The organism is Ancylobacter radicis (genome assembly GCF_018449475.1).
In the GTDB taxonomy this organism is placed as follows: Bacteria; Pseudomonadota; Alphaproteobacteria; order Rhizobiales; family Xanthobacteraceae; genus Ancylobacter; species Ancylobacter radicis.
The window spans coordinates 1-114181 of sequence record NZ_JAHCQH010000020.1 but is presented as its reverse complement, the minus strand read 5'-3'; the positions used below and the strand labels follow the sequence as shown (position 1 = coordinate 114181).

The window sequence follows — 114181 nt, the reverse complement described above, 5'->3', positions numbered from 1 at the left end:
CGATCTGCCACGCAGCCGTTGGCGAGATCACTTTCGAATTCTCGTCCTTTGCCATCGACGGCAGACCGGACCTCAGGCTGATGGCCTATGTGCCGGCCAATAACGCTGACCTGGAAAAGATGCACCGGCTGTGCAGCCGCGCAGAGCGGTGATGGATGTCGGCGCCGGGTCTTCGAGCCGCGCCGACACATACGGGGCCAATATCGGTCAGCCGGCCAGCGCCGCCTTTACCCTTTCCGGCAGGAACGGGTAGTGCCGCAGCCGCACGCCACCGGTGAGGCGGGCGACGGCGTTGGCGATGGCCGGACCGACCGGAGGCAAGCCGATCTCGCCGATGCCGGCCGGCTTGTTCTCCGGGGTCGGCGTCACCTGAACATGAATGCGGGGCATCTCCGACATGCGCAGGATGCGGTAGGTGTCGAAATTGGTTTCCTGCACCTCTCCCGCCACGATGTTGATCTGCTCATAGAGCGCGTGACTGGCGCCAAAGAGGATCGCGCCGACGATCTGGGCCTCGATGTTGCGCGGCTGCACCGCGATGCCCGGATCGACCACGCACCACACGTCATGCACGCGGATTTCCCCGCTCTCGCGATCCAGCGACACCTCGACGACCTGCGCGCAATGCGCCTCGAAGGCATCGGTATAGGCCAGCCCAAGGGCCCGCCCCTCGCGAGGGCGCTCCCATTCGGCCATGCGCGCGACGGCCTCGATCACCTTCTGCGCGCGGGGCTGCCCGCTCAGCAGTTCGAGCCGGAGCGAGACCGGATCGACACCCCGTGCCGCCGCCACTTCGTCGAGGGTGCACTCGACGCCGAAATTATTCTGGCCATAGCCGACGGCCCGCCAGAATCCGATATCGCGCGCATTGTCCTGCCGGATGTACTCCACCAGATGAGCGGGAACGCGATAGTTGAAGAGGGTCCCGTCGGTGACGACGGTGTCGAGGCCCCCATCACTCTTGAACATCTCGGGCAAGGTCCGGGCGAAGATCGAGTCGGCCACTACGCGGTGACGCCAGCCGACAATATTGCCCGCCTCGTCCAGCCCCACCTCCACATGCTGGGCGGCGAGCGGCCGGTACTTGCCGTGCCGCACATCATCCTCGCGGCTCCAGGTCACCTTGACGGGACGGCCTTCGACCTCCCGAGCGAGCAACACCGCATCGGTGATGAAATCGTCCTCGGCCCGGCGGCCGAAGCCGCCGCCGATGAGGGTGGTGTGGACCTTGACCTTGTCCGGGCTGGTCCCCGCGGCGGCGGCGGCGAAGCCCTGCGTCGCCGTGGGGCCCTGCGTTGGCGCCCAGATCTCGACCAGATCGCCCGAGACGAGCGCGGTGGCGTTCATCGGCTCCATGGTGGCGTGGTGGACATGGTCGGTCACATAATCGGCGACGATCACCCGTGCCGCACCGGCGATGGAGCCGGGCGCATCGCCGACGGCGCGCGCCGGTACGCCGGGCTGGGCGAGATCGCGTCCGACATCCCGGTACGTTTCCGCCAGTATGGCGCTGTCATAGCGGCGCACCCGCGACGTGGTGCTCCAGGTCACCACCAGTGCCTCCTTGGCACGCCGCGCCGCATCCGTGCTCTCGCCAATGACACCGACGCCATAAGGCAGTGGAACGATCCGGGTGATGCCGGTCACCGTCCTGGCTGCGGCATCGTCGATGTGCGCGGGCCGCTCGCCGGGCACCGGCGCGCGCAGGACCGCTCCATAAAGCATGCCCGGCAGGTCAACATCGATGCCGAATTGTGCCGTGCCATTGACCTTGGAGGGCACGTCAATGCGATCGACATCGCGGCGGCCAATATAGCGCCATTGGTCGGCCGGCTTAAGGTCCGCCTCCGTCGCCTGCGGCAGCGGATCGGGCAGCATCCCCGTCGCCGCGATCTCGCCATAGCCGAGCGAGCGCCCGCTGCGGGCGTGCACGACCCGGCCCGGCTCGGTCGCGAGTTCGCGGACCGGCACCTCCAGCCGCGTGGCGGCGGCGGCCAGAAGAACCTTGCGTGTCTGCGCGCCGGCCAGGCGTAACAACTGGTAATAGCCGCGCGTGCTCTCGCTGCCGCCCGTCAGCTGGATACCGTAGAAGCCGGGATTACCGTATTTTCCCGCATCGGAGGGCGCCTGCACGACCCGCACCTTCTCCCAGTCGGCGTCCATGTCCTCGGCGATGAGCAGCGGCAGCGCGGTCTGCACGCCCTGTCCCATCTCGACGGCCGGACATATGAGGCTGACGGTCCCGTCGGCGGCGATGGTCACCCACGCATTGGGCGCGAAGTCGCCGACCGCCGCCCCTGTGATATCGGAGGCGTGCGCGGGAGGGAGCAGATCGCCGAAGGCCACGGCGATGCCGGTTGCGCCAAGCGTGACGAGGAAGCTGCGCCGCGAGAGGGGCGTCGCGCGAGGCTGGACATGTACCGGCATGGTTCAGTTCTCCTGCGCGGCGCGTTCGATGGCGCGGATGATCCGGTCATAGGTTCCGCAGCGGCACAGATTGCCGTCCATGTGTTCGACGATCTGCTCGCGGCTGGGGTGCGGGTTGCTCGCCAGCAGCGCGGCCGCCTGCATGATCTGGCCGGACTGGCAGTAGCCGCATTGCGGCGCCTGTTCGCCGATCCAGGCCTTCTGAAGGGGGTGACTGGAATCCGGGGAAAGGCCCTCGATCGTCGTCACCTGCCGCCCGGTCACGTCCTGTAGCTGCGTCTGGCAGGAGCGCACGGGCTCGCCATCGAGATGGACTGTGCAGGCGCCGCACAACGCGATGCCGCAACCAAACTTCGTGCCGGTGAGCTTGAGCTGGTCTCTGATGACCCACAAAAGAGGCGTGTCGGGTTCGGCGGCAACCTTGACGGCCCGCCCGTTGATCGTGAACGCGGTCATGGTCCTTCCCTCTCCGGGCTAAAGGCATTCCAGATCGGTGTGATGGCTGCTGGCCGGGCCGGTGTTCATTCGAAGGAACCGGTTGGCTGCGTGTTCCCTCGCACGATCAGCGTGTGAGGCGCCGACGTGGCGCAGGCCGGCGGCGGTACGCTCCAGGCACCGGCCGTCCCCGACGGCATTGCTTCGTCAAACTCCTCCAGGATGAAGGAAGGCGTGCACACACGATGCGTCGCGACGACGGTGGACGGCGTGGCCGACGACGGGTCGGAGGCCATGGCCGGCACCAGCACGAGCAGGCCGATGGCCACCGCACAGAGCACGCCTTCCACGAGCAGGGTCTTGCTGAGACTGCTTCTTCCGTCGAGCCGTCGCAGCACGTAGTCGGGATGCTGGTCTTGGATATTCCTGTTCATGACGTTCCTTCCGACAGGCACCGCGAGGATGCGGCGCGCATTTGGAGGCGTGGCGGATGTGGAACCGCACCTCCTCGTCTGGTCTGGGGGAACGTTAGCGGGCGTTTGTCGCTCAGTTTGCGCAGCGAAAGGGCGACTTTGTCGTGACCTGTCGCGAAGAGGCCGGCGCGTACGAACTGTTACACTCTTCCGTGTGGCACCCGAACCCGGCCGCGCGGCAGAACCGCCAAGGAGGAGTTGGAGCACAAGGGGACTTATGGAGCACAAGGAGACTTGCAGAGGCGGGAGCGAGCGTGCGGCGGCACATGGTGCTTCGCCTCGCCGATCCTTGTCCGGCGCGATGGCGCGCCTACAGGCTGGGGTCACGTTCCCCACCGCTCCGGCGGAGCCGGTAGACTGCCGCAGGAGGAAAATTGGCCAGCGCCCAGCCGATGCGTTCGGCCTCGAGGCCGAGATGGTCGAGCACGCGCGGTGAAACCGGGCAGCGTGGGCCGTAGGTGAACTGGTAGAAGGCGCCGTCCGGCCGCATCTTGCCGAACGCACCTATCAGGATCGCCATCACCTTGCGCGGTGGGATGGTCAGGAGGGGAAGCCCGCTGACCACGGCGCCGGCGGGCTGGCCGTCGAACAGCTCGACGGTTCTGAGCCGGGCGGCATCCATCCAGAGGGTCCGCGCCGTGGGATAGCGGGCCTGGAGCGCAACGGCGAACTCCGATCCGAATTCGATCAGGGCGAGGTCCTTCGGCCGGACGCCACGCGCAATCAGGGCGCGGGTGAACGCGCCGGTACCCGGCCCCAGTTCGATCACCGGCCCGGTGTCGCGCGAAATCTCGCGGGTGATGAGGCGGGCCAGTGCTCGTCCCGACGGGGCCACGGCGGCCACGCGTAACGGAGCTTTCAGCCATGCCTGGAAGAAGCCGAAGGTCTCGGCCATATGCTGCGTGTTCATGGGAAAGGTTCTCGGAGAGGGAGGGGAAGCCGCGCGGGGCACGGCACGTCTGGGGGCGGCCACCGAAGGCACGCGTTGCGGCGCGGGTTGCCTTCGATGGCCGCGGAGTCACCAGCGCCTCAGGCGTTTGGCGACCCATCGGATCAGCGGAAACAGGGGCGGTGTTTCCTGATCCGATCTGCGTCCGGCGCGGGACGTGAGTCGAGGGAACTCATGTCCAGCCCCGACATTCACGGCCAGAGGGGATCGGAGGGGTCGTTCAGCGGCGCGCGAACGAGGCCGCTATGCGTTGATTGGCGATCAACATGGCAATGGCGGTCAGGACACTCGCGACCGGAACCGTCAGCAAGCCAAGCGCAAGGCCGTTGGGGATCTGTGCGCCGGTCGCCGCATCGCTGATCATGCCGACCATGAGAGGCCCCAGAGCGGGACCCAGGAGGCCGGAGCCCACCATCATGAGGCTGGTGGCCTGCGCCTCATTGCCCCGGCCCGCCACGAGATGTCCGGCTCCGAAGGCCCAGGGCAGCATGAAGGCGAAGGACAGCATGCCTGGCACCAGGAGGGCAACGGACACCCAGCCGGCCGGCGCGAACAGTGCGGCGGTGGTCGTCACGCTGGCGATGAGGAACAGGATGGCGGGCGGACCCAGCACCCGGCCGGTGCCGGACTGGACCGCGCGGTCGAACATGCGCCCGCCGATCAGGGTGCCGAAAATGCCCATCAGCCCTTGCAGCAGCCCGAAGGCCAATCCAGCCTCGCTGGCGGTAAACCCGTGAACTCGGATAAGGAACGGCCCGGCGAAGGCATAGAACGGTGCCGAGGCGAAGCCGACCGCGATCGCGCCGACGAACAGCCAGCGAAAGGCCGGCGCCGCCAGCAGCCGCGCGCTTGAGCGCAGAAAGGATTCGCCGGAGGCGGCCTGTCGGAGCGGCGCCATCGGGCCGATGACCACCAGCGCGAACAGGGCGATAAGCCCGCCAATGGCCCCCGCACCGATCAGCGCGACCCGCCAGCCCAGCGTGTCGGCGACCGCGCCGCCGGCCGCGAAGCCCATCATGGCGCCCATCGGCATGCCCATGGCGAAGAGGCCGATCGCCATGCCGCGGCGCTCCGGCCGGATCTTGCGGGCGATGATTGCATGACCGGCGGGGAACGCACCCGCCTCGCCGGCGGCGACACCGAACCGGGTAAAGGCCAGCATCAGGAAACTCGCGGCCATGCCGCCAAACGCCGTCATCGCGCTCCACGCCAGGATACAGGCGACAAGGACAAAACGCGGCGAGCCCCGATCCGCGGCGCGTGCCAGCGGCAGTGACAGCAGCGTGTAGCAGACCGCGAACGGCACGCCGGTCAGCAAGCCGACCTCGGTATCACTCAGAGAGAGGTCGAGTTTAATCGCCTCAGCCATAATGAAGGGCAGAATGCGATCGACCTGCGAGATCGAACTCACGAGAAAAAGCGTCAGAAGTGTAACGCTTACCCGCCATCCGCTCACGTATTCGCTACCGGATGTGGCGGATGGATAAGGGATATCCTTCAGCCCATCTATTGATCTCGCGGCCGTTTCCGTCATCCTAGGCAGGCTCCTCAGCTTTGGGTCGCACCAATAGGCTAGAAGGAGTGTCCAATGATCAGAATGCCCGAAACGTCAATAAATCTGCCTATTCCTGCAAGCGCCCATATCCCTCCCGCCGAGCGAGGCAGGGTGCGCAGGACACGCAACGAACCGGAGGCGTCTGTGCCGTCATCGCTTTTTGAGGCCGTCACTGCGTATATCGAGAGCAAGGGCGGCGGGCAGGGCCTGTTCCAGACCCCGATGGCCGGGGTCAACATCATCCGCTCCTTTCAGGAAGTGATGCCCCACCGCAAGATCTATCAGCCCTCGCTCTGCGTGGTGCTGCAGGGCGCCAAGCAAATTCTCTTCGGCAGCGACACGCTCAATTACGGCCCTATGGAATGTCTGGTGGTGAGCATCGAGATGCCGGGCTCCGGCCGGATCATCGAGGCCAGTGCCGACGAGCCTTTTGTCGGCCTCACGATCGACCTGGATGTCGCGGTCATTCGTGACATGGTCGAGCATCTGGACGAACCGCCGACGGCGCCGGCCAGTGGCGGCCCCTGCATCTTCGTGGCCCAGATCGACGAGCCTCTCGCCGAGTGCATCCACCGCCTCGTGAGACTGTCCGACAGCCCGAAGGCGATCCCCATCCTTTATCCCTCCGTCATGCGCGATATCTGCTACTGGCTGCTGAGCGGGCCGCACGGCGCCGAGATCTGCAAGCTGTCCCTGCCCGCATCGGCGACCGAGCGCGTGGCCAAGGCGATTCATCTCCTGCGCGACAACATCGCCCAGCCCATGCGCGTGGAGCAGCTCGCGGAGGCCGCACGCATGAGCCCGTCCTCCTTCCACCAGCATTTCAAGGCGCTGACCTCGATGACGCCGCTGCAATACCAGAAGCAGCTGCGCCTGCTGGAGGCGCGGCGCCTGATGGTGGCGAACGCCGCCAGCGTGGCGGACGCCTCCTACAAGGTCGGCTATGAGAGCGCGTCCCAGTTCAGCCGCGAATATTCCCGCATGTTCGGCGTCGCCCCCAAGCGGGACGTCATGAACCAGCATCGCCTTTACCGGTCGCTGACGGGGCGCGATCTGCCCACCGCCCAGAGCGCCTGAGGCGCACCCGACGCCGCCCTTCGCGAGTCGCCGCAACGCCCGCGCCCCGTCGTCAGCCGTGACCGGCCTGACGGCGGGGCGTTTTCGTTCGGGGCCGCGCGCGGCTTCCGCAGAGCGGCGCGACGGCTCCGCCGACCTCCCTGCCTCCCCCGAGGATTGGAGGATCAGGCAAATTCTTTGCGCGTTTCGGCATTCGCCTTCGCCCCGTCGGCGCGTAACGTCCACCCTCGATGACCGACCTGCCGCGGGCCAGCCTCTCACCGAGGAGAGACGCCCCGGACCGGGTCCGTGGCCACGCTTCCGGCGGCCGGGACACGGAAGCAGCGGCCATCACCAGGCTGAGGCGACACGGCGCCGAGCGTCGGTCGCCCGCATCTCCTCATTCGATAGGAACCGACAATGCGCAACTCCGTCATGGGCTCCCTGCTGGCCGCCAGCCTCGCGGCCGCGATAACCGCGCTCCCTTCCAGCCAGGCGCTTGCCCAGGCTTCCTCGCCGGACCAGATCGTCGGCGTCTGGGAAGCCGAGAACGGCAACATCAAGCTGGAAATGTTCGATGCCGGCGGAAGCTATGCCGCCCGGATGATCTACGGAAAGCTTGTGGTCGAAGCCGACGGCAAGACCTTCAAGAAGGATACCCTCAATCCGGATCCGGCGCTGCGCGGCCGTTCGCTGGAAGGCATCGTCTTCGTCACCGATCTCACATGGGACGAGCGGGATCGCCGCTGGGAAGGCGGGAACTTCTACAGCGGCGCCACCGGCCGCACCATGTCGGCCCAGGCTGAACTGGTGGGCGAGAAGATGGAAGTCCGCGCCTATATGGGCACCCCCCTGCTCGGCCAGAGCATCGTCTTTCGCCGCGTGCCGTGAGGCTGTGCCCAGCAGCGCCAACACGACGTCGCGCGCAGCGGGATGCACCTCCATGACGAGCGCATCATGCTTCCGGGAAGCCATAGCCGGGGAAGCAACGCCTGGCAGTCGCCACGCGCCCCCTCCAAACCATTTGGAGGAATAGGCATGTTTTCTGCGCGTTCCGGCATGGCGGTTTCCCGCGCCGCAGGCACCCTAGCGGGATGCGCCGGGCCGAGGCGAACAAATCCATCGCCGGCCCTTCCGAACAGCAAGGAACGACAATGACTCGATGGACCACCGCCAATATTCCCTCGCAACATGGCCGCTCCGCCGTCGTCACCGGCACAGGGGGGCTGGGCTATGAGGACGCGCTGGCTTTGGCCCGCGCCGGAGCCAGCGTGGTCATCGCCGGGCGCAATCCGAAGAAGGGGGCCGCCGCCGTGGCCGCGATCCGGCACGCCATTCCCGGCGCGCAGGTGCGGTTCGGTGAGGTTGACCTTGCCAGCCTCGCCTCGGTCGCCGCCTTCGCCGCGCGGCTGGCGGGAGAACAGGACAGCCTCGATCTGCTGATCAACAATGCCGGTGTGATGACCCCGCCGCAGCGCCGCCTGACCCAGGACGGTTTCGAGCTTCAGTTCGGCACCAACTATCTCAGTCATTTCGCCCTCACCGGGCAGTTATTGCCGCTGCTGAAGAACGGACAGGCGCCGCGCGTTGTGACCGTGGGCAGCATCGCCGCGCGCGGAGGCGCGATCCATTTCGACGATCTACAGTCAGAGCGCCGCTACACGCCGTTTCCCGCCTATGCCCAGTCCAAGCTGGCCTGCATCATGTTCGCGTTCGAGTTGAGCCGGCGCAGCACGGCCGCGGGATGGGGCGTGCAGAGTCTGGCGGCGCATCCCGGCCTCTCGCGCACGGATCTCCTGTACAACACCCCCGGCGGGCCTACCCGCACGATCTACTTCCTGCGCCGCGTGTTTCGGTTACTTTTCCAGCCCGCGGCACAGGGCGCGCTGCCCACGCTGTTCGCCGCCACGGCCCCTGCGGCGCGGGACGGCGCCCATTATGGTCCCGACCGGCTGCGGGGAACGCGCGGCCACCCCACCGAGGAGCCACCCCCGAAGCAGGCGCTGGATGGCGCGGTGGCGGCCCGGCTCTGGGAGACGTCCGAGGAATTGACCCGGCTGCGGTTCGGGTAGCTCCGCATCGAGGCATGGCCGAGGGGGGCTCCCGCGCGGCACCGGCGGACGACATCTGTAGCCATTCGGCGGCTGGCGCAATGATGCGGTAGCGCACGTCCCGGCAATTGGGAGCCTCGATCCATGAGGAAATCCCATGACCCACGCCAAGACTCCGGCCCTGACTCACGCGATGAGCGGCTCTGTTGAGAGCGCGCATGACGACGTCTCAAAACTCCCCCTTGAGCGCATCGATGTGGCCCAGCCGGGTCTCTTTCAGGCCGGAGTCGTCGGCCGCTATTTCGAGCGGCTTCGCCGCGAGGCGCCGGTTCACTACTGCGCTGACGGGCTGTTCGGTTCCTACTGGTCGGTTACGCGGCATGGCGACATCGAGGCGATCGAGCTTGATCCGCAGACCTTCTCCTCCGACCATTTCAATGGCGGCATCACCATCACCTCGCATCCCGACGAGCCGCAGTTCCGGCCCTCCTTCATCGCCATGGACCCGCCGCGCCACACCGAGCAGCGCAAGGCCGTCGCGCCCGCCTTCTCGCCCGAACGCGTGGCGCAGATGAGCGGGCAGCTGCGGCAATGGACCGTGGAGGTGCTGGACGCCCTGCCGATCGGCGAAGACTTCAACTGGGTCGATCGCGTCTCCGTCGAGCTGACGGCGCGCACGCTCGCCTTGCTGCTGGGCTTTCCCCAACCGAGATCGCGGGATCTCATCCGCTGGTCCGAGGCGGCGGTCGCCCTGCCCGGCTCCCCCGCCTTCCCGACCATGGCGGACAAGCTGCGCGTGATGCAGGAGTGTTTCGCCACCTTCGACATGATCTGGCACGAGCGCCTGAGCGCGCCCGCCGGGCAGGATCTCATCTACATGCTGGCGTCCAACCCGGAGACGCGCGGCATGTCTCCCGCGGAACTTCAGGGCAACATCGTGCTGCTGATCGTCGGCGGCAATGACACGACGCGCAACAGCATCAGCGGCAGCGTGCTGGCGTTCGACCAGTTTCCGCAGGAGCGCCGGAAGCTCGACGCCAACCCCGCTTTGCTGGTGAACCTCACCCCGGAAGTCCTGCGCTGGCAGACCCCGATCGCCCATATGCGCCGAACGGCGATGCGCAATGTCTCGCTCGGCGGCGCCGACATCGCCAAGGGAGACAAGGTCGTCCTCTGGTATCTGTCCGGGAACCGCGACGAAGAGGTCTTCGAGCAAAGCGAGCGGTTCGTTCTGGACCGGCCAAATGCACGGCGTCATCTCGCCTTTGGCGCCGGCATCCATCGCTGCATCGGCGCCCGCCTCGCCGATCTGCAACTGCGGATCCTCTGGGAAGAGATAATGAAGCGGTTCCCGCGCATCGAGGTGGTGCAGCCCCCCGCGCGGAGCTTCTCGACCTTCATTCACGGCTACACCGAGCTGATGGTGCGGATTCCCGAGCGGTCCGCCCGCTGAATCGCAGCCTTTCCGTCACCGCATCCACACCGCCATCTCACTGGGTGAGATGGCGTCGCTCACCACTGGAAACCAGCATGAACACCGCGATGACAACGATCCTGCGCCGGCCCGCGGCAACAGTGCTGGCACGGATCGCATTGACCTTCCCGTTCTGGGCGAGCGGCCTGTCAAAGCTCATCGACTTCACCGGCGGCGTCGCGGAGATGGCCCATTTCGGGCTGGAGCCGGCCGTCGCGTTCAACATTGCCACGGTGGCGGTGCAACTCGGCGGCTCGCTGCTCGTCATCACCGGCCGCCACGTGTGGCTCGGCGCGGGCGCGCTTGGCATGTTCACCGCGCTGACGATCCCGCTGGTCCATCATTTCTGGACCATGAGCGAGGAGCCGTTTCGTACCATCGCCTTTCATACGGCAACCGAGCATGTCGGTCTCATCGGCGGCCTGCTCGGCATTGCGGTCCTGTCGGCGCATAAGCCCCGCGCGTAGCCGCGACCGAGGCGCTGAGCCAATTCAGAACAACGGCTCGACATCGGCGTCGAAGACATAGCCGACCCCTCGCTCGGTCCTGATCAGTTGCGGTGCCGCCGGCAATGGCTGGAGCTTTCGGCGCAATCTGAGCACCTGGACATCGATGCTGCGATCGAAAATGTCCTCGTGCTGGCGCGTGGCGCGCATGAGGTGAACGCGGGAGAGCGGCCGGCGCGGCGCGTCCAGAAAGGCGGTCAGCAGCGCATACTCACTCTTGCTGAGTTTGACGAGCCGCCCCATGGGGTTCTTCAGGGTCCGGGTGCGGCGGAGCAGTTCCCATCCCATGAAGCGATAGCCGCCGCGCTTGAGTTGGGCCGCGGCGCCATGGGGCCGGCCCTGCCGACGCATAATGGCGCGCGCCCGCGCCAGTAGCTCCCGGGGATTGAGCGGCGCAAAGAGCACATCGTCGGCGCCGAGCTCCAGCCCGATGACGCTGTCATAGGGGTCGCGCGGCTTGTGCGCCATCAGGATCACCGGAATGTCCGACACGGCGCGCAGCCGGCGGAGTTCGTCAAAGCCTCCCAGGGGCTCAAGCTGCATGTCCAGCACGATGAGGTTGAGCTGGTCCGTCTGAAGACGGGCGACGGCCGGCATCCGGCTGGTGCCGACGGCATGGCAAAGGTTCTCGCCGAAGTGATCGGCGATACGCCCGCGTAGATCGCGATCATCGGTCACGATCAACGCCCGTATCGGGATGGCCGGCCCGGCAGGCGGCATGATGGTCGTCGTCGTTTCAGCAGCTCTCGAAGGATGCACGGGAGGTTTCCACGGCTTGACGATGGGGCTTGGCACCGGAGCTGGCGGCAGGACCGTCATGGGAACGGACAGCCCTGCCGCGACGGCTCAGATGCGATGCGCGCGCCGGATGATCCGCGCCGCCTGCTCGCCGATCACGGCACAGGGGGCCTGCGTGTTGCCGGTTGCCACCCGCGGCATGATGGAGGCATCGGCGATCCGAAGCCCCTCGACGCCATAGACCTTGAGCGAGGCATCGACGACCGACCGCTCGTCGCGCCCCATCTTGGCGGTGCAGCTCTGATGCCAGTAGGTCACCGCCGATTCGCGCACGAACTGCTTCATGGCGTCGCCGGCCAGCGGGCCCGGCAGCGACTCGCGGGCAACGAGAGGCGCAAAGGCCCTGGCATTGCCGAGTTCGCGGCACAGCTCGATGCAGGCCAGCGCCGACTCCATATCCGCCGGAGCCGACATCATGTTGGCGTCGACCACCATCTCCGAGGCAGGGTCCGCGCCGGTCAGGCGCAGTTGGCCGCGACTGGCCGGTCGCGCGAGGCCCGCGAACATTGTCCAGCCATGAGAGGGAGCGCCCCGCGCGGCGGTTCTTTCGCTCGGCACCGGGAATTCCACCTGGCAGAACAGCAGATCGGGCGCCTCAAGCTCCGGTCGCGATTTCCAGTAGAGCGTCGCCTCATTACCGGTGTTGCGGGGCGCGACAGGCTCGCGATATTCCCAGATGCAGCAGAACGCCACGTGATCCTGAAGATTGCCGCCGACACCCGGCAGATGCTGGAGGACGGGGATTCCGACGCGCCCCAGTTCCTCGCGGTCGCCGATGCCCGAATGCATCAGCAACTTCGGCGTGTGGATCGCACCGAGCGACAGAACCACTTCGAGGGTGGCGCGGACCGTGGAGATGCGCCCCTCATGGACGATCTCGACGCCCACCGCACGCCGGCCTTCGAAGATCACCCGCCGAACCGTCGTCCCCGTGAGAACGGTGAGGTTCGGCCGGTCCATCCAGGGATGGACATAGGCGCGGAACAGCGACTGGCGCCGTCCGTCGCGCACCAGCGTGTCGGTGAGGGCCGCGCCGCCCGGCCCTTCCATCATCGCGCCATTGGGATGATCGAAGGTCGGGATGCCGATCTCCTCGGCCGCATCCAGCATGGCCAGCGCGATGGGGCTGGGATCGCGCGACGGCTGAACCCAGACAGGGCCGGAACGGCCCCGGTAGGCCGGGTCCGGTGAGCCCTGCCAGTTTTCGATGCTGCGGTAGATGTCCAGCACGGAGTCATAGCCCCAGGCGGGATCGCCGCTCTCCGACGCATAGAAGTCCCAGTCACTGCGGTGACCGCGCGCCCACACCATCACATTGATGCTGGAGCCGCCGCCAAGGCCCTTTCCCATCGACATCGGCAGGGCCCTGCCGTCGAGATGAGGATTGGGGGTGGCCATGAAGCCCCAATCGCGCTCGCTGCCGAGATTGAGCGGCCACTGCGCCGGGTCGAGGACCGTTTCCGCCTCATCGCTTCCGCCCGCCTCGACAAGGAGAACCTGCACGTCCGGGTTCTCCGCCAGCCGACGGGCGACGACCGAGCCCGAGGCGCCGGCGCCACACACGATGACATCGTAATGCCCCCGCAAACCCGCCTTCAGTCGCGCCTGGTTCGCTGCCGCGCGGATGGCGAACTCCAGTTCCTCGCCGTTCTCGATGCTGCTCATGCTGCTGCCTCCATTAAGGGAAGGCGCTGAATATCAAATCTATCAAATTTATCAAATACGCTTTTTCGTGATTTTGGTGTGTTTTTGCGCTAGGCAGCAATTCGGGCGTGCGAACGGAAAGGATGCGAGCATGATCAACGCCGAGAAGGACATCCTCACCACTGCCGACACCGCCAAGCTCCTCGGCGTCTCCGTCCGCACCGCGCAGTTGCTCATCGAAGGCGGGACGATCCCGTCCTGGAAGACGCCCGGCGGCCATCGGCGCGTTTATCGGGCGGATGTGATGGCGCTGATCGAGAGCGGGGGCCGAAGCGCACCCGCCCCGACATCGTCCACCGTCGTCATCATCGCCGCGGCCGTGCGGCTGGCGCAGTATCGCGAGCTTGCCGGGCAGATGCCGGAATGCACGGCGGAGATGTTCGACGACATTCTGGCGGCGCTCGTGTCGATCGGAGCGATGAAGCCGCACGCCATCATCGTGGACCTTGAAGACGCGGTCGCGGAGCTGAAGCCGCTGATCGAGAGTCTGGCGGAGAACCCCGCATTGGCGCAAAGCCGCCTTCTGGCGGTGGGACGCCCGTCCGCCCTTTCATGGGAACTGCCCGCGCGCGTCATGCGGGTCGCCAGTCCGGGCGAAGCCATGGCGGCCCTGCGCAAATGGATCGGGGGCGATGAGGAACCCATTCTCGAACAGGACGGGCTGCCCTACCCGATCGCCCTGAATGAGCGGCAGCGGCTGGTCGCGCTCGAACGCACCGGCCTGCTGGACTCCCCGCCCGAAGAGGCTTTCGACCGGCTGACCTGGCTGGCCGCGCAGAGCCTTGATACGCCGATCGCCCTGATGACCCTGCTGACCCCGACGCGGCAGTGGTTCAAGTCGCGGATCGGACTCGACCTGCCCGAGACCCCCCGAAGCTGGGCGTTCTGCAATCACACCATCCTGCAACGGCAGGTCTTCTCCGTCCCGGACCTCTCCCGGGATTCGCGTTTCGCCGACAATCCCGCCGTGCGCGGCGAACCGGGGTTCCGCTTCTATGCCGGCGCCCCGGTACACGACGATGAGGGCTTTGTGGTCGGCTCGCTCTGCGTCATCGACCAGAAGCCCCGCACGCTCGACGAGCGCGAGGCGCGCACCATCGAGGCGCTGGCCGCCCTGGCTTCCGACGAGGTGCGGCTGCGCAAGATGGACCGCAAACTGCGCGAGATGCAGCGCGCCAAGGATCGCGCCCGACCCTGAGCGCGGAGGGCGCGCCGCCCTCCGCCAGCGACATCTCCGATCTCCGGCGCGGGATGGGGCCGGGGATGAGCCACCCACCCCTCGCCGCGCGAAAAATGATATCGCGATAAATAATGATTGACAGCCAGGCATTCGACGGCCTATCCATCACATATCGCGATAACAGTTATCGCCATTAGATGGAGAGAGCCGATGAACACGAAGACGACGAACCTCCTCGCCACCGTGGTTGCCGCGGCCAGCCTGTCCTCCGCCGCCCTCGCCCAGCCGGCCGGCCCGATCCCGGCTGCCCAGTCCGTCCGCAATGTCGTGCTGGTGCACGGCGCCTTTGCCGATGGCTCGGGCTGGCGCGGCGTTTACGAGAACCTGACGCAGCGCGGCTATACCGTCACCATCGTGCAGAACCCCCTCACCTCCCTCGCCGATGACGTCGCCGCCACCAAGCGCGCCCTCGCCCGACAGAATGGGCCGGCAATCCTCGTCGGCCATAGCTGGGGCGGCACCGTCATCACCGAAGCGGGCGTCGACCCCAAGGTGGCCGGCCTCGTCTATGTCTCCGCCCTCTCGCCCGATGCCGGTGAGAACACCGCCCAGCAATATGAAGGCTTCGTCACGCCGCCGGAATTCGTTCTCGACATCGGTCAGGACGGCTTCGGCTATGTGAAGCCGGAGAACTTCAAGGCCGGCTTTGCCGCCGATGCGAGCGGCGCCGACGCCGCCTTCATGCGCGACTCGCAGGTGCCGATCGCCATGTCGTCCTTCGGTACCAAGCTGACCCAGGCGGCCTGGCGCAGCAAGCCGAGCTGGGCGGTGATCGCCACCGACGACAAGGCCTTCGATCAGAAGATGCTCCAGCACATGGCCAAGCGCATCGGCGCGAAGGTCACCGACGTGCCCGCCAGCCACGCCGTCTTCATGACCCAGCCCAAGGTCGTCGCCGACGTGATCGACGAGGCCGCGAAGAGTGCCAGCGCCGCCGTGCAGTAACCCCGAGGCCCGCTTCCACCCGCGAGCACAGCAGCGCCGGCGCGACCTTTCGGTTCCGCCGGCGCTCCGTATTGAGAAACCTCGTGCCGATCCGGCGTGAGCGCCGGCCACGTGGCCCAGCCGCTTTACAGCGTCGGGACGGTGCCGCCATCGATGGTCAGCTCGGAACCATGGATCGCCGACGCGCGGTCCGAGGCGACGAAGGCGATCAGTTCCGCGACCTCGTCCGGCCGGGCCGGTCGGCCGATCGGGATTCCGCCAAGCGCGTCAAGGATGCTCTGGCGGGCGGCCTCTTCGCTGCCGCCCGATCCGGCGGCGATCCGCTTCACCAGCGCCTCGGCCGCCTCGGTATAGATCCAGCCGGGCGACACCACATTGACGCGCACGCCCTTGGGACCAACTTCCTTCGACAGCGACTTGCTGTAGGCGACGAGCGCCGCCTTGGCCGCCGCATAGGCCGTGGTGGATTCCGGCAGCGGCAGCTTGCGCTGGATGGAGGCCGTATGGACGATGGATCCTCTCCCGCGGGCCAGCATGTGGGGCAGCAGGAGGCGGTCGAGGCGCACCGCGCTCATCAGGTTGAGATTGAGCTCCGCGCTCCAGTGCTCCTCTTCCAGCGCGGCAAAGCCACCCGAGGGCGATGCCGAACCGCCGAGCACATGGGCGATGATGTCGACCGTGCCCAGCCGCGCGGTAATCTCCCCGGCGAAGGCGCGCACACCCTCGACCGAGCTGAGGTCCGCCTGGACGAAAGACGCTGGTGGCACGAAGTCGGGCCGCGCCGAGCGGGCGGCGGTCATGACCCTCGCCCCACCCGCCAGGAAACGCTGGAAGGCCGCCGCCCCCGCGCCTTTCGTCCCACCCGTCACCACGACATTGCTGCCGGCGAATTCCTCGGGATCGAGCCGCGCCATCAGCCGATCTCCAGTTCGACGATCTTGTCGTCGGCAAGCCGGAAATGGAAGGAGAGACGGACCGGACTGCCGGCAAAGGCACCCGAGACGGTCGCCTCCACCACATACCGTCCCTCCTCCATGCGGAAGGCGAAGGGCACGGCAATCGCCTGATTGGCGAGTGTCGCCTCCGCGATCCAGTCGCGAATGGCCGCACTGCCGCGATGGCTGCGCCGCTCATCATGCACGACGGCGTCGCCGGAAAAGCTCGCCAACATGCGCTCCTGATCGAAGGATGCGTTGGCCTCGAAATAGTCGCGCAGAGGCACGGGAAGCAGAACCATAAGCCCTTCTCCATGGATGTGGCGTGGGTGGCTTGACCGCGCAGTAGCTGGAGCCAAAATAACGAAAGGACAAGAACCTACGAAAAAGTAAGGTACCCACCCATGAGTAAGCGCCCTGCCTATACGCCGGCCCTGGCGGCCGAAGGCGTGCAGGATATTCTGCGTGTGCTGGAGGGCCGCTGGAAGCTGGCCATCCTTTTCCAGCTGTTCGGCGGCAAGGTGCGACGCTTCTCCGAACTTGAACGTTCGATTGACGGGATTTCGCAGAAGATGCTGATCCAGCAATTGCGGCAGCTGGAGAAGGATGGCGTGGTCGCCCGCATCGTCCACCACGAGGTTCCCCCACGGGTGGAATATCACCTCACGCAATGGGGCCAGGCTTTGTGCCCCGCGCTCGACGCCCTGCTGCTCTGGGCGGAGGCCGCTCCCGCCCCCTTCGCGCCGCGCGAGGCCGGGTGATGAGTCAGTCGCAACGGGTCGGGGCTTCCCGCGAAATGGGAGGCGGCCCCGATGCAATGGCAGCAACGGACCGGCGACCCGTCATGGCAGATAGGCCTCGGCGCCGATGGCGATGATGTCGTCTTCGCTGAGGGTGCGGTTCCAATGGGAGTAGAGCGTCTGGCGCTCCGCCGGGAGTCCGACCTCATGGCGCAGATGGCGGTGGATCTGCCGGAATGCCTTGTGCTCGCACCCTCCCCAGAAGAAGGCACGGGAGAGGTCCTCCGGCCAGCTCACGGAGCGGATCGCGTCGGGCAGCAGAGAGGTCGTCCCGGCCGGCGCGCCGCCCCGGTGCAACCAGCGCAGGTCAACGCTGGCGGGACGCATCAGGGGCACTTCGTCGGCGGGAGTGTCCACCTCGATGAAGGCGACGCCACACGCGGTCGGCTCCATCTGTTCGAGCAGCCGCGCAATGGCGGGCAGGCCGGTTTCGTCGCCGGCGAGAACATAGAACCGCGCCGGCTTCGCGCCATTGGCCGCCGGCCCGAGAATGCCGACAATGTCGCCCGGCTCGGCCGCCATCGCCCAGCGCGTGGCCGGTCCCGGTCGTTCATGCAGGGCGAAATCGACGGTGAGCTCGCCGGCGGCGGCGTCGATGTGGCGGATGGTATAGACCCGCGTCGGTAGTTTCTGCCCGTCGGGCCAGACGACATGGCCGCGATCATCCAGCACCGGCCATTGCAGCGCTTTTGCCGGCTTCGGCTGGAAGATGAGGCGGCAATGAAGCTGGTCCGGGCGGTCATAGCGCGCGAGATCCTCGCCATGGAAGACCACGCGCTTCATGCGCGGCGTCAGGGGCTGAACGCGCGCGACGCGCAGAACCCGCAGATCGGCCGGCAGCGCAGGCCCCACCTCGTCACCGGTCCAGACAATGTCGAGCCGCTCACTCGCGGCAATGAAGCTGATGGCCCCGACCAGTGCATGCTTGATGCGGTTGAGAGCGTGATCTTCCACCGTCTCGACGCTTAGCCGAAGCTGCCCGGGGCGTATCTCCAGCCGCGCGCGCCCGAACGGGCTCGCCACCTCGTAAGCCTCGCCTGAAGCCGCGTCCTGTGCCGGACTGACCGTCATGTCATGGGTGGCGATCGAGGTCAGGATCGGGTCGAGAAACCGATCAAGCCGCGGAAAGCTCACATGGGTCGTCGCACGGTAGGGGCGCGGCTGCGGGGGCCTCTCCATGCGTTAGTCTCCTTCCCTCAAAGAGACCCAGAGCGGACCATCGATCGGCACTGCCATGAAGCGGTTGATCTCGGTCAGCGTCCGCGCCGGATCAAGGCCGGCGCACCGCTCCGGGTGAAGCCATGTGGCGACCAGCTCGATGAACAGGATGTTGAGCGGCGCCGCCGCGATCAGGCCGGTCCAGATGGCATGGACGCGGTCCTCCCGCACGCTGGCCATCTGGTCGAAGCCGGTACGCCGGGTAAGCGCCGCCAGCGCCGTGCGTGCGGCCACCGGATCGAGGCCGGGGCCGATGGGCGGGCGACCGCCCGCCGCCCAGCCGCCGCCCGAGGCGATGTACACCTCATGCGGCGTGGCGATGAGATATTCCAGCGGCAGCTTCTGGAACCAGGGCGCGGTGACCGCCGGCAGGGGCCGGCCGCCGGCCATGGCGAGCAGGTCGCCCCAGATGCGGCGTCCCGCCGCCCAGCAGCAATCATCACCGGTCGACTGGATCTCAAGATAGGTGGTCACCGGCGCGGCACCGTCGAGGCGCTCCCGCAGATCGCGCAGATGCGCGTCCATGAAGGCGATATAGGCCTCGGCCTGCGCGCCCGCGCCAAGGAGCTGCCCCCAAAGGCGCAGCTGGCTTTTGGGCAGGGCCAGCGGGTCCTGCGGTGCCGGCGGATCGTCGGCATTGCTGGACGCGTCGCTGAAGACGACGGGAATGCGGTTGCTCTCCAGCCACTCGACCAACGGGTCGGCGGGCCCCTCGGGCGTCATGACATAGTTCGTCACCACGAGGTCCGGCGATAGGCTGGCGATCTGCTCGCGCGAGATGGTATCCGCCGTGAGGCGGCCGACCGGCGCGATGGCGTGACGTCCCTGCAGCCGCTGCTGAAGCTGCGGGCTGTCGATGCGCTCGGCTGCGGCCCATCCCACCACGAGCCCGGCGGGATCGGGGTGAAGCGCCGCCATGGTTAGAATATCCCGCGCTTCCAGCAGGATGATCCGCGTCGGCGGCGCGCTCAGGCGGACCGGGCGGCCGGCCATATCCGTGAGCATGATGGGGGCGTCGCCGGCCGCGCGCGTGGGCCCCGGAAGGGCGCCGAGCCAGCCGCCAATCACGAGCGCGCCGCAGAAGCCGCGCCGGTCGAGCGCGCCGGGCGCTACCATGTGTAGCGCAGGCCCGCCAGCACCAGCCGGCCATTGCCGAACTGGCAGTAATAGGAGGAACTGCAGCTCGAATAATACTCGGTGTCCATGAGATTGGTCACGTTCAGCGTCGCCTTAAGCCCCTTCAGGCTCTTATTGAGCATGCTGAGGTCATAGCTCAGCGCCGCGTCGACCAGCGTGTAGCCGTCGAACTCCAGCGTGTTGGCGCTGTCGGCATAGCTCGGGCCGACGATACGCACGCCGCCGGCCACCATGAGGCCGTTGAGCGCCCCCGTGTCGAAGGTGTAGCTCGCCCAGAAGGAGCTGAAATAGTCCGGCACCGCCTGGGGACGCTTGCCGACATCGGCGGCGACGGTCGACTCGGTGATTTCCGTGTCAAGGAAGGTCACGGCGGCGATCAGTTCGAGGTTGCGGGTGACATTGCCCCGCGCCTCGAATTCGAGACCGCGCGAGCGGACCTCGCCCTGCTGGACGTTGAACCCCGTCAGCACATCCTGCGTCAGCACATTCTGCTGGCGGATATCGAAGGCGGCGACGGTGAAAAGGGCATCCACGCCCTCGGGCTGGTACTTGAGGCCGATCTCATATTGCTCGGCGGTGGAGGGCACAAAGGGTGTGCCGGTAATGTCGACCCCGGTCACCGGCTCGAAGGAGGTGGCGTAGCTGACATAGGGCGCGAGGCCATTGTCGAAGAGGTAGAGCAGGCCGGCACGGTAGCTCGTGGCCTCGCTGTCCTGCTCGGAGCTCGTATTGGCGAGCAGATTGTCCGAATCCTCATGCATCCAGTCGTGCCGGATGCCGAGCAGCGCCCGGAACTGGCCGAAGCTGATCTGGTCCTGCGCGTAGATGCCGGTCTGCCAGAGCGATTGGTCGCTATTGATGACCGTGCTCAGCGCCCCGACCGGCTGGCCATATTGCGGGTTCACCACATTGAGCGGCGTGGCCGCACCCATCAGGTACTGCCAGCTGCTCGACGTGTTCTCATAGTCGACGCCGAGCAGTGCCGTGTGCTGGACGGCGCCGGTCGCGAAATCGAACTGCAAATGGTTGTCGGAGGCAATGCCGCCGACCGCTTCGATCGACTGCACCGCGATGCGGGGAATGAGACCATCGGCGCTGATCGGGCCGAACATCTGCAGCGACTGGAAATCGACGTCGACATGCGAGTAACGCAGGCTCGACTTGAAGCTCACCATGTCATCGAAGCGGTGCTCGAAGGCGTAGCCGATGCCATATTGCTCGCGTGAGAACGAGTCGAAGTCCGGATCGCCGACATTGAGGTCACGGTCGAGATAGGATTTGTAGGCGGCCGGGGCGAGTTCGCTCGGGTAGAGCGAGTTGAAATAGCCGCCGTCCGGGTCCTTCTGATAATAGCTGCGCAGCGTCAGCGAGGTGTCGGCGGTGGGCTGCCACTTCACGATCGGCGCGATGGCGAAACGCTGCTCGTCGACGCCCTCATATTGGGTGCCGGAATCCCGGCCGACCAGACTGAAGCTGTATTGCCAGGTACCGTCCTTGGTGATCGCGCCGCTGGAGGCGAGGCCGGCCTGGATGCGGTCATAGGTGCCGCCCTGCACGAAGGCCTCGCCATGCGGCTCGATCGTGGGCGAGCGGCTGATCTGGTTGACGATGCCGCCGGGGCTGACCGCGCCATAAAGCAGCGCGGCCGGACCCTTCAGCACATCGACCCGCTCCAGCAGGAACGGATCGATCGAGGTCTGGGCGAAAGCCTGACCGCGCGGCAGCTGCAGCCCGTCGAGGAAGCTCACATAGTTGGTGGCCGTTCCGAACGAGCCAAAGCCGCGGATGAAGATGGAGTCGTAGCGCGCATTGGTGTCACGATCCGACAGCACGCCGGCCGTGTAGCGCAGGGCCTCGCTTACCGTCTGCGGGTTCTGCTCATCCATCTGGCGGCGGGTCACGCTGGTCACGGACAGAGGCGTCTCAAGCACCGGCGTGTTGGTCCCGGTCGCGGTCGCGTTGCGCGTCTGCAGCAGCGTGTCGCCATCCCCGCTCGCCGCTTCCTCCACGGTGACGGTATCAAGCGCGACGGGCGCCTGCTGGGCCGCGGCGGCGTTCATGACGGCGTTCATGGCGGCGAGCAGCGCGCCGATGGAAACGGCATGCCGGAACAAGTTGCGCTGGACCATCGTGCCCTCGTGGGAAAGACCGGGCCCGGCGCGGCGAGCGGCGCCACCGGGTGTTCGATCTGTCGGTTGTCGATGAGGCGCAGATATATAAACGGGACGGTTCCGTCCAGTTTATTTCGACTTATAATCAACAGATTAGAATTGGACGCAAGTGCATTTGCGGCTATGGACGCGGGACAGGCGTGACAAGCGGGGCCGGGATGGCCATGTGCGGCTGGGATGGCGGATACGGGCAGAGGTGAGCATGATCGAGACGGTGGCGCGGCGAACCCTTCGTGGCGGGCGACCCTCGCGCGGCAAGGCCCAGGAGCCGGTGGAGCGCATCCTGGAGACCGCGACGCGCCTGTTCGCCTCGCGGGGCTTTGCCGGCACGTCGATCGATCAGGTCGCCACGCTCTGCGGCGCGGGCAAGGATACGATCTACCGGCGCTTTCCCTCCAAGGTGGCGCTGTTCGAAGCGGTGGTCGAGCATGCGAGGGCGCGCGCCCTCGCCCAGGTGCCGGACCTGACGGCGATTGACGGGGAGCCGCTGGAGCGGCTCGAACGGTTGCTGCGGATGTTCCTTGCCATCAACATGGAACCCGACCTGGTTTCTCTGAAGCGCATCACCTTCAGCGAGGCGGTGGTGTTCGAACGCTCGAATCCGGTTCTCGCGCAGCCGGACCCGCTCATGGCGCGGCTGGTCGAGGCCGTCGCCGCCGCGCAGGCGTCCGGCGCGCTGTCCCCCGGGGGGACCGACGCCCTCGCCGCCCATCTCATCCATGCGCTGGTGTCGATCCCGACCACGGACGCCATGCTCGGCGGCGCGGCCTATGCCACCCCGGATGCGCTGGAGGCGCATTTCACGACGACGTGGGAATGGCTGCTGCGCGGCGTGAGCGCGCGAGGGAACGGCTGAACACGCGCGCCATGGCCGCGAGGGCCCGCCGCGGCTGACGGCCTCACAGCGCCAGCGCGATTACCATCATGGACAGCACCGCCACCATCACCCCGTCCGCCGCGCGGTAAAGTTCCAGCGCCCGGCGGATGTCGGCGGCGGTGCAGTCGCGCCGCCCGCCCTCGCCCATCACCCCATCGGTGGAGAGAACCCCGCCATAATAGCGCGGCCCGGCAATGGCGATGCCGAGCGCGCCGGCGAGCGCCGCCTCCGGCCAGCCGGCATTGGGCGAGCGGTGCTTTTTCGCGTCCCGCCGCATGGCCCGCCAGCCTGCGCGCGGCGAGGCGCCCGGCACGAACACGGCGCCGGCGATCAGCAGCAGCCCGGCGAGGCGCGAGGCCGGCAGGTTGACCAGATCGTCGAACCGCGCCGCCGCCCAGCCGAAATACAGGTGCCGCGCATCCTTGTGCCCGATCATGCTGTCGGCGGTGTTCACCGCCTTGTAGGCGCAGGCCCCGGCGAGCCCGCCGACCGCCATCCAGAAGGTTGGGGCGACGATGCCGTCGGAGAAATTCTCCGCCAGACTCTCGATCGCGGCGCGCGCCACGCCCGCCTCGTCCAGCTTCTCGGGGTCGCGCCCGACGATCATCGACACCGCCTGCCGCCCCTCGGGCAGGCTGCGCTCCAGCCCCTCGGCGACGGCAGCCACATGCTCGTGCAGGCTGCGCTGGGCGAGCAAGGAGGAGCCGGCGAAGGCCGCATAGAAGAAGCCCATGGGCAGCAGCAGCAACAGTTTCTGCACCGCCGCCCCGGCGGTCAGCCCCACCGCGAGCAGCACCAGCAACGTCGCCACGCCGGCGAATTTGCGCTCCAGCGGGCTGTCCGTGTCGCGGTTCACATGGGTGTCGAGCAGGCTGATCAGCCGCCCCACCCACATCACCGGATGGCCGATCCGCTCCAGCAAAATCCGCGGATAGCCCAATGCGGCCTCGAACAGCAGCGCAACGAGGGTTAAACCGAGGGTGAGTTCGAGGGCCATCGGGAGTGATTCTCTGGTCGGCCCGCGAATCCGTCCCGCGCGCGGCCCCACCATTTCCGCCCGCGCGGACGCTATCAAGGGCCGAAGGGCGAAACGGAGCACGGTAAGCGCGCGATGAACATTCCCGTCCACCCCGGAATCGGCCTGCTGCCGCCCGCGATCGAAGCGGGCAAATGGCAGAGGCTCGCCGAGGTGTTCGGGTTTGACCGCTTCCGTCCCGGCCAGCAGGATGTTGTGGATGCCGTGCTGGCGGGCGTGCCGACGCTCGCGGTGATGCCGACCGGCGCCGGCAAGTCGCTGTGCTACCAGCTCCCCGCGCTGGTCTTCGGCGGGCTCTCCCTCGTCGTCTCGCCGCTGATCGCGCTGATGGACGACCAGGTGAACGCGCTCAAGCTTCAGGGCGTCGCCGCCGAGGCGATCCATTCCGGCAAGTCGCGCGAGGACAATGTCGCGATCTGGCGGCGGGTGGCGGCGGGCGAGATCAACCTGCTCTATCTCGCCCCCGAGCGGCTGCTCACCGAGCGGATGCTGGCCGCCCTCTCCCGCCTGCCGCTCGGCCTCATCGCCATCGACGAGGCGCATTGCATCTCGCAATGGGGCCATTCCTTCCGCGCCGAATATCTGGCGCTGGGCAAGCTGCGCGAGATGTTCCCGAGGATCCCGCTGGTCGCGCTCACCGCCACCGCCGACAAGGCGACCCGCGACGACATCGTCGAGCGGCTGTTCGGCGGGCAGGCCCGCGTCTTCGTCTCCGGCTTCGACCGGCCGAACATCTTCATCGGCGTCGAGGACAAGAAGGACCCGGCCCGGCAGATCGAGAGCTTCGTGCGGGCGCGCGAGGGCGTGGCCGGCATTGTCTACCGCATCTCCCGCAAGAAGGTGGACGAGACCGCCGAACGGCTTCAGGCGGTCGGCATCCGCGCGCTGCCCTATCACGCCGGCATGAGCCCGGAGGCGCGGGCCGCCAATCAGGAAGTGTTCCTGGCCGAGGACGGGGTGGTGATGGTCGCCACCGTCGCCTTCGGCATGGGCATCGACAAGTCGGATGTGCGCTATGTGCTGCACGCGGATTCGCCGGGCACGCTGGAGGCCTATTATCAGGAGATCGGCCGCGCCGGGCGCGACGGCCAGCCCTCCGAGGCGCTGCTGCTCTATTCCGCCGGCGACATCGCCACCCGCCGCCGCTTCCTCGACGAGGAGCCCTCACCGCCCGAGCGCAAGATGGTGGAAGCCCGCCGGCTCGACGCCATGGTTGGCTTCTGCGAGGCGGTGACCTGCCGGCGCGCCGTGCTGCTCGGCTATTTCGGCGAGCGCGCCAAGGCCTGCGGGTCGTGCGATGTGTGCCGCGATCCGCCCAAGGTGGTGGATGCGAGCCGCGAGGCGCAGCTGGTGCTGCGGCTGGTGCGGGCCAGCGGCGAACGCTATGGCGCGGCCTATATTGCCAGCCTCGTCACCGGCCAGCGCAACGACCAGATCTGCGGGCGCGGCCATGACCGGCTGGCCGATTTCGGAACCGGCGCCGACAAGCCGGCCACCGAATGGCGGGCGCTGCTGCGCCAGCTGGTGGCGACCGGCGCGCTGCATGCCGATCCCGCCCGCTTCGGTGCGCTGGTGCTCACCGAGACGGGCCTCGCCGTGCTCGGCGGCACCCGCGCCTTCACCCTGCGCGCGCCCGCCAAGCGCCGGCGCGAGAAGCCCGGCCGCGGCGAGAGCGGCACCGAGCTCGCCCCGGCCGAGAGCGCCCTGCTCGGCAAGCTCAAGGCGCTGCGCCGCGAACTGGCGGCCGAGCGCGGCGTGCCGGCCTATGTGGTGTTCGCCGACAAGACGCTGGAAGAGATGGCGGTGGAGCATCCGCGCAGCCGCACCGAACTGGCCTCCGTGCGCGGCGTCGGCGCCGCCAAGCTGGAAGCCTTCGGCACGGCGTTTCTTAAGATCCTCAAAGAATTCTCTTAAGATTTTCATAGAAATCGCGTCGGGAAGTTTTCCACGCGCAAAAGAGTTCACGAACGCCGAATCCGCCCCTAGACTGATCAGCAACGGGCGCCAAAAGCTCGGAATGCACCCAGCTCCGGGATGGAAACGATGGAATTTAAACTGCTTACGGCCGCTGTGGCCGCCGCTACCCTTGCTGTCACGGTCGTTGGCGCGCAGGCGCACGGCCCGACCCGCCAGAAAGTCTCCGAGAAGATCGAGATCAACGCCCCGCCGGAGAAGGTCTGGGCGGTGGTCTCCAATTTCCAGGATGGCGGCTGGATTCCCGTGGTCGCCAAGACCGAGGGCACGGGCGGCAACGCGGCGGGCGCCAAGCGCACGCTCACCCTCAAGAACGGCGCGACCGTCGAGGAGGAAGTGGCGAAGCTCGAGCCGGAAAAGATGACCCTCATGTACCGCATCGACAAGGTCGATGTCGCGGTGCTGCCGGTCACCAATTATTCCTCCTGGCTGGTCGTCACCCCCACTGAGGGCGGTGCCAAGTCGCAGGTCGAATGGCGCGGCGCCTTCTATCGCGGCTACCCCAATAACGACCCGCCGCCGGAGCTGGACGACCAGGCCGCCATCAACGCCGTCACCGGGCTCTACAAGGCCGGGCTGGACGGGCTGAAGAAGAAGATCGAAGGCGGCAGCTGAGGCGGTGGCCACACCGATCCTTGCTCCCTCTCCCCGGCGGGGAGAGGGCTGGGGTGAGGGGGAAGACGGCAGGAATTTTGCCCCCATGGCTCGCCCCGCCACCCCTCCTTCGAGGCCGGCCTTTGGCCGGCACCTCAGGATGACGTCGTCATGAAAAGCACCGTCATCCTGAGGTGCGAGCGCAGCGAGCCTCGAAGGATGCAGGGTTGGAGCGGCTTACGCACCCAACGCGCCGCCGCCAAGGCCGGCTATCCCCTCACCCACCCCTCTCCCTCAGGGAGAGGGCTTCTCGTCCTGCTGTTGGCCAGCGCCGCCCTCCTCCTCATCACCCCCGCCCGCGCGGATGAGGCCTTCATCACCTCGCAGCCGGCGGAAATGCTCTCCATCGTCGATCTGCCGACCGGCAAGGTGGTCGCCAGCCTGCCCATTCCCGGCAAGCCGGCGGGCATCGCGGTCGACCCGGCGGGCCGGCGCGCCTTCGTCACCTCGCCGGACGGCAAGGCGCTGACCATCATCGACGCGGCCACCCGCACGGTGGAACGGCGCGTGGATGTCGGCGGCGGGCCGCTCGGCGTCGCCGTGCATCCCTCCGGCAGCCCGGCCTATGTCGCGGACTGGTACCGGCACAAGATCGTCGCGGTCGATGCGGCGAGCGGCACCATCACCGGCGAGGTCGCGGTGGGCGATTCCCCCTCCGGCCTCGCGGTAACGCCCGATGGCGCGCTGCTTCTGTCGGCCGACCGTGATTCCGATCAGGTCAGCCTCATCGACACGGCCAGCCTCGCCCGCGTGGCGACGGTGAAGGTCGGTGCCCGCCCCTTCGGCGTCACCATCGACGCGGAGGGCACGCGCGCCTACACCGCCAATGTCGCCTCGGACGATGTCAGCATCATCGACATTCCCGCCCGCACGGTCGTCGGCACGGTGAAGGTCGGCCAGCGGCCCTATGCGGTGGCGCTGGCGCAAGGCCGCGCTTTCGTCACCGACCAATACGCCTCGACCGTCACCGTGTTCGACACCGCAACGCTCGCCCGTCTCGCCGCCATCCCGGTCGGCGACTACCCGGAGGGCATCGCCGCCAGCCGCGACGGCACGCGCGTCTATGTGGCGAACTGGGAAAGCAACACGCTGAGCGTCATCGACAGCGCGAGCCTCAAGGTGATCGCCGACATCGAGGTGGCGGACGGCCCGCGCGCCTTCGGCGCCTTCATCCGGCGCACCGATCCCTGACGGCCACGCGCGAATGATGCGCGGGTCATCCGCATGTCACACGGAACACGGACTCACGGTTTCGGGCGCCGCACCCCATAGTCATGGAACGAAGTGGGCGACCCAAGAACGAAGCGGGCGACGCACGCGCAGGAGGCCGACATGGACGAGGAATTCTGGCACGGCAAGTGGCAGGGCAACCAGATCGCCTTCCACGAATCCGAGCCCAACGCGCTGCTGCGGAAACATTTCGCCGCGCTGGACGTGGCGCCGGGCGGGCGGGTCTTCGTGCCGCTCTGCGGCAAGTCGCATGATGTCGGCTGGCTGCTGGCGCAGGGCCATCCGGTGGTCGGCGCCGAGCTAAGCCGCCTCGCCATCGAGCAGCTCTTTGCCGGGCTCGGCCTCACCCCGACCATCACCACGCTCGGCACGCTGGAGCGGTTCGAGGCGGAGAAGCTGATCGTCTATGTCGGCAACATCTTCGATCTCGACGCCGCCACGCTCGGCCCGGTCGCGGCGGTCTATGACCGCGCGGCGCTGGTCGCCCTGCCAGCGGCGATGCGGGACCGCTACGCCGCCCATCTCATCCACCTCACCCATGCCGCGCCGCAGATACTGATCACCTTCGAGTATGATCCGTCGCTGGCCATCGGCCCGCCCTTCAGCGTCGATGCGCATGAGGTGCGCCGCCATTACGGCACCGCCTACCGCCTCGCGGAAGCCGCCCGCGAGGAGACGAAGGGCGGCGTCAAGGGCCATCCCTCCCATGATTGCGTCTGGCTGATGCACCGCCGCTGAGCGCGCCCCCCCGCGCGTCAGATCGCGTAGTCGCCGGGCTGCATGGGCGGCGGCGGGCGGCAATCCACCCCGGTGGAGCCGGCGAACAGCCGGGCGCGGTCAAGCCGCACCGCCACCTTCTCGCCGATCGGCACGCGCACGGTCGGGGCGATATCGGCCTCGAACAGCGCCCCGCCGACCGACACCTCGACCCGGCGGATGGCGCCGTGGCGGCGGAAACCGCGCACCTCGCCCTCCAGCCCCGGCGTGCCGGGCAGGCCGAGCGAGACGTCATGCGGGCGGACATAGAGCAGGCCCGGCCCATCCGGCACGGCCTGCGTCGCCGCCGCGATCGCCGTGGCGCCGGCCAGCGCCAGCCCGCCCTTCACCTCGACCTCGATGCGGCTCGATTCGCCCATGAAGCCGAACACGGCGGCGGTGGCCGGCTTGTCATAGACATCGTCCGGCGTGCCGACCTGCTCGATCCGGCCCTTGCCCATCACCACCACCCGGTCGGCGAGTTCGAGCGCCTCCTCCTGGTCGTGGGTGACGAACAGCGTGGTGTGGCCGGTGCGGTCATGCAGCTCGCGCAGCCATTTGCGCAGTTCCTTGCGCACCAGCGCGTCGAGCGCGCCGAACGGCTCGTCGAGCAGCAGCACCTTGGGCTCGATGGCGAGCGCACGGGCAAGTGCCACGCGCTGGCGCTGGCCGCCGGAGAGCTGCGCCGGGAAGCGCCCGCCGAAACTGCCGAGCTGGACGAGGTCCAGAAGGTCCGCCACCCGCGTACGGATCTCCGCCTCGGAGGGCCGCTCGGCACGCGGGCGGGAGCGCAGGCCGAAGGCGACGTTCTCTGCCACCGTCATATGGCGGAACAGCGCGTAATTCTGGAACACGAAGCCGATGCCGCGCCGGCGCACCGGCACGGAGAGCGCGTCATGCCCGTCGAACAGCACGCGGCCATGGCTCGGCTCCTCCAGCCCGGCGACGATGCGCAGCAGCGTGGTCTTGCCCGAGCCGGAAGGGCCGAGCAGCGCCACCAGCTCGCTCGGCTTGACGTCGAGCGACACGTCGGCCAGCGCCGGCGCCCCCTTGCCGAACGTCTTGCCCACCTGGTCGATGGTCACCGCGACGGTCATAAAACGCTCACTTCATGTAATTAAAACAATTCACCGGAAGATAGCTGAAAATTCGGGCCTGTGAAGCCGCAATCGGGCGCGCCGGCCCGCCGGGGACCGCCACGCTCACGCAAATTGCGCGGGGCCGGATTCCACCGCCCGGCAAATCCGTGTAGCTGATGGCGCATGGAACCGACCACATATCCCACACTGAATCTCGACGGCTACACGCCGCTGCCGCCCGGCAAGCTCGCAGCGGTCGTCACCTTTCTGGAGATGACCGAGCCGCCGGCGCTGCTGCCGGAGCCGCCGGGCCATGACTTCACCTTCGCCCCTGTCACCGATCCGCAGCCGGACTGGTACCGGGACCTGTTCCGCCGCATTGGCGAGGAATGGCTCTGGTACTCCCGCCTGCGCATGGATGAGGCGGCGCTGCGGGCGACGCTGGCGGACCCCGGCGTGTGCGTGCATGTGCTGCGGCGGGCGGGGGAGACCGAGGATCTCGGCCTGATCGAGCTGGATTTCCGCACGCCGGGCGAGGTCGAACTCAGCTATGTCGGCCTGGTGCCGGGGCTGGTCGGCGGCGGGGCCGGCCGTTTCATGATGAACCGGGCGCTGACGCTGGCCTTCGCCACGGCGCCGCGCCGGGTGCATGTCCACACCTGCACGCTGGACCATCAGGGCGCGGTCGGCTTCTACATGCGCGCCGGTTTCCGGCCCTATGCGCGGGCCATCGAAGTGGTGGATGACCCGCGTCTCGACGGCGTTCTCAGCCGCAGCGCCGGGCGGCACGCCCCGCTCATCGAAAGCGATTGATCGTGACAGCCGGTTGAGCGTCGCGGCCGGCGTGGGAAAACCGCGCCGGCTCAGGCGGTGAGCGCCGCCCGGCCACGGCCGGCGCGCACGGGCATGTCGACCGGGACCTCGACGCCCCGTTCACGCTCTCCGAGCGCCTCGACCTTCTTCACATCCTCCAGCGCGGCGTCGAGCTGGAGCTTGGCCTCGTCGAGCTGCTGCTTCAGCTCGTCGGCCGAGAGGCGCAGATTGTCGCGGCGCGTGGCGGCGGCGCGGGCATAGGTGGAATAGGCGAAGTGCTGCGTATCGGTGATACCGCTGCGCTGTTCCTCAGCCTCGATCTCCCGGTCGAGGTCGCGCGCCATGCGGTCGAAATCGCTGATCATCGACTGGATCTGTGCGAAATGGCGGCGCTTTTCCTCCGCCTGGAACCGCTTGAGGCGGATGAGTGTATCAAGCGACTTCATGGCCGGCTTTTACTCCGCTCTGTCGCCGGTGCGTGTCCCTGTCGCCCTCATCGGGCATCCCCCGCACGCGCCGGTTCGAGCCGCCTTTACGCGGCGGCAGAGCCATCTTCGCCGGGAGATGTTGCCGCTTCCTTACTCCTGTGGAGCCAAACGGTAGCGCGAGGAGGAATCTGCGACTCTTCAAGGCGATGGAAACGATTTGTTTACCGGCCTCGTTAATGATCGCGGCATCGTCCGGTGCGGACAGGTGATGCTGCGAAAGCAGAGTCGCCTGACTCACTTACCAGCGCTTCTTAAGATTCGACTCTAGCGGTCGGGTTAAAAAATTCTGGTTCCTTGCCAGCCCTTTGCGGGAAGACTCGAAGAAAATTTCGAGTTCCCGCTTGTGCGCGAGAATCAGTTTTTGTTACCCCTAATGCACGAGTGAACGAATCGGGTGTGCCGGGCCGGGCGCGGGAGGGGTGGCGCACGGACCAGAGTTGTCCGACGTGCTGAACCCCCCGAGGCCATGGCGAGGGAAGGGGATTGGCATGCGCGTCTTGCTCATCGAGGACGACCGCGCGACCGCGCAGAGCATCGAACTGATGCTCAAGTCCGAGAGCTTCAACGTCTACACGACGGATCTCGGCGAAGAGGGTGTCGATCTCGGCAAGCTCTACGATTACGACATCATTCTGCTCGATCTGAACCTGCCGGACATGTCGGGTTACGACGTGCTGAAGGGTCTGCGGGTCGCCAAGGTGAAGACGCCCATCCTCATCCTCTCCGGCCTTGCCGGCATCGAGGACAAGGTGAAGGGCCTCGGCTTCGGCGCCGACGACTATCTCACCAAGCCGTTCCACAAGGACGAGCTGGTCGCGCGCATCCACGCCATCGTGCGCCGCTCCAAGGGTCACGCCCAGTCGGTCATCACCACGGGCGACCTGGTGGTCAATCTGGACACCAAGACGGTCGAGGTCGCGGGCAACCGCGTGCATCTCACCGGCAAGGAATACCAGATGCTGGAGCTGCTCTCGCTGCGCAAGGGCACCACGCTGACCAAGGAGATGTTCCTCAACCATCTCTATGGCGGCATGGACGAGCCGGAGCTGAAGATCATCGACGTGTTCATCTGCAAGCTGCGCAAGAAGCTCGCCAACGCCTCCGAGGGCCACAATTTCATCGAGACGGTCTGGGGCCGCGGCTATGTGCTGCGCGAGATGAACGACCAGGACCAGCGCATCCCGGCCTGACAGGCGCGCGAGGCCCCTCGCCTCCCGCAGCAGGCCGCGCCTACCACCACACTGCCGACCAGAAACCCCGCTCCGAGCGGGGTTTTTCGTTTTGGGCGCCGACCCCGCCCCACACCGTCATCCCCCACAGCGCACCGTCATCCCCGGGCTTGACCCGGGGATCCACGACTTCGGCCGGGCGCGGGGTCGGGAAGGCGTGGATGGCCGGATCAAGTCCGGCCATGACGAGGGTGGAGGAGCGCCCAGCGGCGCGCCCGGCTCCCTCTCCCCGCCGGGGAGAGGGTTGGGGTGAGGGGCCGCCCGACCGGCGGGGTTTTTCGTTTTGGCGCCTACCAGCCCCACACCCCCGTCATCCCCCACAGCGCACCATCATCCCCGGGCTTGACCCGGGGATCCACGTCTTGGGCCGGGCGCAGCGGGAGCAAGTCGTGGATGGCCGGATCAAGTCCGGCCATGACGAGGGTGGAGGATTCCGCCGAGCGCCCGCCCCTACTTCGCGTTCTTCGCCAGCCAGGCCTTGAGGAAGGCGATCTCGCCCTCCTGGGCCTTGATGATCTCCTCGGCCAGCGCCCGCAATTCCGGGTCCTTGCCGTATTGCAGCTCGATGCGCGCCATGTCGATCGCGCCCTGATGGTGCGGGATCATGCCGCGCGCGAAATCGACATCGGTATCGCCGGTGAAGGCGATGCCCATGTCCTGATGCATCCGCGCATTGGCCGCTTCGAACGCCTGGGTGGAGGGCGCGGCCGTGCCGCCGGCAGGGGCGGCGTTCATCGTGCCGTGATTCATGGTGCCGTGATCCATCGTGCCCATGGGCTGGGTCTGGGCGAGGACAGGAACGGCGGCGAGCGACAGACCGGCGAGCAGCGCGGCCGTGGAAAGCGTCTTCATGAGATATCTCCGAATGATCGAAAGCGAACCCGGCCGGGGCCGGGCGGCGGTGCGCGATCAGGCGAAGCGGGGCGGCGGCACCGGAATGGCCGGCACATGGCCGATCGGCGCGGCGCCGGCGGGCAGCGCGAGCCGGGACGCCTGCGGATAAGGCGGCTCCAGCGGGGGCATGGCAAGCAGCGGCAGCACCATTTGCCCGAGCACGCAGCACAGATGCCGCGCCGCGCCATCCGCCGGCCGGGGACGCTGGCTGGCGGCAAGATGGGTAGTGGCGACGGATGAGGCGACTGGCACGCCCGCGCTCTCATGGCAGGGCATCGGTGCGGCGCGCAGCGGGGTTCCGGCCAGCGCCGCCCCCGGTCCCGCCAGGCAGACCGCGAGCGCCAGCAGCGCCACGAGAAACCGGATCAGCCGCATGGGCCATCGCCGCGCGAAGTCGTCATGAGGAAGAGATTAGCAGGCCGCGCGGCCGGCGTTGAGCGCGAACTCACCCTCATGCCGCGCCCGTGATCGGCCGGGGCAGCCCGTCAGGCCGTGGCCGCGTCCGGCAGCATCGCGGCGATCAGCGCCACCACGTCGCCAGTCGCCACCACCGCGTGGAACCCGTCCGGCCGGCCGGCCTCGACCCGCGCGGACAGCCCGATCCGGCGCGCCGAGCCGGTGATGCCGGCCGCCGTGCCATAGGCGTCGAGGTCGAACAGGATGATGTCGAAGCGCCCGCCGGCCAGTTCCGCCGCGCGCGGATCATCCGCCAGCGAGACGTCATGGCCCATGGCCCGCACGAGGTCGCGCAGGCCCGCCCGCGCCTCGCCCTCGGGCGCGGCGACCAGCACCCGGCAGGTCCGCGCCGGCGCCGGCACGGTCTCGCCCGGCTCCAGCAGCCGGTAGCGCCCGCCGGCCGTGGCGAGGTAGCGCGCCCCGTCGACCCGCTCGACGCGCCCCTGCGGGGCAAGGCCGAGAACTTCGTCGACCGCGAGGGCATCGCCCTCCCCGCCGATCAGCAGCAGCATCCGCCGGCCCGGCTTCAGGCTGACAATGCCGGCGCCGCGGTGAATATCGTCGATCGGGCTCATGCCGCGCAGCGCGGCGACCCGCACCGCCTCCGGCTCGGTCCGCCCGGCCCGCACCAGAAGATGGGCGCTGTCGCGCCGCGGCTCGGCCACGGGCGGGCGCGGCTGCACCACGCCGATCGGCAGTTCGACCAGCGCCGCCTGCCCGCCATCGGGCAGCCGGGCGACGCCGCCGACGAGATCCTCGCAGGGCCAGAAATCCTGCCGCCACGCTGCCGGCATCAATTCAAGATTGGCCATCATGCGGCGCGGCATGTCGTCGATCAGCACGGTGGCGCGCACCTTGCCGGCCGTGCCGAACAGCACCAGCGCGCCGCGCGCCGGCCGTTCCGGGGCAAAGCCGAGCCGCACCGCGAGGCGGATCAGCGGCAGCCCGCTCACCCCCAGCGTGCCGGCGGCGGCCATGCGGGCCATCTTGTCCCAGCGTGCGCCTTCCAGCGGCACCACCTCGACGACGCTGGCCGAAGGCAGCGCGAAACGCATGTCGCGAAAGGCGAACACCAGCACTTCCGCGCGGCCGGGCTCGGCCAGCGGCACAGGCGCGGCCGCGACCGGCGCCCCGCTCAGGGGAGCGGCGGCAGGCCACGCGCGAACCGCCTGAGGCACGACATGGGGCCCGGCGGAGGTGAGTTCAGGAGGCGACATCGGCGACCACGCGTACAGAACCAACACACACGCCCACAGGGCGCGCAGATGGAGTGTCCACGGTTCACGTTAATGTCGTCTGAAGGTGCCGTAACGACAGCCCGGCGCGGCGCAAGCCGGTGGGGCAGATCGGGTGGGGCATATCCGTGGAGACAGCGGACGCCCGCGCGCCCGCTTGGCTGCCCGCTCGCCCTCAGGCCCGCTCGGCGGCGATCACCACCGTGTCGCCGTCCAGGGCGAGGCTGATGCCATAGCCGGTGGCCCGCGCCAGCAGCCCGGTATAATGCGGCTGCACCGCATGGGCGTCGAGCGCGCCGCCCTCCGGCGCGTGGCCGGCCAGAAGATCGACAATATGGGCGGGAATGCGCGAATGGCTGCCCTGGGTGCGCAGGCGGAAGCCGCCCTCCTCGCCCTCGCCCGTGGCCTCGACGCTGATGCGCCCGCCGCGCGGAATGGTGGAGGAGGCGACCATCACGAGGTTCAGCAGCAGCTTCACCTTGTTCTTGGGCGAGAGCGTGCGCGGCACGGTCCAGTCCAGCGTGGTGCGGTCGTCCTGAATGAAGCCGCGCGCCACATTCTCCGCGTCGCCGGTGTCGATCTGCGCGCCCGCCGAGCCGGCGGCGCCGAAGGCGAGCCGGGCGAATTGCAGCCGGGCCGAAGCCTGGCGCGCGCTCTTGCCGATCAGGTCGAGCGCGAAGGCCTTCATGGAGGGGTCGTCCTCGTCCTCCAGAACCTCCAGCCCGTTGACGATGGCACCGACCGGGCTGATCACATCGTGACAGACGCGCGAGCAGAGCAGAGCGGCGAGGTCGAGCTTGTCGAGGTTGACGGCGGTGGTCATCGCGTCCCCATGGTCATCGCGTTCCTTGGTCATGGCGTCGCTCCGGTGTTGGCGTCGCCTCGATCTGGGCATCACCCTGCGGAAATCGGCGGATCCGTACGGCGAATCGCGCGCAAATCACCCCCGCGCGCCGTGCGCTGTGATACACCGCGCCCCCGAACACGCCAACCATCCCACCGTCCAAGCCTCTCCGGTTGCCCGCATGACCGACCAGAACCTCGCTGCCGCCTCGCCCCTGCCGCTGGGCGATCCCGCCCTGCTCGCGGCCCTCGCCGATGCCGCGCTGAAGGCCGGCGCGGTCATCCTGCGGATCCGCAAGGAGGGCATCGGCACCCGCTACAAGGCCGATGAAAGCCCCGTCACCGCCGCCGATCTTGCCGCCGAGGAAATTTTGCGCGCCGAACTCGCCCGCATCCTGCCGGGCGTGCCGGTGATCGCGGAGGAGGCGGTGTCGCAGGGCCGGGGCGAGACGCCCGCCGAGACCTTCCTGCTGGTCGACCCGCTGGACGGCACGCGCGAATTCGTCGGCGCCAGCGGCGAATTCACCGTCAACATCGCGCTCGTCACCGCAGGCACGCCCAGCCTCGGGGTGATCTATGCCCCGGCGGTCGGCAAGCTCTATGCGGGCGGCAGCTTCGCCTCGGGCGAAGCGCGCGCCTTCCGCGCCGCCCGCGCCGCTGGCGTGCCCTCGGCGCCCGAGAGCTGGGAGCCGATCCGCTGCCGGCCGATCCCCGACCACGGCCTCGTCGCGGTGGCGAGCCGCTCCCATCTCGACCCGGACACGCAGGAATTGCTCGCCTCGCTCGACATCGCCGAGCGCATCAGCTGCGGTTCGGCGCTGAAATTCGGGCTGGTGGCGGAAGGGCGGGCGGATATCTATCCGCGCCTGTCCACCGTCTGCGAATGGGATGTCGGCGCCGGCCATGCGCTGGTGCGGGCCGCCGGCGGCAGCGTGCGCCGGCCGGACGGCAATCCCCTGCCCTATGGCCGCACCGAGGCGGAATACCGCGTGCCCGCCTTCATCGCCTATGGCGCGCAGGGCTGATCCGCCCCTCGGACCCATCCCGCAGGGGAAGGCGTCATGTCCGCGACACGCAGGTAAGACCATCGGCCTTCCTATGGTCGCACTCCGTGGTATTGATATGAACCGGGGCCGCTCGGTTCAGCGGCCCTGCGGCCGCTCGCGCGGCCCCGGCGTTCCTGCCGCCGTCCCCTTGTTGAGACAAAACGCGAGACCGACGATGCCGACCTTGCGCGCCCTGCTTGCCTGCCTGGCCCTCCTCGCCTCCCTGCCCTTCCTGGCCGCACCCGCCGCGGCCCAGTACAAACAGCCCGGCCCCTCGAACAGCACCTATTCGAGCGACGAACTGGTCCAGCAGGGGCACGGCTTCTTCGGCGAGGTCTCGCGCGGGCTCGCGCTGTCCATCGAGAAGGCGGTCTCCCAATGGGGCCAGCCCAATGGCTATATTCTCGGGCAGGAAGGCTCCGGCGCCTTTGTCGGCGGCCTGCGCTATGGCGAGGGCACGCTCTACACCCGTAATGCCGGCGACGTGAAAGTATTCTGGCAGGGCCCCTCGCTCGGCTGGGACTTCGGCGGCGACGGCGCCCGCACCATGATCCTCGTCTACAATCTGAACTCGATCAACGACATCTACCGGCGCTTCGGCGGCATTTCCGGCTCGGCCTATTTCGTCGCCGGCTTCGGCATGACGGCGCTGGGAGCGGACAATATGGTGGTGGTGCCGATCCGTTCGGGCGTCGGTGTGCGCCTCGGCGCCAATATCGGCTATCTGAAGTTCACGCCCACGGCGACCTGGAACCCCTTCTGACACAGACGGGCCATTTCGACAGGCGGCCGGGGACAGCCCGGCCGTTCTGGTGTCTGCTGGGTCCCGCCCCGACGGTCCGGTCAGGCCATTCGGTCCCGCCCGGCAAACATGGTAACGATCTTTCGTAACGCCTGACCAACACCTCTCGGCTAAGAGAGGAACGCTGGCCGGTGCGGCAGCGTAGAAGAGTGAGACCCGCATGATCGAAGCGATCATGTATAGCGCCATCGGCTTTCTCACGGCGACGCTGCTGGCGCTGCTGACCTTGCCGGCTGTCTGGCGCCGCGCCGTGCGTCTGACGCGCCGCCGCATCGAGAACGCCCTGCCCGTCTCCATGGCCGAGATCCAGGCCGACAAGGACGAGGCGCGCGCCGCCTTCGCCCTCGCCGTGCGCCAGGCCGAGATGGAGACGCAGCGCCTGCGCGATGAGGCCGCCACGCACTGGACCCGGATCAGCGATCAGGCCGAGGAACTGGTGAAGCGCCAGGCCCGGCTGGACGAGCTGACCGCCTCCCTCGCCGATCTCGACGCCCGCCACACCGCGCTCACCGCGCTGGAGCGGCAGGTCAGCGAGGACCTCGCCATCCGCACCCGCGATCTCGACGAGACCCGCGCGGCACTGGTGCAGACCCGCAGCGAGCTGGCGACCAGCAGCCGCCATCTGGCCGAGACCTCGGCCCGCGAGGAGGAGCTGAAGATCGAGCATGTCGCGCTGACCACGCTGCGCGACACGCTGAAGGACCGCATCACCGATCTCGACCGCCATCTCGGCGCCGCCAATACCCATTTGTCCAATGAGCGCGAGCGGCTGCGACTGACCGCCGACAAGCTCTCCATCGAGGTCGCCCGCACCCGCGATCTCACCGAGCGCCTCGCCGCCACCGAGAACGAGCTGGGCACGGTGAGCACGGAGGCCGCCGCCTTGCGCGCCGAAGTGTCCGCCCTGTCGCTGAAGGCCGAGTCGCTGGCGCGCCGCACCGACGCCGCCGAGAGCCGCCGCGCCACCGTCGAGGCCGAGTCCGCCCGCACCGTCGCCGCCGCCACCGCCGCCCGCGACCTTGCGCAGGCCGAGGCCCGCCACGCGCAGGACATGGCGCAGATGCTGCGAGCCGAGAAGGCGATGCTGGAAGGCGCGCTGGCCAAGGCCCGCGAGGACCGCGCCGAGCTTCAGGCCCGGCTGGAGAGCCGCCCGCCGGTTGCTGCCGCGCCCGGCGCCGGCGATGGCGCGCTGCGCGAGCGCATCAGCGAGATCGCCGCCGAGGTCGCCCATCTCACCGCCGCGCTGGAAGGGCCGGGCTCGCCGGTCGATGCGCTGCTGGCCGGCGCCCCGCCCTCGCGCAAGGGCGCGCCGCCCTCACTCGCCGACCGCATCCGCGCCTTGCAGGATAAGGCCCGCCGCCGCTCGCCCTCCCCGGCCACCGAGGCGATCGCGGTTGATGCCACCGCGATGGAGGCGGCGCGGGCCCGCGACACGCAGCCCGCCTCCGCCGCCGAATGATGTCCCTCACCCACTGAACGGCACCGCAGCGGCCGCGCCAACGGCCCTGCCTTGCCATCGCGCTGATCCTTCAAGGGTGCGCAAACAGCACCCGTCATCCGCCCAGGGAGACTCCGCCCATGAATCTCGCCCGCCTGCTCAAGGCCCGCGCCACCGCCGGCCGCCCGGTCCGGGTCGGGCTCATCGGCGCCGGCAAGTTCGGCTCGATGTTCCTGTCGCAGCTGCGCGCGACGCCCGGCCTGCATCTGCTGGGGATCGCCGATCTCTCCGTGCCGCGCGCCCGCGCCGCGCTGGAGCGCACCGGCTGGGATGTCGAGGCGGCGCTGGCTCCCTCCTTCTCCGAGGCGCTGGCGAGCGGACGCACCATGCTCACCGAGGATGCGAACGCGCTGATCGCCGCCGACGGGCTCGACGTGGTGGTCGAAGCCACCGGCAGCCCCGCCGCCGGCGCCGCCCATGCGCTGGCCGCCATCGAACAGGGCCGCCATGTGGTGATGGTCACGGTCGAAGCCGATGTGCTGGTCGGGCCCCTGCTGGCCGCCCGCGCCCGCGATGCCGGGGTGGTCTATTCCATGGGCTATGGCGACCAGCCGGCGCTGGTCTGCGAGATGGTCGACTGGGCGCGCACCTGCGGTTTCAACGTGGTTTGCGCCGGCAAGGGCACGAAGTACCTGCCGAGCTACCACGCCTCGACGCCCGACACGATCTGGAGCCTCTACGGCCTCACGCCCGAACAGGCGGCGGCGGGCGGCATGAACGCGCAGATGTTCAACTCCTTCGCCGACGGCACCAAATCGTCGATCGAAATGGCCGCCATCGCCAATGCGGCGGACCTCAAGGCGCCCTCGGACGGCCTGCTGTTCCCGCCCTGCGGCGTCGACGACCTCGCCCATATACTGCGCCCGCACGAGGCCGGCGGCATCCTTGAGCACAGCGGCACGGTGGAGACCGTCTCCAGCCTCGAGCGCGACGGGCGCCCGGTGTTCCGCGATCTGCGCTGGGGCGTCTATGTCGTGTTCGAGGCCGAGCGCGGCGCGTCCGGCGATTATGCCCGGCGCTGCTTCAAGGAATATGGCGTCGTCACCGATCCGTCCGGCCGCTACACCGCGCTCTACCGTCCCTATCATTTGATCGGGCTGGAGTTGGGCATCAGCGTCGCCTCCGCCGCCCTGCGCGGCGAGCCGACCGGCGTCACCGAGCATTTCAACGCCGATGTGGTGGCGGTCGCCAAGCGCGCGCTGAAAGCCGGCGAGACGCTCGATGGCGAGGGCGGCTTCACCGTGTGGGGCAAGCTGCTGCCGGCCGCGAGTTCGCTGGCGCGTGGCGCCCTGCCGATCGGCCTCGCCCATCATGTCACGCTCAACCGCGACGTTGTGGAGGGCGAGGTGATCGGCTGGGCCGATGTCGCCATCGCCGACAGCCCGATTGTTCGCCTGCGCCGGCAGATGGAGAAGGCCTTCGCCGCCCCCTTCAGCCCGATCGCCGAATAGCCGGCCCGGTCGCGGCGCGGCGGTGAACCCGCCGCCCCCGCGCGCCGTAGGAAGGGCATGAGCGCGCCCCCCTTCCCTCCCCCGACATCCCCCGCCCCGCCCGGCGGCACGCTGCGCCTCGTGCTGGGCGACCAGCTCAGCCATTCCCTGAGCGCGCTCGACGGGCTCGATCCACTCCGTGACACCGTGCTGATGATGGAGGTGCGGGACGAGGCGACCCATGTGCGCCACCACGCGCAGAAGATCGCGCTGTTCTTCTCGGCGATGCGCCATTTCGCGGCGGAGCTGGCGGCGCAGGGCATCCGCGTCGATTATGTCCGCCTCGACGATCCCGCCAACAGCCACAGCTTCACTGGCGAGATCGCCCGCGCCGTGGTCCGCCATGCCCCGGCCCGCATCCTCGCCACCGAGCCGGGCGAATGGCGGGTGGAGGACGCGCTGCTCGCTTTGCGCGAGGAACTGTCGATCCCGCTGGAGATCGCACCGGACACCCGCTTCTTCGCCACGCGCGGCGATTTCGAGCGGTGGGCGGAAGGCCGCCGCGGCCTGCGCATGGAGTTCTTCTACCGGCAGATGCGGCGCGACCACGCCCTGCTGATGGAGGGCGAGGAACCGGTCGGCGGGCGCTGGAATTTCGACGCCGAGAACCGCGAGGCGCTCCCCGCGACGGTGCAGCCCCCCGCCCCGCCGCGCTTTGCCCCGGACGCGATCACGGCCGAGGTGCTCGCCCTGACCGCCCGCGAATTTCCCAGCCATTTCGGCACGCTGGACGGTTTCGGCTGGGCGGTGACGCGGGAGGACGCCCTCACCGCGCTCGATCATTTCATCGCCCATGCCCTGCCGCGCTTCGGCGACTATCAGGACGCGATGCGCGCGGGCGACCCGTTCCTGTTCCACGCCATCCTCTCGCCCTACCTCAATATCGGCCTGCTTGAGCCGCGCGAGGTCTGCGCGGCGGCGGAACGCGCCTTTCATGAGGGCGCGGCCCCGCTCAACGCGGTGGAGGGCTTCATCCGGCAGATTCTCGGCTGGCGGGAATATGTGCGCGGCATCTACTGGCTGAAAATGCCGGACTATGCCCGCTCCAACCATTTCAACGCGACGCGCCCGCTGCCCCGCTTCTTCTGGCATGGGCAGACCGACCTTGCCTGCCTCGCCCATGTGGTGGCGGAGACGCGCGATCACGCCTATGCCCACCACATCCAGCGGCTGATGGTGATCGGCAATTTCGCCCTGCTCGCCGGGCTCGATCCGGCGGCGGTGGAGGAATGGTTCCTCGTCGTCTATGCCGACGCGGTGGAGTGGGTGGAACTGCCCAATGTCCACGGTATGGCGCTGTTTGCCGATGGCGGGGTGCTCGGCTCCAAGCCCTATGCGGCCTCGGGCGCCTATATCGACCGCATGTCGGATTATTGCGCCGGCTGCCGCTACAGCCCGAAGGAAAAGAGCGGCCCCAAGGCCTGCCCCTTCAACTATCTCTACTGGGATTTTCTCGACCGCAACCGGGAGACGCTGGCGCGCAATCCGCGCCTCGCCATGCCCTATCGCAACCTCGCCCGCTTCGACGAGGCCCGCCGGCACACAATCCGCGCCGACGCCGCGCGTTTCCTTGACGCGCTGGAGCCGGCGCAGGCGGGGCGGGACTGGTAGCGCGCGCCGCGCCGGCCCCTCAGGCCGCGACCTCGCGGGTGGCATGGACCCATTCGCGGGCGCGGGCTTCCGGTTCGGCGTTCAGCAGCACGTCGGTCACCACCGCCACGCTGTCCGCCCCGGCGCGCAGCACGCCCGGCGCGCGCTCGATGGTGAGCCCGCCAATGCCGACCAGCGGCAGGTCGCCGATGCGCTTCTTCCAGGCGGTGACGCGCTCCAGCCCCTGCGGGGCCCATTTCATCTTCTTCAGGATGGTCGGGTAGACCGGGCCGAGCGCGACATAGGCCGGGTTCGCCCGCAGCGCGATCTCCAGCTCGTCCTCGTCATGGGTGCTGATGCCCAGCTTCACGCCGGCTTTGGCGATGGCGGCAAGATCCGCCTCGGCAAGGTCCTCCTGGCCGAGATGGATGAAGTCGCAGCCAAGCTCCAGCGCCAGCCGCCAGTAATCATTGACGACGAGCTGCGCCCCGTAGCGGGCGCAGACCTCGCGCGCCAGCGCGATCTCGCCGCGCAGCTGCGCCTCGTCCATCTCCTTGGCGCGCAGTTGCACCAGCTTCACGCCCTGCGGCAGCAGGCGCGGCAGCCAGGAGGCGCGATCGACGATGAGGTAGAACGGGTCGAGCTTCATATGGTCTCTCATTGGGCCGGTTATTGACCGAAGGCGGCGCGGCCCATGACGGGCGTGGAGGGCGCCGCCATGTCGCGCGTCTCCATCGGGTCAGCCAGCAGCCCCTCGCGGCCCGCCTCGATGGCGCGGGCGAAGGCGCGGGCCATGCGTACAGGATCGCCGGCCTTTGCCACCGCCGTGTTCAGCAGCACCGCGTCATAGCCCAGCTCCATCGCCATGGCGGCATGGGAGGGCAGGCCGACGCCGGCATCGACCACCAGCGGAATGCCCGGAAAATGCGCCCGCATGGAGCGCAGCCCATAGGGGTTGTTCAGCCCCCGGCCGGAGCCGATCGGCGCGCCCCAGGGCATCAGCACCTCGCAGCCGGCGGAAATCAGCTTCTCCGCCACCACAAGGTCCTCCGTCGTATAGGGGAAGACCTGGAACCCGTCGCGCGAGAGGATGCGCGCCGCCTCGACAAGGCCGAACACGTCCGGTTGCAGCGTGTCGTCCTCGCCAATGACTTCCAGCTTCACCCAGGGCGTGTCGAACAGGTCGCGGGCCATTTCCGCCGTGGTGACGGCTTCCTTCACCGTCTTGCAGCCGGCGGTGTTGGGCAGCACCTTGACGCCGAGATCGCGGATCAGCTGCCAGAAGCTCTGCCCCGCCTTCGCCGCCCCGGATTCGCGCCGCAGCGACACGGTGACGATATCCGAGCCGGAGGCGCGAATCGCCTCCGCCAGGATCGCCGGCGAGGGATATTGCGCCGTGCCCAGCAGCAGGCGCGAGGCAACCTGAGTGCCGTAGAATTCCACCGGGTCGGCGCCGGCAAGGGTACTCGTGGTCAGGTTATTCGAGGTTATGGCGTCCATTGTCAGCCTCCCTGCATCGGCGCGAGGATTTCCACCCGGTCGCCGTCGCGGATCGCGATTTCGCTGCGCTTCACCTTGCGCACCATCGCGCCGTTCACCGCCGTCGCGATCATCGCATCGGCGAGGTCGAGTTCATTGAGGAGATCGGCCAGCGTGCCGGCCCCGGTCTCCGCCGGCTCACCATTCACGATGATCTTCATCCATCACCTCCGGGCACGCCGTGCCATCAAACGCCAGATCGGCCGCCCGCCGCGCCAGAGCGGGGGCGGCGAGGAAGCCATGGCGATAGAGCCCGTTCACATAGATCGTCCGGCCGCGCCGGCGCAGGCGCGGAATATTGTCGGGAAAAGCCGGGCGCACATCCGCTCCGATCTCGACGATTTCCGCCTCGCCAAAGGCCGGGTGCAGCGCATAGACCGCGCCGAGCAGTTCCAGCATGGAGCGCCCGGTCACCCGGCCGCGCTCGTCATTCTCGATCGAGGTCGCCCCGATCATGAAATGCCCATCGCCGCGCGGCACGATGTAGACGGGGATGCGCGGGTGCAGCATCCGCACCGGGCGCTTGAGCGAAATCTCGGTCGAATAGAGGACCAGCATCTCGCCCTTCACGCCGCGCAGGTCGGCGAGTTGGTCGCGCGCGCCGAGGCCCCGGCAATCCATGATCACATCGGCCTCATCGGCCTCATCGGCCTGATCGTCCACCACATCGAACCCATCGGCCTCGTAGCGAATGGTAACATTATACTCATTCACCAGCCGCTCGGTGAGCGCCGCCAGTGCCTTGCGCGGCTCCAGATGCGCCTCGGTGGGGAAGAACAGCCCTTGATCGAAACGCCCCTCAAGATCCGGCTCCAGCGCCGCGATCTGCGCGCCATCGACCCAGTCGAACCCTTCGGTGCGGCGGGAAAAGCGTTTCAGATCAGGGAGATCGCGCGGCTGGGCGAGAACCAGGCTGCCCTCGTTCGGTACGTCCGGCACCGCCTCGCGCCAATAGGCCAGCGATTCTAAGCCGAGTTCGGCGATGATCGGCTCGGCACTTTCGCGCTCGCACCAGGGCGCCAGCATCCCGCCCGCATACCAGGAGCAGCCCTGGCCGGTGGCGGATTTGCGTTCAATCAGAGTGACTTGCGCCCCCCGGCGGGCAAAGGCGTGGGCGCAGGTCAGCCCCGCCACGCCGCCGCCGACCACTTTCACGCGCATGGCGTTGGGTGCCGGGTAAACCGTTGCACTGCCGTTGGAATTTTCAATCTTCGAGGTCATTCACCCCTCCCTCCGCCAGTGTCAACTGGATCAGGTTCGAAGGGTCGCCATGCCGCTCGTCGCGATGATGGCCTCTCAGCCCCCTGACGGGGCTCCCCCGGACGAGACTGATATAATCACGACGGGACGGAATGTCACCGTAGCGTCGTCGACAATATTCACCCCACGCTCAGGCGCTGCGCGGCGGAAAAGTGACGATATTGTCGGCCTTTGGCCGTGTCGCGCCGATAATCGCCCGCTGCAGCATGTCGCGGCTGAACGGTTTGCCGAGCCGCACCATGTCGGGCCGCGCCTCCGCCGGCAGCTCGGCATAACCGGTGCCGAGGATCACCGGCAGGCTGGGCCAGCGGTCAAGAATGATGGCGGCAAGCTGCACCCCGGTCATGCCCGGCATCGCCTGATCGGTGAGCACGACATCGACGCCGGCCCCGCTCTCCAGAAACCGCAGCGCCTCCGTGCCGGAGGAGGCCTCGGTGACGGCGAAGTCCAGATCTTCCAGCATCGCCGCCGTCGCGGACAGCACCAGCGGGTCGTCATCGACCACCAGCACCCGCACGGCGCCGTCATGCGGTTCGATTGGCAGCGGCAAAGCTGGCAGTGTTTCCAAGGGGATAGAGGGCTCCTGCGCGGCCGCCTCGGCTGGTGCCTCGACGATCGGCAGATAGATCGTCGCGGTCGTCCCCTCGCCGGGCTGGCTCGCCAGCACCAGCTTTCCGCCGGACTGGGCGGCGAGGCCATGCACCATGGCGAGGCCGAGGCCGGTTCCCTTGCCGACCCCCTTGGTGGTGAAGAACGGCTCCGCCGCGTGCGCCAGCGTCGCCTCGTCCATCCCCGAGCCGGTATCGGCCAGCGCCAGCGCGAAATAGCGCCCGGGCTTGAGGCCGCCGACGGTCTCCTCCCCCTCGGGCGCGACCAGCGTCTCCTCATGCGCGCTGATGATGATGGAACCGCCATCGGGCATCGCATCGCGCGCATTCACCGCGAGGTTGAGCAGGGCCAGTTCGAGCTGGTTGGCATCCACCCGCGCCCGCGGCAGGCCGAGCGGAAAGCGCGTCTCGATGCGCACGCTCGGCCCGATCGACCGACGCAGCAGATCCGCCATCCCCATAACCAGTTCGGGCACATCGACCGGTTCGGGCTTGAGATCCTGCCGCCGCGCGAAGGCCAGCATGCGCTGGGTCAGCGCCGCGCCGCGCTGGGCGGCCTGGAGCGTGTTGTCGATCAGCCTCTGCAGGCGCGGCTCGTCGGGCGCGCGCTTGCGCACCAGTTCCAGATTACCCATCACGACAGCGAGCAGATTATTGAAATCATGCGCGATTCCGCCGGTGAGCTGGCCGACCGCCTCCAGCTTCTGCGCCTGACGCAGGGCTTCTTCGGCCTGCCGGCGGTCGGTGATGTCGATCAGCCCGCACAGCGTTTTGACGAGGTTGCCCTGCCCATCCCGCTCGACCACCGCGGACAGCACGCAGTCGATGCGGCGTCCTTCCTTGGTGATCAACTGGTACTCGGCCTCGCGCAATTCGCCCGTCCCGATGAGACGCGGCCAGTGATCCTCATTGCGCTGGCGGGCGGAATCCGCCGTCATGAAGTCGGTCAGCGGCCGGCCGATCACCTCCTCGCGGGAATAGCCGAGCAGATCGAGCCAGCGATCGCTCACCTGCTCGATCCGGCCATCCGCGCCGAGGGAATGCAGCGGCAGCGGCGTGCGGCGGTAGAGGTTGCGGTAACGCTCCTCGCCTTCGCGCGACAGCGCGGTCTCGCGCTGCGCCAGCAAGGTAAAGCGCCGGTCATAGATCGCCGCCAGCAGGGCGGCGGCACAGATGGTGAAGCTCACCGCCGACACGGCGATGACGAGATGCGCGTTGTCGAATGTGCCGCCGCGCAACGCCACGACATGGCCTTCACCGGGCAGCAGCGTCACGCCCGCCATGGCGACATAGTGCATCCCGGCAATGCCGATGCCGAGGGCCGCCGCGCCGGTCAGCCGTTCGGTAAGGGTGTGATGGCGGAAGGCCAGCCACAGCGCGGCAGTGGAAGACGCCACGGCCACAACGATCGCGGCCCCGGCATAGAGCGGATCATTGGCGATATCGCCGGTCATCCGCATCGCCGCCATGCCGGTGTAGTGCATGCCGACAATGGCGAGGCCCATGAAGACGCCGCTGAGCACCAGCCTGGCAAAGGTGAGGCGCGGACGGCTGGCGGCAAACAGGGCGAGCCCTGTGGCTGTGATCGCGATCGCCAGCGACAGCGTCGTCAGGCCGAGATCATAGCGGATCGGCATCGCCGCGTTCATTGCCAGCATGCCGACGAAATGCATCGACCAGATGCCACCGCCGAGCACAATGGCGGCAAGCGCCAGCCAGCCCGCCCGCGTCGAGCCGGACGAGACCGGAATACGGCTCGCCAGATCGAGCGCGGTGAAGGAAGCCACCACCGCGATCAACACCGACAACGCGACGAGACCCGGATCATGGGCCGCGACGTGATCCATCATCACCCCAGCAGGCTCCCTGCCCCGCGCTGCGCGCGCCATTTCCAGGAAGCGGCGATACAGCGCCGAAACCAGACGCAGTCAAGACACAGCTCAGGCATGACGGCAACTGCCATGGGGGGGGCATGTGGGTCAGCTCAGATAACCCAGCAGCCAGAGGACGATGATGATGGGCAGCGGAATGCCCAGAAACCAGAGAAGTCCACCCTTCAGCATGCCATTCTCCCAACGTGTTGCGCTAAGGAACACCCGGCATGCCATTTCGGTTCCGGGATCGGCGCCTAACTTGGGGGAATGTCGCGGTCTGCCTGTTAGGAACCCGCCGTATCACCGTCAAATGTGATCGGCCGACGCATTCTCCCGCCATGGAAGGGCGGCAGTCTGGTCGAGCCGGATCGGCTGTCTTTGTTGCGTGGAGGTTGAGTGTAGTGGGTGCGGTGAAATCGAGCTTTTCCCTGATTCCGCGTTGGCTCGTTGCCGAGTTCAGCGTGTTCGCGGCCATTGCCGGCGTGGCGGCCAGCCTGTTCGCTTTCGCCAAGCTGGCGGAGGAGGTGGCGGAGGGAGAAACCCACGCCTTCGATGAAGCGGTATTGCTCGCCTTTCGCGCGCCCGGTGATCCCGCCGATCCGCTCGGCCCGCTATGGCTGGAAGTGGTGATGCGCGACCTCACGGCGCTGGGCAGCACCACGGTCCTCACCCTGATCACCGCCGCCGTGGTCGGCTTTCTCATCATGGACCGCAAGCGCGGCGCGGCGTTGTTCGTGCTGGCGGCGGTGGCGGGCGGCGGGCTGCTCAGCTATCTGCTGAAGATCGGCTTCGATCGGCCACGGCCGGACCTCGTCGCCCATCTGGTCGATGTTCACACGCTGAGCTTCCCGAGCGGCCACGCCATGGGTGCCGCCGTCACCTATCTCACGCTGGGCGCCCTCATCGTCCGCACGGAGCGCAAACGCCCTCTCAAGGCCTATGTGCTGACCGTCGCCGTGACACTGACGCTACTGATCGGCCTGAGCCGCCTCTATCTCGGCGTGCACTGGCCGACCGACGTGCTCGCCGGCTGGTGCGCCGGCAGCGCCTGGGCGCTCATCTGCTGGCTGGCCGCCCTGTGGCTGCAGCGGCGCGGCCAGATCGAGAAGGATGACGGTACGACGACCGCAGAAGTGAAAAGCTGAGGCCTCGACGACGCGGCGCATGGCTTTCGGCGCCGTGCCCGCTATTCTTGGGGAGATGAGGCCGCGAGAGCCTCCGCCACGACCGAGGAGAAACGCATGTCGACCAGCACACCGGAAGGCCACCTGATCCCGGGGATCGGCGTCATCGAGACAACCGAATCCGACAACATCCTGCGCTGGGACGGCGACGAGCTCTATGTCGAGCAGGACGTCTATCACAACGGCCAGATCGTCCATCGCAAGTACCGGCGGCGGGTGACCAAGCAAGTCGCGCACGCCATTGCACGCATGCTCGCGGAACATTGACGCGGCCGGCGGGCGCGTCGCAGGCTGGCGCCGTCAGATCCGCGCCAGCCCCTCGCCCCGCAGCCCGTCGTCGTGCAGCCCATCGCCGTGCTGCCCATCCCCGTGCTGCCTTGGCCCGGCCGGCCGCCGGGAGCGCCTCACGCCGGCACGAGAATGGCGATGAGGAGAAGCCCCAGCCCCGCCAGCGAAACCGTCCATACCGCCGAGCGCAGATAGGGCACACCGAAGGCGTAAAGCGGCAGATAGGCGACGCGCGCGGCGAGGTAGAGGCTGGCGCCCCACGCGGTGAGCAGCCCTTCGCGTCCTGTCACATGGACGATCAAAACGGCTGCGATGAAGATCGGTAATGTCTCGAACAGATTTGCCTGCGCCCGGCGGAGGCGGCCGGTGACGATCCCGACCGGCGGGCCCGGCTCGTCGCGCGCGCTCGCATTGTAGGCGACCCCGGTCTCCCGGTTTCGATACATGGCCGGAAGCAGGATCTGCACCAGGGCAAGCACCAGCGACCAGCCGAGCAAGGACAGTTCGAGTGTCATTTCAAGCACCTGGGGTAGGAAAGGTGTCGTAATTCGCGACGCTACCTATATTGATATATCATGGCCAACACGAAACAGCATAAGCGCCCAGCCAAGGATGGTCGCCTCTTGCAGCAGGTAGCGGCGCTGCCCTACCGGGTGTCGCCGGAGGGGCAGTTGCAGATCCTTGTCGTCACCTCGCGCGAGACGCGACGGGCGGTGATCCCGAAGGGATGGCCGATGAAGAATCACAAGGATTGGAAGTCGGCCCAGATCGAGGCCTGGCAGGAAGCCGGCATTGTCGGGGAAGTGAGCCGCAAGAAGCTCGGCCAGTACCGCTACTGGAAACGGCTGGAAAGCAACTTCGCGCTGGTGAAGGTGTCGGTCTATCCGCTCGCCGTGCACCGGCAGATGGAGGATTTCCCCGAGCGCGGCGATCGGCTGCATGTCTGGATGGCGCCCGAGGACGCGGCGCTGATCATCGACGAGACGGACCTCGGGGCGCTGATCAGCGCCTTTGCCCAATCAGGCGAGTGGCGCAAGAACGTGGCGTCGAGCACGATCCGCGCCGCCGCATTCCCCGAGCTGAACCCGGCCTGACCGCGGCGGGTTCAGCCTCCCCCGGCTTCAATGCGTGGCGGATGACGGCGTGGAATGGAACAGACGCCCCTTCTCCGCGAACAGGACGCATAGCAGGGCGCCGATGGCCAGTCCGAAAAAGCCCAGCGTCAGCGGCAGGGTGGAGCCGTCGAACAACTGGCCGAGCAGGAAGCCGAGCGAAGCCCCGCCCACGGTGCTGACGAAGCCCAGCGCCGAGGAGGCCGTGCCGGCCACATGCCCCACCGGCTCCATGGCCATGGCGTTGAAGTTCGAGACCATCAGGCCAAAGAAGAACATCATCAGCGCCTGCAGAATCGAGAAGCTCCAGATCGTCTCGATACCGCCGACCACGAATCCGGCATGGACCAGCGTCACGGCGAGGTAACCAAGCAGCGCGGCGTGCGAGACCCGGCGCATCCCGAGCTTGCCGACGACGCGCGAGTTGAGCAGCGAGGACAGGGCCATGAACACGGCGATGATGGCGAAGATCAGCGTGAACAGCTCGCGGGCGCCGAACGCGTCGGCAAAGACCTGCTGCGCCGAGTTGATGAAGCCGAACAGCCCGCCCATCACCATGGTCATCGCCAGCATATAGCCGACGGTGACCCGGCTCCTGAACACGAGGCCGAAGGCGAAGGTGATGCCACGCACCGAAATGGGCGTGCGGTCCTCGGGATGCAGGGTTTCCGGCAACCGGGCCACGGTCCACACCAGCAGCACCACGCCGAACAGGCACAGCATGGAGAAGATCATCCGCCACGGGGCGACCAGCATGATGAGCTGCCCGATGGAGGGCGCGATGATCGGCACGGCGAGGAAGACGATGAAGGCGAGCGACATCACCCGCGCCATCTGCCGGCCGGAATAGCAGTCCCGCACGATGGTGATGGCGAGAATCCGCGTCGCCGCCGATCCCACGCCCTGGATCGCCCGCGCCGCCATCATGATGCCGAGCGAGGGGGCGAAAAAGCAGGCGACCGAGGCCACCGTGTAGATGGCGAGCCCGACCAGCAGCACCGGCTTGCGTCCGAACCGGTCGGCCAGCGTGCCATAGAAGATCTGCGCCGCGCCGAAGCCGAGCAGATAGGCGGTGATGACGATCTGCGCGTGATTGGCCGTGTCGATGTTGAGCGCCGCGCCGATCTCCGGCAGGGCGGGGAGCATCGAGTCGATGGCGATGGCGTTGGTCGCCATCAGCGCCGCGATGAACAGCACGAACTGGCGGAAACCCATGCCAGGATGAGGGTTGGCGGGCGCAGGTTCAGGCGTGTTCATGGCGGGTCCGTATTCTGCAAGGCGACGGCACGCGGGCCGCACAAGGCCCGCCTTATGGCGCAGAATCGCCGGTCGCCCAATGGGCCGAAAGACACAGGCGCAGCGGATTCGCGTGTCCGAATATGGCTCCGGCGGCTGGTCGAATTTAAAATGACCGTTATCATGAAACGTCGCGCGGAAACCTGTCACCCCGCGCGGCGGCGCTTCCCGCCGGGGCGAAGCGCGTGGGGCCAACAGGGGAGCGTGCCATGCCCGCCACGACCATGTCCGCCATGACCATCTTCGACCCGACCAGCTGGACCGGATTTCATACCTGGCTAAGCCTGATCGCCCTCGCCACCGGGTTCGTGGTGGTGCTGGATCTGCTCGCGCGCCGCGAGCGGCCGGCCTGGACGGCGATCTTCCTCGCCACGGCGGTCCTGACCAGCGCCACCGGGTTCGGCTTTCCCTTCAGCGGCCTGCTCCCCTCGCACATTGTCGGCATCGTCGCGCTGGTCGTGCTGGCAGTGACGCTGGTCGCCCGCTACCCCTTGCAGCGCGCGGGACACTGGGGATGGGTCTATGCGGTCGGGGCGGTCATCAGCCTCTGGCTTCTCGTCTTCGTCGCCGTTGCCCAGGCCTTTGCCAAGGTCCCTGCCCTGAAGGCGCTGGCGCCGACCCAGTCCGAGCCGCCCTTCGCCATCGCCCAACTGGTCGTGTTCGCGATCTTCGTGCTGGCCGGCGCCCTCGCCGTGCGCGGCGCGCGGCCCGTCGCCCGTCCGCAGTTCTGAGCGCGCCTCAGAACTGCGGCGGCCCCATGTCGAGCGGAGGCGGCTCGAATTGCGGGATATTCAGCTCGATCGTGGACGGGTCCACGGTCGAGCCGGCGCTGATCCAGTAGGTCACGGCCTCCGGCCACATGATGACCACCACCACCAGAATCAACTGCATGAACAGCCACGGTATGGCGCCCCAATAGATCTGCGAGGTGCGGATCGACGGCGGGGCGATGCCGCGCAGATAGAACAGCGCGAAGCCGAAGGGCGGGTGCATGAACGCCGTCTGCATGTTCACGCACAGCAGAACGCCGAACCAGATCAGGTTGATGTCGAGCTTCACCGCCACCGGCACCAGAAGCGGGACGATGATGAAGGCGATCTCGAAGAAATCGAGGAAGAAGGCGATAAAGAAGACGAAGATGTTGACGAAGATCAGGAAGCCGACCCGGCCACCCGGCAGCTGCGACAGCATGTGCTCGATCCACAGCGCGCCGTCCATGCCCTGAAACACCAGGCTGAACACCGTCGCGCCGATGAGGATGAACACCACCATGGAAGTGATGCGCATGGTCGAGGCCATGGCCTGACGCACCAGCGTCCAGGTCAGCCGTCCATGCAGCGCGGCGAGCACGATGGCGCCCACCGCACCCATGGCACCTGCCTCGGTCGGCGTGGCGAGGCCCATGGCCAGCGTGCCGAGCACCAGCATGATCAGCACGATGGACGGGATCATGCCCCACAGCACCTGCCGGATCAGCGGCCAGCCGGCTTCCCCGCGCGCCTCGGGCGGCAGCGGCGGCATGGTGTGCGGCTTGATCAGCGACATGACGAAGATGAAGATGAGGAAGATCAGCACCTGCAGCAGCGACGGCCCGATGGCGCCGAGATACATGTCGCCCACTGGCTTGCCGAGCTGCTCGGCGAGGATGATCAGCACCAGCGAGGGCGGAATGAGCTGGGTGATGGTGCCGGACGCCGCGATCACGCCGGTGGCGAGCTTCTGGTCGTAGCCGTAGCGCATCATCACCGGCAGCGAGATCACGCCCATGGCGATGACGGAGGCGGCCACCGTGCCGGTGATGGCGCCGAGGATGGCGCCGACGATGATCACCGCATAGGCGAGCCCGCCCGGCACCTTGCCGAACAGCTTGCCAGTGCCTTCCAGCAGGTCCTCGGCGAGGCCGCACCGCTCGAGAATGGCGCCCATGAAGGTGAAGAAGGGGATCGCCAGCAGCAGGTCGTTGGAGATAATGCCGTAAAAGCGCAGGGGCAGGGCCTGCATGAAGCTCAGGTGGAAATGGTCGGTCAATATGCCGAGCGTGCCGAAGAACAGCCCGACCGCGACCAGGGAAAAGGCCACCGGAAAGCCGGCCAGCATGAAGCAGATCATGCCGGCGAACATCAGCGGGGGCATCACGCCGTGAGAGAACATGGGGGGCTCGTCGGTCGCGGTGTCAGGGGTTCTGGGCGAAAGTGGCGCGGCGGGGCGCTACTGCAGCGGTTTCTCGTAGGTCGTCTCGACCTCGATCACGCCGGACAGGCCGGCAATCCGCTTGATCAGTTCGGAGACGCCCTGCAGCGTCAGCAGCGCGAAGCCCAAAGGCAGCAGCAGCTTGGCGGGCCATAGGATCAGCCCTCCCGCGTTCTGCGACACCTCGTCGGAGACGAAGGACATCCAGAAGAACGGGAAGCTCAGCAATGTCAGATAGATGCCGGCGGGGATGAGAATGACGAGGAAACCGATGGTATCGACCCAGAGCCGCCCGCGCGGGCTGAGCGCCATATAGACGAGATCGACCCGCACATGTTCGTTGCGCTGCAGCGTATAGGGCGCGCCGAGCAGGACCAGGGCGCCGAACAGGTACCACTGGATTTCCAGCAGACCGTTGGTGCTGTAGCTCAGCAGGTAGCGCACGGTCGCGTTGCCGGCGCTGATCAGGCAGGCGATCAGCACGCACCAATCCGCGATGCGGCCGAACCTCTCGTTCAGCCAGTCGATTCCCCGGCTGAAGGCGAGCAGAGCCCCCATGCGACGTCCCCCTTGGTAGTGCGCCGACTTTTGTCGTTTTGCGCAGGCAGGGCGCTGCAATCGCCCCATGTGCTACTTTCGACAAGATAGACCATGGTCTCACGCAATTAAAACCCGCGCGTAAAACCCGCGCGGCCGCATTCAGCGGCCACGCGGGCGTCAAAGGTCGAGGCCCGTTGAAGTGTCGTTCCCGGCCAGCGGCTGGAAACAGGCGACGGGCGGCTCTCAGGCGATGCGGGCCGTGGGCCCGGCCGGCGGAGACGGGCGGCGGGCGGGCTCGGGACGAACCAGCGACGGCAGCTTCCAGCCCATCAATTCGCAGGTGATGAGGCGGTCCTGCGGATCGCGTATCTCGACCGGGCGCTCGGCGCCGAGGCGGCGCATTTCCATCGCGCGCTCGGCGGCCTCCCAGACCGTGCCATAGCGCGCCCGCTTCATCGGCCCCATGACGCCCGTATTGGACGCCTCGGCATAATAGAGAATGTAATAGGGGCACGTATCCTGTGCCGTGGCTGCGGCGGCAGGCTTGGCCGGCGCGGCCACGCCCTGCCCTTCGTCACCCCATTCGCGCGGCACGATCGGTACACCTGGCTCAGTCATAGCGTGGGTCTCCTGTCGCGAAACGGCGCTTCGGCCGGTGACAGAAAATAATCCGGCACGCCAATCGTCAACATTCTTATTTTTACGCAGACGTGGAACAAATTTTACTTCGGTGCCCAGATATTTTTTCAAGATACATTCGCTACGTAATTACCCGTATAAAAAGCATTATTGATCTTACGCTTCGTTATTTCGGTAACATTATGGGGCAAAAGGTCTCGCTAGCTCCGGGCAAGCTTCCGTGGCTACCCCAGAGTGCGTCTTGCCAGACGGATGTAAGCGCCAGCGGAGACTTCTATGCGCCCTGCCTCCCTTCACTCTTTGGGTCAGCGTTCGCGCTGGCGCGCGTTCGATACTGCCCTGCTCAACGAGCTGCCGGCCGCCGTGCTGATGTGCGACGCGGGCAAGGCGACGATCGACTACGTCAATTCATATGCGCTGGAGGTGCTCGGCACGATCCACGCAGCCCTGCCGGTCCCGCTCAACGCCCTCGTCGGGTCGAGCCTGTCGATCTTCAACCTCGATCTCGGTCCTGATGGCCGACGCCTCGGCCGGCCGCAGAACCTGCCGCTCGACGAGGTCGTCGATCTCGGTGGCGAGAAGATCCGGCTGCGTATCGACGCGGTGAAGGGCAAGAACGCCTCGCATGAACTGCTTCAGGTCGTGCTGAGCGTCGAGACCGCCGCCATGGCGGCGCAGCACAGCTATCGCCGGCTGCTGCAGATGGTCGAGCAGATGCCGATCAACGTGATGACCTGCGCGCTCGACGGCTTCACCATCGACTACGCCAACAAGACCAGCATCGACACGCTCCGCCGCATCGAGCAGTTCCTGCCGATCAAGGCGTCCGAGCTTGTCGGCTCCTCCATCGACGTCTTCCACAAGAAGCCGGAGATGCAGCGCCGCATGCTCGCCGATGCGTCGAACCTGCCGCATCGGGCGCGCATCAAGGTCGGGCCGGAGACGCTGGACCTCAACGTGTCCGCGCTGATGGGCCCGGACGGCGCCTATGAAGGACCGATGCTGACCTGGGCGGTCGTGACCGATGCGGTCAATGTCGCCACCAATGTCACCGCCGCCGTCGACCAACTCGGGGCCTCCTCGCTGGCCATGGGGCAGGCGAGCGACCAGCTCACCACCCTCACCGCGCAGAGCGAGGACATGTCGTCCTCGGTCGCCGCCGCCGCGGTGGAGATGTCGGTCTCCTTTGCCGATGTGAGCAAGCAGATCAGCAACGCCACCCAGATGGCCGGTCAGGCCGCCGATCGCGCCGCGGCCGCCAACGGGCTGGTCAGCGGGCTGGTGGAGAGCGTCGAGCGCATCGGCAACGTGTCCTCGCTGATCGAGCGCATCGCCTCCCAGACCAACCTGCTGGCGCTCAACGCCGCCATTGAGGCGGCGCGTGTCGGCGAGGCCGGCCGGGGCTTCGCCGTGGTCGCCTCCGAGGTGAAGGAACTGGCGATGCAGACCGCCAACGCCACGAAGGAAATCAGCACCCAGGTCGAGAACGTCCAGCGCGCGAGCAGCAACGCGGCCCGTGCGGTCGAGGAAATCACCGACAATGTCAGCACCGTGCGCGACGTCTTCGCCACCCTCTCGGCGGCGGTCGAGGAGCAGAGCGCGACCAATGGCTCGGTGAGCCAGAGCATGAACAGCGTGAGCGGGGTCGTCAGCCAGATCCGCGGCGCCGCCGGCGATGTCCGCCGGGTCTCCAACTCGCTGACCAGCGTCGGCGACCAGCTCCGCGAGGAAGTCCGCGTCCTGCTGGCGCGCTGATAGGTGCAGGCCCCTCGCCCCGCACAGGGTCAGCCCTGCGCGGGGCGGTGGCACTACTGCTTGCCGTCGAACCAGACTTTCCACAGCGGCACGGCGGTAGCGTAGGTGCCGCGATGGCTGGTCGGGCCGGTCGAGATCGCCTCGACCTGCATGTTGCCGGCGCCGATGGCCCGCTGATAGGTCATGGCCAATTGCCCGAGGCCGGGCGTGATCGCCTCGTCGGCCTCGCCGTAATAATTGCGCACCGGGCTGCGGATGATCCAGCGATAGGCCTGCGTCTGATTGAGCAGGATGCGGCCATAGGCCGAGGCGCGGAAGAAGCGCGCATCGAAATACTCGGCCCGTATCAGCGTGCGCAGATCGGTGGGGATCAGCGCCGCATCATAGGGCTCGCGGGCATAGGCCTTGCGGCACAGCTCGTAATATTCGTCATTGATCAGCGAACGCGCGAGACCGGGCACGCCGTAATAATTCTCGAACGAGAAGGCGGTCAGGATGAACAGCGTGGAGATCCAGTCGGCATCGTTCGGGCGGGGAAAGTCGAGAAACCCGCTCATCGTCATATAGCCGTCGAAGGGCCCGCTGGCGGTCGCCGCGCCGTCGACGCTGACGCCGGTTTCCTCCAGCTTCTCCAGCATCGCCATGGTGACGAAGCCGCCCTGCGACCAGCCGCCGAGGAACAGCTTGGGCGTGGCGATCTTCATCTGAGCCAGCACCGCCCGGCTGGCGATCAGCATGTCATAGGTCGCCTGCTGGTGGCTGGCCTTGACGAGGTAGCCCTCGGGCTCGCTGGTCTCGCCCATGCCGAAATAATCGGCGCCGATCACCACATAGCCCTGCCCGGCGAACTGGGCGAGGGCGATCTGGGTCTCCGGCGACTGGTCCGGGAAGGAAGGTACCTGCTTTTTCCCGTAGACCGTGCCGTGCTGATAGGACAGCAGCGGGAACGATAGCGCACCGGTATCGGGGATGGCGAGCAGCCCCGTGGCGATAATGGGACGGTTGCCCTGTTCCGGCACCACCGAGCCATAGGTCACGCGGTAGAGCCGCACGGCGTTGCGCGCCGGCGTATAGGTCACGCTCACGCCGAAGAAGGCTGGCGTCTTGCTGGTGAGAATGGCGTTGAGCTGGTCGGCATCCCAGCGCCCGATCAGTTCATAGCTCACCGTCGGGGATAGCTGCATCACACCCTCCGGGCTGGCGGCACGGGCCGGAAAACCCGCGAGGGCGATGATGGCCAGCAGCACCCCTGCTGCGGCCAGACGGCGAACCACCCACGACATCGCACCCTCATTGTCACGCCACGCGACCACCCGTCCCGCAGGGCGGCGACGCTATCATGCGCGGACAGGTGTTTCGCAAGGGTGACGGACGCGCACGGCGCCGCCTCAACGAAAAAGGCCCGCCCGGCGGATGCCGGACGGGCCCTGTTGGAAAGGCGCGGGATCAGGCGGCCTCGAACAGCCGCCGCTCGACCACCGGCGTGCCGCGCAGGCCGTTCAGTGCCTTGGCGGCGGCGAGCACGGCGAGGTCGACCAGCGGCTCGACGATGATGACCAGCATATAGGCCGCGCCGAAGGAGGCGATGGACGCGCCGTTCTCGACCGTGAAGCCGTGGCCGTAAAACGCCCAGAAAGCGACCCACACCACGATGCCGGCCTGATAGGTGGTCGAAAGCGCCAGCGCCTGCCGGTACTTCAGCTCCACATAGGGAGTGTTGGGCGCGACGACCTGCTTGGCCAGCGCCATCAGCGCGAACAGCGGCACCAGCAGGGTGGTGACGTTCATGCCGTATTGCGGCAGGTCGAAGGGCGCGAAGAACACGCCCTGGATCAGCAGGCCGGCGGCAAGGCCGATGGCGGCCGGGGCGACGCCGAAGATCAGGAACAGTGTCGAGCCGAGGATCAGATGGACCTCGGAGACACCGACCGGATGGTGCGGCAGAAGCTCGAAAAAGGCGAAGACCAGCGCCGTGGTCATCACGCTGCGGACGATGAGCGAGACAACGCCCCGCTCGCGCACGGCATCGGCCGCGAGCTTCAGGGTGTAGCCGCCCGCGCCGGCGGCGGTCACGTAGCTGAGCCAGATCTTTCCTTCGGCGACGAGGCCGGGTTCGATATGCATATGCGTCTCCTGTGCCGTCTCACCCGACGGCCTGAGTGTGGACCAATGCGCATGGCCGGTCTCCTGACTCGCGGGTCACAGCATAACTTCCGCCTTCCCGGCTCCCCTTTCGGAGGTCCAGTGGCGTGATGGAAGGCGCTCGCCGCTCACAGTCGCGGGGGCGGTCGGGGCTTCGGGCTTACGCCCTCTCCCCGTTCCCGTTTCATCCGGCCGAGTCGCCTCGGCCGGACACCATGTGCCTGTGCATCAGCACGCCGGGCGCGGGCCAAGTCAAGCCGCCTGACCCTCAAGCCCGTCTGCAAGGCAAGAAAAGCACGTTCAGGAAAAGTACGTTCAGGCCGCGCCCATCTCGTCCAGCGCCATCGGCGATTCCGGCAGCACCTGCCCGCCATCGATCACCATGCCCTGGCCGGTGATGTAGCCGGCCTCCTCGCTGGCGAAGAACAGCGCGGTGTTGGCGATGTCGAACACGCTGCCGAGCTTCTTCATCGGCACGCAGGCGGCGGTGGAGGCGATATAGGCCTCGCCCATCCCTTCCATACCCTCGGTCAGGATGTTGCCCGGCATCACCGCGTTGACCGTGATGTTCCACGGCGCCAGCTCGATCGCCGCCGTGCGCATGAAGCCCATCTGCCCGGCCTTGGAGGCGCCGTAATGGGTCCAGCCGGGAAAGCCGGTGATCGGCCCGGTGATCGAGGAAGTGATGACGATGCGGCCCTTCTTGGCCGCCTTCATCGCCGGCAGCACGGCCGAGACCGACAGGAACGTGCCCTTGAGATTGGTGTCCATGACGAGGTCGAAATCATCCTCCGTCATGTCGCCGAGCTTGGCCGCCGGGAAGATGCCGGCATTGGCGCACAGCACGTCGATCGCGCCGTAGCGGTCGAGCGCGGCCTGCGCCATGGCAAGGGTGTCGGCGGTCTTGGTCACGTCGGCGGCGAAGGCGGAGGCGCGCGGGCCGATCTCAGCGGCGACCTTCTCGGCCTCCTCAAGCCTGCGGCTCACCACCAGCACATTGAGGCCGGCCTGGCCGAAGCGCAGCGCGATCCCCCGGCCGATGCCCTTGCTGGCGCCGGTGACAATGACGGTCTTTCCCTCAAGCGACGTGAACATGGTCCGACAGGCCCTCTGGATTTTGTTGTGCGGCAGGGCGCTGGCAGCCGACCCACGCGGCGGGTTTCCGCTTGGTCAAAGATTAGGCTGCCTCCCTTTTCATCAGGTTGCGCTGCAAAAATGGTGTTGTAAAGCCCAAATCCAAATGTTTAGGATCACACACAGTCCAACATAAGTGCCACATTCCAATCCATCGGAGGTGGCATCTCCCGCGCGGCGGCGACCCGGTCCGCGCCAACAATCCAGAGGACGTCGACATGTCAGGCATTTCCAGAAGGTCGCTGCTCAAGGGCATGGGAACGGGGCTCGGGGCGCTGGCCGCCGCCGGTCCGTTCCTCTCCGCCAACAAGGCGTTCGCCGCCCGCGAGAAGGAACTGAACATCCTGTGCTGGGAGGGCTACAACTCCGCGCAGGTGCTCGATCCGTTCCGCTCCAAGACGGGTGCCACGGTGAAGGCGGAGAGCCTCACCAACGATCCCACCATGATCAACCGGCTGCGCGCCGGCGAGATCAACACCTGGGATCTGATCAATGTGAACAATCCCTGGGCGCGCAAGGTCATGCTTCCCGAGAAGCTGATCAAGCCGCTGCCCAAGGCCGAATTCGAGCCCTTCTTCGACAAGATGCTGCCCGAGTTCAAGGCGCCCTATAAATGGGCGATGAGCGATGACGGCAAGGAGCTGGTCGGCATGGCCCAGCGTTTCGGGCCCTACAGCTTCGTCGTCAACACCGACAAGATCAGCCGCAAGACCGCCGAGGACACCGGCTGGGATCTGTTCAACGACCCGGCGCTAGCCGGCAAGTACGGCATTCTCGAGTCGGATGACTGGAACGTCTTCAACATCTTCATCATCGCCGGCATCGACCCGTTCAAGAGCCACACGCCGGAAGAGTTCGCCAAGTTCGAGGAGACCGCCAAGCGCGTCTTCAAGGGCGCCAAGCTGATCGGCGACATCGCCTCGATGAACCAGGCGCTGATCTCCGGCGAGATCGATCTGCACATGACCGGCGGCACCTATTCGGTCTCCCCGGCCCGCGCCGACGGCCATCCGAACCTGCGCGGCATCACCCCGCTGCGCGGCCCGCTGCCGGGCGGCAAGGGCGGCATCGCCTGGATCGAGATCACCTCGACGGTGAACAACCCGAACCTCTCGCCGCTGGCGCTGGAGTTCCTGAAATACGTGCAGGCGCCCGACGTCGCCCACACCGTCGCCTTCGCCGAGGGCACCTTCAACCCCGTCGCGCAGATGGGCACCAAGGCGTGCTTCGACCTGTTCACCAAGGACGAGCTGGACGCCATCCAGTGGGACAGCCTGCAGGAAGAGATGGACCGCTCGGTGCACTACGACATCGTGCCGGATTACGACAAGGCGCTCGACATCATGAACGGCGCCAAGCGCCTGCGCGGCTAGTCGAACGGGCGGCGGCGGCCTCTTGCATGCTTCGAGGCGGGGCCTTGTCCCGCTCCTCAGCATGACGGGCCAGGGCCACCGCCGTCATCCTGAGGTGCCCGGCGCGCCGCGCCGGGCCTCGAAGGACGCGAGGCGCTCGCCGCCCGCGTCCCCCATTCCCTGAGTGGCCTCGCGCCACCCTCCACGACCCGGAAGAACCCGCATGCTCCAGACCACGCCCGCCGGCGATACGCCCAAGCCGATCCTGCAACTGGTGGGGGTGCGCAAGACCTTCGGTGGCTTCAATGCCGTGGAGGGGATCGACCTCGACGTGCGCGAGGGCGAGTTCCTCACCATTGTCGGCCCCTCCGGCTCGGGCAAGACCACGCTGCTGCGCATGCTGGCCGGCATGGACACGCCGACCGAAGGCAACATCACCCTGCATGGCGAGTTGATCAACGATATGCCGCCCAACAAGCGGCCGACCTGCCTCGTCTTCCAGTCTCTGGCCCTGTTCCCGCACAAGAGCGTCGGCGAGAACATCGCCTTCCCGCTCAAGGTGAAGGGCGTGGATGCCGCCACCCGCAAGGCGCGCGCGCTGGAGCTGATGCGCGTCGTCCGCCTGCCGGAAAACTACTACGACAAGAACGTGATGAAGTGCTCGGGCGGCGAGCGCCAGCGCGTCGCTCTGGCCCGCGCCTTCGCCTATGACCCGCAGGTTCTGTTCTTCGACGAGCCGCTCTCCGCCCTCGACTACAAGCTGAAGAAGGCGCTGGAGAAGGAGCTGAAGGACCTGCACCGCGAGACCGGCAAAACCTTCATCTACATCACCCATTCGCTGGAAGAGGCGATGGTGATGAGCGACCGCATCGGCGTGATGCGCGCCGGCCGGCTTGTTCAGGTCGGCACGCCCGAGGAGATCTACGGCGCCCCGGTTGATCGCTTCGTCTCCGAATTCGTCGGCGAGGTGAACACGATCAAGGTGAAGCGCGGCACGGACGGCACGTGGGACGGGGTCGACGTGCCCGGCCGCTTCACCGTGCGCCCCCCGCAGGACGGCGCGACGCTGGACGAGGCGTTCGTGGTCATTCGCCCGGAATATATGCGCTTCCTCGGCCCCGGCGACACCGCCGAGAACCGGATCGAGGGCACAGTCTACAACGAATATTCGCTCGGCTCGCGCATCCAGTACCAGATCCGCGTCGGCTCCGGCGCGGGCGAGAAGGTGATGCTGGTGGAGCTGTCCCGCTCGCGCGCCCTGCCGCCCGGCGCCGACCGCGCGGTGACGCTCGGCTGGGACGCCGCCGACGCCTTCACGCTGGGGAGCTGAGCATGGCCAGCCTCGCCGCCGCCTCCCCTGCCGCCCACGCGCCGGAAGGCACGCGCGCGCTGCGCCAGCAGCACATGCTCTCGCTCGGCGCGCGCTGCGCGCTGCCCGTCGCCGCTCTGCTCGGCGTCGGCTTCCTCGCCCCGCTGGTGGCGATCCTCGCCTATGCCTTCGCCACGCCGCGCAGCTTCGATGTGTTCACCAGCTTCACGCTGGAGAACTTCGCCGGCCTGTTCGATCCCGCCAATACGGTCTGGGTGTCCTTCGTCTGGTCCTGCGGCTTCGCCCTGCTGACGGTGGCGATACTGGCGGTGATCGCCTACCCCATCGCCTATGGCCTCAACGCCGTGTTCGGCCGCTGGTCCGGGCTCATCAGCGTGTTCTTCGTGTTCCCGCTGTTCGTCTCGGAGAACGTCCGGCTCTATGGCTGGGTGCTGTTCCTGATCAAGAACGGCGTGCTCGACGGCTCGCTGAAATGGCTCGGCTTTTCCGGCGGGCCGGAGGTGCTGTACACGCCCGGCATCACCCTGTTCGGCATGGTCTACACCTACCTGCCCTTCATGCTGTTCCCGATGACGCTCGGCCTCGCTCTGGTGCCGCGCGACCTCGTGGATGCGGCGCGCGATCTCGGCGCCGGGCGCCTGTTCATCTGGCGCGAGATCGAGCTGCCGCTCGCCATGCCCGGCATCATGATCGGCATGCTGCTGACCTTCGTGCTGGCGATCGGCGCCACGGCGGAGGCCAAGATCCTCGGCGGCCAGTCGATCATCGTCATCTCGCACGATATCGAGATCGCCTTCACCTATTCGCAGAACTGGCCGCTCGGCTCGGCCATGTCGGTGGTGGTCACCCTGTTCATCGGCGCGCTGACGCTGTTCGCCCTGTCGAAGCTCGACCTCGACCGCATGCTGGGGAGGCGCTGAGCCATGAAGCACACGCGCACAAATGCCCTGATCTGGATCTGGACGCTGCTGGTGATCGTCGTGATCTACCTGCCGATCCTCTGCGGCGCCCTGGCGAGCTTCAACAAGAGCCGCTATTTCGGCTTCCCGATCAAGATCTACGCCACCGAGTGGTGGCAGAAGACGCTCGACTCGATCGAGATCGGCATGATCGTAAAGACCTCGATCCTCGTCGCCCTCTTGGTGACGGTGTTCTCCGTGGTCATCGCCACCTGCGGCGCGCTCGCCTTCGCACGCTATGACTGGAAGGGCCGCCGGCTGTTCCAGAAGCTCATCATCCTGCCGATCTTCTTCCCCCAGCCGGTGCTCGGCCTCGCCCTGCTGCTCGGCTTCAACGCGGTCGGCATCCAGACCAGTTGGATGACCGCGGTGTTCGCGCACATGGTGTGGATCGTCCCGGTGGTGACGCTGGTGATCGCCATCCAGGTCTATGGCTTCGACCCGGCGCTGGAGGAAGCGGCCTTTGATCTGGGCTGCTCGCGGATTCAGGTGCTGCGCGAGGTGACGCTGCCGCTCCTGTGGCCGGGCATCTGGTCGGGAATGCTGTTCGCCTTCCTGCTCTCCTGGAGCAACTTCCCGCTCTCGCTCTACACCACCGGCGCGGACTCCACGATCCCCGAATGGCTCTACGCCAAGATGGTCGCGGGCTACACGCCGATGGTCCCCGCGCTCGGCACCATGGCGACGCTGGCGGCTGCCGTTCTGCTGCTGGTCGGCGGCCTTGCCGGGATGCTGCTGCGGAGGCGCGCAGCGGCATGAGTGAGGACAAGTCCGGCGAGGACGAGCCACGCGAGGACGAGACCCGCACCACGGAGCGTCGTCGTCCGCGTCTCGACAAGGCCAGCCGTCACGAGCGCATCCTCGCCGAGATGATGGCGACCCCGACGCTGCGGGTCGGCGACCTCGCGGCCGATCTGGAAGTGTCAACCGAGACGATCCGGCGCGACCTGTTCGAGCTTCAGGAGCGCGGCCTCATCAACCGCACCTATGGCGGCGCCGTGCGCCCCTTCGCCGCCGAGCCGGCGGTGACCGAGCGCCACGCCATGATGGTGGCCGAGCGCGAGGCCATCGCCGCCCTCGCCGTGAAGTTCATCAAGCCGAAGGAGGTCATCGCCATCGGCGCGGGGGCGACCACCACCCATGTCGCCCGGCGCATGGCGGCGGAGTGCCGGGACCTCACCGTCATCACCCATTCCTTCTCGGTGGCGACAGTGGTGGCGGCCAACCCGACCATCGACGTCATCATGTGTCCGGGCCGCTACAATGCCCGCGAGGGCATGATGGTCGGCGTCGAGACCGTCGAGTTCCTGCAGAACTACAACGTCAACCGCGCCATTCTCGGCATTTCCGGCATCACCACGGACGGCCTCGCCGATGCCGAGGCCCCGGCCGCCTCCGTCTACAAGGCGATGATGAACCGGTCGGCGGAGACGCTGGTGGTTTCCGACCACAAGAAGTTCGACGTGCAGGCCCTCGCCATCTGGGCCCGCATCCCCGACATTCAGCGCCTCGTCGTCGACAGGTCCCCCGGCGGTGCCGTGGCGCGGGCGCTGGCACGCGCGGGCGTCGAAATCAGCGTGGCGACCAGGCGATGATGCCGGCCGCCCCCGTACCGACGCCGCAGACCGGAGTTTCCGCGTGAGCTGGAAGACTGAAAACCGTTCCTTCTATTACGCTCTGGCGCCCGAGCCGGACGATCCGGTGCTCGATCCCGCGACCACGGCCCTGCTCGTGATCGACGTGCAGAACACCTATCTGGAGCGCCCGGACCGCGCGTCCCTCGCGAGCGAGGCCGAACGTGCCCATTACGACGGCTGGACGCCGTTCCATGAGCGGATGCACGGCACGGTGATCCCCAACATCGCCGATCTGCTCACCCGCTTCCGCGCCCGCGGCATCGAGTGCCTGTTCGCCCGCATCGCCTGCCAGACCACAGACGGGCGCGACCGTTCGCTCAGCCAGAAGAAGCCCGGCTTCAACAATCTGCTGCTGCCCAAGGACGAGCACGCCTCGCAGATGGTGCCGGCGCTCGCCCCGGTCGGCGACGAGATCGTCGTCACCAAGACCACCGACAGCGCGCTCACCGGCACCAATCTGCGGCTCATCCTCGCCAATCTCGGCATCCGCACCGTCGTCTGCGTCGGCATTTTCACCGACCAGTGCGTCTCCTCCACCGTGCGCAGCCTCGCCGATGAGAGCTTCGACGTGGTGGTGCTGGAGGATTGCTGCGCGGCGGCGACCGACGACCTGCACCGGCGCGAGCTGGAGATCATCAACATGATCTATTGCAACGTGATGCGCGCCAACGACCTGACATCGCTGATGAACCTGCAAGTGCCCTGAAACGACCACGTGCCCTGAAAGTACCCAAAGACAGCAAGTGCCCCATGACACAGCCCATGTATGACGATGCGTTCCTGGCGAAACTGGAGGCGGGCCTGCGCAGTGCCCTGCCCTTCTGGGGCCTGCCGGACGCCACCGCGCTGAAGCTGCTCACCATCTCCGAGAACGCCACCTTCCGCGCGCATGATCCGTTGAGCGGGCGCCATGTCGTGTTCCGCGTCCACCGGCCGGGCTATCACACCCGTACCGAGATCGAGTCGGAACTCGCCTGGCTCACCGCGCTCGGCCGCGATGGCGTTGTGCCGACGCTCACCCCCGTGCCGAAGACCGATGGCACGCTGATCGCCGACATTGACGATGAAGGCACCACCCGCCACGCCGTCGCCTTCGAGCTGGTGTCGGGGAGCGAGCCGGCCGAGGGCGAGGATCTGCCGCGCTGGTTCCGCGAACTGGGCGCCATCAATGCCCGGCTGCATGCCCATGCGCGGAGCTGGCAGCCCCCGGCGGGCTTCGTGCGCAAGCGGTGGGACTATGACGCCATGCTCGGCAACGTCCTGCTCTGGGGCGACTGGCGCGCCGCGCTCGGCCTCACCGAGGAAGGCCGCGCGATCCTTGAGCGCACCGCCCTCGTGCTGCGCGATCTGGTCGCGGATTACGGCACCGCGCCGGACCGGTTCGGCCTTGTCCATGCCGATATGCGCGTCGCCAATCTGCTGGTCGATGGCGACCGGCTGTCGGTGATCGACTTCGACGATTGCGGCTTCTCCTGGTATCTCTACGACTTCGCCGCCGCCATCAGCTTTGTCGAGCACGAGCCCTATATTCCGCAGCTTCAGGCCGCCTGGATCGAGGGCTACCGCACCGTCGCGCCGCTGCCCGACGAGGACTGCGCCATCCTGCCGGTGTTCATCATGCTGCGCCGGATGCTGCTAACCGCCTGGGTCGCCTCCCATGCCGAGACGCCGACCGCGCAGGCCATGGGCGAGGCCTATACCCATGGCACGGTCGCGCTCGCCCGTATTTTCCTTGCCCGCTACGACGCGGGCCTACCGGCCGCCGGCAACGAGAGGGCCGCCTCATGAAAACCCGCGAATTGCAGATTCTCTCGCTCAACGCCTTTGGCGAGGGCGGGGCCACCCTCGCCCCCGACATCGCCGCCCTGGTCGAGCGGCGCCGGAAAAGCTACGGCGCCGGCTCGGTGCTGTTCTATGACGAGCCGCTGAAGATCGTGCGCGCCGAGGGCGCCTATCTCTACGCCTCGGACGGGCGCGGCTATCTCGACTTCTACAACAACGTGCCGACCGTCGGCCATTGCCACCCCAAGGTGGTCGAGGCGGTGCAGCGCCAGGTCGGCGCCTTCAACATCCATTCGCGCTATCTGTTCGACATCTCGCACGATTATGCCGAGAAGCTGCTCGCCACCTTCCCGCCCGCGCTGAGCAATCTCGTGCTCACCTGCACCGGCAGCGAGAGCAATGATCTCGCTTTGCGCATGGCCAAGCGCATCAGCGGCGGCAGCGGCTTCGTCGTCACCCGCACCGCCTATCACGGCAATACCGCGACCGTGACGGAGGTCTCGCCCTCCTCCTACAAGCGCGGCGCCCCGCCCCCGCATGTGCGCCTCGTGCCGCCGCCCGATCCGGCGCTGTTCGGCAATGATGTGGCGCAGGGCTTCGCCGACGCGGTGGCCGACGCCATCGCCGCGATGGAAGCGGACGGCATCAAATTCGCCGGCCTGCTGGTCGACACCATCTTCTCCTCGGACGGCGTCTATGCCGACCCGCCCGGCTTCCTGAAAGCGGCGGTCGAAGTGGCGCACAAGGCGGGCGGGCTGTTCATCGCCGATGAGGTGCAGCCGGGCTTCGGGCGCACCGGCGCGGGCATGTGGGGCTTCTCGCGCCATGGGGTGATGCCGGACATTGTCACCATGGGCAAGCCGATGGGCAATGGCTACCCGATCGCCGGCGTCGTCACCCGGCCGGAGATCCTCACCGCCTTCTGCGACGATTTCGGCTATTTCAACACCTTCGCCGCCAGCCCGCTCGCCACCGCCGCCGCCCTCGCGGTGCTGGAGGCAATCGAGGAAGACGGGCTGATCGCCAATGCGGCGAGCGTCGGCCGTCACCTGATGGCGCGGCTGAAGCACCTTCAGGCGAAAGCCCCGATCACCGCCGTGCGCGGCGCCGGGCTCTATCTCGGCGTCGAGTTCGGCGATGAGCAGGGCCCCGCGCCGGAGATCGCCAAGGGCCTGATCAACGGCCTGCGCCAGCGCGGCATCCTCATCGGCGCCGCCGGCCAGTACGGCAATGTGCTGAAGATCCGCCCGCCGCTCTGCGTCACCACCGTCCATGCCGACGAACTGGTCGACGCCATGGCCGACCTGCTCGCCTAATCGCGGGAGGGCGGCGCGCCGATCCAGTCGGCCGCCGCCTGCCGTACCGCCGCCAGCACGCAGGCGCCGACCGCCTCGCCGACCGCCGTGTGCATGCCGGCATAAGGCTCGCCCTCCGGCGTGGCCGGCGCCGCCATCACCACGCAATCCGTGCCCGTGCCGGTCACCGCCGCATCCATCCTCGCCGCCCGATAACCCGCCTCGATCAGCGCCACCGTGCGCGCCTGCACGACGAGCGCGCTCGCCTCCAGCAGCGCCGCATCGGTGAGCGGCCGGTCGATCGTGGCGAGGATGTTGATGGTCCCCGCCCCTTCCGGCGCCAGCACCCGCCGCGCCCCGATCCGCTCCCCATTGCGCAGGCCGAGCGTGACGATGGCGCCGGCGCGCACGCCTTCCACCTTCGCTGTCCCGCAGACATAAGAAGCGACATTGCGGGCGGTGAGCATCCCCACCGCGTCAGCAAGCCCGGCCTGCGCGAGTTCATCCGCGAACCAGCGGTCGGCATCGACCTCCGGCCCCAATTCCCCCACGCCGACCTCGCGCCACGCCACCTCGCGCGCGGTGACGAAACCCGGCCGGTGCGGTGCCCAGCTCACCAGCCGGTGCGGCGTGGCAAAGCGCACCGTCAGCCACGGACGGCGGCAGTCGATGGTCAGCATCGTCTCACGCCTGGTCGAGATAGCGCCGGGCGAGATGCGCCTTGAAGACGCCGGCATCGAGCGGCCGCCCGGTGGCGCGGGTCAAAAGCTCATCGGTCGAATAGAGCGAGCCCTGGCTGTGGACATGGGTGCGCAGCCAGAAGACCAGCGGGGTGAAATCGCCGCGCCCGATGCCCGGCAGCACGTCCGGCTCGGCCCGGCAGGCGGCGTCGAACAGCTGCGCCGCCGTCATGGCGCCCAGCGTGTAGGTCGGGAAATAACCCCAGCCCCCGCTCGGCCAGTGAATGTCCTGCAGGCAGCCGAGCCGGTCATTGGGCGGGACGATGCCGAGCAGATCGCGCATGCCCGCATTCCAGGCCAGCGGCAGCTCTTTGAGCGGCAGGTCGCCGGCGATCATCGCCTTTTCCAGCCGGTAGCGCAGGATGACATGGGACGGATAGGTCACCTCATCCGCATCGACCCGGATGAAGCCGGGCTCCACACGGGTCGCCCGCCGCCACAGCGATTGCGCCTCCCAGCCAAGTCCCTGCTCGCCCGCCCCCTGCCCGCCAAACGCCTCGGCCATCAGCGGCGCGGCGAAGTCGAAAAAGGCGCGCGAGCGGCAGGCCTGCATTTCCATGATGAGCGACTGGCTCTCATGCACGCTCATGCCGCGCGCCGACCCCACCGGCTGGTTCATATAGGCGGCGGGCCGGCCCTGCTCATAAAGTGCGTGGCCGGTCTCGTGGATCACGCCCATCAGCGCCTTGCTGAAATCGGCCTCGTCATAGCGGGTGGTGATGCGCACATCATTGTCGGCGCCGCCGCAGAACGGGTGGGCGGAAATGTCGAGCCGCCCCCGGTCGAAATCATAGCCGAGCGCGGCCATCACCTTCAGCCCGAGCTGGCGCTGCGCCTCCACGGCGAACGGCCCTTGCGGCGCCGCCGGCTCCGGGCGGCGGGCCTGCGCGGCGAGCGCCTCCTGCGTGAAGCCGGGAAGAAACGCCGCGAGATCATCGAACAGCGCGTCGATCTGCACCGCGCTTCCGCCGGGCTCATAATCGTTCAGCAGCGCGTCATAGACGGAAAGGCCGAGCTTCTCGCCCTTGGCGACGCCCGCCTCGCGCTGGAGCCGCAGCACCTCCTGCATCAGCGGCAGCAAAGCGGGGAAATCGGCATTCTCCCGCGCGCTGCGCCACGCCATCTCGCAGGCGGAAATCGCCCGGCTGGTGGCGGCGACGAGATCGGCGGGCAGCGCGGTCTGGATGGTCCAGCTCCGGCGGATCTCGCGCAGATTGGCCCGCTCCCAGGCGCCGAGATCGCCCTCTCCCTCGGCCGCGCCCAGCCAGTCGCCAATGCGCGGATCGACCGCCATCTCATGCGCCATCACCCGCAGCAGCGCCATGCTGTCGGCCCGCGAAGCGGCGGCGCCCTTCGGCATCATCGCATCGCTATCCCATTGCAGGATGCCGATGGCATTGGAGAGGGCGGAGAGGCGGCCGAAATGATCGGCAATCTGCGAATAGGCACTCATCGGGCGGCTCCGGGCGGGACTGACACCCCTTCCTTCCCGGATCGGCCGCGCCGGTCAATGGAATTGCGACGCGAGGGAACGGGGACGCGAAGCGCCCGCCCTCATTTCAGCCCGCGCGTCAGCACGGCGAGCCAGTCCGCCTCCGTCACCACGCCGGCAGGCCGGTTCTGCGCATCGACGATGAACACGGCATGGGCGCGGTCCTGCGCATAGCGCGGCAGCAGGCTGATGGCCGGCGTCCCCGGCCGCGCCGTCGCTGGGGCGGACATCACGGCGCCGGTCGTCCCCGTGGCCGCGACCAGCTCGGGCAGGCCGACCGCGCCGACAAGGCGCCCCTGCTCATCCACCACTGCCAGCCGGCGCACATCGGCATCGACCAGCAGGGCGCGGGCCGTGGCGGCGGGGGCGGAAGCCTCCACCGACAGGACCGGGGAGGACATCAGGTCGCGGCAGGCGATCTGCTGATAGCTGCGCGCCAGCGCGTGCCGCTCCACCGAGCGAAGGATGGCTTCGAGATCGTCCGTGCCGATGTCATAGGTCTCGCCGAGTTCGGCCAGCGTCGCCTCCATGTCGCCGCGGCTGAAGGTGAAGGGCGGGGCCTCCGCCTTCTTCGGCGCGACGGCCGGCGCGACATGGGGGAAGGCGTGGCCGGAAAAGCGGTGATAGCCATAGGCGCTGGCCACCAGGATCACCGCGTTCAGCCCCACCGGCAGCAGCGGGAACAGATAGCCGGAGGACGCGCCGGCAAACAGCCCCACCAGCGCCGCCGCCCCGCCGGGCGGATGCAGGCAGCGCAGCAGCGACATGGCGGCGATCGCCCCGGCCACGGCAAGGCCGGCCGAGAGCGCCGAGAGCGGGAGCAGATGGGCGATCAGCACCCCCACCAGCGCCGACACGACATTGCCGCCGATCACCGGCCAGGGCTGCGCCATCGGGCTCGCCGGCACGGCGAAAAGCAGCACGGCCGAGGCGCCCATGGGCGGCACGATCCAGAGGATTTCGGGATTCTGGTGGGCGGCGACGGCACTGATGAAGGCGGTCAGGCCGATGCCGACCAGCGCGCCCAGCGAGGCGAGCAGGCGATCGCGCAGCGTGGCGCCGGCAAGGATGGGACGGAAGATTTTCAGTCGTGTGAAGGCTGACAAGGCCCACTCCAGATAGTTCGCCATAGGGAGGCAAAAAGGGGAGGCAGAGGGAGAAACGGGCCCTCAGCCGGAAAGGGCCGCCGGCGGGGCGACGGCATCGGGTGCCTGAAGCGCGCCGAGCGACAGGATGAGATCGCGCAGCCCATGCCGGCGCGCCAGCACATCGGCCAGGGTGTAGCGGTCGAACACGCCGAGAAAGGCGGCGAGCGCCTCGTCCAGCACCGAGGACAGGCCGCAGCCGCCCGCCAGCACGCAGCTCGGGCAGTCGACGAGGTCGAGATCATCCTCGGTATGGCGCAGCAGGGCACCCATATTGATGTCCTGCGCGGGGCGGGCCAGCCGGAATCCGCCCCGGCGCCCGCGCGCACTGGCCACGAAGCCGGCGCGCCCCAGATCGTTCATCACCTTCATCAGATGGTTGTGCGAAATGCCATAGGCGCCCGCCATTTCCGAGATCGAGCAGGGGCGATCGGAACGCGCCGCGAGGTAGAGCATCACGCGCATGGCGTAGTCGGAATAGCGGGTCAGTCGCATCGTGCGTCTGGATCTCTTCCAATCAAAAAATAGATGTATAGCATATACATGATTTAACGGAGAGGCTACCGGATGAACGACAGCACCAGACCGGCCGATCGCAGCAGCATCGGCGGGGCCCCCGGCGGCGGCGCGCCGCGCCGCTTCATCATCGAGAGCCGGACACCGGAAAGCGCGGTCATCACCTCGTTCCGCCTGCGCCCGGCCGATGGCGCCGCACCCGCCCCGCATGTGGCCGGTCAGCATCTCACCTTGTTCGCCGACATTCCCGGCCATGGCCGGGTGAAGCGCAATTACAGCCTTTCCTCGGCGCCCGATGGCGCGACCTACCGCATCTCGGTGAAGCGCGAAGCTCAGGGGCTGGTCTCGCGCTGGCTGCATGACGCGGCCGCGATCGGCACCGCGCTCGATATCGCCCCACCCGCCGGCAGCTTCGTTCTGCCCGCGAGCGATGTCCGCCCCGTGCTTCTGCTCAGCGCCGGGGTCGGCCTCACGCCGATGATCGCCATGCTGGAAGCCGCCGCCGCCGACCGGCCGGAGCTGAGGGTTCATTTCATTCACTGCACCCGCGACGGCACCACCCACGCCTTTCGCGATCACGTGCGGGCGCTGGCGAAGCGCCGCGCGAACCTCTCCGCCACCATCTTCTATTCCCGCCCCGCGCCGGACGATCAGGCCGGGCGCGACTATGACGAAGCCGGTCCCCTCACCCTCGACAGGCTCAGGGAATGCGCGCCGCTCGATGAGGCGGAGATCTATGTCTGCGGCCCCCCACGCTTACTGCGCGATTTCATTCCCGGCCTTGCCGCAAGCGGGGTGCCGGCGGAGCGGCTGCATTACGAGTTCTTCGGCCCGGTGGAGGACCTGTTCGGCGAGGCCCCCGCAACCGTCCCGCCGGCCGCGCCCACCCCATCGCCGCACGCTTATGCGGCCCGCGCGGCCGACGGCTTCTCCCGCTCCGGCATTGGCGAGGCGCTGGTGGACAGCGCCGGCGACGCGGTGATCGCCAGCGACCGGGCGGGCGCCATCGTGCTGTGGAATGCGGGGGCGCAGCGCATCTTCGGCTTCTCAGAGGACGAGGCGCTCGGCCAGTCGCTCGACATCATCATCCCCGAGCCGTTCCGCGCCCGGCATTGGGAGGGCTATCACGAGACCGTCGCCTCCGGGGAGAGCCGCTATGGCGCGGGCGACCTGCTCGCCGTCCCCGGCCTCGACAAACAGGGCAAGCGCCTCTCGCTGGAGTTCACCATCGTGCTGCTGAAGGACGAGGACGGGCGCGTCACCGGCATGGTGGCGAGCCTGCGTGACGTCTCCGCGCGCTTCGAGGAGATGAAGGCGCTGAAGAAGAAGCTCGCCGCCGCCGAGCAGGCGGGCGCGCCGAGCTGATCGCTTGCCTGAACGCGGGCGGGGGAATTGACGAGACCGCGCCGCCGATCCGCGCCATGCTGCCTTAACCCCGCCCTCAACCGACGAGGTCCGCCATGGTCCAGACCTTCGATGCCATCGTGATCGGCGCCGGCCAGGCCGGCCCCCCGCTCGCCGGCCGCCTGACCAGGGCCGGCCAGAAGGTCGCGGTGATCGAGCGCCGCGATTTCGGCGGCACCTGCGTCAACACCGGCTGCCGGCCGACCAAGACGCTGGTGGCGAGCGCCTATGCCGCCCGCATGGCGCAGCGCGCGGCCGAATATGGCGTGGTGCTGGCCGCCCCGCCCGGCATCGACATGGCCGTGGTGCAGGGCCGCGCCGGCAAGATCATCACCGAGGGCCGCGCCGCCATCGAGGCCTGGCTGCGCGGCATGGAGGGCTGCACCGTGCTGCGCGGCCATGCCCGCTTCACCGCGCCGCACACGATCGAGGTGGACGGCGCGACGCTGACCGCTCCCCGCATCTTCATCAATGTCGGCGGGCGCGCCAGCGTGCCGGACCTGCCGGGGCTTTCCGACGTGCCCTATCTCACCAACCGCGACATGGTGGAGATGACCGAGCTGCCCGACCATCTGGTAGTTGTCGGCGGCTCCTATATCGGGCTGGAATTCGCGCAGATGTTCGCCCGCTTCGGCGCCCGCGTCACGGTCATCGAGAAGGGCCCGCGCCTCATCGCCCGCGAGGACGAGGATGTCTCGGCCACGGTGCGCGCGATATTGGAGGCCGAGGGCATCGCCATCCACACCGGCGCCGACATCAGCGAGGTCGCGCGCGACGGCGCGGGCATCGCCGTGCATCTCGCCACGGCGGGCGGGCGCGCGACGGTCACCGGCTCGCACCTCCTCCTCGCCGTCGGCCGGCGCCCCAACACCGACGATCTCGGCCTCGATGCCGCCGGCATCGCCACCGATGCGCGCGGCTACATCACCGTCGACGAGCATCTGGAGACCAGCGCCCCCGACGTCTATGCGCTCGGCGACTGCAACGGGCGCGGCGCCTTCACCCACACCGCCTATAACGACTTCGAGATCGTCGCCGCCAACCTGCTGGACGGGCAGGACCGCAAGATCGGCCAGCGCCTGCCGGGCTATGCGCTCTACACCGATCCGCCGCTCGGCCGCGTCGGCATGACGGAGGCGCAGGCGCGCCGCACCGGCCGCCCGCTGCTCATCGGCACGCGGCCGATGACGCGGGTCGGCCGCGCGGTGGAGAGGGGCGAGACGCAGGGCTTCATGAAGGTGGTGGTCGACGCGGGAACCCAGCGCATCCTCGGCGCCGCCATTCTCGGCACCGGCGGCGACGAGGCAATCCATGGCCTGCTCGACATCATGAATGCCGATCTGCCGTACACGGTGTTCCAGAAGGCGGTGCCGATCCATCCCACCGTGTCGGAGCTGATCCCCACCCTGCTTGAGGAGATGGTCCCGGCACAATGAGCGGCGCCGTCAGCGGCCTGCGACGAGGCCGCCCCGCCCGGCCTCAGAACCCCAGCGCGCCGCCATCCTTGCGCGCATCGGAGCCGGCCATCAGGAAGCCGGTGGCGGGATCGCGGACGATGATCTGCCCGCCGCCGATCGGCTCGATCGCGACCTTCACCGTGTGGCCGCGCGCCGTGAGCTCCGCGCGGACCTCCTCCGGCACGGCGGGTTCCACTTCCAGCGTGCCGTCAAAGCCGAAGGAGCGCGGCGCGTCGATCGCGCTTTGCGGGTCGAGCCCCCAGTCGAACAGGCCCGACAGCAGCGCCGCTTGCCCGGCGGACTGGTAATGACCGCCCATCACGCCGAACACGCCGACCGCCTCCCCGTCGCGGCGCAGCAGGCCGGGAATGATCGTGTGGAGCGGGCGCTTGCCCGGCGCGATGGCGTTGGGATGGCCCTCGATCAGCCGGAACGAGGCGCCGCGCGAGTGCAGGAGAATGCCGGTTTCCGGGTCGATCCGCGTCGAGCCATAGGCGTGGAAGATCGAGTTGATGAAGGACACCATGTTGCCGTCGCGGTCGACCGCGCAGACATAGACCGTGTCCTTGTGCTCGGGCTCGTCCCACAGGGCCGGCGGGCGGGCGCGGGTCATGTCGATATGGGCGGCGAGGCGCTCCGCGGTCGCCTTGGAGAGCAGTTCCGCCACCGGCACGGTCATGGCAGCGGGATCAGCCAGCAGCGCGTCGCGGTTGTGATAGGCGAGCTTGGTCGCCTCGGCGTGGATATGGATACGGTCGGCCATCGAGACATCCGGCCCGAGGTCGAACTCACCGAGGATGTTCATCAGCAGCAGCGCGAACAGCCCCTGCCCGTTCGGCGGGCATTCCTCCACCGTGTAGCCGCGGAACCCGGTCGAGATTGGCGTGGTGTAGAAGGCGCCATCCTTCATCGCCGCGAAATCGTCGAGCGTGTGCAGCCCGCCCAGACTCTGGAGGTAGCGCACCAGCGACTCGGCGACCTTGCCTTCATAGAAGGCGCTCGCGCCATGGGCGGCGATCTCGCGCAGGCGCTGGCCGAGCAGCGGCTGGGCATGGCGCTCGCCCGCCGCGTAGGGCGCGCCATCCTTCAGGAAAAAGGCGCTGGCATTGGCATCCTGCGCCAGCAGGGGCGCCTCGTCGGCCCAGTCGAAGGCGACGCGCTGCGCCACCGGATAGCCGTTCTCGGCATAGTCGACGGCGCGGGCGAAGATCTGGTCGAGCGGCAGGCGGCCATAATCGGCATGCAGCCGGGTCCAGGCCGAGATGGCGCCGGGAATGGTGACGGCATGGGCGCTGGTGCGGGGAATCTCGGTGGTGAGCCCGGCCGCCTTGAGCGCGGCGACGCTCGCCGCCATCGGCGCCCGGCCGCTGCCGTTCATGGCCACGGTCGGCTTGCCGGCGGGGGCATACAGCACGAAGCAGTCACCGCCGATGCCGGTCATCGCCGGCTCGACCACGCATTGCGCCGCCACGGCGGCAATCGCCGCATCCATGGCGGTGCCGCCGGCCTGCAATATCTCCAGCCCCGCCGCCGTGGCGAGCGGGTGCGAGGTGGCAATCGCCGCCTCGCGGGCAAACAGGGTCGGGCGGCCGGGGCCGAAGAAATCAGGGCGATGGGTTGAGATCACGGAAGATGGTCCTGCTCGGGTGGCGCATCGAACCGGCGAGGTTCAGCATCTGTCTAGCATGTTCCCCGCCGGCCGGGAGCGGGCCTGTGTCAGGCGATCTGGCTGGCGCTCATCGCCCAAAGTCTCATCCCCGTCTGGCACTGCTTTTGCTGGCATTCTCGGCCCGGCCGGCCTCCAATGCGTGGCCTGCCACCGTCAGGATTCGAGTACCCCGCCATGGGCCCCCAGGTCGTCCCCGTCGCTTCCGATCCCACCGTTCCGCCGGAGGCCGATGTCGTCATCGTCGGCGGCGGCATTATCGGCACCACCAGCGCGCTCTATCTCGCCGAACGCGGCCTAAAGGTCGTGCTGTGCGAGAAGGGCCACATCGCCGGCGAGCAATCGAGCCGCAACTGGGGCTGGTGCCGTCAGGCCAAGCGCGACCCGCGCGAATTCGAGCTGATCCGCGAGGCGCTGCGCCTGTGGCGCGGCATGGATGCCCATATCGGCGCCGCCACTGGCTTCACCACCACCGGCATCCTGTTCGCCGCCAATGACGCGAAGAAGGAAGCCTCCTTCGAGAGCTGGGTGAAGGAAGCCGCCGGCGCCGGCATCAAGTCCGAAATGCTCTCCGGCGCCGGCATCGCCCGCGTCATGCAAGGCGACAGTACCCCGCCCAAGGCGGCGCTCTGGTGCGATAGCGACGGGCGGGCCGAACCGCAGAAGGCCGCCCCCGCCATTGCCGAAGCGGCGCGCCGCAAGGGCGCGGTGATCCTCACCGATTGCGCCGTGCGCGGCGTCGAGACGGGCGGCGGCCGGGTCATCGCCGCCGTCACCGAGCGCGGGCGCATCGCCACCTCGAACATCGTGGTGGCCGGCGGCGCCTGGACGCGGCGCATCCTCAAGGATGTCGGCATCGACCTGCCGCAGCTCAAGGTGCGCGCCAGCGTGCTGCGCACCTCACCGGTGCCCGGCGGGCCGCTGCCCGCTCTGTGGGACCATGATTTCGCCCTGCGCCGGCGGGAGGATGGCGGCTACACCATCGCCAATGGCCATGTGAACGTCGTGCCCATCGTTCCCGACAGCTTCCGCTTCTGCTTCGATTTCCTGCCGGCGCTGCAGATGGAATTCGCCTCGCTGCGGCTGCGCCTCGGCGCGCGCTTCCTCACCGAATGGCAGGAAGGCGCGCTTCGCCCGTTCGACCGGCCCTCGGTCTATGAGGCGGCGCGCGTGCTCGATCCCGCCCCCGATCAGGGCTATCTCGATCAGGCCTTCGCCGCGCTGAAGGCGCGTTTCCCGGCCTTCGTCGATGCCCGCATCGTGCAGAGCTGGGCCGGGTTCATCGACGCGACGCCCGACGCGGTGCCGGTGATCTCGCCGGTCGAGAAAGTCTCCGGCCTCGTCGTCGCCACCGGCTTTTCCGGCCATGGCTTCGGCATCGGGCCCGGCGCCGGCCATCTGGTCGCCGATCTCGTCACCGGCGCCGCACCCATCGCCGATCCGCATCCCTACCGCCTGTCGCGCTTTTTCGACGGCTCCCGCCCGCGCCCCATGGCGGGGCTCTGACCGTCCCGACCGGCAACCGCAACGGAGAACCCACCGTGGCCCAGACCATCGCCCGCCGCCCGCTGCCGCGCTCGCTCTACGCGAAGACAGCGATCCCCGCGCCGGAAACGACGGCGCTCAGCGGCGACGTCACGGCCAGGGTCGCCATTGTCGGCGCGGGCTTCACCGGCCTGTCGACCGCGCTGCATCTGGCCGAGGCCGGCATCGACACGGTGGTGATCGACGCCAGCGCCATTGGCTGGGGGGCCTCCGGGCGCAATGGCGGGCAGGTCAATCCCGGCCTCAAATGGGAGCCCGAGGACCTCGTCGCGCGCTTCGGCCGCGATCTCGGCGGGCGCATGGTCAAGCTCGGCCATGAGGCGCCCAGCCTCGTCTTCGATCTCATCGCCAGGCACGGCATCGACTGCGCGCCGAAGCGCGGCGGCACGCTGCGCGCCGCTCTCTCGGAGAGCGCCGCCACCGGCATTCGCGACTTCCAGCGGCAATGGACGGATTTCGGCGCCGATGTGGTGCTGGCCGATGCCCGCGAGATGGTGCGCCTCACCGGCACCGGCGCCTATATCTTCGGCGCCCATGACCGGCGCGGCGGGCAGGTGAACCCGCTCGGCTATTGCCGGGGCCTCGCCGGCGCGGCGCTGAAGGCCGGCGCGCGCATCTTCACCGACACTCCGGCGGTCAAGCTGACGCGCGGCGCGGGCGGCTGGGAGGTGACGACGCCGGGCGGCACGGTGCGCGCCGAGCGGGTTGTGCTCGCCACCAATGGCTATAGCGACAACCTCTGGCCGGGGCTGCGCCGCTCCATCGTGCCGGTGTTCTCCTCGATCACCGCCACCGAGCCCCTGCCGCCGGAACTGGTCCGCGCCGTCATGCCGGATGGCGTGGTGCTCTACGAGATGTCCTCATCCTATGCCTATTACCGCATCGACGATGCCGGCCGCTTCATCATGGGCGGGCGCAGCGTGCTGCGCGAGGCGAGCGCGGTCGAAGATTACCGCGCGCTGGTCGACCACGCGACGCGGCTTTTCCCGGTGCTCCGGGCGTTCGAGTGGACGCATCGCTGGAACGGGCAGGTCGCCGTCACCTGGGATCACCTGCCGCGTGTCCACGAGCCCGAGGCGGGGCTGCATATCGGGCTCGGCTATAATGGCCGCGGCGTCGCCATGGCCACCGCCATGGGCCGGATGCTGGCGCGCCGGGCGGCGGGGGGCGGGCCGGAGACGCTCGACCTGCCGGTCACCGCCATCCGTCCCATCCTCGGCCACGCGGCCTGGCCGCTGGTGGTCAAGACAAGTCTGAAGTGGCACCGCCTGCGCGAGTGCCTCGGCCACTGACGCGCACATAGCAGAAGGCCCGGAGCGCGGCGGCGCCCCGGGCCTTTTTCATGCGCGGGGAAAGTTCAGGCCAGCGTGCCGCGCAGCCGTTCGGAGCGGCGGCGCAGCAGTTCGAGCGTCATCATCAGCAGCGCGGCGAAGATGACCAGGAAGGTTGCCGCCGCGGTGATGGTCGGCGAGATCTGCTCGCGAATGCCGGAGAACATCTGCCGCGGCAAGGTGCGCTGGTCGGGGCTGGCGAGGAACAGCGCCACCACCACCTCGTCCCACGAGGTGACGAAGGCGAACAGCGCGCCCGAGGTCACGCCCGGCGCGATCAGCGGCAGCGTCACGGTGCGGAACGCGGTCCAGGGCGAGGCGCCGAGCGAGGCGGCGGCCCGCGTCAGCGAGCGGTCGAAACCGGTCAGCGTCGCCGTCACGGTGATGACGACGAAGGGCGTGCCGAGAATGGCATGGGCGAGGATCAGCCCGAGATAGGTGTTGTTCAGCCCCACCGCCGCGAAGCCGAAGAACATCGCCACCGCGACGATCACCACCGGCACGATCATCGGCGAGATCAGGATCGACAGGATCAGCCCGGAGAACGGCACATTGCCGCGCGACAGGCCGAGTGCGGCGAGCGTGCCGAGCCCGGTGGCGATCAGCGTCGCGAAGAAGGCGACGATGCTGCTGTTGTACAGCGCCTCCCGCCAGCGTTCGTTGAAGAAGAAATCCTCGTACCAGCGCAGGCTCAGCCCCGGCAGCGGATAGGTGAACCATGGCTCGCTCGAAAAGGAGAGCGGCATGATCACGAGGATCGGCCCCACCAGGAACAGGAAGACCAGCGTGCAGTACAGCGCGAAGACCAGATAGGTGAACTTCTCGCGCGGCGTGGCATAGGACGGTGCAAGCATGTCGGTCAGCCCAGTTTCACCTTGTCGATGCCCACGAGGCGGTTGAACACCGCATAGAGCACCAGCGTGATCAGCAGCAGGATGGCACCGAGCGCGGAAGCCTGCCCCCAGTTCATCTCGCGGTTGGTGTAGAGCGCCACGAAATAGCTCACCATCTGGTCCTGCGGCCCGCCGACCAGCGCCGGCGTGATGTAGTAGCCGAGCGACAGGATGAAGGTGAGCAGGCAGCCGGCGCCGACGCCCGGCAGGGTCTGCGGCATGTAGACCGAGACAAAGGCGGTCAGCGGGCCGGCGCCCAGCGAACGGGCCGCGCGCAGATGCGAGGCGGGGATCGACTTCATCACCGAATAGATCGGCAGGATGGTGAAGGGGAGCTGGATATGCGTCATCGCCAGCACCGTGCCGAAGCGGTTGAAGATCAGTTGCACGCGCTCGGTGGTGATGTTCAGCGCCAGCAGGGCGTCGTTCAGCACGCCATTGCTTTGCAGCAGCACGATCCAGGCGGTGGTCCGCACCAGGATCGAGGTGGTGAAGGGCAGCAGCACCAGGATCATCAGCATGTTGGCGTGCTTGGGCGGCAGGATCGCCAGCAAATGCGCCACCGGATAGCCGAGGATCAGCGTGGCCAGCGTCACCATGAAGCTGATCCAGATGGTGCGGTAGAAGATTTCCAGGAAGATCGACTGGTCGGCGAAATTCCAGCTCACCGCGCCGGTCGCGTCCTGCCGGAGGTCGAGCGAGGTGAGCAGGTAATAGGGCGTCATCACGCCGCCGGCCCGCTTCATGATCGCCCAGAAATCGACCGAGCCCCACTCCGCGTCATTGGCCAGGAACTTGTCCTTCCACGGCCCGCCGCCGCCGGCGTCGATGAGACGCCCGGCCTTGAGGAAGCGCGAGCGCGCGCCCGGCACCTCGTAATTGATGCGCTTGCCGACCAGCGCCGTGGTGCGGTCCTTCTGCGTCTGAACCAGATCCTCGGCGAAGGCCGCGAAAACGCCCTCGCCCGGTGTCGCGGTGCCGTCCCAGCTCTCCAGCGCCACCATGGTGCGGGGCAGGCTGTCGCGCACTTCGGTGTTTTCCACCGAGCGGACCAGCATCAGGCCGATCGGCAGCGCGAACACCGCCAGCACGAACAGCAGCAGCGGCGCGACGAGCGAGAAGGAGCGTGCCCGGTTCAGGCGCTCGGCGCGCCGGAGCTTGGTCTTGAGCGAGGTACGGTCGACACCGGGTCCGGCGTCACCCTCCAGGGCAGCCACGGCCATGAGATAGTCCCCCTCGGCTGGTGCCGGGTCGTCCGCACGCAGGCGGCAACCCGATCGGTTTCCGGCCGGGACACCGAGAGTCCCGGCCGCTGGTTTCACCCTGCCCGGTTGAGGGGCAGGCGGTCGTTCAGGCGCCTTACTGGGCAACCCAGGTGTTGAAACGCTTCAGCAGTTCTTCCTTGTTGTCGCCCCAGAACACCGGGTCGTTGGCGAGCGCGGTCTTCGCGTTCTCCGGCGCGGTCGGCAGGTCCTTCAGGATGTCCGGGGCGATCTTCGCGGTGGCGGCGAGCAGCGCCGGGCCGTAGGAGATGTACTTGGTCTGCTCGGCCTGGGCCTCCGGGCTGGAGGCGAATTCGACGAACTTGTAGACCGCGTCGAGGTCCTTCACGCCTTTGGGGATCGCCCACAGGTCGTAGTCGAGCAGCTGGCCGTCCCAGACGATCTTGAAGTTCTTCTTGTCGACCTTGTTGGCGTTGAAGATGCGGCCGTTCCAGGCGGTCGTCATCACCACTTCACCCGAGGCGAGCAGCTGCGGCGGCTGGGCGCCGGCTTCCCACCAGACGATGTCCTTCTTGATGGTGTCGAGCTTCTTGAAGGCCTTCTCGACGCCTTCCTTGGTCTTCAGCGTCTCATAGACCTTGTCGGCCGGCACGCCTTCGGCCATCAGCGCGAATTCGAGATTGCCGAACGGGGTCTTCTGGAGCGCGCGCTTGCCCGGCCACTTCTTGGTGTCGAACAGGTCGCCGATGGTCTTCGGGCCGTCCTTTATCTTGTCGGCGTCATAGGCGTAGATCGTCGAATAGATGATGGTCGGGATGCCGCAGTCGAAGGTGGAGCCCTTCACGAAGGCTTCCTTGCCGCCAAACTTGGAATAGTCGATCGGGGTCAGGAAGCCCTCGTCGCAGCCCTGCTGCGCGGTCGCCGCGTCAACGTCGATGGCGTCCCAGGTGGTGTTGCCGGATTCGACCATGGCGCGGATGCGGGCCGCCTCGCCATTGTACTCTTCCTGCGTGATCTTGATGCCGGTCTTGGCGGTGAAGGGCTTGTAATAGGCCTCTTCCTGACTCTTCTGGTAGGCGCCACCCCAGGAGGTGATGGTCAGGCTGTCCGCCGCGAAGGCGGAGCCGCACGCCGCCGAGAGGGCGAGCGCGGAAAGGGTCATCGTCAACGACTTGATCTGCATGAATTTTCCCTCGGGTCGGTTGCTGGCTGGAGGAGATGTCAGGCCGCGTCGAGGGCGCGGCAATCCTGCGCGCGCCAGCCGAGCGGTATGCGGGAGCCGATGTCGAGCACCGGACGGTCCTCGACATTGCTGACCTTGACGACGACCTCGGAGCCGCCATCGAGACGGCAGCGCACGCGGACATGGTCGCCGAGATAGATGACCTCGGCGATTTCGGCCTCGAAGCGGTTGTCGACCGCGCCGTCGGGCGGGGCGATCTTGACGCGTTCGGGACGGATCGAGAGGAGGCAGTTCTGGCCGACGCCGGCGGCCGAGGTCAGGGTGGCCGAGACCACCTCGCCGCTGCCCAGCACCACCGAGCAGAGCGTGCCGTTGGCGGCTTCGATCCGTCCGGGAAGGCGGTTGTTCTCGCCGATGAACTGGGCGACGAAGGAATTCGCCGGGCTCTCGTACAACTCCGAGGGCGGGGCGACCTGCTGGATGATGCCGGCATTGAACACAGCGACGCGGTCCGACATGGTCAGCGCCTCGCTCTGGTCATGCGTGACGTAGACCACGGTGATGCCAAGCCGTTCATGCAGATGGCGGATTTCCATCTGCATATGCTCGCGCAACTGCTTGTCGAGCGCGCCGAGCGGCTCGTCCATCAGCACCAGCTTGGGCTCGAAGACGAGGGCGCGGGCGAGCGCGACGCGCTGCTGCTGGCCGCCCGAGAGCTGGCCGGGCATGCGCGCGGCGAAGCTGCCGAGCTCGACCATGTCGAGCGCCTTGACAACCCGCTCGGCGGTCTCCGCCTTGGACACGCCCCGCACCTTCAGCGGATAGCCGACATTCTGCGCGACGCTCATATGCGGGAACAGCGCGTAGTTCTGGAACACCATGCCGATGTTGCGCTTTTCCGGCGGCAGCGCGTCGATGCGGTTGCCGTCCAGCATGATGTCGCCGGCGGTCGGGGTCTCGAAACCCGCGAGCATCATCAGCGTGGTGGTCTTTCCCGAGCCCGAGGGTCCGAGAAGGGTAAGAAACTCACCCCGACGGATGCGCAGGCTGAGGTCCTTCACCACCAGCACTTCGCCGTCATAGGTTTTCTGAACCCCGGCGAATTCGACAAAGCTCTCTTTGGCACTCACGGGAAGCCTCATTAATGCTCCTCAGCACTGGCGGGGGAGGATTGGCCGCTCCTCCCGGGCTCGTTTCAGGCGTTCATGTGTGTCCACCCGCCGGAAGCGGGCCCCCTGTCTTCCGCAAGCACCGTGCCAACCGGGCGCAGCCGCCCGGAGCCCCCTCACTTGAGCACCGCACAAGATAAAAAGATAGATGTATTTCAATAGCTTATGGATAGATCGCCGGCCGGCGGGCATGGGCCCGCGATGCGCGCCCATGAGGCCTCGCCTGGGTCGGCTCCCTCCCTGTTGTCCGATGGTATGGCACACCGGACCCCGCCTGTTGCTGAAGAACTAGGCGCGCTTATTTTTAGGCCTTCCGACCCAGCACGCCCCTGCGTCACGCCACGGATCGCGTGTCTGCGGGGATTGCTCGGGCATCAGCGGCCACGGCCATGCTAGGCCCTCCCGCGACGCAAGGGCATGTGGAAGCCGTCACCCCGGTTGTCTCAAAGCGACGTTCGCCCAACACAGTGGCGCGAAACAGCGCATGTGACGCTTTTCGATGCGTTCGGCACCGTCAGCGACATTACATTGTGTTGCGAAGGAGGGGTGCCAGGCCGAGATCGTCATAACGTTCGGCGACCGCGTCGAGATCGGCCCGCAGGCGGGTGATGATCCAGTCCCGCAGATCCGCCACGATCGGGCGCAGCGGCTTGTCGCGCAGGCGCAGGAACTGGCAGTGCCGCCCGCTGGCCGTCGCCCGCGGCCCCGCCGGCACCAGCGCGCCCGTCCGCAGCCAGTGGCAGACCACGTTGAGCCAGCCCAGCGCCACGCCCTGCCCCAGCATCGCCGCCTGGACGACGATGGCATAGTCGTCGAGGTCCATCGTCTCGGGCGCAGGCGCGCCGGGTTCGGGGGTGACCAGATTCGACCAGTCGGGCTCGGCTTCACTCAGCCTGATCAGCCTGATCGTCCGCCTGACTGCACTGACACTCCGCCCGGTTTCCGCATAGGAAGGGCTGCACACCGGCAGCACGATCTCCGGCATGATGTAGCTGGCCTCATGGCGGGGATCGGCCCGGTCGAGAAAGCGCATGCCGAGATCGACATCGTGCACCGGCCCGCCGAGCGCCGTCATGATGAGCTGGAAGCGCAGTTCGAGCTTTGGAAAATCCCTTTTAAGTTCAGCCATATGCGGCATCATCCAATGGGTGGTGAAGCCGGTCGAGACCGACAGCGTGACGGTTTCGATGCCGATCCGCCGGTCCTCGATCTCCTGCAGCGCCCGCTCGATGCCGGAAAAGCCGCGCCCGATCGCCTCGTGCAGGATGCGCCCGGCCTCGGTCAGCGCCACCCCGCCGGGCAGCCGATCGAACAGGCTGACCCCGATATGCTCCTCCAGCCGCCCCACCATGCGACTCACCGCCGCCGGCGTCACATTCAACTCCTCCGCCGCCCTCGCAAAATTGCCGCAACGGGCGGCGGCTTCGAAGGTAAAAAAGCCGTTCATCGACGGCAGGATGAGGCGGATCTTACGCATTACATCTTGTAATACCGCCCTGAACTTTTTTCAATTGAACAGCTCCCGGCCCGCTGCTCTGCTGACCATGTTCTCAGCCAAGGCGGACACTCGCGCAGCCGCCCTAAATCGACCGGAGCCTGCGGTGAAACTTTCCGATTTCAAGGTCATGACGTTCGACGTCGTCGGCACACTGATCGACTTCGAGACCGGCGTTCTCAATGCCATGCGCACTCTCGGCGGCCCGAAAGCGGCCGCGGCCACGGATGACGAGATCTTCGGGCCGTACACGCGCGGACGAGACGCCTTCCACGGCCGTTCCTCCTTCGCCATGAAGGACGTGTATCTGTATGTCGCCAATGAATGCGGCTTCGTGAACGACGAAACCACGGCCGAGGCGTTCCAGCTCGCGGTATTCCGCTGGCCAGCCTTCGCCGACTCGGTCGAGGCGCTGCGCCGGCTGCGCCGCAACTACCGTCTGGTGGCGATGACCAACACCGACCGCACGGTCTTCTCGGCCTATTCCGCCACCCTCGGCAACCCGTTCCATGACAGCGTGACCTGCGACGAGGCCGGCTGCGCAAAGCCCGATCCGCGCTTCTTTTCCTATAATCTCGGCCGCCAGTCCGCCTTCGGGTATCAACAGGATGAGATCCTGCACGTCGCCCAGAGCCAGCATCACGACATCGGTGTCGCCCGCACTGAGGGCTACACCGTGTGCTGGATCGAGCGGCGGCAAGGGCTTGTCGGCTATGGCGGCACGCCGGCGCCGAAAAGCTTCACCACCCCGGACCTGCATCTGTCTTCGCTGAAGCAACTCGCCGACGCCGTCGACGCCGAACGCGCCGCCACCGGTCTGCCGATCTGACGCTCTCACCATGCCCGACGCCCCCTCCTCCTCCCTCGCCTGCGATACGCTCATCCTGGGCGGGGGAACGGCCGGCTGCGTTCTGGCCGCGCGCCTGTCGGAGGACGCGCACCGGCAGGTGATCTTGGTGGAAGCCGGCCGCGATATCTCGGCGCAGGACATCCCCGCCGACATCAGCGCGCGCTATCCGGGCCGGGCCTATCTCGACACCCGCAACATATGGGCCCGGCTCAGCGCGCTCATGGGCGCGGGCAACGCCCCCCGCCAGCCCCGGCGCTACGAACAGGCACGCCTCCTTGGTGGCGGCTCGGCGATCAACGCACTGATGGCGAACCGCGGCGCGCCGGGCGACTATGACGAGTGGGAAAGCCTCGGCGCGGAAGGCTGGGGCTGGCGGGACTGCCTGCCGGTCTTCCGCGCCATTGAGGCCGACCGCGACTTTTCGGGACCGCTACACGGTACCGACGGACCCATCATCGTGCGCCGCATCAGCCATGGCGCGATCTCACCCTTTGTCGACGGCGTCATGCGCACGCTTGACGCGCGCGGGTATCCCATCCGCCCGGACCAGAATGGTGAGTGGCTGGATGGCGCCTATCGCGGCACCGTCGCGGTCAGCGATGATGGCAGTCGACAGCCGACCTCGCTCGCCTATCTGACGTCGGATGTGCGCCGCCGCCCGAACCTGCGCGTTATCACCGACCATCAGGCCCGCCGGCTGCTGACAGATGGCGGCCGCATCACCGGCGCTGAACTCGACAGCCCCGCCGGTAGCCTCACCATCGATGCCGCGCAGGTCGTTCTCGCGGCGGGCGCCATCCATTCCCCCGCGCTGCTACTGCGCTCGGGCATCGGGCCGGCATCTGAGTTGCGGGCGCTCGGCATTCCGGTGGTGGCGGACCGCGCCGGTATCGGCCGCAATCTCATGGAGCACCCCTCCATCGCGGTGGCGACGTGGCTGCCGCCGGCCTTTCGCGAGCGCAACCCGGACGAGCACCACGAGCAGGCGATCTGGCGCTATAGCTCGGGCCTGGCCGGCGCACCGGCAGGCGACATGCACGCCGCCATTCTCTCCCGCGCCGGCTGGCATTGCGTGGGCCGACGCACCGGCTGCCTGTTCTTCTGGGTCAACAAAAGCTGGTCGCGCGGCAGCGTGCGCCTCGCGGCAGCCGATCCCGTCGCGGAGCCGCTCGTTGATTTCCGCATGCTCAGCGACGAGCGCGATCTCATGCGGCTGTGCGAGGCCTTGCGGATGGGTGCGGAACTCCTGCTCGATCCACGCCTCGACGGCGCGCGGGACGTGGTCTTCCCGGCGAGCTACTCCCCGCGCGTGGCGCAGATCGCCGTCCCCGGCCGTTGGAACGCATTTCAGCGCGGCACGCTAGCCGCTCTGCTGGACGCCGCCGGACCGCTACGCGCGGCGCTGATCCGTACCGTGGTGAGCGAGGGCATCACGATCCGCGACCTGCTGACCGATGAAAGCGCACTGACCGATTTCGTACGGCGCAATGTCGGCGGCACCTGGCACCCCAGCGGCACCTGCCGCATGGGCCGGAGCGACGACCCGCAAGCGGTCACCACCGCCCGGGGCGAGGTCATCGGCGTCGCCGCCCTGCGCGTGGCGGACGCCTCGCTTATGCCCTCCATCCCGCGCGCCAACACCAACATGCCGACCATCATGATTGCCGAGCGCATCGCCGCCTTCATCCGAGCGGAAGGCTGATCGCGCAGGCCCCGCATCAACGCGGTGCGCCGCCGACCGTGTCGGCCATGACAGCCCCGCGCTGACCGATCGGACGCGGCGCACCACGGTTCCAGCTCGACTTTGACGATCGAGGGCTCGGCGAGCAGGCCGAACAGCGGCACGAAGACCGCCAGCGCCGGGCTTTATGCGTTCTTTACATTCCGTCCCCGGCATTCCGGATAGAGCCCTTATTCGAGGAGGCCTAGATGAGACGGCAGCTCAACCAGGAAGCTGGAACATGCTGGATCTCATCTACCTCGCCATCGCCATCGGGTTCTTCGTTCTGATGGCGGCCTATGCCCGCTTCACGGCACGAGGATAAGCCATGCTTGACCTTGTCCTCGGCGGCGGCGTCGCGCTCGCCCTCGCCCTGTATCTCGTGACCGCGCTGCTGCGTCCCGAGAAATTCTGACGCGCCCCCCACACTCTTCGAAAGCACTGCCATGACCGTTCTCGGCTGGCTTCAGATAGCCATCATCCTCGCCCTTGTCGTCGCCGCGGCCGTGCCGCTCGGCGGCTACATGGCACGCCTCTACGCCGGCGAGCGCACCTTGCTGTCGTCCGTCCTCGGGCCCGTCGAGCGGGGTCTCTACCGCCTCGCCGGCACCGATCCGAAGGTCGAACAGAGCGCGCTCGGCTACACCCTTGCCATGCTCGCCTTCAACGCCGCCGGCGTGGCGCTGCTGTATGGACTGCTACGGCTTCAGGGCCTTCTGCCGTTCAACCCGCTCGGCTTTGGCAGTCTCTCGCCCGACCTCGCCTTCAACACGGCGGTCAGCTTCGTCACCAACACGAACTGGCAGTCCTATGGCGGCGAGACGACGATGAGCCTGTTCAGTCAGATGGCCGGGCTGACCGTGCAGAACTTCCTCTCCGCCGCCACGGGCCTCGCGCTCGCCGTGGCGCTGGTGCGGGCCTTCGCTCGCTCCAATGCATCCGGCGTCGGTAATTTCTTCGTCGATATGACGCGCTCGGTGCTTTACGTCCTGCTGCCGCTGGCGATCATCACCGGCCTCGCGCAGGTGGCGATGGGCGTGCCACAGACGCTGAACGCCAGCGTCACCGCGACCACGCTGGAAGGCGCGCAGCAGACCATCGCCATGGGGCCCGTTGCCTCGCAGATGGCGATCAAGCAGCTCGGCACCAATGGCGGCGGCTTCTTCAACGTCAATGCCGCGCATCCCTTCGAGAACCCGACTCCCTTCAGCAACGCGCTGGAAATCTGGCAGATGCTGGTCATCTCCATGGCGCTGGTCTTCGCCTTCGGCCGGTTGATCGGCGACCGCCGGCAGGCACGCGCGCTGGTCGGCGTCATCGCTCTCATTCTGGTCGCCGGCATCGCCATCGCCTATTGGGCGGAGGCCGCTGGAACGCCGTCCCTGCTCGCCGCGGGGCTCGATCCGACGGGCGGCAATATGGAAGGCAAGGAGGTCCGCTTTGGCCTCGCCGCCTCCGCCATGTTCGCGGCCGTCACCACCGGCCTGTCCGACGGCGCGGTGAACGCCATGCACGGCTCCTTCACCCCGCTCGGCGGCATGGTGCCGATGTTCCTGATCCAGCTCGGCGAAATCCTGCCGGGCGGCGTCGGCTCCGGGCTCTATGGCCTTCTGGTGATGGCGGTCATCACCGTCTTCGTCGCCGGCCTGATGGTCGGGCGCACGCCAGAATATCTCGGCAAGAAGATCGAGGCAAAAGAGGTGAAGATGGCGATCCTCGCCGTGCTGATCCTGCCCACCGCCATTCTCGGCTTCTCGGGCGTCGCCGCCGTGCTGCCGGATGCGCTCGCCGGCCTCGGCAATGCCGGCCCGCACGGCCTGTCGGAAATCCTCTACGCCTATTCCTCGGCGGCGGGGAACAACGGCTCGGCCTTTGGCGGCCTCTCGGCCAACTCGCCGTGGTGGAACACCACGCTGGGCCTCGCCATGCTGCTCGGCCGCTTCGCCTATATCGTGCCGATGATGGCGATCGCCGGCTCGCTCGCCGCCAAGCCGCGCCTTGCCGCGTCCTCCGGCACCTTCCCCACCCATGGCCTGCTCTTCGTCGGCCTGCTGACCGGCGTCATCCTCATCCTCGGCGGCCTTCAGTTCTTCCCGGCGCTCGCCCTCGGCCCGCTGGCCGAGCAGGTGCAGATGCTCGCCGGCAAGACCTTCTGACCGCGCTCGGAGACATTCCATGTCCACCCATACTCCTGCGAAGACCGGCTCCCCCTTCGCCTCGCCCGAACTGATCGGGCGGGCCGCGCGCGACGCCCTCGTCAAGCTCAACCCCGTCTCGCTGATGCGCAACCCGGTGATCTTCGTCACCGAGGTGGTGGCGGCGCTCGTCACCGTGCTGTTCCTGCGCGACTTTCTCGTCGGCAACCCGCTCGCCTTCACCGGCCAGATCATGGCCTGGCTCTGGTTCACCGTGCTGTTCGCCAATTTCGCCGAGGCGATCGCGGAAGGGCGCGGTCGTGCCCAGGCCGACAGCCTGCGCAAGGCGCGGACCGACACGGTGGCCCACCGGCTGCGCAACCCGTCCGACCGCACCAGCGTCGAGCGCGTCTCGGCGCTCGACCTCAAGCTCGGCGACCATGTGCTGGTCGAGGCCGGCGACATCATCCCCGGCGATGGTGAAATCATCCTGGGCATCGCCTCGGTCAACGAGGCCGCCATCACCGGCGAGAGCGCGCCCGTGATCCGCGAGAGCGGCGGTGACCGCTCGGCCGTCACCGGCGGCACCACCGTCATCTCTGACTGGATTGTCGTGCGTATCACCGCCGCGCCCGGCTCCTCCTTCCTTGATCGTATGATCGCGCTGGTGGAAGGCGCCGAACGGCAGAAGACGCCGAACGAGCTGGCGCTCACCATCCTGCTTGTCGGCATGACGCTGATCTTCCTGATCGCCGTCATCTCGCTCGCCGGGCTCGGCCGCTATTCGGCCGCCGACGTGCCGGTGCCGGTGCTGGTCGCGCTGCTGGTGACGCTCATCCCCACCACAATCGGTGGCCTGCTCTCCGCCATCGGCATCGCCGGCATGGACCGGCTGATCCGCCACAACGTGCTCGCCATGTCCGGCCGCGCGGTGGAAGCGGCCGGCGATGTCGACACGCTGCTGCTCGACAAGACCGGCACCATCACCTTCGGCAATCGCATGGCCTCGGAGATCATTCCGGTTCCCGGCGTCAGCGAGCACGAGGCGGCGCTCATCGCGGTGCAGGCAAGCCTTGCCGACGAGACCGCGGAGGGGCGCTCCATTCTGGAGCTGGCGCGCGAGAAATACGGCATCACGTCCGACGCCGCGGCCATGGCGGGCGCCAGCTTCGTGCCCTTCACCGCCGCCACTCGGCTCTCCGGCGTCGATGTCGCCGACCGCAGCATCCGCAAGGGAGCGGTCGATGCGGTGAAACGCTTCGTCCATTCGGTGGACGCCAACGCCTCGACCGGCATCGCTGCCTTTGACGCGGCGGTCGACAAGATCGCCCGCTCCGGCGGCACGCCGCTGGGCCTTGCCGAGAACGGCCGCCTGCTCGGTGTCATCCACCTCAAGGATGTGGTGAAGCCGGACATCAAGGAGCGTTTCGCGGAACTGCGCCGCATGGGCATCCGCACGGTGATGGTCACCGGCGACAACCCGGTCACCGCCGCCGCCATCGCCTCGGAAGCGGGCGTTGACGACTTCATCGCCGAGGCGACCCCGCAGGACAAGCTCGCCTATATCCGCACCGAGCAGCGCCACGGCCGGCTCGTCGCGATGTGCGGCGACGGCACCAATGACGCGCCGGCGCTGGCCCAGGCCGATGTCGGCGTCGCCATGCAGTCCGGCACGCAGGCGGCGCGCGAGGCCGGCAACATGGTCGATCTCGACAGCGACCCGACCAAGCTCATCGAGATCGTCGGCATCGGCAAGCAATTGCTGATGACGCGCGGCGCACTCACCACCTTCTCGATCGCCAACGACGTGGCGAAGTACTTCGCCATCATCCCGGCGCTGTTCATCGCCGCGATCCCCGAGCTCGGCCTGCTCAATGTGATGGGGCTGCACTCACCGCAGAGCGCCATCCTCTCGGCGGTGATCTTCAACGCGCTGATCATCATCGCGCTGATCCCGCTCGCCCTGCGCGGCGTCGCCTATCGCGCCGAGGCGGCTGGCACCGTGCTGGCCCGCAACCTTGCGATTTATGGCGGCGGCGGCGTCATCCTGCCCTTCATCGGCATCAAGCTCATCGACCTCGCCGTCGCCGCGCTTGGGCTGGCCTGACCTTATCCCGTCATCCCCGGGCTTAGCCTGGGGATGACAGCCTGACAGCACAAACCGTCCGACCCGAGCTTCATACTGCTAGGAATGCTCCCATGCTCACCCATCTCCGCCCGGCGGTAACTCTTGTCATCGCCTTCACCCTCATCACCGGCCTCGCCTACCCCCTCGCCATGACGGAAGCGGCGCAGGCGCTGTTCCCCCATCAGGCGCGCGGCTCGCTGGTCGAGCGGGACGGCACGGTCATCGGTTCGGCCCTGATCGGCCAGTCCTTCACGGGCGAGGGCTATTTTCACCCGCGCCCCTCGGCCGCCGGCAATGGCTATGACGCGAGCGCCTCCTCCGGCACCAATCTCGGGCCGACCAGCGCGAAGCTCGCGGAGCGGCTGAAGACCGACGCCGAGGCGCTCCGGGCCAGCGGCATCGCCGCTCCCCTCCCCGCCGATGCCGTGACGACCTCCGGCAGCGGCCTTGATCCGCACATCTCACCGGCCTATGCGCTGGCGCAGGTGCCGCGTGTCGCCCGGGCCCGCAACCTGGACACGGCACTTGTCCGCGATCTGGTGACGGCGCACATAGAAAAGCCCCAGCTCGGGGTGTTCGGTGATCCCCGTGTCAATGCGCTCGCCCTCAACCTCGCTCTGGATGCTGCCACACCGGGTGCCGCAAAGCCGGCGTCCCCGCCCTCCTGAGGCTGACCGCGCATGAGTGTGGAGGAACCGCCCCGCGCCGATCCCGAGGCCCTGCTGGCCGCCGCCGAGCGTGAGGCGCGCGGCCAGTTGCGCATCTTCCTCGGGGCGGCGCCGGGCGTCGGCAAGACCTATGCAATGCTGAACGCCGCCCGTGCCGCCCGCACGGGCGGCCGTGACGTTGTGGCGGGCATCATCGAAACCCACGGACGCGCCGAGACGCAGGCCCTGGTCGAGGGCTTGGAGATGCTGCCGCGCAAGGCCATTGCCTATCGAGGCCGCCTGGTGCCGGAATTCGATCTGGAAGCCGCGCTCGCCCGACGCCCCTCGCTCCTGCTGGTGGACGAATACGCCCATTCCAATGTCGAGGGATCGCGCCACCCCAAGCGTTGGCAGGACGTGCAGGAAATCCTCGCCGCCGGCATCGATGTGTGGACAACGCTCAACATCCAGCATGTCGAAAGCCTGAACGACGTCGTGCAGCGCATCACCGGCGTGCGGGTGCGTGAGACGGTGCCGGACACGGCGCTGCAGAAGGCGGACGAGATCATCCTCGTCGACCTGCCCTCGGATGAACTCATCAAGCGCCTTGCCGACGGCAAGGTCTATGTCGAGGACACCGCCACGCGGGCGGTGCAGAGCTTCTTCAAGCCGAGCAACCTCACCGCCCTGCGTGAACTCGCCCTGCGCCGGGTCGCCGCGCGGGTCGACAGCGACCTCGTCGAGCGCATGCAGGGCTCCGCCATCGAGGGACCGTGGGCGGCCGGCGAGCGGCTGCTGGTCTGCGTCGGCCCGGACGGCACCGCCGAGCGCGTGGTGCGCGAGGCCAAGCGCCTCGCCGACCTGATGGACGCCAGCTGGTTCGCCGTTACCGTGGAGCGGCCCGGCCATGTCATGGCGAGCCGCGACCGCGCCCGGCTCGATGCCGGGATGCGGCTTGCCGAAACGCTGGGCGCGGAGACCCGCGCGCTGGTGGCAAGCGACCTGCCGGGCGAACTGCTCCGCTTCGCGCGCTTCGAGAACGTCACCCAGATCATCATCGGCAAGGCCCGGCGGCGGGGGCCGTTCGGTTCGCTACGACGGTCGCTGGCGGATGCACTGGTGCGGGCCTCCGACGGCATCGCCGTCCATGTCGTCACAGCCGAGGCGCGCGAGGCCGGCCCCGGCATGGGTTGGCGCTCCCGCCTGCCGCCAGCGGGACCGATCAGCGGCTTTCTGGCGGCAGGTCTCGGCGTTGCCGGCGCCACGCTGATCGGCCTGCTGCTGACGCGCGTCGTCGCCCTGCCCAACGTGTCGATGCTCTATCTGCTCGCCGTGCTGCTGCCGGCGTTGCTGCATGGTGTCTGGCCGGCGATCTTCGCCTCCGGCCTGTCCTTCCTCGCCTATAATTTCTTCTTCATCGATCCCGTCGAGACCTTCACCGTCGCGCGCCCGCACGAATTGCTGGCGCTGATGGTGTTTCTCATTGTCGCCGTCATCATCTCCGCCATTGCCGGGCGCGCCCGCGAACAGGCCCGCCTCGCCGCCCGTCGCATGCGGTCGACGCGCCGGCTCTATGATTTCACGCGCAAACTCTCCGCCCTGCCGGACGAGGCGCGCGTCGCCGAGGCGGCGGTGGTCGAACTGCACGCCACGCTCGGGCGGGCGAGCGTCATCCTGCTGGCGCGTGAGGGCAGCCTTGCCATTGCCGCCGCCTGGCCGCCGGAGGACCGGCTCGACACCGCCTCGATGACCGCCGCCAACTGGGCTTTCGAGCGGGGAGAGGCCGCCGGCGCCGGCACCGGCACGCTGCCCACCGCGCCCTGGCTGTTCCGCCCACTCGGCGGCACCGACGGCGGCCGACGCATCGGCGTGATCGGCATCGAGCATGACGGCGCCGGCACGCCGCTCGACACCGAGATCGAGGGCCTGCTCGGCACGCTGGTCGAGCAGACCGCCGCCGCGCTGTTGCGCACCATGCTGTCCGCCGAGGTGACGCGCGTGCGCACCGCCGCCGAGACCGAGCGGGTGCGCAACATCCTGCTGGCCTCGATCAGCCATGATTTCCGCACCCCGCTGGCCTCCATTCTCGGAGCCGCGACCAGCCTCATCGACTACGGCCCGAACATCCCGGCGGAGGCGCGGCAGGATCTGCTGATCCAGATGCGGGACGAGGCCGAGAACCTCGACCTCATGGTGCGCAATCTGCTCTCCATGACGCGCCTTGAAGCCGGCGCGCTCGACCTGCGGCGCGACTGGGTGGATGTGGTGGAACTGATGAACCGCGCCGTCGCGGCGGTGAAGAAGCGGGGCGCCACGCAGCGCCTCGTCGTCACCGCCGCGCCCGATCTGCCATTGGTGCAGGCCGATCCAAGCCTGATGGATCAGGCGCTCGGCAATGTTGTCGCCAACGCCGTGCGCTATGCCGGGCGGGAGGCACGGATCGGCCTTTCCGCCACGGTGATCGACGGGCAGATGGTCATCGCCGTCACCGATGACGGGCCGGGCATTCCGGCCGACACCCTGCCGCACGTCTTCGAGAAATTCGTGCGCGCGCCTCGTGCCGCCGGCGATGGCGGCGATGGTTCGGGCCTCGGCCTTGCCATCACCCGCGGCATTGTCGAGGCCCATGGCGGCTCGGTCTCCGCGCGCAGCCCCGCCCCCGGCCAGCGCAGCGGCACGCGCATCGCGCTACGCCTGCCGCTGGGCCCCGAGGCGCCAACGGAGGAAAAGGCATGAAGGCGGGTACCGTGCTGGTGGTGGACGACGAGCCGGCGATCCACCGTTTCATGACCCCGGCCCTCACCGCGAACGGCTATGAACCGCTGCGGGCGGACACGGGGAGCGAGGCGCTGGCACTGGTCGCCAACCGCCGGCCGGACGCGGTTATCCTCGATCTCGGCCTACCCGACATGGACGGTAAGGAAGTCATTCGTCGCCTGCGCGAATGGTCGGCCGTGCCCATCCTCATTCTCTCCGCCCGCGACCGCGAGGTCGAGAAGATCGAGGCGCTGGATCTGGGCGCCGACGATTTCATCAACAAGCCCTTCGGCATGGGCGAACTGATGGCGCGTCTGCGGGCGGCATTGCGCCACCGCATGCAGGAGAAAGGCGAGACGCCCGTGCTGCGCCTCGGCACCGTCGAGGTCGATATTCCCCGCCACCGCGTCACCCGCGCCGGCGAGGAGGTGAAGCTCACGCCGAAGGAATTCGATCTCCTCGCCTTTCTCGTCCGCCATGGCGGCAAGGTGCTCACCCATCGCCAGATCCTGCGTGAGGTGTGGGGCCCGGCCCATGAGCACGACACACAATATCTGCGCGTCTATGTTGGCCAGTTGCGCGCCAAGATCGAGGATGATCCGGCGAGCCCCGCCCTCATCGTCACCGAGCCGGGCGTCGGCTACCGCATGGGCGGATGAACCCGATCGCGGGTCACCCCTTTGAGCGGTTCACGCGACATCCGGTAGGCGATCAAGATACTTGTCGAGAGTGATGGGATAATCGCGGATGCGCACACCGGTCGCGCTATAGATGGCATTGGCAACTGCCGCGCCAACCCCGCAAATACCGAGCTCCCCCACGCCCTTCGCTTTCATGGGCGATGAGAACGGGTCTGTCTCGTCGAGGAATATCACCTCCTGATGCGGCACATCGGCATGCACCGGCACCTCGTAGCCGGCCAGATCGTGGTTGACGAAGAAGCCTCGTCGCGTGTCGACCGCCAGTTCTTCCATCAGCGCCGCGCCGGCCCCCATGGTCATCGCCCCGATCACCTGGCTGCGCGCTGATTTCGGATTGAGGATGCGGCCGGCAGCGCAGACGGCAAGCATCCGGCGGATGCGGGCCTCCCCGGTTGCCCTGTCCACCGCCACCTCGACAAAATGCGCCCCGAAGGTCGATTGCTGATGCGTCTTGTCGAGATCGCCATATTCAATGAAGTCCTCGGCGACAATCTCGCCCTCGGCAGCGGCGGCGCCCAGGGCTATCGTTCGGTTACCAACCCGGACCTCACCATCGCTGAACTCGGCCTCCCGGGAATTGAAACCGAGCCGCCGGGCGACTTCTTCCCGCAACTTCACACAGGCGGCGTAAACACCGGACGTCGCGTTGTTCGCCCCGAACTGCCCGCCCGAGCCGGCGGAGACCGGAAATTCCGAGTCGCCGAGACGCACGACAACTTGCTCCATCGGCACGCCCATCGTCTCCGCCGCCGTCTGGGCGATGATGGTGTAGCTGCCCGTGCCGATATCGGTCATGTCGGTCTCGACGGTGACGCGCCCTGCCTTGTCCAGCCGCACGCGCGCGCCGGACTTCATCAACAGATTGTTCCGGAAAGCCGCCGCCATAGCCATGCCGATGAGCCATTGACCCTCCCGGCGCTGCCCCGGCCGCGGTGACCGCGCGCTCCAGCCGAAACGCTCCGCGCCGAGACGCAGGCATTCGATGAAAGGGCGCGACGAGAACGGGCGTTGCGGATTTTCCGGGTCGACCTGCGTATCGTTCCTGATGCGGAATTCGACCGGGTCGAGACCGAGCTTCTCGGCCATCTCGTCCATGGCGATTTCCAGCGCCATCATCCCAGGCGCCTCACCCGGCGCGCGCATCGCGTTTCCTTCGGGAAGATCGAGCACGGCCAATCGCATGGCCGTCATCCGGTTGCGACCGGCATAGAGCAGGCGGGTCTGGTTCACCGCCGTTTCGGGACCGCCCCCCTTGAGGTCGCCCGACAGGCTTTCATGCGCGATCGCCGTGATCGTCCCGTCGCGCTCGGCGCCGAGGCGGATACGCTGGATGGTCGCGGGGCGATGGGTGGTATTGTTGGCGATCAGCGGGCGCTGCAACGCCACCTTCACGGGCCGGCCCGCCGCCCGCGCACCGAGCGCGGCCAGCAGAACGTCGGCCCGCAGGAACAGCTTGCCGCCGAAACCCCCGCCGATGAAAGGCGACACCACGCGCACCTTTTCCTTCGGAAGGCCAAGGGTCTTGGCGAGGTCGGCATTCGCCCAGGCGATCATCTGGTTGGATGTCCACACGGTCAGGCGGTCGCCATCCCATTGGGCGAGCGTGGCATGCGGCTCCATCATCGCGTGGGAATGGTCGGGCGTGGTGTATGTCTCATCAAGCGTCACGGGAGCCCGCGCAAAAGCCTCCGTGAAATCGCCGACATGGGTCTCGGCCGGCCCGGTGATGTCGTTCTCGTGAGGAAGGGTCGCGGAGCCTGCGGCCGCCCGAAGGTTGAAGCTGCCGGGTTCCGGCGCATAATCGATACGCACGAGTTCGGCCGCAGCGCGCGCCTGCTCGAAACTCTCCGCCACCACCAGCGCCACCGCTTGATGGTAATGCTCGATGTCGGGGCCTCCGAGGAGCCTTGCGGTGTTGAAGCTGCCCTTGTCGAGGGTACCGGCATTCGCGGCGGTGACGATGGCCAACACGCCCGGCGCATGGCGGGCGGCGGCAAGATCCATGCGCTGGATGCGCCCCTTCGCAATGGCGGCGCCAACCACATGACCATAGGCCGGATCGGCGACGACGTCGTGCCGCTCATAGGCGTAGGGCGCCGTCCCGGTGGTCTTGAGCGGCCCATCGATCCGGTCGAGGGGCTGACCGACAACTTTCAGGCGATCGATCGGATTGGTGGTCGCGGGCGTGTCGAACTTCATGGCTCAGCCCCTCGCCTCGTTGAGAACAGCCCGGAGGGTGCGCTCCACGAGCGTGATCTTGAACGCATTGTCACGTGTGGGACGTGCGCCCGCCAGCAGGCGCTCGCAGACCGACTGCGCGCCGCGCGGAAGCTCCGACTCGGCTGCCTCCACCCGCCATGGCTTGTGCGCGACACCGCCGACCGCGACCCGACCGCTGCCGTCCGGCTGGACGATGGCGCCGATGGAAACAAGCGCGAAGGCATAGGAGGCACGGTCGCGCACCTTGCGATAGATATGCCGTCCACCGACGGGGTGCGGCAACACCACCGCGGTGATCAGCTCGCCGGGCTCCAGCATCGTCTCGATATGCGGCGTGTCGCCCGGCAGAAGATGGAAATCGGCCATCGCAATACGCCGGCAGGTGCCATCGGCCCGAACGGTCTCGACCTCGGCATCGAGCACCCGCAAGGCGACGGCCATGTCGCTCGGATGCGTGGCGATGCATGCCTCGCTCGTCCCGATCACGCCGAGCTGGCGCGATACCCCGCCGATCGCCGAGCATCCACTGCCGGGCTGGCGCTTGTTGCACGGCTGGGCGGTGTCATAGAAATAAGGACAGCGCGTGCGCTGGAGCAGGTTTCCCGCCGTGGTCGCCTTGTTGCGCAACTGCCCGGAAGCACCCGACAGCAGAGCGCGTGCCAGCAGCGCATAGTCGCACCGGATGCGCATATCTGCCGCGAGGCGCGTATTGCTCACCAGCGCACCGACGCGCAGCCCGCCGTCTTCGGTCGGTGTAATCTCATCTAGGCCGAGGCCGTTGACGTCGATGAGATGCGGTGGCGCCTCGATCTGAAGCTTCATCAGGTCAAGCAGATTGGTCCCACCGGCGATGAACTTCGCACCGGGGTTATGGATCGCGGCTTCCGCGGCCTGTGCCGGAGAGGCGGCGCGCTCATAGCTGAAGGATCTCATGCCCGGCTCCCAGCGATTTCGCTGATGGCGTCGACGATGTTGGAGTAAGCGCCGCAGCGGCATACATTGCCTGTCATGCGCTCTCGCAGTTCATCGGCGGACAATTCGGGCGCCCCGTCGAGGCGCTCCGTCACATGGCTGGGAATGCCTTCGTTTATTTCATCGAGTACCGCAATCGCGGAGCAGATCTGGCCCGGCGTGCAATAGCCGCACTGATAGCCGTCATGTCGCACAAAGGCGGCCTGCATCGGATGCAGCCGTTCCGGTGTGCCAAGCCCTTCGATGGTGGTGACGCGGTCTCCCTCATGCATGACCGCCAGCGTCAGGCAAGAATTGATCCGCACGCCATCCACCAGCACGGTGCAGGCGCCGCACTGGCCGTGATCACACCCCTTCTTCGTGCCGGTGAGGTGAAGATGCTCGCGCAGTGCGTCAAGCAGCGATGTGCGTGTATCCAGATTCAGTTCGTGTGGCGTGCCGTTGACGACGAGCCGCACCTTCATCCGCACCGGTTCCGCTATCGCGGCACCTGAGGCAGGAGGCGACGGTTCAGTCTCGATATGTCGATTCATAGCCAAATCCGGTCAATCACGGCCGCAGCCGAATTCAACGTCCGCGGGGCCATGCAAGGACGATCCCGGCGGACACACCCGGAGTGAATGTCTGGCGCTTAAATCGGTTCCAGCGTCGTGGCCTTCGATTTGGCCACAGTCCCCCCTCGACTTCGGGCTGATGTCGGCGGAGCGTTGCTCGGTTCCGGGGGAAGGCGGCTGGTCATCGCGATCGCCTGGCGGCCACATCTGAACCCGACAACGACACTACAGCAGGCGCGACGCACGGCCTGCGGTGTTTCCAAAGGAAGACACCGCGTCGCCGAGTTCGGCGACGATCCCGGCCGTCAGCTTCGGTCTGGAAACAGACGCTTGTTGAGGATGGCGTGGACGCCCCAATTGCCGTCCACCACCTGCGTGATGCCGAAATCGACCGCTGCCGACATGAGGGCGATGGCCTCGTCCTCGCTCAGGCCCTTGGTCGTCATCAGGAAGCGCCGCACCTTGCGGAAGGCGTCGCGCATGGCGAGATCGAGCGAGGATTTGGCGTAGACCTCGCTCTGGCCATTGGCGCCGAACTCCGCGAGATAGTTGGGGTGGCTGAAGCCCGTCAGCACCCAGCTTTCCGGCGTCTCGATCAGCGGATAGGTCAGGTCCGCCAGCACCGTGCCGGCATTATCCGCCTTCTTGTGCAGCACGACCCGGAAGGTCCCGGTCATGGAGCACTCGATGGCGGTGCCCGACAATTCCCCGTCGCCCTGCGTCGCGTGCGGATCGCCCACCGAGAGCAGCGCGCCGGGGACGGACACCGGAAGATAGACCGTCGCCCCCTTGCCGAGCCGCCAATTGTCGAGATTTCCGCCGAAATAGGCGGGCGGCACGGAATCCACCAGTTCCGCCTCGCGCGGGGCCACCGCGATTACGCCGAAATGCGGCCGCAGCGGGATGCGCACGCCGTCCAGGACGTTGCGCGTCGGGGCGATCGTCTCCGGCTTCACCAGCACGCCGGGATAGTCATACAGCTCGTGCCGTATGCCGAACGGATCGGTCTGCGGCTCCCAGCGATAGGAATGCAGGGCCCGCGCATGGGGCTCGTCGGCATCGGTGACGATCTCGTAGATCGTCACCGTCTCGCGCGGATGCGGCTCGCTGAGGAATTCCGAATAATGGAAGCCCCACCACGCTGCGACGCTGCTGCCGAAGACGCGGCCGGCATGATCGGGATGGCAGGAGGGGCGCGGCTCGATGTCGAGAATGTGCACTTCCAGCACATCGCCCGGCTGGGCGTCGCGCACGGCGATCGGGCCGGTACAGATATGCACGCCGAAGCCCTCGCCCGCCCCCCGGCCGAAAATCGAGGCGTCGAGCGGGCCGGCGCCACGCCGGTCGACCGCCTTGGCCGTCGGTGTCCAGTGAAAGACGCTCTCGGCGCCGGGATCGCCCTCGATCATGCGCTCGGGATCGTCCGAGGCATGCTGCGTTAGCGTCTCGATGGTGACGATGTCGCCGGAGGCGATCTCGATGAGTGGTTTCAGGGAACGGCTGAAATAGCCCCAGTGAACATGCTGGGCGCTCACCGGCAGGTAATGGCGCATGGGCGCTTCCGCCGCGCCGGCCGACCGCTGAGCCTCGCCTGACGGCACGATCCGCCGCGTCTCGGGATCAGCCTTGATCTGGCGCGTGCGCAACTGGACAAGGGCTTCCTGCGGCCAGCCCCGCTGGCCATTCGGCAGGGTGGCCTGACTGCTGCGCATGGCCTCGCGCCGACGCAGTTCGCGCGGCGGCAGGCCAAAACGCTCGCGAAACAGCCGGCTGAAATGAGCGGAGTCGGAGAAGCCGTAGCGATAGGCGATCTCCGAAATCGGCACGGCCGCCTCGGCCGTGTTGGTGAGGTCGTGCCAGGCGCGCTGGAGGCGGCGCTCCCGCACATAATGGCTGAAGCTCTCCCCCGTGCCCTCGAACAGCTTCTGCACGTAGCGTTCGGAAATGCCTTCGGCCTGCGCTAGCTCGGCGACGGATATGTCCTCCTTGCCGATGCTGCGCTCGATGATCGCGTAAAGCCGCTGGAGCAGGGCGGCGCGGCTTGAAGAGGGGTCGGCGGTGGTTGTGACCAGATCGGCCGAGAGCTGGAGCAGAAGCTCGGCGACGCTCTGCGCCACCGCCTCCCATTCGGGATCGGAGAGCCGGTCGAGCGCCCCCACGGCGGCACGGGCGGTGCCGGCGAGGATATCGGCCAGCCCTTCCGCATCGAAGACACGCGGCGGACAGGAGGAAAGCGACGGCGCCTTGCGCCCGCGGAACGCCTCCGGCACCACCGAGAGCACGATAGCGCGTAGCCCACGCTGGAAATGCAGCTGCCATTCGGCCTCGCGCGGCGCCAGGATGACCTGCCCGGCCCGCACGATCTGCTGTTCGTCCGCCACCGTGAGAACGGCGCTGCTCTCGATGGGCAGCACAAGCAGCGGCAGCCCGCCGCGTGACGGCAGGGAGCGCAGGATCGGGGCATCGGCCGAAACCCTGCCGAGGCGCACGCCGGGCGAGGAGAGGCGCCAGAGCGCGGTCGCCTGCACCGGCGCGCCGCTGCGCGAGCCCAGGCATTCAAGGCCAAAACCGCGCAGCACCTCCTGCCACGCGCGCTCGCGCACGTCGCCGGAATAGGACTCGCTCGTGAACGGCTGGGCGCTCATGGTTCCGACCTTGACATCGGAACCACCCTAGCAAGGATCATGCCTCACCCTGACGGAGGCGCTTGGGCCGGGGCTTGGCCCGGCCGTCTCAGCGACCGGCAAAGAGGGCCTTACGGATCGTGCCGGTGACGCCCCAATTGGCGTCCACCACCTGTGTCACCGCGAAATCCGCCGCCACCGACATCAGCGATATCGCCTCGTCCTCGGAGAGCTTCTGCGTGGTCATGAGGAAGCGGCGCAGCTTGCGGAAAGCGTCCCGCATCGCCCCGTCGAGGCTGGACCGCTTGAGGATTTCGCTCTGGTGGTCGGGACCAAGCTCGGACAGATAGTTCGCCACACTGAACCCATAGACCGACCAGACCTCGTCGTTTTCGAGCAAGGGATGGGTCAGCCCTTCAAGGATTCCGCCGTCCAGCTCCGCCTTCTTGTGCAGGATGAACTCGAATTCCCCGGTGAGCGAAATCTCGATCGCCGTGCCCGACAATTCGCTGTCACCCTGCGAGGCATGGGCGTCGCCGCAGGAGAACAGGCCGCCGGCCACCGCGACCGGGTAATACATCCGCGCGCCCTTGGCGATGCGCCAGTCATCCATATTGCCGCCGGTATAGTTGGGCGGGATGGTGGAGACGAAATCCGCCTCGGCGGGGGCAAGGCCCATCGTGCCGAAATGCAGCCGCGCCGGCACCTTGATGCCCGGCAGGATGCCTTCCTTCTTCACGACGGTGCTGTGGTCGACCCGCACGCCGGGATAGTCGATGGTCGGATGCACAATGCCATCGGGGTCGGTCTGCGGCGTCCAGAGGTAGGAATAGAGCGCGGATACCGACGCCTCGCCCATGTCGAGCTCATAGATCGTCACGACCTCGCGGGGCTTCGGCTCCTCGATCAGATCCTTGTACTGGAAGCCCCAATTGGCGGAGGGGTTGGAGCCGAAAAAGCGCCCCTTATAGGCCGGGTTGGCGCTCGGGCGCGGATAGGCGTCGATGACGCGCACCTCCAGCACGTCGCCCGGCTCCGCCCCCTCGATGGCGATGGGGCCGGTGAGCAGATGCACGCCGAGCCCTTCGCCGGAGCCATAGGTGAAGGGGCCGTCGGTGGCGCCCGCGCCGCGCCGGCGCAGGGTCTTCTGGTCCTTGGTCCAGAGGAAGATCTCTTCCGCCGCCGCATCGCCCGCGATCATGCGCTCATAGTCGTCATTGGCGTGGTGGGTGATGCTCTCCACCGTGACACTGTCGCCCGACTTGATGGTCAGGACCGGCGCCAGCGTCCGGCTGAAATAACCCCAGTGAACGGTCGCGGGCGTGGCGGGCAGATGATGCTTGGTCATGTCGGGCCTCTGATCTGAAACGGGTGCCGCGCACGGCCGGAAGCGGCGCGCGACGTTCCGCTATTCGGCGTTCATGGTGCTCAGGAAACGGGCGGTGAGCGGATGGCTCGGGGCGCGCAGAATTTGCTCGGCCGGCCCCTGCTCGATCACCGTCCCCTCGGCCAGGAAAACGATGCGGTCGGCGACCTCGCCGGCAAAACGCAGCTGATGGGTGGAGATGATCATGGCGAGCCCCTCCTCCACGGCGAGGCGGCGGATGACCTCCAGCACCTCGCCGACGAGCTCGGGATCGAGCGCCGAGGTCGGCTCGTCGAGCAGCAGCACGGCAGGACCTGGCGCGACCGCGCGGGCGATGGCAACGCGCTGCTGCTGGCCACCGGAGAGATGGCGCGGCAGCGCGTCGGCGCGGTGGGCAAGGCCGACGCGGTCGAGCAATTCCTGCGCGCGGCGGTCGGCATCAAGCCGCGACAGGCCTTGCACCCAGCGCAACGGCCCGGCGATATTCTCGCGTGCAGTGAGGTGACCGAAGAGGTTAAATTGCTGGAACACCATGCCGACGCCAACACTGGCGCGCATCTGCGCGGTGACGCGGGGTGAGAGCGGACGCCCGTCCTCGTCGCTGCCGAGAAAGCGGCCTCCGACGCGGATCGTGCCGTCCTGCCAACCCTCCAGCCGGTTGATACAGCGCAGCAGTGTCGACTTGCCCGAGCCGCTGGGGCCCAGCAGCGCGACGATTTCGCCGGCCCGCACCGTCAGGTCGATACCGTCCAGCACATTCTGGCTGCCATAGCTCTTGCGCAGCTGCTTCACCTCGACGGCGGCATTGTTGCCGGCGAGCCGGCGGGCACGCGCCGCGCGGTCGATAGGGCCGCTCCGGGGCGATGGCGGCGGCAGCGGATCGGTGGCGATCTCGTCAAGGATCTCCGCCGCGACATCCGGCGGCGTCACGGGAGCGAGGGGAGCCGGCGTGCCGCGACCGGGCAGCAGCGCGCGCAGGAAGCGGGCCAGCTGCTCCTTCGGCGGCGGACGGTCGAGGTCGAGCAGCATCTCGACGACGATCTGGATCACCGCAATCGCCCCGGTGAGCACCAGATACATCAGGCCGGAGGCGAAGAAGATGGAGAAGAAGTCGAAGGTCGCGGAGGCGAGCTGCGTCGAGCGCAGGGTCAGTTCCTGCACCGCGACGACCGAGGCGAGCGAAGAGTTCTTCAGCGCGCTCACCGACTCGTTGCCGAGCGCCGGCACCATGGAGCGGATGGCCTGCGGGGCGATCACGCGGCGCATGATGGCGGCCGGCGTCATGCCGAGCGCCTGCCCCGCGCTCACCTGCCCACGGTCGACGCCGATGACATTGGAGCGCAGGATTTCGGCGATGAAGGGCGCCTCGTTGAGGGCGAGGGCCAGCCCGGCGGCGGTGATCGCCGACAGCTTGATGCCGATCATCGGCAGGGCATTGTAACAGAACACCATCTGCAGGATCAGCGGCGTGCCGCGAAAGATGATCGAATAGGCCCGCGCCATGATCGCCAGCGTGCGAAACCGGCTGAGCTGCATCGCCGCCAGCACGACGCCCATGACAAGCCCGCCAAGCAGCCCCAGCACCGTGATCAGCAGCGTGTAGCCGACCCCGTCGAGCAGATAGGGCATGCGCAGATAATGCAGGAAAAGATCCATCGGCCTTCTTCGCAGCGGGAGGAAAGCGGCGGCCGCGAGGGGGTGCGCGGCCGCCGGTTGTCGTCAGCGCGCGGACATCGTCCGCGCCTGATGGGTCAGTCGGCCAGCACCAGCTTGGGGGTCTCGAGCTGCTCGGCCGGCAGGTTCCACTTCTTCATCAGCTCGGCCTGGAGGCCCGTCTTCTGGATTTCGGTCAGCGCCGCCATCACCGCGTCGCGGAACTCGACATTGTTGCGCGGCACGGCGATGCCCACCGAATAGGGCAGCGTCACCGCGGTCGCCTTCGCCAGCTTGTCGGGATAGGCCTTCACCGCGCCGTCGACCGTGTTCACGTCGTTGATGTAGGTGTCGGCCCGCCCGGCCAGGATCGCCTGGATGCAGTTGGCGTTGTTGTCGAACAGCAGGATTTCCGGCGCCGGCTTGCCGGCCTTCTTGCACTCGGCCTCGAGCGCCTGGATGAGCGGCACCTCGACATAGCCGGTGTTCTCGGCCGCGACCGTGCCGCAGAGCGACATGTTGATGCCGGTAATGCCCTTCGGGTTGCCCTTGGCCACCAGCACGCCGTCGAACACCTTGAGATAGGTGATGAAGTCGGCCGCCTTGGCGCGATCCTTGGTGGCGTAGATGTCGGAAATGACGATGTCCGCCTGACCCGCCTGAAGCGTGGTCAGCAGCGCCGCGAAGGTCACGGCCTTGTAGGTGATCTTGAAGCCGAGGCAGTCGCCGATCGCCTCGCCGAGGTCGATGTCGAAGCCGATATAGTTGGTCGGGTTGCTCGGATCGATGGTCTCATAGCCCGGCGTGTGCGGGTTGATGGCGTTGACCAGCGTCTTACCCTTGAGCGAGGGATATTTGGCCTGAAGCGCGGCGCAGGCGGCGGGCGTCGCGGCCTGTACAGTCTGCGGCAGCGCCACCGTCATGCCGGCGGCGGCAACGGCCATACCCATGACGCCAAAGAGCGCGGACCGCAGATGCGCAGCGGCGGACATGCGAGCCCTGCCGGAATGTCTGAGATTGAGTGCCACTGAATCTTCTCCTCTGCTGCCACGTGCCGGTGGGCACGGTGACGTGGACCGAGGAGTGAAGTCTCGCGCAGGCGGCGCCCGCAGACTTGTCTCTGGGCGCACCCATTGTTGGATGGGCGCCTTCCAACATTCAGGCAAACAGTGCCCGTTCTATGAGCACGCCAACCTATCTGATCGACTCATTAGCGCGCCGTCGTCAGGCGGCAGAGAGATCCGCATGCGTTTTTCGGCTTTCCGAGCGGCGGGCGCGGCGTGGCGCTCGGCCTGGTTCTTTCCCTCACGGTCGGCGCCTGGGTGTCCCGCTCGCCGACGGGCCCCGCAGGGCGTGAACGCCCTTCGCGACGGCGCGCCATGTCGTTTGTCATTCCCGTAAATGTGGTGGTGAGATACAACCGAATTCGATCAAAAACCGAATAAAATGGGAGGGCACGATGAAGGCGCTGGGTTGGATTTTGCTCTGCAATGCACTGACGATTTCCGTCGCCGCCGCTCAAACCCCTGACATGAAGGGTGATTGGGTCGGCAAGACCAATACGATCATTGCCGGCGTCGGCGGGCCGCACTGGCCGGACAGCAAGGGCACCTGGGAAAAGCCGCTGCTGGCGCAGCGGGACATCACGCTGCGCATTGTCGGCCAGGATGACCGCCGCTTCTGGGGCGAGAGCATCATTGCCGGCGACACGGCCTCGGGCGGCGCGGTCACATCGGAACCGTTCATCGGAACCCTCTCGAAAACCGGCGACCGGGTAATGATGAGTGACACGGACGGCTATTTCATTGGTGACCTGTCCGGCACCACGCTTTCCTATTGCTATCTCCAGGCCGGCGCCCGCCAAGCCAATGACAAGCCCGCCGTCGTGACCTGCAATGACGTGACGAAACGCTGATTGCTCGTATATAGCGATGGTCCTGCCTCTCCGTCGCGGGAGGCCGGGCCATCGTCATCTCCCAAGCAACGCAGGCAGGCTCACTCGTCTGGGAGGTTGCGTCGATGCCCTCGGAGCGCCGCGCCCCTGCCGTATGGCTCGGGCACGATCCGCTTGGGATGAATACGCCGTCACCCCTGCATTCGGACATTGAATGTCGCCCCTCCTCGCACGGCTGACCATCGAACCCGCCGCCCTCGCCTGGCTTGAGCGTCAGTCCTGGCACCCTTGGCTTGTCGTTGGCCTCGTCTCAATGGGGGCGTTTATCGGGCAGCTCGACGCCACGATCGTTCAGCTCGCCCTGCCAAGTCTCGGGCATCATTTCGATGTGTCCCTTCAGCATGTCAGCTGGATCGCCCTGTCCTATCTCGCCGCCTTCGTTGCCTTTCTGCCGATCTTCGGCCGTCTGTGCGACATGTTTGGCCGCAAGACGCTGTATATCCTCGGATATCTCATCTTTATCGCCGCCAGCGCCCTGTGCGGCTTTGCCTCCAGTTTCGAGCAACTGGTGATTTTCCGCTTTCTGCAGGGGGCGGGCGGGTCGCTCCTCGGCGCCAACAGCATTTCGATCCTGGTGAAAACGGTCTCGCCGGCGCAGCGCGGACGGGCCCTTGGCTGGTTCGCGGCGGCTCAGGCAGTGGGCATGAGCGCGGGCCCGGTGCTGGGCGGGCTGCTGCTCGCGACGCTCGGCTGGCAATGGATTTTCTGGCTCACCGTGCCCTTTGGTGCGCTGGCCGTTCTCCTTGGCTGGCTGGCGCTGCCACGCAGCACCGGCACGCAGCCCGATCGCGCCTTCGACTGGGGCGGGGCGCTGCTGATCGGCCCGGCGCTGATCCTGATCGTGGCCGTGCTCAACCATGTCGCGAGCTGGGGGCTGGGTTCCCCGGCAACGCTCGGCAGCCTCGCCATGGCGGCCCTGCTGCTGGGACTGCTGGTGCGGCGCGAACGCCTCTTCCCGGCGCCGCTGATTGATCCGGCGCTGTTCGCGAGCCCGGCCTTTTGCAGCGCGGCCGCGGGGGTGGCGCTTGGCTATGCACTGCTGTTCGGCATGTTCTTTCTCATGTCCTTCGCGCAGGGACACGGTTTCGGCGAGCCGCCCGGCACGGCCGGCTTGCATCTGGCGATCATTCCGGTGGCGATCGGGCTGACGGCACCGTTCAGCAACACGCTGAAGGAGCGATTGGGCGGGCGCTGGATCGGCCCGGCGGGCATGGCGCTGAGCTTGCTCGCCGTTGCCCTTCTGTTGTCCACTCTCGGACGGGTCGAGGATCACCGTCTTTTCGACGCCGTCGCCTATGCCCTGTTCGGCGCCGGTCTCGGCCTGTTCATCGCCCCCAACAATCAGGTGGCGATCGCGGCGGTGCCGCCGGCCTTGGCGGGACCCGCCGGTTCGCTGCTGAACCTGATGCGCGCGCTGGGGACCAGCCTCGGCGTTGCCGGCAGCGCGACCATGCTGGCGTTGAATCTGGAAGGCCCCGATGGGGCGACGCGCGATTGGCTGTCTTCCAGCGGCGCCGACATGCTCATCGCGGTGCGCCACAGCCTGCCGCTGCTGGGGGCCATCGCCCTGCTGGCGGGCCTGGCCGCCGGGTTTGCCGCGCGGAAGGTGGAGCGTCTCGGCACGCGGCCCAAGGCGGCCTCGGGCCAAGCCGACATCGGGCAGAGCCGCCTGATCGACCGACGCTAGAAATCACACGTTAGAAGCGGGGCATCCCGTCTTCGATCGAGCTTTCAAGCCCGCCGGTCGCGCTGCCAGGCGGCCGGTGTCACGCCGACCTTCTGCCGGAAGACCCGCGTCAGATGAGCCTGATCGAAGAAGCCCGTCGCCATCGCGACGTCAATCAGCGCCATGTCGGAACGCAGCAGATGAGCGGCGGGGGCAGACGCGGAGCCGTTCGTGATGCGCCGCGGCAGATCCCGCCGCGGGTGGAAGGTGGCGGCGAAGGCGGAGTGAGGGCGCGATCCATTATAGTCGTGCCGCCACCGGCCCAGGGCCGCTCTGGCCTGGCTCAGCGCCGAGAACAGGCGTCTCGTTGAGAAGCTCGTCGCGCAGGCGACCGTTGAAGCTTTCGATGAAGCCGTTCTGCATCGGTTTGCCTGGCGCGATGTAGTGCCATTCGACCCGAGCCGCGTCGGCCCAGCCCAGAATGGCATTAGAGGTGAACGCGCTGCCATTGTCGCTGACGATCATCTTGGGCCGGCCGCGCTCTGCCAGCAGGCGATCGAGTTCGCGAGCGACCCTGACCCCGGACAGCGACGTGTCCGCCACCAGCGCCAGGCATTCGCGGGTGCAGTCGTCCACGATGGCCAGCATCCGGAAGCGCCGACCATCGGTCATCTGGTCGGCGACGAAGTCGAGCGACCAGCGCTCGTTCGGTCGCATCGGAATCATCATCGGCGCCCGCGTCCCGATCGCCCGCTTGCGGCCACCTCGCCAGCGGACCATCAGCCGTTTCTCACGGGTTGTGCCGGAACAGGCGCTTGTGGTCGACCCGGAAGCCCTCTCGCCTGAGCAGGACGTGGAGACGGCGCCTTACGGCAATTGCCCGCAATTGCCTGTCGGCCGAGGGATACCCGAACCGCCGCCGTTCCTGGGCGATGGCTTTCATCCGCTCACGCAGCGAGGCGTCATTCCCGCGCTTGGCTTTGTATCTCATGGTCATGCGGCAGAAGCCGGTGGCTTTACACGCCCGCCGTTCGCTCATCCTATGGACATCCATGAGGTGGACGACAGCTCTGCGCTCGGCAGCGGACGTCACCACTTCTTTCCCAGCAGATCCTTCAGCGCGACGTTGTCCAGCATGGCGTCGGCGAGCATGCGCTTCAGCTTGGCGTTCTCATCCTCAAGTGCCCGCAGCCGTTTGGCCTCCGACACGTCCATTCCACCGAAACGGGCCTTCCACTTGTAGATGCTGGCGTCGCTGACCCCGTGCTTCCGGCACAGGTCCGAGACCGGCACCCCGGCCTCATGCTCCTTCAGGATCCCGATGATCTGCTCTTCCGTGAAGCGGCTCCGCCTCATGTTCTGGTCCACTCAATCGGCCAGAACGAACTTCAAGCTGGATTAGCTATGAAGGGCAATGTCACGAACTCACCGCTGGATAAACTTGGAGGCAACGTCAGCAGCGAAGATCACGCGGCCGAGAGCAGGATGACGCCAGCGATGAGAACGCCGCATCCCGCCGCAGGGCGAAGGACTTGAAGCACTTTCGCCGTCAGCGCGAGGCGTACCCAACGATCCTGGGCTCACGCCCAGATCGCCTTACGCATTTGATGCCTCGGCTTCTGTAGCGCCGATCTAGATGCCTCTGAGACCGGCAGCAGGCCAACCCGGCACGGGCAACGCCGATCGCCGACACTATTCAGCGGCCTCCATCATGACGGTAGGCGGACTCCAATCCCCGGCTTCGATTGCCGCAATGCGGGAGTCCAGTTCGGCGATGACGTGGCGGGAGAACGGATAGAGGTGCAGATAGAGCACCATGTTGACCATCGCTGCCTCGAGTGCGGAGGGGTTCTTTCGGATGCAGTCGATCAGGCTGACCCAGAAATAGGGCGCAAATCGTGGGCGGGCCACACTGATCGCCCAGCTTGCGCGCAGAAGTAATTTCAGGTCGCGCCGGATGCCCGCCCATGTCGCCCCTTTGCCGAAGGATCGTCGCTTCACCTTGCTGGCCATGCCGCGCACCCGTCCAAAGAAATGCCGAGGGTGGTAAATCTCCTCGATGACCTGCCGGTAATCGGACAGGATTTCATCGCGGGGGCGAAGGGTTAGGAAGTTGAGCCCTGCCGTGCACTGATCGCCCACATCGGAGGGGGCGACGTTGTAACCTTCGAAAAGACGCCCTTCGCGGCGCAGCCGCCGGGTGAGTTGCGTGTTCGGAAGGGCATAGAGCAGACCGACCATTGCAACCGGTATCTCGCTTGCACGGATGCACTCGACCATCGACCGTGAAACGCCGCCGCCCTCGGTGTCGAAGCCGACGATGAAGCCCCCCGTCACGTAGATCCCCGCCGCATATATGCGCTGCACGCTCTCCGCGATGCTGCGGCGGGTATTCTGTTTCTTTTGCATCGCCACCAGAGTGCCCTCGTCGGGGCTCTCGATGCCGGTGAATATGACGAAAAAGTTGGTATCGCTCATCATCTGGAGAAGCTGGGGATCGTCAGCGACGTTCAGCGAAACCTCGGTCGAGAACTCGAATGGATAGCCTTGCGTCTCCTGCCAAATCTTTAGTTCCGGCAGGAATTTTTTAATGGCCTTCTTGTTGCCGATGAAGTTGTCGTCGACGAAGTCGACATGGCCGCCATAGCCAAGCCGGCGAAGCGCGTCCAACTCGGCAAGCATCTGCTCGTTAGACTTGGTGCGCGGGACCCTCCCGTAAAGTTCGATGATATCGCAGAACTCGCAAGTGAAGGGGCAGCCGCGCGAGAACTGCACGCCGACATAGAGATAGTCGCTGAAATCGATCAGGTCGAAACGCGGTATCGGGCTCGCCTGCACATTAGCCTTGAATTTCTCGGCCTCGAAACGACCCGAGGTTGCACCGCGCTCCCACGCCTCGACAAAGCGGTCGATAATGCCTTCGGCCTCGCCGAGCACTAGGAAATCGGCCGCAGCATAGACCTCGGGATTGGAGGTGGGATCCGGGCCGCCGAGACAAACCGGCCGTCCCAGTTCGTGGCAGCGGCCGATCAGCGCCAACGTATCGAACTGCTGCGGCAGCATCCCGCCGGTCAGCACTATATCCGCCCATAATATGTCGCTGTCGGCCACTTCGCGGGCATTGCGGTCAATGAGCCGGATCTCCCAATGGCCTGGTAGAAGTGCGGCAACCGTGAGCAGGCCGAGAGGGGGTGCCACGCAGCGCGCGCCGTACAGCTTGCAGGCTTCAGTAAAATTCCAGAATGAATTTGGATTGAATTTCGGAAAAATCATCAATATGCGAGACTGCGGTCGCGCAGTCGAGGTGACGTCCAGTTCATGCATCTGCTTACCTTTGCTTCAGCAAAACCCACCCTTGTCACATGCCAGTATTTAGAAGGCAGCATGTCATGCTAGCAGAATGCCATGCCATGATGAACCCATGCGCAGGTTGCATTCACCCCAGGGGGCGGCGCTGCCACGTTCGGCAACAGGCCGAACGATCATCTGGTTCTCGGCCAAGCTGGCAACCGCACTCTTTTCCATCGACAAGCGGGAAGATAAACGCCTGGTAGCATTGCTCGCACAGGCGCGCGGGTGAAAAACACTGGGTAGGATTCGAACACATACGCCGAAGAAATCGGCTGGCGCTCGGCTGCCCGTGACCGGCAGCGCGACATCATGCGGTCACTGGCGGCTTCGCCCTGCTCCCCGGCTCCGGCGACCCTGCAAGACATCGCGCGGCAACTCGCGGCACTCGCCGGCAGCGCCCCGCATGCCTAAGCGCGGCGGGACGCGAAATCCGTCCCGGTGGCTATTCGGTGGCTATTCAGCGAATAGCAAAAACGCCCCGCGATGAGTGGGGCGAGCTAATTTCCGTTATTCATCAAGGAGTTAAGTGGCGCACCCGGCACGATTCGAACGTGCGACCTCTGCCTTCGGAGGGCAGCGCTCTATCCAGCTGAGCTACGGGTGCCCGGCGGGCGCGGCCCGCGGATCACGCGTCTTCATAGTCGATGCGCGGCGGGCGGGCAACCGGGTGCGTGGGGGCTCCACCGCTAATGGAGTCCGCGACCCTCCTCTGGCAAAGGTCGCACGCTCGAATCGTGCCGGGTGCGTGCCGGCGGCGGTTCACGCGGGCCAATAGATGCGCTTCAGCGGCAACAACTGCTGCGTCTCGATATCAAGCCGGTCGTAATTCTGGATCACCGCTTCCACGAGATCATCGATGGTCATCAACGACAGCGGGATGCTCGCGCGCTCGGCTTCATAAAGGGCATCCTTCGAGAAGCCGCCGGTCGACACATACAGCCCCTTGTCCTGCGGATGACGGCCGCCGAGAAAGCTACGGATCGCCGGCGAGCCGATCGCGCCCTGTCGATGCTTCACCTCGACGACGATGCGCGGCGATTCAAAGCCGAAGCCATCCGGCGAGGCGATGATGTCCTTGCCGCGATCAGCGCCAGCCGGAGACACGCGCGTCTTGTAGCCCATGGCGCGCAGCAGGCCGGCGACGAGTTCCTGCAGGTCGAACCAGTCCAGCGCATTGACGCGGTCCTTGGTGAACTCGATCGCCTTCTCCTGGATGTTCTTGAACACGTCCTCCTCGGCGATCTCAACGGAGGCCGCGAGGTCTGCCTTTGCCGGCTGGTGCGATTTATGCGCTCGCAGCAGATCGTCGATCACGTCGGCCGAGAGCTGAAACAGCGTCGAGATGGCGCCGAGGCTGTTGCGGCTGCGCACGGAGAGAAGATCGCGCGAGACCTCGCCCTGCCACGTCACCGAGCGGACATTCGGGTCATCGGCATCAATGCTCGGGTCCCACCGATAGTCACCGGCGATCTCGCCGAGCAGATAGACCCGGCGGCTCGGGTCGTAGGTCACGACATAGTCACCGATCTTCATCTCGCTGCGGAAGCGGTAGAGTTGGCCGGCTGACATGGCCACCGCCTGCGGCTTCCACTCCGGCCAGGTGGTCGCCACACGGGCCGCAATCTTCTCGCGGGTGTTGAGATGGGTGAGCGGCCCGATATCGCTCCAGCCAATGGCGATCACGGCCTTCTCCTTGAAGGCGTTGTAGAGCCGCCCACTGAACCGCCCCGACTTCACCGGAGGCCATTTGGTTTAAGTCACGCCGCCATTTTCTGCTCACCGAGCATGACGTAGTAGCGCTCCTCGGCTTCGGCCGGCGGGATGTTACCGATAGGCTCCAGCAG

The 114181-nt window shown here is 67.4% G+C and carries 99 protein-coding genes, 1 tRNA gene, 2 pseudogenes and 2 riboswitches (1 of these 104 cut by a window edge); of the genes and pseudogenes, 47 read left to right on the top strand and 55 right to left on the bottom strand.

The annotated features are described in order from the left end of the window. A protein-coding gene (locus KIP89_RS15250; protein ID WP_213756437.1) for a helix-turn-helix transcriptional regulator crosses the window boundary here: on the top strand, positions 1–152 show its 3' portion. It extends 691 nt beyond the left edge of the window; 152 of the gene's 843 nt are visible here — the last part of the coding sequence; its start codon lies beyond the left edge, outside the window; it ends in the stop codon at positions 150–152. A 55-nt stretch (positions 153–207) separates the two neighbouring features. On the opposite strand, the gene KIP89_RS15245 is transcribed toward KIP89_RS15250, so the two are convergent. The 5 genes from KIP89_RS15245 to KIP89_RS15225 all read right to left on the bottom strand — a co-directional run bounded on the left by KIP89_RS15245 (position 208) and on the right by KIP89_RS15225 (position 5818). Continuing rightward, positions 208–2427 (bottom strand): xanthine dehydrogenase family protein molybdopterin-binding subunit, encoded by a 2220-nt coding sequence (locus KIP89_RS15245; protein WP_213756436.1) that lies wholly within the window; start codon positions 2425–2427, stop codon positions 208–210. Between the two features lie 3 nt (positions 2428–2430). Then, on the bottom strand, positions 2431–2883 hold the full coding sequence (locus KIP89_RS15240; RefSeq protein ID WP_213756435.1) for a (2Fe-2S)-binding protein: 453 nt from the start codon (positions 2881–2883) through the stop codon (positions 2431–2433). Positions 2884–2948: 65 nt separating this feature from the next. After that, positions 2949–3296, bottom strand: coding sequence for a hypothetical protein (locus tag KIP89_RS15235; protein ID WP_213756434.1), 348 nt, complete (start codon positions 3294–3296; stop codon positions 2949–2951). A 349-nt stretch (positions 3297–3645) separates the two neighbouring features. Then, positions 3646–4230 (bottom strand): class I SAM-dependent methyltransferase, encoded by a 585-nt coding sequence (locus KIP89_RS15230; RefSeq protein ID WP_213756618.1) that lies wholly within the window; start codon positions 4228–4230, stop codon positions 3646–3648. Between the two features lie 274 nt (positions 4231–4504). Continuing rightward, entirely contained in the window at positions 4505–5818 is a 1314-nt protein-coding gene (locus tag KIP89_RS15225) for an MFS transporter (protein ID WP_213756433.1), read from the bottom strand. A gap of 165 nt (positions 5819–5983) precedes the next feature. On the opposite strand from KIP89_RS15225, the gene KIP89_RS15220 reads away from it, so the two are divergent. The 5 genes from KIP89_RS15220 (at position 5984) to KIP89_RS15200 (ending at position 10887) form a co-directional block, all read left to right on the top strand. Beyond that, on the top strand, positions 5984–6916 hold the full coding sequence (locus KIP89_RS15220; RefSeq protein ID WP_213756432.1) for an AraC family transcriptional regulator: 933 nt from the start codon (positions 5984–5986) through the stop codon (positions 6914–6916). Positions 6917–7315: 399 nt separating this feature from the next. Next, positions 7316–7786, top strand: coding sequence for a DUF2147 domain-containing protein (locus tag KIP89_RS15215; RefSeq protein ID WP_213756431.1), 471 nt, complete (start codon positions 7316–7318; stop codon positions 7784–7786). Positions 7787–8049: 263 nt separating this feature from the next. Continuing rightward, complete coding sequence (locus KIP89_RS15210; protein ID WP_213756430.1) at positions 8050–8967, top strand: SDR family oxidoreductase; 918 nt, start codon at positions 8050–8052, stop codon at positions 8965–8967. 136 nt (positions 8968–9103) lie between these two features. Continuing rightward, the gene (locus KIP89_RS15205; protein WP_250152534.1) at positions 9104–10399 is read left to right on the top strand and encodes a cytochrome P450; all 1296 of its coding nucleotides are present in this window, start codon (positions 9104–9106) and stop codon (positions 10397–10399) included. A 77-nt stretch (positions 10400–10476) separates the two neighbouring features. Further along, positions 10477–10887 (top strand): DoxX family protein, encoded by a 411-nt coding sequence (locus KIP89_RS15200; protein WP_213756429.1) that lies wholly within the window; start codon positions 10477–10479, stop codon positions 10885–10887. A gap of 24 nt (positions 10888–10911) precedes the next feature. Here the strand turns inward: KIP89_RS15200 and KIP89_RS15195 are convergent, their stop codons facing one another. Both KIP89_RS15195 and KIP89_RS15190 read right to left on the bottom strand, forming a co-directional pair. After that, the gene (locus KIP89_RS15195) at positions 10912–11745 is read right to left on the bottom strand and encodes a winged helix-turn-helix domain-containing protein (RefSeq protein ID WP_250152533.1); all 834 of its coding nucleotides are present in this window, start codon (positions 11743–11745) and stop codon (positions 10912–10914) included. 27 nt (positions 11746–11772) lie between these two features. Beyond that, positions 11773–13389: a GMC family oxidoreductase gene (locus tag KIP89_RS15190; protein WP_213756428.1), complete on the bottom strand. Its 1617-nt coding sequence runs from the start codon at positions 13387–13389 to the stop codon at positions 11773–11775. Between KIP89_RS15190 and KIP89_RS15185 the strand changes: the two genes are divergently transcribed. After that, positions 13388–14626: a GAF domain-containing protein gene (locus KIP89_RS15185; protein ID WP_250152532.1), complete on the top strand. Its 1239-nt coding sequence runs from the start codon at positions 13388–13390 to the stop codon at positions 14624–14626. The two genes, KIP89_RS15190 and KIP89_RS15185, sit on opposite strands and share 2 nt — an antisense overlap. A 192-nt stretch (positions 14627–14818) precedes the next feature. After that, positions 14819–15613 carry an alpha/beta fold hydrolase gene (locus KIP89_RS15180; RefSeq protein WP_213756427.1) on the top strand — a complete coding sequence of 265 codons (795 nt, stop codon included), beginning with the start codon at positions 14819–14821 and terminating at the stop codon, positions 15611–15613. Between the two features lie 125 nt (positions 15614–15738). On the opposite strand, the gene KIP89_RS15175 is transcribed toward KIP89_RS15180, so the two are convergent. Then, positions 15739–16527 (bottom strand): SDR family oxidoreductase, encoded by a 789-nt coding sequence (locus KIP89_RS15175; protein WP_213756426.1) that lies wholly within the window; start codon positions 16525–16527, stop codon positions 15739–15741. Continuing rightward, positions 16527–16850: a nuclear transport factor 2 family protein gene (locus KIP89_RS15170; RefSeq protein ID WP_213756425.1), complete on the bottom strand. Its 324-nt coding sequence runs from the start codon at positions 16848–16850 to the stop codon at positions 16527–16529. The genes KIP89_RS15175 and KIP89_RS15170 overlap by 1 nt, the downstream gene beginning before the upstream one ends. A gap of 102 nt (positions 16851–16952) precedes the next feature. Here KIP89_RS15170 and KIP89_RS15165 point away from each other — a divergent pair, with 102 nt between their 5' ends. After that, complete coding sequence (locus tag KIP89_RS15165) at positions 16953–17309, top strand: winged helix-turn-helix transcriptional regulator (protein WP_213756424.1); 357 nt, start codon at positions 16953–16955, stop codon at positions 17307–17309. Between the two features lie 81 nt (positions 17310–17390). On the opposite strand, the gene KIP89_RS15160 is transcribed toward KIP89_RS15165, so the two are convergent. The 3 genes from KIP89_RS15160 to KIP89_RS15150 are packed head-to-tail and all read right to left on the bottom strand — an operon-like array spanning position 17391 to position 21832. Next, the gene (locus KIP89_RS15160; protein ID WP_213756423.1) at positions 17391–18527 is read right to left on the bottom strand and encodes a siderophore-interacting protein; all 1137 of its coding nucleotides are present in this window, start codon (positions 18525–18527) and stop codon (positions 17391–17393) included. 3 nt (positions 18528–18530) lie between these two features. Further along, positions 18531–19682 carry an ABC transporter substrate-binding protein gene (locus tag KIP89_RS15155; protein WP_213756422.1) on the bottom strand — a complete coding sequence of 384 codons (1152 nt, stop codon included), beginning with the start codon at positions 19680–19682 and terminating at the stop codon, positions 18531–18533. Beyond that, a complete protein-coding gene (locus tag KIP89_RS15150; RefSeq protein ID WP_250152531.1) occupies positions 19676–21832 on the bottom strand; it encodes a TonB-dependent siderophore receptor in 2157 nt (718 codons plus the stop codon). The genes KIP89_RS15155 and KIP89_RS15150 overlap by 7 nt, the downstream gene beginning before the upstream one ends. Before the next feature lie 244 nt (positions 21833–22076). Between KIP89_RS15150 and KIP89_RS15145 the strand changes: the two genes are divergently transcribed. Further along, positions 22077–22730 (top strand): TetR/AcrR family transcriptional regulator, encoded by a 654-nt coding sequence (locus KIP89_RS15145; protein WP_213756421.1) that lies wholly within the window; start codon positions 22077–22079, stop codon positions 22728–22730. A 43-nt stretch (positions 22731–22773) separates the two neighbouring features. On the opposite strand, the gene cbiB is transcribed toward KIP89_RS15145, so the two are convergent. Further along, on the bottom strand, positions 22774–23748 hold the full coding sequence (gene cbiB / locus KIP89_RS15140) for an adenosylcobinamide-phosphate synthase CbiB (protein WP_213756420.1): 975 nt from the start codon (positions 23746–23748) through the stop codon (positions 22774–22776). A 114-nt stretch (positions 23749–23862) separates the two neighbouring features. On the opposite strand from cbiB, the gene recQ reads away from it, so the two are divergent. The 4 genes from recQ (at position 23863) to tmpT (ending at position 28383) form a co-directional block, all read left to right on the top strand. After that, positions 23863–25701 carry a DNA helicase RecQ gene (gene recQ, locus KIP89_RS15135; protein WP_213756419.1) on the top strand — a complete coding sequence of 613 codons (1839 nt, stop codon included), beginning with the start codon at positions 23863–23865 and terminating at the stop codon, positions 25699–25701. Positions 25702–25830: 129 nt separating this feature from the next. Further along, positions 25831–26376, top strand: a complete 546-nt coding sequence (locus KIP89_RS15130) for an SRPBCC family protein (protein ID WP_213756418.1) — start codon at positions 25831–25833, stop codon at positions 26374–26376. Positions 26377–26574: 198 nt separating this feature from the next. Next, positions 26575–27606, top strand: a complete 1032-nt coding sequence (locus tag KIP89_RS15125) for a YVTN family beta-propeller repeat protein (RefSeq protein WP_213756417.1) — start codon at positions 26575–26577, stop codon at positions 27604–27606. A 141-nt stretch (positions 27607–27747) separates the two neighbouring features. After that, positions 27748–28383 (top strand): thiopurine S-methyltransferase, encoded by a 636-nt coding sequence (gene tmpT, locus KIP89_RS15120; protein WP_213756416.1) that lies wholly within the window; start codon positions 27748–27750, stop codon positions 28381–28383. Between the two features lie 17 nt (positions 28384–28400). On the opposite strand, the gene KIP89_RS15115 is transcribed toward tmpT, so the two are convergent. Next, positions 28401–29498 (bottom strand): sulfate/molybdate ABC transporter ATP-binding protein, encoded by a 1098-nt coding sequence (locus KIP89_RS15115; protein ID WP_213756415.1) that lies wholly within the window; start codon positions 29496–29498, stop codon positions 28401–28403. Between the two features lie 165 nt (positions 29499–29663). On the opposite strand from KIP89_RS15115, the gene KIP89_RS15110 reads away from it, so the two are divergent. After that, positions 29664–30293, top strand: coding sequence for a GNAT family N-acetyltransferase (locus KIP89_RS15110; RefSeq protein ID WP_213756414.1), 630 nt, complete (start codon positions 29664–29666; stop codon positions 30291–30293). A 50-nt stretch (positions 30294–30343) separates the two neighbouring features. On the opposite strand, the gene KIP89_RS15105 is transcribed toward KIP89_RS15110, so the two are convergent. Continuing rightward, positions 30344–30739 (bottom strand): flagellar export protein FliJ, encoded by a 396-nt coding sequence (locus tag KIP89_RS15105; protein ID WP_213756413.1) that lies wholly within the window; start codon positions 30737–30739, stop codon positions 30344–30346. 530 nt (positions 30740–31269) lie between these two features. On the opposite strand from KIP89_RS15105, the gene ctrA reads away from it, so the two are divergent. Continuing rightward, positions 31270–31971 carry a response regulator transcription factor CtrA gene (ctrA, locus tag KIP89_RS15100; protein WP_213756412.1) on the top strand — a complete coding sequence of 234 codons (702 nt, stop codon included), beginning with the start codon at positions 31270–31272 and terminating at the stop codon, positions 31969–31971. 489 nt (positions 31972–32460) lie between these two features. Here the strand turns inward: ctrA and copM are convergent, their stop codons facing one another. The 4 genes from copM to chpT all read right to left on the bottom strand — a co-directional run bounded on the left by copM (position 32461) and on the right by chpT (position 35451). Further along, positions 32461–32862 (bottom strand): CopM family metallochaperone, encoded by a 402-nt coding sequence (gene copM, locus KIP89_RS15095; protein WP_213756411.1) that lies wholly within the window; start codon positions 32860–32862, stop codon positions 32461–32463. A 57-nt stretch (positions 32863–32919) separates the two neighbouring features. Next, complete coding sequence (locus tag KIP89_RS15090) at positions 32920–33279, bottom strand: hypothetical protein (protein ID WP_213756410.1); 360 nt, start codon at positions 33277–33279, stop codon at positions 32920–32922. Between the two features lie 110 nt (positions 33280–33389). After that, positions 33390–34577, bottom strand: coding sequence for a chemotaxis protein CheW (locus KIP89_RS15085; RefSeq protein WP_213756409.1), 1188 nt, complete (start codon positions 34575–34577; stop codon positions 33390–33392). 193 nt (positions 34578–34770) lie between these two features. Continuing rightward, positions 34771–35451 (bottom strand): histidine phosphotransferase ChpT, encoded by a 681-nt coding sequence (gene chpT / locus KIP89_RS15080; protein ID WP_250152530.1) that lies wholly within the window; start codon positions 35449–35451, stop codon positions 34771–34773. Between the two features lie 169 nt (positions 35452–35620). On the opposite strand from chpT, the gene cysQ reads away from it, so the two are divergent. The 5 genes from cysQ (at position 35621) to KIP89_RS15055 (ending at position 41885) form a co-directional block, all read left to right on the top strand. Further along, the gene (cysQ, locus tag KIP89_RS15075) at positions 35621–36463 is read left to right on the top strand and encodes a 3'(2'),5'-bisphosphate nucleotidase CysQ (protein ID WP_213756408.1); all 843 of its coding nucleotides are present in this window, start codon (positions 35621–35623) and stop codon (positions 36461–36463) included. Positions 36464–36659: 196 nt separating this feature from the next. Next, entirely contained in the window at positions 36660–37247 is a 588-nt protein-coding gene (locus KIP89_RS15070; RefSeq protein ID WP_213756407.1) for a DUF1134 domain-containing protein, read from the top strand. 199 nt (positions 37248–37446) lie between these two features. Further along, a complete protein-coding gene (locus KIP89_RS15065; protein ID WP_213756406.1) occupies positions 37447–38745 on the top strand; it encodes a coiled-coil domain-containing protein in 1299 nt (432 codons plus the stop codon). Between the two features lie 119 nt (positions 38746–38864). After that, positions 38865–40235, top strand: a complete 1371-nt coding sequence (locus KIP89_RS15060) for an NAD(P)H-dependent oxidoreductase (protein WP_213756405.1) — start codon at positions 38865–38867, stop codon at positions 40233–40235. A gap of 57 nt (positions 40236–40292) precedes the next feature. Next, positions 40293–41885 carry a cryptochrome/photolyase family protein gene (locus KIP89_RS15055; protein ID WP_213756404.1) on the top strand — a complete coding sequence of 531 codons (1593 nt, stop codon included), beginning with the start codon at positions 40293–40295 and terminating at the stop codon, positions 41883–41885. Positions 41886–41904: 19 nt separating this feature from the next. Here KIP89_RS15055 and KIP89_RS15050 read toward each other — a convergent pair whose 3' ends face one another. The 5 genes from KIP89_RS15050 to KIP89_RS15030 form a co-directional block, all read right to left on the bottom strand. Further along, a complete protein-coding gene (locus KIP89_RS15050) occupies positions 41905–42513 on the bottom strand; it encodes a thiamine phosphate synthase (protein WP_213756403.1) in 609 nt (202 codons plus the stop codon). 20 nt (positions 42514–42533) lie between these two features. Then, on the bottom strand, positions 42534–43364 hold the full coding sequence (locus KIP89_RS15045; RefSeq protein WP_213756402.1) for a thiazole synthase: 831 nt from the start codon (positions 43362–43364) through the stop codon (positions 42534–42536). Positions 43365–43366: 2 nt separating this feature from the next. Further along, complete coding sequence (gene thiS, locus KIP89_RS15040; protein WP_213756401.1) at positions 43367–43564, bottom strand: sulfur carrier protein ThiS; 198 nt, start codon at positions 43562–43564, stop codon at positions 43367–43369. Continuing rightward, the gene (gene thiO / locus KIP89_RS15035) at positions 43542–44564 is read right to left on the bottom strand and encodes a glycine oxidase ThiO (RefSeq protein ID WP_213756612.1); all 1023 of its coding nucleotides are present in this window, start codon (positions 44562–44564) and stop codon (positions 43542–43544) included. The genes thiS and thiO overlap by 23 nt, the downstream gene beginning before the upstream one ends. A gap of 49 nt (positions 44565–44613) precedes the next feature. Beyond that, positions 44614–44733, bottom strand: a riboswitch (TPP riboswitch). 60 nt (positions 44734–44793) lie between these two features. Beyond that, entirely contained in the window at positions 44794–47121 is a 2328-nt protein-coding gene (locus KIP89_RS15030; RefSeq protein ID WP_250152529.1) for an MHYT domain-containing protein, read from the bottom strand. Positions 47122–47606: 485 nt separating this feature from the next. On the opposite strand from KIP89_RS15030, the gene KIP89_RS15025 reads away from it, so the two are divergent. Then, on the top strand, positions 47607–48290 hold the full coding sequence (locus tag KIP89_RS15025; RefSeq protein WP_369807170.1) for a phosphatase PAP2 family protein: 684 nt from the start codon (positions 47607–47609) through the stop codon (positions 48288–48290). Positions 48291–48386: 96 nt separating this feature from the next. Beyond that, entirely contained in the window at positions 48387–48596 is a 210-nt protein-coding gene (locus KIP89_RS15020) for a hypothetical protein (protein WP_213756399.1), read from the top strand. Between the two features lie 137 nt (positions 48597–48733). Here KIP89_RS15020 and KIP89_RS15015 read toward each other — a convergent pair whose 3' ends face one another. Continuing rightward, positions 48734–49132 carry an MAPEG family protein gene (locus KIP89_RS15015; protein ID WP_213756398.1) on the bottom strand — a complete coding sequence of 133 codons (399 nt, stop codon included), beginning with the start codon at positions 49130–49132 and terminating at the stop codon, positions 48734–48736. Positions 49133–49192: 60 nt separating this feature from the next. On the opposite strand from KIP89_RS15015, the gene KIP89_RS15010 reads away from it, so the two are divergent. After that, entirely contained in the window at positions 49193–49711 is a 519-nt protein-coding gene (locus KIP89_RS15010) for an NUDIX hydrolase (RefSeq protein WP_213756397.1), read from the top strand. Between the two features lie 27 nt (positions 49712–49738). Here the strand turns inward: KIP89_RS15010 and KIP89_RS15005 are convergent, their stop codons facing one another. Then, positions 49739–50986: a multidrug effflux MFS transporter gene (locus KIP89_RS15005; protein ID WP_369807169.1), complete on the bottom strand. Its 1248-nt coding sequence runs from the start codon at positions 50984–50986 to the stop codon at positions 49739–49741. 248 nt (positions 50987–51234) lie between these two features. Between KIP89_RS15005 and KIP89_RS15000 the strand changes: the two genes are divergently transcribed. Beyond that, the gene (locus KIP89_RS15000; protein WP_250152528.1) at positions 51235–51756 is read left to right on the top strand and encodes a hypothetical protein; all 522 of its coding nucleotides are present in this window, start codon (positions 51235–51237) and stop codon (positions 51754–51756) included. 7 nt (positions 51757–51763) lie between these two features. Here KIP89_RS15000 and KIP89_RS14995 read toward each other — a convergent pair whose 3' ends face one another. The 3 genes from KIP89_RS14995 to KIP89_RS14985 form a co-directional block, all read right to left on the bottom strand. Further along, positions 51764–53176 (bottom strand): TRAP transporter large permease, encoded by a 1413-nt coding sequence (locus KIP89_RS14995; protein ID WP_213756396.1) that lies wholly within the window; start codon positions 53174–53176, stop codon positions 51764–51766. 57 nt (positions 53177–53233) lie between these two features. Further along, positions 53234–53773 (bottom strand): TRAP transporter small permease subunit, encoded by a 540-nt coding sequence (locus tag KIP89_RS14990; RefSeq protein ID WP_213756395.1) that lies wholly within the window; start codon positions 53771–53773, stop codon positions 53234–53236. Between the two features lie 225 nt (positions 53774–53998). Next, positions 53999–54373: a hypothetical protein gene (locus tag KIP89_RS14985; RefSeq protein WP_213756394.1), complete on the bottom strand. Its 375-nt coding sequence runs from the start codon at positions 54371–54373 to the stop codon at positions 53999–54001. Positions 54374–54670: 297 nt separating this feature from the next. Between KIP89_RS14985 and KIP89_RS14980 the strand changes: the two genes are divergently transcribed. Continuing rightward, on the top strand, positions 54671–56149 hold the full coding sequence (locus tag KIP89_RS14980; RefSeq protein WP_213756393.1) for a methyl-accepting chemotaxis protein: 1479 nt from the start codon (positions 54671–54673) through the stop codon (positions 56147–56149). 53 nt (positions 56150–56202) lie between these two features. Here the strand turns inward: KIP89_RS14980 and KIP89_RS14975 are convergent, their stop codons facing one another. From KIP89_RS14975 to fabG, 3 genes are all read right to left on the bottom strand, one after another. Then, positions 56203–57432, bottom strand: coding sequence for an alpha/beta hydrolase family protein (locus KIP89_RS14975; protein WP_213756392.1), 1230 nt, complete (start codon positions 57430–57432; stop codon positions 56203–56205). A gap of 163 nt (positions 57433–57595) precedes the next feature. Then, positions 57596–58273 carry an energy-coupling factor ABC transporter permease gene (locus KIP89_RS14970; protein WP_213756391.1) on the bottom strand — a complete coding sequence of 226 codons (678 nt, stop codon included), beginning with the start codon at positions 58271–58273 and terminating at the stop codon, positions 57596–57598. Positions 58274–58309: 36 nt separating this feature from the next. Then, positions 58310–58524, bottom strand: a riboswitch (cobalamin riboswitch). A gap of 82 nt (positions 58525–58606) precedes the next feature. Further along, a complete protein-coding gene (gene fabG / locus KIP89_RS14965; protein ID WP_213756390.1) occupies positions 58607–59386 on the bottom strand; it encodes a 3-oxoacyl-ACP reductase FabG in 780 nt (259 codons plus the stop codon). A 257-nt stretch (positions 59387–59643) separates the two neighbouring features. On the opposite strand from fabG, the gene KIP89_RS14960 reads away from it, so the two are divergent. From KIP89_RS14960 to KIP89_RS14925, 8 genes are all read left to right on the top strand, one after another. After that, positions 59644–60798: an ABC transporter substrate-binding protein gene (locus tag KIP89_RS14960; RefSeq protein WP_213756389.1), complete on the top strand. Its 1155-nt coding sequence runs from the start codon at positions 59644–59646 to the stop codon at positions 60796–60798. A 202-nt stretch (positions 60799–61000) separates the two neighbouring features. Continuing rightward, entirely contained in the window at positions 61001–62107 is a 1107-nt protein-coding gene (locus KIP89_RS14955; RefSeq protein WP_213756388.1) for an ABC transporter ATP-binding protein, read from the top strand. Positions 62108–62109: 2 nt separating this feature from the next. Next, on the top strand, positions 62110–63027 hold the full coding sequence (locus KIP89_RS14950) for an ABC transporter permease (protein WP_250152527.1): 918 nt from the start codon (positions 62110–62112) through the stop codon (positions 63025–63027). Positions 63028–63030: 3 nt separating this feature from the next. Next, positions 63031–63825, top strand: a complete 795-nt coding sequence (locus KIP89_RS14945) for an ABC transporter permease (RefSeq protein ID WP_213756387.1) — start codon at positions 63031–63033, stop codon at positions 63823–63825. Beyond that, positions 63822–64661 (top strand): DeoR/GlpR family DNA-binding transcription regulator, encoded by an 840-nt coding sequence (locus tag KIP89_RS14940; RefSeq protein WP_213756386.1) that lies wholly within the window; start codon positions 63822–63824, stop codon positions 64659–64661. Before KIP89_RS14945 ends, KIP89_RS14940 begins: the two co-directional genes overlap by 4 nt. A gap of 43 nt (positions 64662–64704) precedes the next feature. Beyond that, entirely contained in the window at positions 64705–65409 is a 705-nt protein-coding gene (locus tag KIP89_RS14935) for a cysteine hydrolase family protein (protein ID WP_213756385.1), read from the top strand. Positions 65410–65453: 44 nt separating this feature from the next. After that, on the top strand, positions 65454–66491 hold the full coding sequence (locus KIP89_RS14930) for a phosphotransferase enzyme family protein (protein WP_213756384.1): 1038 nt from the start codon (positions 65454–65456) through the stop codon (positions 66489–66491). After that, a complete protein-coding gene (locus KIP89_RS14925) occupies positions 66488–67801 on the top strand; it encodes an aspartate aminotransferase family protein (RefSeq protein WP_213756383.1) in 1314 nt (437 codons plus the stop codon). Before KIP89_RS14930 ends, KIP89_RS14925 begins: the two co-directional genes overlap by 4 nt. Here the strand turns inward: KIP89_RS14925 and KIP89_RS14920 are convergent. The 4 genes from KIP89_RS14920 to KIP89_RS14905 form a co-directional block, all read right to left on the bottom strand. Beyond that, a complete protein-coding gene (locus tag KIP89_RS14920) occupies positions 67798–68460 on the bottom strand; it encodes an adenosylcobinamide amidohydrolase (protein WP_213756382.1) in 663 nt (220 codons plus the stop codon). The genes KIP89_RS14925 and KIP89_RS14920 overlap by 4 nt on opposite strands. A 4-nt stretch (positions 68461–68464) precedes the next feature. Further along, positions 68465–69973 carry a carboxypeptidase M32 gene (locus tag KIP89_RS14915; protein WP_213756381.1) on the bottom strand — a complete coding sequence of 503 codons (1509 nt, stop codon included), beginning with the start codon at positions 69971–69973 and terminating at the stop codon, positions 68465–68467. Positions 69974–70074: 101 nt separating this feature from the next. After that, a complete protein-coding gene (locus tag KIP89_RS14910; RefSeq protein WP_250152526.1) occupies positions 70075–71118 on the bottom strand; it encodes an HPP family protein in 1044 nt (347 codons plus the stop codon). Positions 71119–71181: 63 nt separating this feature from the next. Continuing rightward, the gene (locus tag KIP89_RS14905) at positions 71182–71652 is read right to left on the bottom strand and encodes an RrF2 family transcriptional regulator (RefSeq protein ID WP_213756379.1); all 471 of its coding nucleotides are present in this window, start codon (positions 71650–71652) and stop codon (positions 71182–71184) included. 72 nt (positions 71653–71724) lie between these two features. Between KIP89_RS14905 and KIP89_RS20185 the strand changes: the two genes are divergently transcribed. Both KIP89_RS20185 and KIP89_RS14895 read left to right on the top strand, forming a co-directional pair. Further along, positions 71725–73038 (top strand): PAS domain S-box protein, encoded by a 1314-nt coding sequence (locus KIP89_RS20185; protein ID WP_213756378.1) that lies wholly within the window; start codon positions 71725–71727, stop codon positions 73036–73038. Positions 73039–73133: 95 nt separating this feature from the next. Then, positions 73134–74513, top strand: coding sequence for an FAD-containing oxidoreductase (locus tag KIP89_RS14895; protein WP_213756377.1), 1380 nt, complete (start codon positions 73134–73136; stop codon positions 74511–74513). A 43-nt stretch (positions 74514–74556) separates the two neighbouring features. Here KIP89_RS14895 and KIP89_RS14890 read toward each other — a convergent pair whose 3' ends face one another. Further along, entirely contained in the window at positions 74557–76161 is a 1605-nt protein-coding gene (locus KIP89_RS14890; RefSeq protein WP_213756376.1) for a gamma-glutamyltransferase family protein, read from the bottom strand. Positions 76162–76377: 216 nt separating this feature from the next. Between KIP89_RS14890 and KIP89_RS14885 the strand changes: the two genes are divergently transcribed. Both KIP89_RS14885 and KIP89_RS14880 read left to right on the top strand, forming a co-directional pair. Continuing rightward, positions 76378–77706 (top strand): NAD(P)/FAD-dependent oxidoreductase, encoded by a 1329-nt coding sequence (locus KIP89_RS14885; RefSeq protein WP_213756375.1) that lies wholly within the window; start codon positions 76378–76380, stop codon positions 77704–77706. Between the two features lie 35 nt (positions 77707–77741). Further along, on the top strand, positions 77742–79037 hold the full coding sequence (locus tag KIP89_RS14880; RefSeq protein WP_213756374.1) for an NAD(P)/FAD-dependent oxidoreductase: 1296 nt from the start codon (positions 77742–77744) through the stop codon (positions 79035–79037). Positions 79038–79102: 65 nt separating this feature from the next. Here the strand turns inward: KIP89_RS14880 and KIP89_RS14875 are convergent, their stop codons facing one another. The 5 genes from KIP89_RS14875 to KIP89_RS14855 all read right to left on the bottom strand — a co-directional run bounded on the left by KIP89_RS14875 (position 79103) and on the right by KIP89_RS14855 (position 85021). Then, positions 79103–79930, bottom strand: coding sequence for an ABC transporter permease (locus KIP89_RS14875; RefSeq protein WP_213756373.1), 828 nt, complete (start codon positions 79928–79930; stop codon positions 79103–79105). Positions 79931–79935: 5 nt separating this feature from the next. Continuing rightward, entirely contained in the window at positions 79936–81192 is a 1257-nt protein-coding gene (locus KIP89_RS14870) for an ABC transporter permease (RefSeq protein ID WP_213756372.1), read from the bottom strand. A 136-nt stretch (positions 81193–81328) separates the two neighbouring features. Further along, entirely contained in the window at positions 81329–82375 is a 1047-nt protein-coding gene (locus KIP89_RS14865; protein WP_213756371.1) for an ABC transporter substrate-binding protein, read from the bottom strand. Positions 82376–82413: 38 nt separating this feature from the next. Beyond that, positions 82414–83517, bottom strand: coding sequence for an ABC transporter ATP-binding protein (locus KIP89_RS14860; protein ID WP_213756370.1), 1104 nt, complete (start codon positions 83515–83517; stop codon positions 82414–82416). 550 nt (positions 83518–84067) lie between these two features. Beyond that, positions 84068–85021 carry a LysR family transcriptional regulator gene (locus KIP89_RS14855; RefSeq protein WP_213756369.1) on the bottom strand — a complete coding sequence of 318 codons (954 nt, stop codon included), beginning with the start codon at positions 85019–85021 and terminating at the stop codon, positions 84068–84070. 124 nt (positions 85022–85145) lie between these two features. On the opposite strand from KIP89_RS14855, the gene KIP89_RS14850 reads away from it, so the two are divergent. After that, on the top strand, positions 85146–85868 hold the full coding sequence (locus tag KIP89_RS14850; RefSeq protein WP_213756368.1) for an HAD-IA family hydrolase: 723 nt from the start codon (positions 85146–85148) through the stop codon (positions 85866–85868). 10 nt (positions 85869–85878) lie between these two features. Next, the gene (locus tag KIP89_RS14845) at positions 85879–87591 is read left to right on the top strand and encodes a GMC family oxidoreductase (protein ID WP_213756367.1); all 1713 of its coding nucleotides are present in this window, start codon (positions 85879–85881) and stop codon (positions 87589–87591) included. A gap of 223 nt (positions 87592–87814) precedes the next feature. On the opposite strand, the gene KIP89_RS20220 is transcribed toward KIP89_RS14845, so the two are convergent. Further along, entirely contained in the window at positions 87815–88057 is a 243-nt protein-coding gene (locus KIP89_RS20220; protein WP_250152525.1) for a hypothetical protein, read from the bottom strand. Here KIP89_RS20220 and kdpA point away from each other — a divergent pair. The 5 genes from kdpA (at position 88056) to KIP89_RS14815 (ending at position 95935) form a co-directional block, all read left to right on the top strand. After that, positions 88056–89765, top strand: coding sequence for a potassium-transporting ATPase subunit KdpA (gene kdpA, locus KIP89_RS14835; RefSeq protein WP_213756366.1), 1710 nt, complete (start codon positions 88056–88058; stop codon positions 89763–89765). The genes KIP89_RS20220 and kdpA overlap by 2 nt on opposite strands. A 19-nt stretch (positions 89766–89784) precedes the next feature. Further along, positions 89785–91851: a potassium-transporting ATPase subunit KdpB gene (kdpB, locus tag KIP89_RS14830; RefSeq protein ID WP_213756365.1), complete on the top strand. Its 2067-nt coding sequence runs from the start codon at positions 89785–89787 to the stop codon at positions 91849–91851. Between the two features lie 92 nt (positions 91852–91943). Further along, entirely contained in the window at positions 91944–92540 is a 597-nt protein-coding gene (kdpC, locus tag KIP89_RS14825; RefSeq protein ID WP_213756364.1) for a potassium-transporting ATPase subunit KdpC, read from the top strand. Positions 92541–92552: 12 nt separating this feature from the next. After that, positions 92553–95255: a DUF4118 domain-containing protein gene (locus tag KIP89_RS14820; RefSeq protein WP_213756363.1), complete on the top strand. Its 2703-nt coding sequence runs from the start codon at positions 92553–92555 to the stop codon at positions 95253–95255. Beyond that, the gene (locus KIP89_RS14815) at positions 95252–95935 is read left to right on the top strand and encodes a response regulator (protein ID WP_213756362.1); all 684 of its coding nucleotides are present in this window, start codon (positions 95252–95254) and stop codon (positions 95933–95935) included. The genes KIP89_RS14820 and KIP89_RS14815 overlap by 4 nt, the downstream gene beginning before the upstream one ends. A 30-nt stretch (positions 95936–95965) precedes the next feature. Here the strand turns inward: KIP89_RS14815 and paoC are convergent, their stop codons facing one another. The 7 genes from paoC to KIP89_RS14780 form a co-directional block, all read right to left on the bottom strand. Then, the gene (paoC, locus tag KIP89_RS14810) at positions 95966–98176 is read right to left on the bottom strand and encodes an aldehyde oxidoreductase molybdenum-binding subunit PaoC (protein ID WP_213756361.1); all 2211 of its coding nucleotides are present in this window, start codon (positions 98174–98176) and stop codon (positions 95966–95968) included. A 3-nt stretch (positions 98177–98179) separates the two neighbouring features. Beyond that, on the bottom strand, positions 98180–99130 hold the full coding sequence (locus KIP89_RS14805; RefSeq protein ID WP_213756606.1) for an FAD binding domain-containing protein: 951 nt from the start codon (positions 99128–99130) through the stop codon (positions 98180–98182). Next, on the bottom strand, positions 99127–99702 hold the full coding sequence (paoA, locus tag KIP89_RS14800) for an aldehyde dehydrogenase iron-sulfur subunit PaoA (protein ID WP_213756360.1): 576 nt from the start codon (positions 99700–99702) through the stop codon (positions 99127–99129). The genes KIP89_RS14805 and paoA overlap by 4 nt, the downstream gene beginning before the upstream one ends. 326 nt (positions 99703–100028) lie before the next feature. Continuing rightward, the gene (locus tag KIP89_RS14795; protein ID WP_213756359.1) at positions 100029–102368 is read right to left on the bottom strand and encodes an acetamidase/formamidase family protein; all 2340 of its coding nucleotides are present in this window, start codon (positions 102366–102368) and stop codon (positions 100029–100031) included. Positions 102369–102456: 88 nt separating this feature from the next. Further along, entirely contained in the window at positions 102457–103695 is a 1239-nt protein-coding gene (locus tag KIP89_RS14790) for an acetamidase/formamidase family protein (protein ID WP_213756358.1), read from the bottom strand. A 60-nt stretch (positions 103696–103755) separates the two neighbouring features. Beyond that, complete coding sequence (locus KIP89_RS14785; protein WP_213756357.1) at positions 103756–105369, bottom strand: amino acid ABC transporter permease/ATP-binding protein; 1614 nt, start codon at positions 105367–105369, stop codon at positions 103756–103758. A 95-nt stretch (positions 105370–105464) separates the two neighbouring features. Further along, a complete protein-coding gene (locus tag KIP89_RS14780) occupies positions 105465–106358 on the bottom strand; it encodes an ABC transporter substrate-binding protein (protein ID WP_213756355.1) in 894 nt (297 codons plus the stop codon). Between the two features lie 467 nt (positions 106359–106825). On the opposite strand from KIP89_RS14780, the gene KIP89_RS14775 reads away from it, so the two are divergent. Further along, entirely contained in the window at positions 106826–107281 is a 456-nt protein-coding gene (locus KIP89_RS14775) for a hypothetical protein (protein WP_213756353.1), read from the top strand. Between the two features lie 193 nt (positions 107282–107474). After that, a complete protein-coding gene (locus KIP89_RS14770; RefSeq protein ID WP_213756350.1) occupies positions 107475–109007 on the top strand; it encodes an MFS transporter in 1533 nt (510 codons plus the stop codon). A gap of 44 nt (positions 109008–109051) precedes the next feature. Here KIP89_RS14770 and KIP89_RS14765 read toward each other — a convergent pair. From KIP89_RS14765 to KIP89_RS20015, 5 genes and pseudogenes are all read right to left on the bottom strand, one after another. After that, positions 109052–109135 (bottom strand): annotated as a pseudogene (locus KIP89_RS14765) (helix-turn-helix transcriptional regulator); the annotation flags it as partial. Between the two features lie 54 nt (positions 109136–109189). Next, positions 109190–110342 (bottom strand): annotated as a pseudogene (locus tag KIP89_RS14760) (IS3 family transposase); the annotation flags it as partial. A 336-nt stretch (positions 110343–110678) separates the two neighbouring features. Continuing rightward, positions 110679–112310 carry a B12-binding domain-containing radical SAM protein gene (locus tag KIP89_RS14755; RefSeq protein ID WP_213756348.1) on the bottom strand — a complete coding sequence of 544 codons (1632 nt, stop codon included), beginning with the start codon at positions 112308–112310 and terminating at the stop codon, positions 110679–110681. Positions 112311–112864: 554 nt separating this feature from the next. Then, positions 112865–112941, bottom strand: a tRNA-Arg gene (locus tag KIP89_RS14750). Positions 112942–113096: 155 nt separating this feature from the next. Beyond that, positions 113097–114074 (bottom strand): restriction endonuclease, encoded by a 978-nt coding sequence (locus KIP89_RS20015; protein WP_213756346.1) that lies wholly within the window; start codon positions 114072–114074, stop codon positions 113097–113099. Positions 114075–114181: the final 107 nt, after the last annotated feature.

Excerpts from the sequence above, each read along its gene's own strand:
- KIP89_RS15245 (WP_213756436.1), bottom strand. The coding sequence starts at position 2,427 with ATGCCGGTACATGTCCAGCCTCGCGCGACGCCCCTCTCGCGGCGCAGC.
- KIP89_RS15240 (WP_213756435.1), bottom strand. The coding sequence starts at position 2,883 with ATGACCGCGTTCACGATCAACGGGCGGGCCGTCAAGGTTGCCGCCGAA.
- KIP89_RS15235 (WP_213756434.1), bottom strand. The coding sequence starts at position 3,296 with ATGAACAGGAATATCCAAGACCAGCATCCCGACTACGTGCTGCGACGG.
- KIP89_RS15230 (WP_213756618.1), bottom strand. The coding sequence starts at position 4,230 with ATGGCCGAGACCTTCGGCTTCTTCCAGGCATGGCTGAAAGCTCCGTTA.
- KIP89_RS15225 (WP_213756433.1), bottom strand. The coding sequence starts at position 5,818 with ATGACGGAAACGGCCGCGAGATCAATAGATGGGCTGAAGGATATCCCT.
- KIP89_RS15215 (WP_213756431.1), top strand. The coding sequence starts at position 7,316 with ATGCGCAACTCCGTCATGGGCTCCCTGCTGGCCGCCAGCCTCGCGGCC.
- KIP89_RS15210 (WP_213756430.1), top strand. The coding sequence starts at position 8,050 with ATGACTCGATGGACCACCGCCAATATTCCCTCGCAACATGGCCGCTCC.
- KIP89_RS15205 (WP_250152534.1), top strand. The coding sequence starts at position 9,104 with ATGACCCACGCCAAGACTCCGGCCCTGACTCACGCGATGAGCGGCTCT.
- KIP89_RS15200 (WP_213756429.1), top strand. The coding sequence starts at position 10,477 with ATGAACACCGCGATGACAACGATCCTGCGCCGGCCCGCGGCAACAGTG.
- KIP89_RS15195 (WP_250152533.1), bottom strand. The coding sequence starts at position 11,745 with ATGACGGTCCTGCCGCCAGCTCCGGTGCCAAGCCCCATCGTCAAGCCG.
- KIP89_RS15185 (WP_250152532.1), top strand. The coding sequence starts at position 13,388 with ATGCTGCTGCCTCCATTAAGGGAAGGCGCTGAATATCAAATCTATCAA.
- KIP89_RS15190 (WP_213756428.1), bottom strand. The coding sequence starts at position 13,389 with ATGAGCAGCATCGAGAACGGCGAGGAACTGGAGTTCGCCATCCGCGCG.
- KIP89_RS15180 (WP_213756427.1), top strand. The coding sequence starts at position 14,819 with ATGAACACGAAGACGACGAACCTCCTCGCCACCGTGGTTGCCGCGGCC.
- KIP89_RS15175 (WP_213756426.1), bottom strand. The coding sequence starts at position 16,527 with ATGGCGCGGCTCGATCCCGAGGAATTCGCCGGCAGCAATGTCGTGGTG.
- KIP89_RS15170 (WP_213756425.1), bottom strand. The coding sequence starts at position 16,850 with ATGGTTCTGCTTCCCGTGCCTCTGCGCGACTATTTCGAGGCCAACGCA.
- KIP89_RS15165 (WP_213756424.1), top strand. The coding sequence starts at position 16,953 with ATGAGTAAGCGCCCTGCCTATACGCCGGCCCTGGCGGCCGAAGGCGTG.
- KIP89_RS15160 (WP_213756423.1), bottom strand. The coding sequence starts at position 18,527 with ATGGAGAGGCCCCCGCAGCCGCGCCCCTACCGTGCGACGACCCATGTG.
- KIP89_RS15155 (WP_213756422.1), bottom strand. The coding sequence starts at position 19,682 with ATGGTAGCGCCCGGCGCGCTCGACCGGCGCGGCTTCTGCGGCGCGCTC.
- KIP89_RS15150 (WP_250152531.1), bottom strand. The coding sequence starts at position 21,832 with ATGGTCCAGCGCAACTTGTTCCGGCATGCCGTTTCCATCGGCGCGCTG.
- KIP89_RS15145 (WP_213756421.1), top strand. The coding sequence starts at position 22,077 with ATGATCGAGACGGTGGCGCGGCGAACCCTTCGTGGCGGGCGACCCTCG.
- cbiB (WP_213756420.1), bottom strand. The coding sequence starts at position 23,748 with ATGGCCCTCGAACTCACCCTCGGTTTAACCCTCGTTGCGCTGCTGTTC.
- recQ (WP_213756419.1), top strand. The coding sequence starts at position 23,863 with ATGAACATTCCCGTCCACCCCGGAATCGGCCTGCTGCCGCCCGCGATC.
- KIP89_RS15130 (WP_213756418.1), top strand. The coding sequence starts at position 25,831 with ATGGAATTTAAACTGCTTACGGCCGCTGTGGCCGCCGCTACCCTTGCT.
- KIP89_RS15125 (WP_213756417.1), top strand. The coding sequence starts at position 26,575 with ATGCAGGGTTGGAGCGGCTTACGCACCCAACGCGCCGCCGCCAAGGCC.
- tmpT (WP_213756416.1), top strand. The coding sequence starts at position 27,748 with ATGGACGAGGAATTCTGGCACGGCAAGTGGCAGGGCAACCAGATCGCC.
- KIP89_RS15115 (WP_213756415.1), bottom strand. The coding sequence starts at position 29,498 with ATGACCGTCGCGGTGACCATCGACCAGGTGGGCAAGACGTTCGGCAAG.
- KIP89_RS15110 (WP_213756414.1), top strand. The coding sequence starts at position 29,664 with ATGGAACCGACCACATATCCCACACTGAATCTCGACGGCTACACGCCG.
- KIP89_RS15105 (WP_213756413.1), bottom strand. The coding sequence starts at position 30,739 with ATGAAGTCGCTTGATACACTCATCCGCCTCAAGCGGTTCCAGGCGGAG.
- ctrA (WP_213756412.1), top strand. The coding sequence starts at position 31,270 with ATGCGCGTCTTGCTCATCGAGGACGACCGCGCGACCGCGCAGAGCATC.
- copM (WP_213756411.1), bottom strand. The coding sequence starts at position 32,862 with ATGAAGACGCTTTCCACGGCCGCGCTGCTCGCCGGTCTGTCGCTCGCC.
- KIP89_RS15090 (WP_213756410.1), bottom strand. The coding sequence starts at position 33,279 with ATGCGGCTGATCCGGTTTCTCGTGGCGCTGCTGGCGCTCGCGGTCTGC.
- KIP89_RS15085 (WP_213756409.1), bottom strand. The coding sequence starts at position 34,577 with ATGTCGCCTCCTGAACTCACCTCCGCCGGGCCCCATGTCGTGCCTCAG.
- chpT (WP_250152530.1), bottom strand. The coding sequence starts at position 35,451 with ATGACCAAGGAACGCGATGACCATGGGGACGCGATGACCACCGCCGTC.
- cysQ (WP_213756408.1), top strand. The coding sequence starts at position 35,621 with ATGACCGACCAGAACCTCGCTGCCGCCTCGCCCCTGCCGCTGGGCGAT.
- KIP89_RS15070 (WP_213756407.1), top strand. The coding sequence starts at position 36,660 with ATGCCGACCTTGCGCGCCCTGCTTGCCTGCCTGGCCCTCCTCGCCTCC.
- KIP89_RS15065 (WP_213756406.1), top strand. The coding sequence starts at position 37,447 with ATGATCGAAGCGATCATGTATAGCGCCATCGGCTTTCTCACGGCGACG.
- KIP89_RS15060 (WP_213756405.1), top strand. The coding sequence starts at position 38,865 with ATGAATCTCGCCCGCCTGCTCAAGGCCCGCGCCACCGCCGGCCGCCCG.
- KIP89_RS15055 (WP_213756404.1), top strand. The coding sequence starts at position 40,293 with ATGAGCGCGCCCCCCTTCCCTCCCCCGACATCCCCCGCCCCGCCCGGC.
- KIP89_RS15050 (WP_213756403.1), bottom strand. The coding sequence starts at position 42,513 with ATGAAGCTCGACCCGTTCTACCTCATCGTCGATCGCGCCTCCTGGCTG.
- KIP89_RS15045 (WP_213756402.1), bottom strand. The coding sequence starts at position 43,364 with ATGGACGCCATAACCTCGAATAACCTGACCACGAGTACCCTTGCCGGC.
- thiS (WP_213756401.1), bottom strand. The coding sequence starts at position 43,564 with ATGAAGATCATCGTGAATGGTGAGCCGGCGGAGACCGGGGCCGGCACG.
- thiO (WP_213756612.1), bottom strand. The coding sequence starts at position 44,564 with ATGCGCGTGAAAGTGGTCGGCGGCGGCGTGGCGGGGCTGACCTGCGCC.
- KIP89_RS15030 (WP_250152529.1), bottom strand. The coding sequence starts at position 47,121 with ATGATGGATCACGTCGCGGCCCATGATCCGGGTCTCGTCGCGTTGTCG.
- KIP89_RS15020 (WP_213756399.1), top strand. The coding sequence starts at position 48,387 with ATGTCGACCAGCACACCGGAAGGCCACCTGATCCCGGGGATCGGCGTC.
- KIP89_RS15015 (WP_213756398.1), bottom strand. The coding sequence starts at position 49,132 with ATGACACTCGAACTGTCCTTGCTCGGCTGGTCGCTGGTGCTTGCCCTG.
- KIP89_RS15010 (WP_213756397.1), top strand. The coding sequence starts at position 49,193 with ATGGCCAACACGAAACAGCATAAGCGCCCAGCCAAGGATGGTCGCCTC.
- KIP89_RS15005 (WP_369807169.1), bottom strand. The coding sequence starts at position 50,986 with ATGAACACGCCTGAACCTGCGCCCGCCAACCCTCATCCTGGCATGGGT.
- KIP89_RS15000 (WP_250152528.1), top strand. The coding sequence starts at position 51,235 with ATGCCCGCCACGACCATGTCCGCCATGACCATCTTCGACCCGACCAGC.
- KIP89_RS14995 (WP_213756396.1), bottom strand. The coding sequence starts at position 53,176 with ATGTTCTCTCACGGCGTGATGCCCCCGCTGATGTTCGCCGGCATGATC.
- KIP89_RS14990 (WP_213756395.1), bottom strand. The coding sequence starts at position 53,773 with ATGGGGGCTCTGCTCGCCTTCAGCCGGGGAATCGACTGGCTGAACGAG.
- KIP89_RS14985 (WP_213756394.1), bottom strand. The coding sequence starts at position 54,373 with ATGACTGAGCCAGGTGTACCGATCGTGCCGCGCGAATGGGGTGACGAA.
- KIP89_RS14980 (WP_213756393.1), top strand. The coding sequence starts at position 54,671 with ATGCGCCCTGCCTCCCTTCACTCTTTGGGTCAGCGTTCGCGCTGGCGC.
- KIP89_RS14975 (WP_213756392.1), bottom strand. The coding sequence starts at position 57,432 with ATGTCGTGGGTGGTTCGCCGTCTGGCCGCAGCAGGGGTGCTGCTGGCC.
- KIP89_RS14970 (WP_213756391.1), bottom strand. The coding sequence starts at position 58,273 with ATGCATATCGAACCCGGCCTCGTCGCCGAAGGAAAGATCTGGCTCAGC.
- fabG (WP_213756390.1), bottom strand. The coding sequence starts at position 59,386 with ATGTTCACGTCGCTTGAGGGAAAGACCGTCATTGTCACCGGCGCCAGC.
- KIP89_RS14960 (WP_213756389.1), top strand. The coding sequence starts at position 59,644 with ATGTCAGGCATTTCCAGAAGGTCGCTGCTCAAGGGCATGGGAACGGGG.
- KIP89_RS14955 (WP_213756388.1), top strand. The coding sequence starts at position 61,001 with ATGCTCCAGACCACGCCCGCCGGCGATACGCCCAAGCCGATCCTGCAA.
- KIP89_RS14950 (WP_250152527.1), top strand. The coding sequence starts at position 62,110 with ATGGCCAGCCTCGCCGCCGCCTCCCCTGCCGCCCACGCGCCGGAAGGC.
- KIP89_RS14945 (WP_213756387.1), top strand. The coding sequence starts at position 63,031 with ATGAAGCACACGCGCACAAATGCCCTGATCTGGATCTGGACGCTGCTG.
- KIP89_RS14940 (WP_213756386.1), top strand. The coding sequence starts at position 63,822 with ATGAGTGAGGACAAGTCCGGCGAGGACGAGCCACGCGAGGACGAGACC.
- KIP89_RS14930 (WP_213756384.1), top strand. The coding sequence starts at position 65,454 with ATGACACAGCCCATGTATGACGATGCGTTCCTGGCGAAACTGGAGGCG.
- KIP89_RS14925 (WP_213756383.1), top strand. The coding sequence starts at position 66,488 with ATGAAAACCCGCGAATTGCAGATTCTCTCGCTCAACGCCTTTGGCGAG.
- KIP89_RS14920 (WP_213756382.1), bottom strand. The coding sequence starts at position 68,460 with ATGCTGACCATCGACTGCCGCCGTCCGTGGCTGACGGTGCGCTTTGCC.
- KIP89_RS14915 (WP_213756381.1), bottom strand. The coding sequence starts at position 69,973 with ATGAGTGCCTATTCGCAGATTGCCGATCATTTCGGCCGCCTCTCCGCC.
- KIP89_RS14905 (WP_213756379.1), bottom strand. The coding sequence starts at position 71,652 with ATGCGACTGACCCGCTATTCCGACTACGCCATGCGCGTGATGCTCTAC.
- KIP89_RS20185 (WP_213756378.1), top strand. The coding sequence starts at position 71,725 with ATGAACGACAGCACCAGACCGGCCGATCGCAGCAGCATCGGCGGGGCC.
- KIP89_RS14895 (WP_213756377.1), top strand. The coding sequence starts at position 73,134 with ATGGTCCAGACCTTCGATGCCATCGTGATCGGCGCCGGCCAGGCCGGC.
- KIP89_RS14885 (WP_213756375.1), top strand. The coding sequence starts at position 76,378 with ATGGGCCCCCAGGTCGTCCCCGTCGCTTCCGATCCCACCGTTCCGCCG.
- KIP89_RS14875 (WP_213756373.1), bottom strand. The coding sequence starts at position 79,930 with ATGCTTGCACCGTCCTATGCCACGCCGCGCGAGAAGTTCACCTATCTG.
- KIP89_RS14870 (WP_213756372.1), bottom strand. The coding sequence starts at position 81,192 with ATGGCCGTGGCTGCCCTGGAGGGTGACGCCGGACCCGGTGTCGACCGT.
- KIP89_RS14865 (WP_213756371.1), bottom strand. The coding sequence starts at position 82,375 with ATGCAGATCAAGTCGTTGACGATGACCCTTTCCGCGCTCGCCCTCTCG.
- KIP89_RS14860 (WP_213756370.1), bottom strand. The coding sequence starts at position 83,517 with ATGAGGCTTCCCGTGAGTGCCAAAGAGAGCTTTGTCGAATTCGCCGGG.
- KIP89_RS14855 (WP_213756369.1), bottom strand. The coding sequence starts at position 85,021 with ATGCGTAAGATCCGCCTCATCCTGCCGTCGATGAACGGCTTTTTTACC.
- KIP89_RS14845 (WP_213756367.1), top strand. The coding sequence starts at position 85,879 with ATGCCCGACGCCCCCTCCTCCTCCCTCGCCTGCGATACGCTCATCCTG.
- kdpA (WP_213756366.1), top strand. The coding sequence starts at position 88,056 with ATGACCGTTCTCGGCTGGCTTCAGATAGCCATCATCCTCGCCCTTGTC.
- KIP89_RS20220 (WP_250152525.1), bottom strand. The coding sequence starts at position 88,057 with ATGGCAGTGCTTTCGAAGAGTGTGGGGGGCGCGTCAGAATTTCTCGGG.
- kdpB (WP_213756365.1), top strand. The coding sequence starts at position 89,785 with ATGTCCACCCATACTCCTGCGAAGACCGGCTCCCCCTTCGCCTCGCCC.
- kdpC (WP_213756364.1), top strand. The coding sequence starts at position 91,944 with ATGCTCACCCATCTCCGCCCGGCGGTAACTCTTGTCATCGCCTTCACC.
- KIP89_RS14820 (WP_213756363.1), top strand. The coding sequence starts at position 92,553 with ATGAGTGTGGAGGAACCGCCCCGCGCCGATCCCGAGGCCCTGCTGGCC.
- KIP89_RS14815 (WP_213756362.1), top strand. The coding sequence starts at position 95,252 with ATGAAGGCGGGTACCGTGCTGGTGGTGGACGACGAGCCGGCGATCCAC.
- paoC (WP_213756361.1), bottom strand. The coding sequence starts at position 98,176 with ATGAAGTTCGACACGCCCGCGACCACCAATCCGATCGATCGCCTGAAA.
- KIP89_RS14805 (WP_213756606.1), bottom strand. The coding sequence starts at position 99,130 with ATGAGATCCTTCAGCTATGAGCGCGCCGCCTCTCCGGCACAGGCCGCG.
- paoA (WP_213756360.1), bottom strand. The coding sequence starts at position 99,702 with ATGAATCGACATATCGAGACTGAACCGTCGCCTCCTGCCTCAGGTGCC.
- KIP89_RS14795 (WP_213756359.1), bottom strand. The coding sequence starts at position 102,368 with ATGAGCGCCCAGCCGTTCACGAGCGAGTCCTATTCCGGCGACGTGCGC.
- KIP89_RS14790 (WP_213756358.1), bottom strand. The coding sequence starts at position 103,695 with ATGACCAAGCATCATCTGCCCGCCACGCCCGCGACCGTTCACTGGGGT.
- KIP89_RS14785 (WP_213756357.1), bottom strand. The coding sequence starts at position 105,369 with ATGGATCTTTTCCTGCATTATCTGCGCATGCCCTATCTGCTCGACGGG.
- KIP89_RS14780 (WP_213756355.1), bottom strand. The coding sequence starts at position 106,358 with ATGTCCGCCGCTGCGCATCTGCGGTCCGCGCTCTTTGGCGTCATGGGT.
- KIP89_RS14775 (WP_213756353.1), top strand. The coding sequence starts at position 106,826 with ATGAAGGCGCTGGGTTGGATTTTGCTCTGCAATGCACTGACGATTTCC.
- KIP89_RS14770 (WP_213756350.1), top strand. The coding sequence starts at position 107,475 with ATGTCGCCCCTCCTCGCACGGCTGACCATCGAACCCGCCGCCCTCGCC.
- KIP89_RS14755 (WP_213756348.1), bottom strand. The coding sequence starts at position 112,310 with ATGCATGAACTGGACGTCACCTCGACTGCGCGACCGCAGTCTCGCATA.